General features: G+C 63.8%; 101 protein-coding genes, 1 tRNA gene and 1 pseudogene (2 of these 103 cut by a window edge). 48 read left to right on the top strand and 55 right to left on the bottom strand.

The window, feature by feature from the left end; genetic code table 11:
* Both QUV25_RS12065 and QUV25_RS12060 read left to right on the top strand, forming a co-directional pair.
* Positions 1-911, top strand: the 3' portion of a protein-coding gene (locus tag QUV25_RS12065) for a PLP-dependent cysteine synthase family protein (RefSeq protein WP_300864161.1). The gene continues 151 nt to the left of window position 1, outside the view; 911 of the gene's 1,062 nt are visible here — the last part of the coding sequence; the start codon falls outside the window, past its left edge; the stop codon is at positions 909-911.
* Between the two features lie 4 nt (positions 912-915).
* A complete protein-coding gene (locus QUV25_RS12060; RefSeq protein WP_300864160.1) occupies positions 916-2,064 on the top strand; it encodes a carotenoid 1,2-hydratase in 1,149 nt (382 codons plus the stop codon).
* 27 nt (positions 2,065-2,091) lie between these two features.
* On the opposite strand, the gene QUV25_RS12055 is transcribed toward QUV25_RS12060, so the two are convergent.
* The 4 genes from QUV25_RS12055 to QUV25_RS12040 all read right to left on the bottom strand — a co-directional run bounded on the left by QUV25_RS12055 (position 2,092) and on the right by QUV25_RS12040 (position 7,841).
* Positions 2,092-3,270, bottom strand: coding sequence for a putative zinc-binding metallopeptidase (locus QUV25_RS12055; protein ID WP_300864158.1), 1,179 nt, complete (start codon positions 3,268-3,270; stop codon positions 2,092-2,094).
* Between the two features lie 213 nt (positions 3,271-3,483).
* Entirely contained in the window at positions 3,484-4,698 is a 1,215-nt protein-coding gene (locus tag QUV25_RS12050) for an HlyD family efflux transporter periplasmic adaptor subunit (protein WP_300864156.1), read from the bottom strand.
* Complete coding sequence (locus QUV25_RS12045; RefSeq protein ID WP_300864155.1) at positions 4,695-7,064, bottom strand: ABC transporter permease; 2,370 nt, start codon at positions 7,062-7,064, stop codon at positions 4,695-4,697. The genes QUV25_RS12050 and QUV25_RS12045 overlap by 4 nt, the downstream gene beginning before the upstream one ends.
* 18 nt (positions 7,065-7,082) lie before the next feature.
* A complete protein-coding gene (locus QUV25_RS12040) occupies positions 7,083-7,841 on the bottom strand; it encodes an ABC transporter ATP-binding protein (protein WP_300864153.1) in 759 nt (252 codons plus the stop codon).
* Between the two features lie 328 nt (positions 7,842-8,169).
* On the opposite strand from QUV25_RS12040, the gene QUV25_RS12035 reads away from it, so the two are divergent.
* Positions 8,170-8,523: a hypothetical protein gene (locus tag QUV25_RS12035; RefSeq protein WP_300864152.1), complete on the top strand. Its 354-nt coding sequence runs from the start codon at positions 8,170-8,172 to the stop codon at positions 8,521-8,523.
* Positions 8,524-8,602: 79 nt separating this feature from the next.
* Here QUV25_RS12035 and msrA read toward each other — a convergent pair whose 3' ends face one another.
* From msrA to QUV25_RS12010, 5 genes are all read right to left on the bottom strand, one after another.
* A complete protein-coding gene (gene msrA, locus QUV25_RS12030; RefSeq protein WP_300864150.1) occupies positions 8,603-9,202 on the bottom strand; it encodes a peptide-methionine (S)-S-oxide reductase MsrA in 600 nt (199 codons plus the stop codon).
* Between the two features lie 38 nt (positions 9,203-9,240).
* Complete coding sequence (gene msrB, locus QUV25_RS12025) at positions 9,241-9,726, bottom strand: peptide-methionine (R)-S-oxide reductase MsrB (RefSeq protein WP_300864148.1); 486 nt, start codon at positions 9,724-9,726, stop codon at positions 9,241-9,243.
* A gap of 115 nt (positions 9,727-9,841) precedes the next feature.
* Positions 9,842-10,609 carry an ABC transporter permease gene (locus QUV25_RS12020; RefSeq protein ID WP_300864146.1) on the bottom strand — a complete coding sequence of 256 codons (768 nt, stop codon included), beginning with the start codon at positions 10,607-10,609 and terminating at the stop codon, positions 9,842-9,844.
* Positions 10,606-11,565 carry an ABC transporter ATP-binding protein gene (locus QUV25_RS12015; RefSeq protein ID WP_300864144.1) on the bottom strand — a complete coding sequence of 320 codons (960 nt, stop codon included), beginning with the start codon at positions 11,563-11,565 and terminating at the stop codon, positions 10,606-10,608. Before QUV25_RS12015 ends, QUV25_RS12020 begins: the two co-directional genes overlap by 4 nt.
* Positions 11,566-11,697: 132 nt before the next feature.
* Entirely contained in the window at positions 11,698-12,267 is a 570-nt protein-coding gene (locus QUV25_RS12010) for a peroxiredoxin-like family protein (protein WP_300864142.1), read from the bottom strand.
* A gap of 127 nt (positions 12,268-12,394) precedes the next feature.
* On the opposite strand from QUV25_RS12010, the gene QUV25_RS12005 reads away from it, so the two are divergent.
* From QUV25_RS12005 to QUV25_RS11990, 4 genes are all read left to right on the top strand, one after another.
* Positions 12,395-13,204 (top strand): AraC family transcriptional regulator, encoded by an 810-nt coding sequence (locus QUV25_RS12005; protein ID WP_300864140.1) that lies wholly within the window; start codon positions 12,395-12,397, stop codon positions 13,202-13,204.
* Positions 13,205-13,456: 252 nt separating this feature from the next.
* Complete coding sequence (locus tag QUV25_RS12000; protein WP_300864137.1) at positions 13,457-13,867, top strand: hypothetical protein; 411 nt, start codon at positions 13,457-13,459, stop codon at positions 13,865-13,867.
* 937 nt (positions 13,868-14,804) lie between these two features.
* The gene (locus tag QUV25_RS11995) at positions 14,805-16,871 is read left to right on the top strand and encodes a hypothetical protein (protein ID WP_300864135.1); all 2,067 of its coding nucleotides are present in this window, start codon (positions 14,805-14,807) and stop codon (positions 16,869-16,871) included.
* Positions 16,872-17,596: 725 nt separating this feature from the next.
* A complete protein-coding gene (locus tag QUV25_RS11990) occupies positions 17,597-17,941 on the top strand; it encodes a hypothetical protein (RefSeq protein WP_300864133.1) in 345 nt (114 codons plus the stop codon).
* Between the two features lie 304 nt (positions 17,942-18,245).
* Here QUV25_RS11990 and QUV25_RS11985 read toward each other — a convergent pair whose 3' ends face one another.
* Positions 18,246-19,121 carry a site-specific integrase gene (locus QUV25_RS11985; RefSeq protein ID WP_300864131.1) on the bottom strand — a complete coding sequence of 292 codons (876 nt, stop codon included), beginning with the start codon at positions 19,119-19,121 and terminating at the stop codon, positions 18,246-18,248.
* Positions 19,122-19,328: 207 nt separating this feature from the next.
* Between QUV25_RS11985 and QUV25_RS11980 the strand changes: the two genes are divergently transcribed.
* The 6 genes from QUV25_RS11980 to QUV25_RS11955 all read left to right on the top strand — a co-directional run bounded on the left by QUV25_RS11980 (position 19,329) and on the right by QUV25_RS11955 (position 26,818).
* Entirely contained in the window at positions 19,329-20,714 is a 1,386-nt protein-coding gene (locus tag QUV25_RS11980; RefSeq protein ID WP_300864129.1) for a toll/interleukin-1 receptor domain-containing protein, read from the top strand.
* A complete protein-coding gene (locus tag QUV25_RS11975) occupies positions 20,711-22,243 on the top strand; it encodes a hypothetical protein (RefSeq protein ID WP_300864127.1) in 1,533 nt (510 codons plus the stop codon). Before QUV25_RS11980 ends, QUV25_RS11975 begins: the two co-directional genes overlap by 4 nt.
* Positions 22,244-22,775: 532 nt before the next feature.
* Positions 22,776-24,284: a hypothetical protein gene (locus QUV25_RS11970; RefSeq protein WP_300864125.1), complete on the top strand. Its 1,509-nt coding sequence runs from the start codon at positions 22,776-22,778 to the stop codon at positions 24,282-24,284.
* Complete coding sequence (locus tag QUV25_RS11965; RefSeq protein WP_300864123.1) at positions 24,281-25,141, top strand: serine protease; 861 nt, start codon at positions 24,281-24,283, stop codon at positions 25,139-25,141. Before QUV25_RS11970 ends, QUV25_RS11965 begins: the two co-directional genes overlap by 4 nt.
* Before the next feature lie 617 nt (positions 25,142-25,758).
* Positions 25,759-26,097, top strand: coding sequence for a hypothetical protein (locus tag QUV25_RS11960; protein WP_300864120.1), 339 nt, complete (start codon positions 25,759-25,761; stop codon positions 26,095-26,097).
* 130 nt (positions 26,098-26,227) lie between these two features.
* Positions 26,228-26,818: a hypothetical protein gene (locus QUV25_RS11955; protein WP_300864118.1), complete on the top strand. Its 591-nt coding sequence runs from the start codon at positions 26,228-26,230 to the stop codon at positions 26,816-26,818.
* A gap of 136 nt (positions 26,819-26,954) precedes the next feature.
* Here QUV25_RS11955 and QUV25_RS11950 read toward each other — a convergent pair whose 3' ends face one another.
* The 10 genes and pseudogenes from QUV25_RS11950 to QUV25_RS11905 all read right to left on the bottom strand — a co-directional run bounded on the left by QUV25_RS11950 (position 26,955) and on the right by QUV25_RS11905 (position 39,791).
* Positions 26,955-27,296, bottom strand: coding sequence for a hypothetical protein (locus QUV25_RS11950; protein ID WP_300864115.1), 342 nt, complete (start codon positions 27,294-27,296; stop codon positions 26,955-26,957).
* A 25-nt stretch (positions 27,297-27,321) separates the two neighbouring features.
* Entirely contained in the window at positions 27,322-27,786 is a 465-nt protein-coding gene (locus tag QUV25_RS11945; protein ID WP_300864113.1) for a hypothetical protein, read from the bottom strand.
* Between the two features lie 236 nt (positions 27,787-28,022).
* Positions 28,023-28,229: a hypothetical protein gene (locus QUV25_RS11940; protein WP_300864111.1), complete on the bottom strand. Its 207-nt coding sequence runs from the start codon at positions 28,227-28,229 to the stop codon at positions 28,023-28,025.
* A 120-nt stretch (positions 28,230-28,349) separates the two neighbouring features.
* On the bottom strand, positions 28,350-30,635 hold the full coding sequence (locus QUV25_RS11935; RefSeq protein WP_300864109.1) for a hypothetical protein: 2,286 nt from the start codon (positions 30,633-30,635) through the stop codon (positions 28,350-28,352).
* A gap of 282 nt (positions 30,636-30,917) precedes the next feature.
* Positions 30,918-31,139, bottom strand: a pseudogene (locus QUV25_RS11930) (transposase); the annotation flags it as partial.
* A gap of 374 nt (positions 31,140-31,513) precedes the next feature.
* Positions 31,514-32,230 carry an ankyrin repeat domain-containing protein gene (locus QUV25_RS11925; protein ID WP_300864108.1) on the bottom strand — a complete coding sequence of 239 codons (717 nt, stop codon included), beginning with the start codon at positions 32,228-32,230 and terminating at the stop codon, positions 31,514-31,516.
* A gap of 10 nt (positions 32,231-32,240) precedes the next feature.
* A complete protein-coding gene (locus tag QUV25_RS11920; RefSeq protein ID WP_300864107.1) occupies positions 32,241-32,744 on the bottom strand; it encodes a heme-binding protein in 504 nt (167 codons plus the stop codon).
* A gap of 104 nt (positions 32,745-32,848) precedes the next feature.
* Entirely contained in the window at positions 32,849-33,478 is a 630-nt protein-coding gene (locus QUV25_RS11915; RefSeq protein ID WP_300864106.1) for a response regulator, read from the bottom strand.
* The gene (locus tag QUV25_RS11910; protein ID WP_300864104.1) at positions 33,475-34,956 is read right to left on the bottom strand and encodes an ATP-binding protein; all 1,482 of its coding nucleotides are present in this window, start codon (positions 34,954-34,956) and stop codon (positions 33,475-33,477) included. Before QUV25_RS11910 ends, QUV25_RS11915 begins: the two co-directional genes overlap by 4 nt.
* A gap of 74 nt (positions 34,957-35,030) precedes the next feature.
* The gene (locus QUV25_RS11905; RefSeq protein ID WP_300864102.1) at positions 35,031-39,791 is read right to left on the bottom strand and encodes an NAD-glutamate dehydrogenase; all 4,761 of its coding nucleotides are present in this window, start codon (positions 39,789-39,791) and stop codon (positions 35,031-35,033) included.
* Positions 39,792-40,089: 298 nt separating this feature from the next.
* Here QUV25_RS11905 and QUV25_RS11900 point away from each other — a divergent pair, with 298 nt between their 5' ends.
* Entirely contained in the window at positions 40,090-41,877 is a 1,788-nt protein-coding gene (locus QUV25_RS11900) for an ABC transporter transmembrane domain-containing protein (protein ID WP_300864100.1), read from the top strand.
* Between the two features lie 125 nt (positions 41,878-42,002).
* On the opposite strand, the gene QUV25_RS11895 is transcribed toward QUV25_RS11900, so the two are convergent.
* From QUV25_RS11895 to tsaD, 26 genes are all read right to left on the bottom strand, one after another.
* A complete protein-coding gene (locus QUV25_RS11895; protein ID WP_300864098.1) occupies positions 42,003-42,479 on the bottom strand; it encodes a DUF1178 family protein in 477 nt (158 codons plus the stop codon).
* 8 nt (positions 42,480-42,487) lie between these two features.
* The gene (locus QUV25_RS11890) at positions 42,488-43,084 is read right to left on the bottom strand and encodes an NUDIX hydrolase (protein ID WP_300864239.1); all 597 of its coding nucleotides are present in this window, start codon (positions 43,082-43,084) and stop codon (positions 42,488-42,490) included.
* A gap of 90 nt (positions 43,085-43,174) precedes the next feature.
* Entirely contained in the window at positions 43,175-43,477 is a 303-nt protein-coding gene (locus tag QUV25_RS11885; RefSeq protein ID WP_300864096.1) for a DUF2818 family protein, read from the bottom strand.
* 61 nt (positions 43,478-43,538) lie between these two features.
* Positions 43,539-45,035: an NADH-quinone oxidoreductase subunit NuoN gene (gene nuoN, locus QUV25_RS11880; protein ID WP_300864095.1), complete on the bottom strand. Its 1,497-nt coding sequence runs from the start codon at positions 45,033-45,035 to the stop codon at positions 43,539-43,541.
* A gap of 30 nt (positions 45,036-45,065) precedes the next feature.
* Positions 45,066-46,541, bottom strand: a complete 1,476-nt coding sequence (locus QUV25_RS11875; protein ID WP_300864094.1) for an NADH-quinone oxidoreductase subunit M — start codon at positions 46,539-46,541, stop codon at positions 45,066-45,068.
* Positions 46,542-46,560: 19 nt separating this feature from the next.
* Entirely contained in the window at positions 46,561-48,597 is a 2,037-nt protein-coding gene (gene nuoL, locus QUV25_RS11870; protein WP_300864093.1) for an NADH-quinone oxidoreductase subunit L, read from the bottom strand.
* A 42-nt stretch (positions 48,598-48,639) separates the two neighbouring features.
* Positions 48,640-48,951: an NADH-quinone oxidoreductase subunit NuoK gene (nuoK, locus tag QUV25_RS11865; protein WP_300864092.1), complete on the bottom strand. Its 312-nt coding sequence runs from the start codon at positions 48,949-48,951 to the stop codon at positions 48,640-48,642.
* Positions 48,948-49,586 (bottom strand): NADH-quinone oxidoreductase subunit J, encoded by a 639-nt coding sequence (locus tag QUV25_RS11860; protein ID WP_300864238.1) that lies wholly within the window; start codon positions 49,584-49,586, stop codon positions 48,948-48,950. The genes nuoK and QUV25_RS11860 overlap by 4 nt, the downstream gene beginning before the upstream one ends.
* An 87-nt stretch (positions 49,587-49,673) precedes the next feature.
* On the bottom strand, positions 49,674-50,219 hold the full coding sequence (gene nuoI / locus QUV25_RS11855) for an NADH-quinone oxidoreductase subunit NuoI (RefSeq protein ID WP_300864090.1): 546 nt from the start codon (positions 50,217-50,219) through the stop codon (positions 49,674-49,676).
* Positions 50,220-50,258: 39 nt separating this feature from the next.
* Entirely contained in the window at positions 50,259-51,341 is a 1,083-nt protein-coding gene (gene nuoH / locus QUV25_RS11850) for an NADH-quinone oxidoreductase subunit NuoH (RefSeq protein WP_300864089.1), read from the bottom strand.
* A complete protein-coding gene (nuoG, locus tag QUV25_RS11845) occupies positions 51,338-53,485 on the bottom strand; it encodes an NADH-quinone oxidoreductase subunit NuoG (RefSeq protein WP_300864087.1) in 2,148 nt (715 codons plus the stop codon). Before nuoG ends, nuoH begins: the two co-directional genes overlap by 4 nt.
* 13 nt (positions 53,486-53,498) lie before the next feature.
* On the bottom strand, positions 53,499-54,866 hold the full coding sequence (gene nuoF, locus QUV25_RS11840) for an NADH-quinone oxidoreductase subunit NuoF (protein ID WP_300864085.1): 1,368 nt from the start codon (positions 54,864-54,866) through the stop codon (positions 53,499-53,501).
* Positions 54,863-55,411: an NADH-quinone oxidoreductase subunit NuoE gene (gene nuoE, locus QUV25_RS11835; RefSeq protein ID WP_300864082.1), complete on the bottom strand. Its 549-nt coding sequence runs from the start codon at positions 55,409-55,411 to the stop codon at positions 54,863-54,865. The genes nuoF and nuoE overlap by 4 nt, the downstream gene beginning before the upstream one ends.
* Positions 55,408-56,661, bottom strand: coding sequence for an NADH-quinone oxidoreductase subunit D (locus QUV25_RS11830; protein WP_300864080.1), 1,254 nt, complete (start codon positions 56,659-56,661; stop codon positions 55,408-55,410). Before QUV25_RS11830 ends, nuoE begins: the two co-directional genes overlap by 4 nt.
* Positions 56,661-57,293 (bottom strand): NADH-quinone oxidoreductase subunit C, encoded by a 633-nt coding sequence (locus QUV25_RS11825; RefSeq protein WP_300864078.1) that lies wholly within the window; start codon positions 57,291-57,293, stop codon positions 56,661-56,663. Before QUV25_RS11825 ends, QUV25_RS11830 begins: the two co-directional genes overlap by 1 nt.
* Before the next feature lie 26 nt (positions 57,294-57,319).
* On the bottom strand, positions 57,320-57,799 hold the full coding sequence (locus QUV25_RS11820) for an NADH-quinone oxidoreductase subunit B family protein (protein ID WP_291010469.1): 480 nt from the start codon (positions 57,797-57,799) through the stop codon (positions 57,320-57,322).
* Positions 57,800-57,835: 36 nt separating this feature from the next.
* The gene (locus tag QUV25_RS11815; RefSeq protein WP_291010470.1) at positions 57,836-58,195 is read right to left on the bottom strand and encodes an NADH-quinone oxidoreductase subunit A; all 360 of its coding nucleotides are present in this window, start codon (positions 58,193-58,195) and stop codon (positions 57,836-57,838) included.
* 49 nt (positions 58,196-58,244) lie between these two features.
* Positions 58,245-58,329: transfer RNA gene (locus tag QUV25_RS11810), tRNA-Leu, on the bottom strand.
* Between the two features lie 167 nt (positions 58,330-58,496).
* Positions 58,497-58,907: a preprotein translocase subunit SecG gene (secG, locus tag QUV25_RS11805; protein WP_300864076.1), complete on the bottom strand. Its 411-nt coding sequence runs from the start codon at positions 58,905-58,907 to the stop codon at positions 58,497-58,499.
* Between the two features lie 31 nt (positions 58,908-58,938).
* Complete coding sequence (tpiA, locus tag QUV25_RS11800; RefSeq protein ID WP_300864073.1) at positions 58,939-59,685, bottom strand: triose-phosphate isomerase; 747 nt, start codon at positions 59,683-59,685, stop codon at positions 58,939-58,941.
* Positions 59,686-59,702: 17 nt separating this feature from the next.
* A complete protein-coding gene (locus QUV25_RS11795; RefSeq protein WP_300864070.1) occupies positions 59,703-60,692 on the bottom strand; it encodes an NAD(P)H-quinone oxidoreductase in 990 nt (329 codons plus the stop codon).
* 22 nt (positions 60,693-60,714) lie between these two features.
* The gene (pnp, locus tag QUV25_RS11790) at positions 60,715-62,832 is read right to left on the bottom strand and encodes a polyribonucleotide nucleotidyltransferase (RefSeq protein ID WP_300864068.1); all 2,118 of its coding nucleotides are present in this window, start codon (positions 62,830-62,832) and stop codon (positions 60,715-60,717) included.
* A gap of 258 nt (positions 62,833-63,090) precedes the next feature.
* The gene (rpsO, locus tag QUV25_RS11785; RefSeq protein WP_300864066.1) at positions 63,091-63,357 is read right to left on the bottom strand and encodes a 30S ribosomal protein S15; all 267 of its coding nucleotides are present in this window, start codon (positions 63,355-63,357) and stop codon (positions 63,091-63,093) included.
* 126 nt (positions 63,358-63,483) lie between these two features.
* The gene (locus tag QUV25_RS11780; RefSeq protein WP_300864064.1) at positions 63,484-64,692 is read right to left on the bottom strand and encodes a pyridoxal phosphate-dependent aminotransferase; all 1,209 of its coding nucleotides are present in this window, start codon (positions 64,690-64,692) and stop codon (positions 63,484-63,486) included.
* Between the two features lie 40 nt (positions 64,693-64,732).
* The gene (locus QUV25_RS11775) at positions 64,733-66,028 is read right to left on the bottom strand and encodes a branched-chain amino acid ABC transporter substrate-binding protein (RefSeq protein ID WP_300864062.1); all 1,296 of its coding nucleotides are present in this window, start codon (positions 66,026-66,028) and stop codon (positions 64,733-64,735) included.
* 115 nt (positions 66,029-66,143) lie between these two features.
* Entirely contained in the window at positions 66,144-67,238 is a 1,095-nt protein-coding gene (gene tsaD / locus QUV25_RS11770; RefSeq protein WP_300864059.1) for a tRNA (adenosine(37)-N6)-threonylcarbamoyltransferase complex transferase subunit TsaD, read from the bottom strand.
* A gap of 81 nt (positions 67,239-67,319) precedes the next feature.
* Between tsaD and QUV25_RS11765 the strand changes: the two genes are divergently transcribed.
* The 15 genes from QUV25_RS11765 to QUV25_RS11695 all read left to right on the top strand — a co-directional run bounded on the left by QUV25_RS11765 (position 67,320) and on the right by QUV25_RS11695 (position 85,181).
* Positions 67,320-67,994 (top strand): substrate-binding domain-containing protein, encoded by a 675-nt coding sequence (locus QUV25_RS11765; RefSeq protein WP_300864058.1) that lies wholly within the window; start codon positions 67,320-67,322, stop codon positions 67,992-67,994.
* Between the two features lie 120 nt (positions 67,995-68,114).
* A complete protein-coding gene (locus QUV25_RS11760; RefSeq protein WP_300864055.1) occupies positions 68,115-69,404 on the top strand; it encodes a nitrate regulatory protein in 1,290 nt (429 codons plus the stop codon).
* Between the two features lie 415 nt (positions 69,405-69,819).
* Positions 69,820-71,133, top strand: a complete 1,314-nt coding sequence (locus QUV25_RS11755) for an ABC transporter substrate-binding protein (RefSeq protein ID WP_300864054.1) — start codon at positions 69,820-69,822, stop codon at positions 71,131-71,133.
* Positions 71,134-71,147: 14 nt separating this feature from the next.
* A complete protein-coding gene (ntrB, locus tag QUV25_RS11750) occupies positions 71,148-72,011 on the top strand; it encodes a nitrate ABC transporter permease (RefSeq protein WP_300864052.1) in 864 nt (287 codons plus the stop codon).
* A 58-nt stretch (positions 72,012-72,069) separates the two neighbouring features.
* Positions 72,070-72,891 (top strand): ABC transporter ATP-binding protein, encoded by an 822-nt coding sequence (locus QUV25_RS11745; RefSeq protein ID WP_300864237.1) that lies wholly within the window; start codon positions 72,070-72,072, stop codon positions 72,889-72,891.
* A gap of 31 nt (positions 72,892-72,922) precedes the next feature.
* Complete coding sequence (nirB, locus tag QUV25_RS11740; RefSeq protein ID WP_300864051.1) at positions 72,923-75,382, top strand: nitrite reductase large subunit NirB; 2,460 nt, start codon at positions 72,923-72,925, stop codon at positions 75,380-75,382.
* Positions 75,379-75,765 (top strand): nitrite reductase small subunit NirD, encoded by a 387-nt coding sequence (gene nirD / locus QUV25_RS11735; protein WP_300864049.1) that lies wholly within the window; start codon positions 75,379-75,381, stop codon positions 75,763-75,765. Before nirB ends, nirD begins: the two co-directional genes overlap by 4 nt.
* A 35-nt stretch (positions 75,766-75,800) precedes the next feature.
* Positions 75,801-78,650, top strand: coding sequence for a nitrate reductase (locus QUV25_RS11730; RefSeq protein ID WP_300864235.1), 2,850 nt, complete (start codon positions 75,801-75,803; stop codon positions 78,648-78,650).
* Positions 78,651-78,703: 53 nt separating this feature from the next.
* Positions 78,704-79,645 (top strand): DNA-binding protein YbiB, encoded by a 942-nt coding sequence (ybiB, locus tag QUV25_RS11725; protein ID WP_300864046.1) that lies wholly within the window; start codon positions 78,704-78,706, stop codon positions 79,643-79,645.
* Positions 79,635-80,426 (top strand): uroporphyrinogen-III C-methyltransferase, encoded by a 792-nt coding sequence (cobA, locus tag QUV25_RS11720; RefSeq protein ID WP_300864045.1) that lies wholly within the window; start codon positions 79,635-79,637, stop codon positions 80,424-80,426. Before ybiB ends, cobA begins: the two co-directional genes overlap by 11 nt.
* A gap of 107 nt (positions 80,427-80,533) precedes the next feature.
* Positions 80,534-81,658 (top strand): sterol desaturase family protein, encoded by a 1,125-nt coding sequence (locus tag QUV25_RS11715; protein WP_300864043.1) that lies wholly within the window; start codon positions 80,534-80,536, stop codon positions 81,656-81,658.
* Complete coding sequence (locus QUV25_RS11710) at positions 81,642-82,880, top strand: NAD(P)/FAD-dependent oxidoreductase (protein ID WP_300864041.1); 1,239 nt, start codon at positions 81,642-81,644, stop codon at positions 82,878-82,880. The genes QUV25_RS11715 and QUV25_RS11710 overlap by 17 nt, the downstream gene beginning before the upstream one ends.
* 167 nt (positions 82,881-83,047) lie before the next feature.
* Positions 83,048-83,260, top strand: coding sequence for a 30S ribosomal protein S21 (gene rpsU, locus QUV25_RS11705; protein ID WP_300864039.1), 213 nt, complete (start codon positions 83,048-83,050; stop codon positions 83,258-83,260).
* A 103-nt stretch (positions 83,261-83,363) separates the two neighbouring features.
* Positions 83,364-83,810, top strand: coding sequence for a GatB/YqeY domain-containing protein (locus QUV25_RS11700; RefSeq protein WP_300864037.1), 447 nt, complete (start codon positions 83,364-83,366; stop codon positions 83,808-83,810).
* 162 nt (positions 83,811-83,972) lie between these two features.
* Entirely contained in the window at positions 83,973-85,181 is a 1,209-nt protein-coding gene (locus QUV25_RS11695) for an ABC transporter substrate-binding protein (RefSeq protein ID WP_300864035.1), read from the top strand.
* 289 nt (positions 85,182-85,470) lie between these two features.
* Here QUV25_RS11695 and pmbA read toward each other — a convergent pair whose 3' ends face one another.
* Positions 85,471-86,916 carry a metalloprotease PmbA gene (pmbA, locus tag QUV25_RS11690; protein ID WP_300864032.1) on the bottom strand — a complete coding sequence of 482 codons (1,446 nt, stop codon included), beginning with the start codon at positions 86,914-86,916 and terminating at the stop codon, positions 85,471-85,473.
* A gap of 107 nt (positions 86,917-87,023) precedes the next feature.
* On the opposite strand from pmbA, the gene yjgA reads away from it, so the two are divergent.
* Genes yjgA through QUV25_RS11675 form a run of 3 tightly spaced genes read left to right on the top strand, consistent with a single transcriptional unit; the run spans position 87,024 to position 88,781 of the window.
* Entirely contained in the window at positions 87,024-87,680 is a 657-nt protein-coding gene (yjgA, locus tag QUV25_RS11685) for a ribosome biogenesis factor YjgA (RefSeq protein ID WP_300864031.1), read from the top strand.
* 7 nt (positions 87,681-87,687) lie between these two features.
* Positions 87,688-88,287 (top strand): molybdopterin adenylyltransferase, encoded by a 600-nt coding sequence (gene mog / locus QUV25_RS11680; protein WP_300864029.1) that lies wholly within the window; start codon positions 87,688-87,690, stop codon positions 88,285-88,287.
* A gap of 17 nt (positions 88,288-88,304) precedes the next feature.
* Positions 88,305-88,781: a peptidylprolyl isomerase gene (locus tag QUV25_RS11675; RefSeq protein ID WP_300864027.1), complete on the top strand. Its 477-nt coding sequence runs from the start codon at positions 88,305-88,307 to the stop codon at positions 88,779-88,781.
* Positions 88,782-88,929: 148 nt separating this feature from the next.
* Here the strand turns inward: QUV25_RS11675 and cysE are convergent, their stop codons facing one another.
* Both cysE and QUV25_RS11665 read right to left on the bottom strand, forming a co-directional pair.
* Entirely contained in the window at positions 88,930-89,700 is a 771-nt protein-coding gene (cysE, locus tag QUV25_RS11670) for a serine O-acetyltransferase (RefSeq protein ID WP_300864026.1), read from the bottom strand.
* A 10-nt stretch (positions 89,701-89,710) separates the two neighbouring features.
* Positions 89,711-90,457 (bottom strand): RNA methyltransferase, encoded by a 747-nt coding sequence (locus QUV25_RS11665; protein ID WP_300864024.1) that lies wholly within the window; start codon positions 90,455-90,457, stop codon positions 89,711-89,713.
* 157 nt (positions 90,458-90,614) lie between these two features.
* Here QUV25_RS11665 and QUV25_RS11660 point away from each other — a divergent pair, with 157 nt between their 5' ends.
* Positions 90,615-91,544, top strand: coding sequence for an inositol monophosphatase family protein (locus QUV25_RS11660; RefSeq protein WP_300864022.1), 930 nt, complete (start codon positions 90,615-90,617; stop codon positions 91,542-91,544).
* A gap of 11 nt (positions 91,545-91,555) precedes the next feature.
* Here the strand turns inward: QUV25_RS11660 and QUV25_RS11655 are convergent, their stop codons facing one another.
* The gene (locus QUV25_RS11655; protein ID WP_300864020.1) at positions 91,556-94,744 is read right to left on the bottom strand and encodes a PAS domain-containing protein; all 3,189 of its coding nucleotides are present in this window, start codon (positions 94,742-94,744) and stop codon (positions 91,556-91,558) included.
* A 241-nt stretch (positions 94,745-94,985) separates the two neighbouring features.
* On the opposite strand from QUV25_RS11655, the gene mutS reads away from it, so the two are divergent.
* The 4 genes from mutS (at position 94,986) to QUV25_RS11635 (ending at position 101,436) form a co-directional block, all read left to right on the top strand.
* Positions 94,986-97,589 (top strand): DNA mismatch repair protein MutS, encoded by a 2,604-nt coding sequence (mutS, locus tag QUV25_RS11650; protein ID WP_300864017.1) that lies wholly within the window; start codon positions 94,986-94,988, stop codon positions 97,587-97,589.
* On the top strand, positions 97,586-98,413 hold the full coding sequence (locus QUV25_RS11645) for a proteasome-type protease (RefSeq protein ID WP_300864015.1): 828 nt from the start codon (positions 97,586-97,588) through the stop codon (positions 98,411-98,413). Before mutS ends, QUV25_RS11645 begins: the two co-directional genes overlap by 4 nt.
* Before the next feature lie 115 nt (positions 98,414-98,528).
* Positions 98,529-99,368, top strand: coding sequence for an alpha/beta hydrolase (locus QUV25_RS11640; protein WP_300864014.1), 840 nt, complete (start codon positions 98,529-98,531; stop codon positions 99,366-99,368).
* Between the two features lie 124 nt (positions 99,369-99,492).
* Positions 99,493-101,436, top strand: coding sequence for a PAS domain S-box protein (locus QUV25_RS11635; protein ID WP_300864011.1), 1,944 nt, complete (start codon positions 99,493-99,495; stop codon positions 101,434-101,436).
* 22 nt (positions 101,437-101,458) lie between these two features.
* On the opposite strand, the gene QUV25_RS11630 is transcribed toward QUV25_RS11635, so the two are convergent.
* From QUV25_RS11630 to QUV25_RS11620, 3 genes are all read right to left on the bottom strand, one after another.
* On the bottom strand, positions 101,459-102,739 hold the full coding sequence (locus QUV25_RS11630) for an MFS transporter (RefSeq protein WP_300864010.1): 1,281 nt from the start codon (positions 102,737-102,739) through the stop codon (positions 101,459-101,461).
* 19 nt (positions 102,740-102,758) lie between these two features.
* On the bottom strand, positions 102,759-103,589 hold the full coding sequence (locus QUV25_RS11625) for an undecaprenyl-diphosphate phosphatase (RefSeq protein ID WP_300864008.1): 831 nt from the start codon (positions 103,587-103,589) through the stop codon (positions 102,759-102,761).
* 96 nt (positions 103,590-103,685) lie between these two features.
* Positions 103,686-104,264, bottom strand: coding sequence for a hypothetical protein (locus QUV25_RS11620; protein ID WP_300864005.1), 579 nt, complete (start codon positions 104,262-104,264; stop codon positions 103,686-103,688).
* Positions 104,265-104,497: 233 nt separating this feature from the next.
* Between QUV25_RS11620 and QUV25_RS11615 the strand changes: the two genes are divergently transcribed.
* Genes QUV25_RS11615 through QUV25_RS11595 form a run of 5 tightly spaced genes read left to right on the top strand, consistent with a single transcriptional unit; the run spans position 104,498 to position 107,756 of the window.
* Positions 104,498-104,929, top strand: coding sequence for a DUF2306 domain-containing protein (locus tag QUV25_RS11615; RefSeq protein WP_300864003.1), 432 nt, complete (start codon positions 104,498-104,500; stop codon positions 104,927-104,929).
* A gap of 26 nt (positions 104,930-104,955) precedes the next feature.
* Positions 104,956-105,513, top strand: a complete 558-nt coding sequence (locus QUV25_RS11610) for a DUF6622 family protein (protein ID WP_300864002.1) — start codon at positions 104,956-104,958, stop codon at positions 105,511-105,513.
* Positions 105,514-105,522: 9 nt separating this feature from the next.
* On the top strand, positions 105,523-105,822 hold the full coding sequence (locus QUV25_RS11605; RefSeq protein WP_300864001.1) for a 2TM domain-containing protein: 300 nt from the start codon (positions 105,523-105,525) through the stop codon (positions 105,820-105,822).
* Between the two features lie 48 nt (positions 105,823-105,870).
* Positions 105,871-106,962 (top strand): histidine kinase, encoded by a 1,092-nt coding sequence (locus QUV25_RS11600; protein ID WP_300864000.1) that lies wholly within the window; start codon positions 105,871-105,873, stop codon positions 106,960-106,962.
* Positions 106,959-107,756 (top strand): LytTR family DNA-binding domain-containing protein, encoded by a 798-nt coding sequence (locus QUV25_RS11595; RefSeq protein ID WP_300863999.1) that lies wholly within the window; start codon positions 106,959-106,961, stop codon positions 107,754-107,756. The genes QUV25_RS11600 and QUV25_RS11595 overlap by 4 nt, the downstream gene beginning before the upstream one ends.
* Positions 107,757-107,764: 8 nt before the next feature.
* Here the strand turns inward: QUV25_RS11595 and QUV25_RS11590 are convergent, their stop codons facing one another.
* Positions 107,765-108,250, bottom strand: a complete 486-nt coding sequence (locus tag QUV25_RS11590; RefSeq protein ID WP_300863998.1) for a hypothetical protein — start codon at positions 108,248-108,250, stop codon at positions 107,765-107,767.
* Between the two features lie 120 nt (positions 108,251-108,370).
* Here QUV25_RS11590 and QUV25_RS11585 point away from each other — a divergent pair, with 120 nt between their 5' ends.
* From QUV25_RS11585 to QUV25_RS11570, 4 genes are all read left to right on the top strand, one after another.
* Positions 108,371-108,985, top strand: coding sequence for a DUF924 family protein (locus tag QUV25_RS11585; RefSeq protein WP_300863996.1), 615 nt, complete (start codon positions 108,371-108,373; stop codon positions 108,983-108,985).
* Between the two features lie 106 nt (positions 108,986-109,091).
* Positions 109,092-110,966: a choice-of-anchor I family protein gene (locus tag QUV25_RS11580; RefSeq protein ID WP_300863993.1), complete on the top strand. Its 1,875-nt coding sequence runs from the start codon at positions 109,092-109,094 to the stop codon at positions 110,964-110,966.
* A gap of 464 nt (positions 110,967-111,430) precedes the next feature.
* Entirely contained in the window at positions 111,431-111,988 is a 558-nt protein-coding gene (locus QUV25_RS11575) for an NAD(P)H-dependent oxidoreductase (protein WP_300863991.1), read from the top strand.
* Positions 111,985-113,793, top strand: a complete 1,809-nt coding sequence (locus QUV25_RS11570) for a monovalent cation:proton antiporter-2 (CPA2) family protein (RefSeq protein ID WP_300863988.1) — start codon at positions 111,985-111,987, stop codon at positions 113,791-113,793. The genes QUV25_RS11575 and QUV25_RS11570 overlap by 4 nt, the downstream gene beginning before the upstream one ends.
* A gap of 30 nt (positions 113,794-113,823) precedes the next feature.
* On the opposite strand, the gene QUV25_RS11565 is transcribed toward QUV25_RS11570, so the two are convergent.
* A complete protein-coding gene (locus QUV25_RS11565; protein WP_300863986.1) occupies positions 113,824-114,213 on the bottom strand; it encodes a hypothetical protein in 390 nt (129 codons plus the stop codon).
* Between the two features lie 222 nt (positions 114,214-114,435).
* On the opposite strand from QUV25_RS11565, the gene QUV25_RS11560 reads away from it, so the two are divergent.
* Positions 114,436-114,882 (top strand): DUF3106 domain-containing protein, encoded by a 447-nt coding sequence (locus QUV25_RS11560; RefSeq protein WP_300863984.1) that lies wholly within the window; start codon positions 114,436-114,438, stop codon positions 114,880-114,882.
* Positions 114,879-115,343 carry the 5' portion of a sigma-70 family RNA polymerase sigma factor gene (locus QUV25_RS11555; protein ID WP_300863982.1) on the top strand. The gene runs 225 nt beyond the window's last position, so the window shows 465 of its 690 coding nt (coding positions 1-465); its start codon is at positions 114,879-114,881; its stop codon lies beyond the right edge, outside the window. The genes QUV25_RS11560 and QUV25_RS11555 overlap by 4 nt, the downstream gene beginning before the upstream one ends.

Here is a 115,343-nt window from a genome sequence, read left to right as displayed (position 1 = left end):
CGACCGGCAGCCTGAAACACCGGCTGGCGCGCTCGCTGTTTCTCTACGCGCTGTGCAACGGCTGGCTGCACGAAGGCACTGTGGTGGTCGAAGCGTCGAGCGGATCGACCGCGGTGAGCGAAGCCTATTTCGCCCGCTTGCTCGGCCTGCCCTTCGTTGCCGTGATGCCACGCAACACCTCGCAGGAAAAGGTCGATCAGATCCACTTCCACCAGGGGCAGTGCCACTTCGTCGAAACGGCTGGCGAAGTCTACGAAGCAGCGCGCCAGATTGCACAGCAGCAGGGTGGTCACTACATGGACCAGTTCACCTATGCAGAGCGCGCCACCGACTGGCGCGGCAACAACAACATCGCGCAAAGCATCTTCGACCAGATGGCCTGCGAGCGCCACGCCGTTCCGCGCTGGATCGTGGTGGGCGCAGGAACCGGAGGCACCAGCGCCACCATCGGCCGCTACCTGCGGTACGTGGGCCACGGCACGCAGCTCTGCGTGGCCGATCCGGCCGGCTCAGTGTTCGCCACCTACCACCGCGAACGCGACGCTTCGGCGACGGCGACTGGCTCGCGCATCGAAGGCATTGGGCGCCCGCGCGTCGAACCCAGCTTCATCCCTACCTTGATCGACCGAATGGTGGAGGTGGCCGACGCCGACTCCATCGCTGCCATGCACAGCCTTTGCTGCCTGCTCGGTCGCCGTGTCGGCCCCTCCACCGGCACCAACCTCGTCGCCATGCTGGCCCTGGCAGTGGAGATGCAGGGGCGCGGCGAGGCCGGCGCCATCGTCTCGCTGCTGTGCGACAGCGGCGAGCGCTACCTCAAGACCTATTTCGATGCCGACTGGTCCCTGGCCCGCTTTGGCAACACCAGCGCGGCCCGCCAGCGGCTGGACGCCGCGCTGCTCGGCGCCTGAGACCATGTCGCCAGGTTTTCTGGGCAGCAACCGCCGACAGTGGCTCATGGGCGCGAGCGGGCTGCTGCTCGCGCCCGCGTTCGCCGAGACAGCGAATCAGCAACAACACCAAGCCGGCAGCACTCTGACACCACGCCCGCTGCGTTTCCCGCGCGACCACGGCACGCACAACGAAACCCGCACCGAGTGGTGGTATTTGACCGGTCACGCGAAAACAGAGATCGGACGTACCTTCGGGTTTCAGGTCACCTTCTTCCGCAGCCGTGTCGATGCAGCGGGACCCATTCAAAGCAGGCTGGCCGCCCGCCAACTGCTGTTTGCCCACGCCGCCATCAGCGACCTGCAAGGCCAGCAGTTGTTGCACGACGAGCGCATCGCCCGCTGGAATGGCGAGCCGCCACTGCAAACCGAGCGCGGCGTGTTCGCCCGCGTTGACGACATGCAGGTGGTGCTGCGCGACTGGTTCATTGAGCGCGACACCACAGGCGTCTACCGGACCAGCGTTTCGGGCGACGGCTTTGCCATATCGCTGCGCGCCACGCCCACGCAGGCCCTCCTGCTGCAGGGCGATCGAGGCTTTTCGCGCAAGGGCCCGGACCCATCACAGGCCAGCTTTTATGTCACCCACCCGCAGCTCGCGGTGCAAGGCGCGCTCACGCTGAGTGGACAGCGCCTCATGGTGACCGGTCGGGCCTGGCTGGACCACGAATGGAGCGAGGCCATCCTGCACCCCGAGGCGGTGGGCTGGGACTGGATCGGCATGAACCTGGACAACGGCGACAGCCTCACCGCATTTGAATTGCGTCGCGCCGACGGCAGCACCGTATGGGCCGGTGGCTCCTACCGGACGCTGGCCTCAAGCGCGGACCCGCTGGGTGCGAGGTCGTTCGCCGCCGATGAGGTGCGCTTCACGCCGCGGCGCTTCTGGACCAGCCCGCTCACCCGAGCACGCTATCCCGTCGAGTGGCAAGTAGACACACCCAGCGGGCGCTTCACCGTGCGAGCGCTGCTCGATGCCCAGGAGCTCGACAGCCGCTCCAGCACCGGCACGGTGTACTGGGAAGGTTTGTCCGACCTGCTGGACGCGCAAGGCCAGCGCGTGGGTCGCGGCTACCTGGAAATGACGGGTTACGCGCAGCGGCTGGTGTTGTAGCCGCTCTCCGACTGACCAGCCCAACGTTCACAGCGAAACGATGGCCTGCGCCTGGCCTGTCTCCACCACCAGCAGGTGGATGAAGTGCAGCTTGGCCACCACTTCGTGGGGCATCACGAAGGGGTAAAAATCCGGCTGACCCATGGCACGCGACATGCCGTTGAGCAGCATGGTCAGCTGGGTCCAGTGGTTGAGAAAGGCGAGAAAGCGCTCGGCATCAGGGTGATCTGGCAGGTACAGCACGTCGGCGTCAAACGGCGTGAAGTCCAGCTGCGCCGGGTTGAGCGTGAGGCCATAGCTCAGGGCGGTATCCACCGTGTCGCGCATGTGCATGTAGTGCGCCCAGCATTCGGCCCAGTCTTCCCAGGGATGCACGCTGGCGTATGCGCTGACGAAATGCAGAGGCCAGTCGGGTCGCGGACCGTCTTCGTAGCTCTTCTTGAGGCTCTCGGCATAGTCCTGGTTTTCATCGCCAAAAAGCGCTCTGAACCTGGGCAGCCACTCGGTTTTTTCAACCAGACGGTACCAGTAGTAGTGGCCGATTTCGTGGCGAAAGTGCCCGACCACGGTGCGATAAGGCTCGTTCATGGCCTGGCGCGTGCGCTCGCGCTTGGCGTCGTCGGCCTCGGCCACGTTCAGCGTGATCAGACCGTCGTCGTGTCCGGTCATGACGTGCTTGCCCGGCTCGGTGGAGCGCAGGATGTCGAACATCAACCCCTGTTCGGTGTCCTCGGTTTCGCGGGAGGCCACGGGCAGGCCCATCACCAGCAAGGCAGACACCAGGCGGCGCTTGGCCTGCTCCACGCGACCCCAGAGCCCCCCGTTATCAGGCTGTGCCGGATCGTCCAGGTTGGGAATGGTGCGGTTGAGCCGGCAGGCTCGACAAAGACGCGCGTGCGCATCGCCACCGGCATGCGGCACCAGCCAGTTGCAGTTCGCAGGCGTGTCCCGGTTGGCACAACTCACATACGTCGGTCCTGGAGTGCCCCACTCCACCCAGGTGTCGGCCTCTTCGCCCGGTGCCAGAGGCAGCAGACTGGCCCGTTCAGGGTGGTAGCCCAACGCGGTGCCACAGGCCAGGCAGCGACTGTTGACAAAAAACGTGGTGCGACCGCACTGGCAGGTGTAGACCCTGGAGGTGTGTGGCGCCTCAGCGTTCAAGGGAGGCACCGGGGGCAGCGAAGCCGCCGAAGGGTGATCTGACATGTGGGAACCTCCCAGGGAGAATCAGGCGTCAAGACAACCAAGCGAATGGCATGAGTCGGCTGGCGAGCCTGTTGCGGCAGACGATTCTCGCCCACCCAGCTGCTGGCCAAAGCCAAGGTCGCCCCGAAGAAGCCTCAAAGGGTTCGCCAATGTTGAGGAGATGAACAGGCTTGCCTGGCCAATTTCGATGGACCGCGCCTGGCCGGCGCCGCTTCACTTCCGGGTTTTCACCGCCTGTCCGTCTTCGATCATGCTGCCCGGGTAGAGCAGCACTGTCTCGCCAGCCTGCAGTCCATCCTGTATCCAGGCCTGGTCTGCGTTGCGGTCCTTGACTGTCACCGCACGCACGCGCGCACGGCCACCGTCCACCACAAACACGCGCCAGCCAGAGCCGTCACGCACCAGCGCCGCGCTGGGAGCCAGCAGAGCGTTGTCCTGCGCATGGATGGTGATGCGCGCGTCCACCCGGAAGCCGTCGCCCAGATTCAGGGTGGCGGCACCCGCGTCCAGGTTCACGATCACGTTCACACGCTGCTCTTCGATGCCCAGCGCCGAGACCTTGGTGAACGCCACCGGCTCGATGCGCTCGACCCGCCCTGTCAACGGCGGTGCCTTGCCGCCTGTGGAGAGCAACACCGTGGCACCCGACCCAATCGCGCCGACCTCGCCCGAGAGCACATCGATCACCGCCTCCAGCGCTCCCAGATCGCCCAGTTCAACCAGCGGCTGGCCCACATTGACCGGCGCTGCGCTGTCCAGGTGCAGCTTGAGCACCTGACCGTCCACCGGACTCTTCAAGGACCACAACCCTGCCGCTCGCCCACTGGCGCTGGGCTCTGAGCGGGTGAGCGCAGCGCGCGCTTCGGCCAGCATGAAGTCGGCCGCGGCCAGCTCGGCGCGCCCGGCGTTGACCGCCTGGCGAGCAGCCTGCTGCGCCAGCAGCGCCTGATCGCGCGCCGAGGCCGAAATGAAATTGTCCTGCGCCAGCTTGGCTGCGCGCTGTGCCTCCAGATCGGCCTGGGCCAGCGCCGTTTGCAGGCGCTGCACCTGGGCACTCGCGGCCTGGCGCGCGGCGTTGGCAGTGCCCACGCGTTGCGACAAGACGTCGCGCGTGCGCGCATCGATCATTTGCGGCGAAACGGGTTGCAGCACCGCCACCACGTCACCCGCCTTCACCGCGTCGCCCACTTTGAGCAAGGGCCGCTGCAGCTCGGCCTGGGTGGGCGCGGTGATGACGTAGCGGTTCTTCAGCCGCAAGCGGCCGTCCTCTTCAATCACCTGCTCAAAGCGGCCGCTAGCCACCTCAGCGACTTCGACCACCAGCGGGCGAGGCTGGTAAACCCACCACACCAGGCCAGCCAGCGCGAGCACGCCGAGCGCGATGGCCAGGGTACGACCCCAGCGACGAGAAGTGGTCTTGTTGTTCATTCGCGTACCTTCAACACGGAAACCAGGTCCAGCTGGTCGATCTTGCGTCGCACCAGCAGCGCACTGGCCACACCCGCAGCCAGCACGATGAAGGCCGCCGAAGCGTAGGTGGCGGGCTCGATGACGACCGGGAAATCGATGGCATCGGAGGACATCAGCGACATCATCAGCGTGGCCAGTCCCCAGCCCAGGAAAGCACCGATCGGCAGGGCCAGCAACAACTCGGCGCCGAGCTCGGCCAGCAGCAGCACGGAGACCTCGGCGCGCGTCATGCCGAGCACGCGCAAGCTGGCCAGCTCCCAGGCGCGTTCGGAGAGCGAGATCCGCGCCGCGTTGTAGATGATGCCGACCGCCATGGCGACCGCAAACAGGGTGAGGATGCCGCTGAACACGCCCATGTTCTTCGAGGTGGTGCGGTTGAAGCTTTCCATGGAGGCAGCCTTGTCGAACACCGAGTTGATCAGCGGCGCGCGCTTGACAGCCCCCCAGAACTGCTCCTTGGCCAGGGGGTCGACCTGCAGGGCCGCATCCGCTACCCCCTCACCGTCGCGCGCCACGCGGTTCATCGCGTCCAGTGACATGTAGAGCAGCTTGCCGAACATGGTCTGCACGATGTCGACCACTTCCACCTCGGCCTCGGTCTGGGTCCAGAGGCGAAACTCCAGTCGCACCCGATCGCCCACGCGAGCGCCCAGTTCGCGCGCCAGCATGGCCGACAAGACCACGCCTTGCGCCGGCATCGCGACCGCGCCACGCGTTTCATCGACCACACGCATCAGCCGCGCTTCGGAACCGATGCCCATCATGCCGGTGTCCACCGTGTGGCCGTTGAAACGCACCCGAACCAGCTCCGTCCGATAGGGTTCGGCATCGATCACGCCGGGCAGGCGCTGCAGATCGCGCGCCACCGTGAGCGGCACAGGGCGGTGAAAATTCACCAGCACGTCACCCTGCTGCACCTGGCGGAATTGCACGTCCACGATGTGGTCAATGGCGTCGAGCCAGAACGCACCCGAAATCTGCAGCGCCACCGCCAGCGACACACCGATCACGGTGAACGCGGCGCGCAGTGGCCTGCGCTCAAAATTGCGGATCACCATCAGCGCACCTGTGCTCACCAGGTGGCCCAGGCCGATGCGTTCGATGATCGTGGCGCGGAAGTGCGGCGGTACGGGCGGCTGCATGGCCTGCGCAGGCCGCAGCCGAACCACGGCGTGAATGGCGGTCCAGGTGCCAAGTGCGGCGGCGCCAGCCGCAATGGCGGTGGACACCAGCACCAGCCAGGGCGTGGTCACGTACGCCAGGCTGTTGAAACGGAACACCTCGTCGTACAGACTGAGCATGCCGCGTCCGATTGCCATACTCAGCCCCAGGCCCACAACCACGCCCAGGCCCGCAATCAGGCAGGCAAACTGGATGTAGTGCCAGGCAATGGCCCCGTCGCTGTAGCCCAGTGCCTTGAGCGCCGCGATCTGGCCGCGCTGCGTGGCCACCTGGCGGCTGAGCACCACATTGAGGATGAACATCGCCACCACCAGGAAGATCGACGGCAGCACCGTGCCCATGACCTTGAGCTGCGACAGCTCATCGGCCACGATCTTGCTGGAGAGCTGCTTGTCGCGCCCCACCGCGCCGATCGCGCCATAAGGCTCCAGCAGCGCATCGACCCGATCGATCACCGCCACCAGCGGCACGCCCGGCACCACACCCAGCGCCACCTGGTTGAAGGCGCCGGCCAGGTCAAAGGCGGTGGCCATGCGCTCGTCGTCGATCCACCAGATGCCGAAGAACTCGTCATCAGGCGCACCACCCTGCGAGGCAAACACGTACTCGGGCGTGACCGCCGTGCCCACGATGTGCACCGCCTCCAGCCGACCGTTGAGGATGGCGTGCACCGTGTCGCCTGGCTTGAGCGATCGCGCCACGGCAAAGCGTTCGCTCACCAAGGCTTCGAGCTGGCCCTCGCGTTCGGGCCAGCGTCCGCTCTTGAGCGTGAGCCGGTTCAGGCCCTGGCGATCCGCGTGCACCCGCGCGAGGTCCAGCCCGATGAAGCGACCGGTGACCGGCGGCAACACGCCGGGCAGATCGATCTGCGCGTCCATCGCGTTGCCCAGCTGCACCTCACTCACGCCATCAATGGCCGCCAGACGCGCGCGCAGATGTTCAGGCGCCCGCTTGACGCCTGCAAACACATCGGCCAGCCGGTTGTCCAGATAGAAAGCGTCGCGTGCGCCCAGCAGCGACGCATGTACCGAGAACATGCCCACAAACCCGGCCACGCCAATCGCCACCACCATGGCGATGGTGGCGACCTGGGCGCGCAGGCGCGTGAGGTCGCGCCAGAGTTTGGTGTGGATGGCTTTCATGGCAGCGTCATGCCGGCATCACCAGCTCAGGCCCGAGGCGGGCAACTTGTGCGCATTCACGTGCGTGTCGACGATCTGGCCGTCCGCCAGGCGCAGCACGCGGTCGGCGATGTCGGCAATGGGCGCGTTGTGGGTGATGACCACCGTGGTCGTGCCCAGCTCGCGGTTCACCCGCTCGATGGCCTGCAACACCATGATGCCGGTGGCGCAATCGAGCGCGCCGGTGGGCTCGTCGCACAGCAGCACCGCGGGGTTTTTCGCGATGGCGCGCGCAATGGCCACGCGCTGCTGTTCACCGCCCGAGAGCTGGGAAACAAAGTGATCCAGCCGCGGCGCCAGACCCACCAGGGCCAGCGCGTCCTCCGGCTTCATCGGGTCTTCGGCGAGATCGGTCACCAAGGCCACGTTTTCGCGTGCAGTGAGGCTGGGGATGAGGTTGTAGAACTGGAACACGAAGCCCACATGTTCGCGCCGGTAGCGCGTGAGCTCGGCGTCGTCGGCGCCGATGAGTTCGTGCACCTGGCCGGCGTGAGTCCAGCGGGCCGAGCCGCTGGTGGCCGTGTCCAGTCCACCCAGGATGTTGAGCAGGGTCGACTTGCCGCTGCCCGATGCGCCCAGCAACACCACAAATTCGCCCCGCACGATATCCAGATCGACGCCCCGCAGCGCGTGCACCGCGGTGGCGCCCTCGCCGTACGTCTTGGTCAAGCCTCTCGCCACAAACACCGCCGCGGCATCGGCGGCCACCGAAGAGGCCTCGGGTGGCGTGGCGGTCATGGACGCTGGACGTTCAGACCCGTCGCTGGCATGGGGCGCGTTTGGCTTGGCATCGGCACAGTGTGCCGTTTTGCACGGAAAGCGCCATGACCTGCGTCAATCGTGGCGCCAGACTGTGCGCCGCTGCTCGTGGCGAATGTCACCCGGGTGCGGCGGGTGTGTGCACACGGCCACAGATCTGCGGATTTCCGCACCTCGGTACTGGAGGCAGCTACCTGCTCACCGCCCGCCAGGCTCGGGACAATTCAACCGCACCAGAAGAGACTCCCTGCCGCCACCAGCGACAGAGGATCCGATAGGCCGATGCCACCCACCGACCGGAGACACCATGAACCCCTACCTGAGCCGCCTTTTGGCACGCCGCCAAAGCCAGCATCCATCGTCGCGCGCCACCACGAGCCTCACCAGCCTCAAGACGGCTCGCCAAGCCTTGCATGCGTGCGTGGCCGATTGCGACGGCGACACCGCAGACCGGCTGCGCCGCCACATCGATGCGGCGCGCACACACCGCGATCTCTGGATGCAGCGCGCGCAGGTCTACCAGGTGATCTCCCTGCAACACGGCCAGTTGCTTGCACACGAGCGCATCGAAGCGCTGCAGCCTGTGTTCACTGGCTGGGTGGACCTGCGCAGCGCCATCGGCCGCCCGAGCACCAGCGGTTGGAACAGCCTGACCTGCTGAAACAGGTTCGACGCACGGCACCCGGCTCCCACCGGGGTCGAAACAGCGCGCTTCGACCGCGCCAGTCGGGCCTCAGGCCCTATTTCCAGATGCGCTTGAGCTGAGCGTCGCGCCCGCAGCTCAGGCGGTAGTAGCTGTAGCGCACCGAGTTCTTCTTGTAATAGTCCTGGTGGTAGTCCTCGGCCAGGTAGAAGGTGCTCGCTGGTGCGAGTTCGGTGTAAATGGTCTTGAAGCGACCCGACTTTTGCAACGCATCGCGGCTGGCGGTGACGATCTGGCGCTCGGCCTCGTTGCCCCAGTAGATGCCGCTGCGGTACTGATCACCGATGTCGCAGAACTGGCGGTTTTTTTCGCTCGGGTCGATGGTCTTCCAGAAGTACTCGACCAGTTGCGCATAGGTCACCTTCGCAGGATCGTAGGTCACGCGCACCGCCTCGGTGTGACCGGTGTGGCCCGCGCTCACCGCCTGGTAAGTCGGGTTGGGCGTCTTGCCTGCGGTGTAGCCGGACACGGCCTCGATCACGCCCGGCAGCTTCTCGAAATCGGACTCGGTGCACCAGAAGCAGCCGCCGGCAAAGATAGCGGTGGCACTGGCAGCGTGGGCCGCGCTGCCCAGCAGCGCGCCAGCGCCGATGGCCACAGCGGCCGTGAATCTGAGCAGGGGGCGAAACTTGAACATGTGTGAAACCTCAGGTGAAAAATGATCGGGGCATTGCCTTAAGTTCGCAGCGCAGGCAGTGTCTCGCCCTGGGGGACGAACGCCAGCGCAATACCGTTGTTGCAATAGCGCTGGCCGGTGGGCTTGGGGCCGTCGTTGAACACATGGCCCTGATGCCCTCCACAGCGGGAGCAGTGGTATTCGGTGCGCGGATAGATCAGCTTGTAGTCGGTCGACGTGCCGATGGCTTTCGGCAGGGGCTGCCAGAAACTGGGCCAGCCGGTGCCGCTGTCGTACTTGTGTGCGGCATTGAACAAGGGCTGGTTGCAGGCCGCACAGACAAAGGTACCTGGGCGCTTCTCGGCGTCCAGCGGGCTGCTGCCGGCGCGCTCGGTGCCGTGCTCAAACAGCACACGGTAAGCCGCGGGCGAGACGATCGCACGCCACTCCGCTTCGGTCTTCTTCAGGGGAAACGGTGCAGCGGCCAGCACGGATGAGGCAGGCAGCGCAGCGCCGGCCATCCAGGCAGAGAGGGTCTTGAGCATGTGTCGTCTTTCCATCGTGGTCTTTCGGTTCATGGATGTGTGAGGCGGGCCACCACAAAAAGTGCCCGGCGATATCCCTGGGTCATCCTCAGCCGCCGATTTCTTACATGCCCGGTCAACGGCGCAATTTGTAGCCAGTGCGAAACACCCACCAGATCACGCTGAGGCAGGCCAGCATGAACACCAGCGTCATGCCGGTGCTCACCGCGATGTGCACATCGGCCTGGCCATAAAAGCTCCAGCGAAAGCCGCTGATCAGGTAGACCACCGGATTGAACAGCGACAGCGTCTGCCACACCGGCGGCAGCATGCTGATGGAGTAGAAGGCTCCGCCCAGAAAGGTCAGTGGCGTGACAATCAGCATCGGCACCACCTGCAGCTTCTGGAAGTTGTCGGCCCACAGGCCGATGATGAAACCGAACAGGCTGAAGGTGACCGCGGTCAGCACCAGAAAGCCCAGCATCCAGCCCGGGTGCGCAATCTCATACGGCACAAAAAGGCGCGCCGTGGCCAGGATCAACAAACCGAGCACCATCGACTTGGTGGCAGCCGCGCCCACGTAACCGAGCAGCACCTCGAACCACGATACCGGCGCCGAAAGCAGCTCGTAAATTGTGCCCGACCACTTGGGCATGTAAATGCCGAAGGATGCGTTGGAAATGCTTTCGTTCAGCAGCGAGAGCATCACCAGTCCCGGGATGATGAAGGCGCCATAGCTCACGTTGTCGATGTCACCCATGCGCGACCCAATCGCCGTGCCGAACACGATGAAGTAGAGCGAGGTGGTGAGCACCGGCGCGATCACGCTCTGGGTGATGGTGCGCAGGGTGCGCGCAATTTCGAATCGGTAGATGGCGCGCACGCCGTGGAGGTTGAGGCTCATGCGTGGGCTTCCTGCGGTGCACGCACCAGACTCACAAAAATCTCCTCCAGCGAACTCTCGCTCGATTGCAGGTCCTTGAAGTCGATGCCCTCGGCAGCCAGGGCGCGCAGCAGATCGGCGATGCCGGTCTCTTCGCGCTGGGTGTCAAAGGTGTAGACCAGATGCAGGCCATCGGCCGAGAGCTCCAGCGGCCAGAGCGCAAGCGACCCGGGCAGCTGGGTCAGCGCCTGCTGCAGCGTGAGCGAGAGCTGCTTCTTGCCCAGCTTGCGCATCAGCACGGCCTTGTCTTCCACCAGGATCAGCTCGCCGCGGTTGATCACGCCGATGCGGTCGGCCATGTCTTCGGCCTCTTCGATGTAGTGCGTGGTGAGGATGATGGTGGTGCCGGCGTCTCGCAGGGCGCGCACCATGCGCCACATGTCGTGGCGCAGCTCCACGTCCACGCCAGCGCTGGGCTCATCCAGAAACAGGATGCTGGGTTCGTGCGACAGCGCCTTGGCGATCAGCACGCGCCGCTTCATGCCACCCGAGAGCGTCATGATCTTGTTGTTGCGCTTGTCCCAGAGCGAGAGGTCGCGCAGGATCTTCTCCAGGTGGGCGTCGTTCGGTGGCTTGCCAAACAGGCCGCGGCTGAACTTCACCGTGGCCCAGACGGTCTCGAACGAGTCGGTGTGCAGCTCCTGGGGCACCAGGCCGATGATGCTGCGCGCAGCCCGGTAGTCGCGGACGATGTCATGCCCATCGGCCAGCACGCTACCCACGGTGGCGTTGGACATGCCGCAGACGATGCTGATCAGCGTGGTCTTGCCCGCGCCGTTGGGGCCCAGCAGCGCAAAAATTTCGCCACGGCGGATGTCGAGATCGACGTTGCGCAGTGCGGTGAAGCCGCCGGCGTAGGTTTTACCCAGACCGCGGATGGAGACGACGGCGTCGGGAGAAGGTGAAGCTGATGGCATGAAGACGAGACAAACAGGAAAAGGGTCGCGCCGGCGATCCGAATGACCGCCACCGCAACCCTTGCTTGTAGCACGCCTGCCCCGCAAGCGCTGACGCCGCTCGCCTTTCCAGGCGCACGGCAGGGGGTCAACTCACACCGCGCCGGTGTACTCGCCGCGCGCCGGGTAGTCCTTGGCCACCGCAAAGTCGATGGCAGCCACCAGATCGGCGAACCCCGGGCGGGCAAACGGCATGGTCTGCACCGCGCCGTAGTACAGCGTGCCATCGGGCCGCACGATGTAGACGGCTGGTTCGCTGAACATCGCAGGCTCTTCGATGCCGATCGAAGTCTTGCCGCGCGACTCGCTGATGTACAGGCCCCACTCGCGCGCCGCCTTCAGCGGCAAGCCATAGGCAAAGCGCACGCCACTGGCACTGACCTTCTTCGCCATCTCCTGAGCGCGCTCCTCGGTGTCCGAACTGATCGCGACCACGTTCACGCCGCGCGAGGCGAACTCGGGCGCCAAGCGCTCCAGCTCGATCAGGTACTTGGCGCAGAGCGGGCAATGCAGGCCGCGGTAGAACACCAGCAAATCGAACTGCTCACCCGGCTGGGCGCCGAGCACAAAACGCTCGCCGTTGGTCAGCGGCAGGTCGAGGGCGGGCACCGGCTGGCGCGGCAAAAGGATGCTGGGGCGGATCTCGGTGCTGGGGTTGCTCATGAAGTCTCCTGAAGAAATGGGTAAAGCAATGGAATGGACAAGGCGGGCGACGGCTGCGCCACGACGCGTCAGTATGCAGTACGATGAAACACACAAAATTCAAATTTCATACCTTTTAGTTCAAATCATGCCTGCTGACACGCCACCAGAACCGCGCCTTGATCGGCTGACCGCCCTGCTGCGCGGCCTGTCGCCCCAGGTCACGCTGCTGCATGGCTCACCGGATCCCGTCAGCCTGACGCAACCCCGCGCCTTACCCACCTTGCATCTGGCGCTCTTGCCGGACGAATCCGGTGCCCATGCAGCCACGAGTGCCCTGCCCCGGTCTGAATCCAGCTTGCTCGTGTGGCGGGCTGACGACCCCGCACTGGCATGGCCTGTGTCTGCCCGAGCGACCGTCAGCCTGCACGGCCAGGCGGTGCTCGCTGGCCCGATGGCCGGTCTGCTGCTGGCCGCATTTGACGGTGTGCTGGCCATGCCGCTGGCCAGTGCCGATCCGGCCCTGCAGCAGGCGGTGCGACTGATCGAATCGGAGCTGCTGGCGCCGCGCTGCGGTGGCCCGCTGTTGCTCGACCGTGCGGGCGAAATCCTGTTCATCGGCCTGCTGCGCCACCTCATTGCCCAGCCGCGCACTCGCCACGGCCTGCTCAACGGCCTGTCCGACCCCCGGCTGGCGCGCGCCCTAGTGGCTGTACACGATGCGCCGCAACAGGCCTGGACCCTGGAACGCCTGGCACACACCGCTGGCATGTCGCGCACCGCGTTCGCCACCCGCTTTCGCGCCGTGATGGACCAGCCCCCGGGCGAATACCTGTTCCGCCTGCGCATGGCCCTGGCCCGCGACGGCCTGCAAAGCGGGCAAAGCCTCAAGCAGATCGCCGCAGCGGTCGGCTACACGCCGACCTCGCTGTCGCGGGCGCTGGCGAGGCTGCACTGAGCAGCGCGTGGCCTGCCCTGTGTAGGGTTCTGTGGTTTCGGCAAGGTCGCAAACCTTTGGCTTGGCTGCCACCTCCACTAGCGGCCAAGAGCAACAGCTCACTCGACCGCGGTCAAGGTCAGGTGAAGGCTGATCTGAGTCACTCGGGAACGGCGGATACGAACAGTAGAGATCGTCACCAGCGCTCATTCAGTGACCGACCATGCAGGCGGCCGCTTCACTACCAAGACCGGGTACTCACAAATGGATGGCATGAAGTCCTGTGTGAAAGACCGGTTTCGCATGGTGCGAAGTGGCAGGATGCCCGAGGATGTGTTGTTCCCGATCACCGATGCTCGAAAAACGTTGAAGTGGATCAATGCGAAGGCAAAAACCAATGTGCAAGGACATGGCTTGCGCGATACCTTTGCCAGCATCGCTGAAGAGCTGGTGTCAGGTGGTTTGCTGAAGCGAATGCTCAACCACTCAGTCGCAGGGGATGTGACCTTGGGGCACTACGTGGGCAAGAGTGAAGCGCAGTTGCGCGCCGGATGGCAAACGGTAGCTGACTTCATTGAGGCTGCGGCTCTGCTGCCAACGCCTGATGATGTGAAGGTGGTCGCTGGCGCTGCCTTTGGGAGTGACCCGGTAGGCACCTCTGCGCATACAGGTCTAGCGAAGTAATCATGGTCAGGATTCAATCTTCTTGCTCGCGTCGAGGACTTTCCGACCTGGCTCCTCGTCGGCACAAAGAATGCGAAAAATCTTATGGTCGTCGGCGTCCCCAAAACTGCCCAAAAACTTGAATGGACAAAGACGCGATGCGCGCCAGATCATCCATAAAGCGGTGCTTTTGGTACTTCGTGAGGAGACGTGCACTCACCGCACCTTGACACTTAGAGCGTCGAGATTGCATCATGGCGCGACAAAAGATGAGTCCCACGAGACGGATCAGCGACCCAGATGCCTTGTTCGTACATCTGCGATTGTGAAGTCCGCGCAAGCCCAAGCACTTTGGAGGACGTCTCAAGTGGTTCTCAAATATTCTTCTTATGAAGAGATGCTCCCGAACTGAAGTTAACGCTAACCTGGAGTTGCCAAATGGTTGACCCAAATTCTGATGTGAAGACGCAAGTAGCCACTACAGCAGATCACAACGTCTACAGAAACAAGTCGCGCAAAACGTGCGTCGCGTACAGCGGGGGAGGTTCGCCGACTCCGCCAAGTTCCTATGAGCACAAGTTTGGTCCAGCTACGTTGGCGAAGTGTAATGATTGGATCGAAGATAACTGCAAGGGAGGTGGTGGCACTCAATGTGATTGAAGAAAGACAGTTTCCTTCGAAGTGGTGGCTAGAAATGGGTCTGGACCCTGAGTCTTTGGCCCGTACTACCATTCAACACCTCAGTTTTGCTGAGCACTCGATTTGGAATTGGTTCAGTGCGTGCTTTAATTAAGTGGGTGCCGTAGCCGAAGGAGGGGCTCTTAAGCCTTTCACTAGTCGCTTTAGCAATGCTAAAAATTTCCTATTTGTGTGGATTTCGAATATTTCCTTTTGTGAGGTGCTCCCTTAATTTAGGTCATTCCAATGACCCAGCAATTATGATATAAAAGGCCTATCCATGAATACGGTAATTAAAAATGAGAGCTTCCACCCAGTCAGCCGCGCACTTCTTGGGCTTATTGCGATCGTGGTTGCTTTTGCTAGCGTTGCTGGTTGTGGAAAGAAGCCGGACAGTGCCGAATCTGTGTCTGAAGGCGCAGTTGGGGGGGCGTCAAATAGCCTAAACAAAGGAACGAGGCCGAATGGTGGTGATCCACTGACGCGTCGATGGACAGTAGACGAACTGCAGCCATTTGTGGTCGGTTTTCCTAGCCGAGGCGTCATATTAGGTCAAGCATACGACTTTGTAGACAAGCGCTGGCTCTCCAGTAACTGCGTTTCTGGCAAGAAGGTGGAGCTCGGCGCGGGCGAGATGACTGTCAAATTTCATGACCTTTACGACCGTCGGCAGATATTCGAATCTCTCAAAATCGAGATCAGTGCTGAAGGCAGCTTCGGAGGGGGCAGTGCAAGCGCTTCGTCGGATTTTGCCCGAACGTCAACTGTCAAGGCTGAGCGGCGCAATGTCATGGTTACAGTCGATTCAATGAAGAATGGCTGGCAACTTGCTCCAGAAGACGGAGCGCTTGGAGTGAAGCTGTCGGCCTTGGCCATCACCCAAGCCAATAAGCCGGCCGACCCTACGAATGAGAAGGATGAATTTCGACGCGCATGTGGTGACGGATTTGCAGTAGCGATTCGGAATGGAGCGAGACTCAGTGGCGTGTTTAGCTTTCTAATGGATAGCACAGAAGTCAGCGAATCGCTTAAGGTTGGGGCTTCTGGAGGTTATGGTCCAGTAAAGGCAAAGGCATCAATTGAGCGGCTGAAGACCGATCTTAAGGAGCAGAAGTCCAACGAAATGACTCTGCTTCAGGTCGGTGGCAATAGAGACTCCCTTCCGACAACAGTTGACAGCTTTCTTGCTAACTACAGTACGTTTGGCAAATACACTGAAGAGCAGGCGGTGCCTCTGGAGGTGGTCGTTATCCCATACAAGGCGCTGTCCGATCTGCCCATTGGCTTCAAGGATCGCTTACTACCTGATCTTGGTGTGCGGGGCCTTTCAGCTCACTATTGGCGCTTGCTTGACTTGAGCGCCCTATATGCTCGCGCATCGATGAGTCCCCAAGACTACTACCACCCCTACATCGCCCCGGGGGACAGTCTCGTCAAAAAGGCACGCGATCTCCAAAACGCGGCACGCTGTGTTAACGACATGCTTGAATACTGTTCAAGCAAGGGCACGCAAAAAGCATGCACTATCGAAGGCTTGTTAAGTGAAACGAATGAAGAAAAGGTCTGTATAAAAAATCAAACAGGTCTGACCCCTATAGACATCATTACCGCAAGTGAGTTGGCGCTTGGACGTAGCGCCGCAGTACAGCTGTTGAACAGCTCGCCTAGGTTCAAGAATACTGTAGAAAAGGCTGCTCTAGATGCATGGATGTCTTCGTCTGGTCTAACCAAAGTGACAGACCCTAGAAAGAATGTGGCAACGTTAAGCGAGGTGATTTCTCCCAATTTGCCGGATGGCGTCAACCCCACGACGTGGAAAGCGAATGTTTACGATTTGTGGTTCATGAGTTTGGCTCAGGCACCCTGGCCTCGAATAATTGCCCCTGGCTCTAACGAGGTTCAATTGACTTCTCCGCAAGACCTGCATAGTTTGATCGCAACGTTTTGTAATGTTCGTGGCATTGACTGTACAAACCTTGGCAAGGACAAAAACCCGACTCCCCAGGATATCAATAACGTGCTTTCGAACGACGGGCACCAAGACACACAAGGCAAACCTTCGAAGGAAGAAGTCTTCCGCAGCTTCATAGTGGCGACACGGCTTTTCCCCATCTCGTCCGTGACCTGCGATTCGCAGATCGAGTCGCCGCTGTGCCAGTTGCCAGACGTTTTGCACTTCTATGTATCAACTGCAAATGTGGCCACTCCTCTCACGTTTGGAGGCAGTCGGTGGTTTTCCAAAGTATCACCGCCGCCACCTCCCGCAAATGTACCCAAGAAAGATGAGCGGACACCCAGGCCCCCGTCCCGATGTGATAACCCTGCTCGTTGTCCGTTTGCGTACTAGTAATTAGTATCTTTGTCACCGCAAATGTGGATGGATCGATAATCCTTTGCCCGCGGCGGAATACCCGCCGAGTGGCGTAAGAGAATAGGCGAATGAGGCCCTAGCCGTACTCAATTGAAAGAGATGGCGTAAGGAGCCCAATGATTGCAACTATCACATCGTGCGTCTACTCACTCGACGGGTTGATCACTAACATAAGGAAATCAAAAATTTCTTTGTTAGGTTGCACGGACTCCGAAAAGGCTGGCTGGTGCAGCCTGCGATCGATCATCAATAGCTACTGTATTCAGGTGAAATTGTCGGACCAGTGCTCGAATGAGAGCAATGATGTGCTTTCGGGCAAGATATGCCCCAATGAGAGCATGCCCAGCAGCGCGTATCTGATGCATAAGGTAACAGTCGCTTATCGCCAAACACCGCTTGTCGCCAGCATGCGGAATAGATCTAGCTCACCCACAGTGTTAATATCCGGATGTCCAGAACGGCTACCTGTCGGTCAGTTTGCTACCGCAGAGTCCCGCTTTTGGCGAAACATGGTGCTTCTACCATCTCGTTAAGCTACCGTTGCCAGTGATTGCAGCAGAAAAGCCACCGACAAACCCATGCGACGTATGCCCGTCCAACCACGATTTATTTGAGAGTTTCAAAGGATAGTCCAACAGATCAGCTTATTTGTATTCGACCCTTGAACGTTCAGCCAATGCATAACTTGTAGGAGTCGCCACATGCCCCGCCCAAATCGCATTAAGTTTACTGATGAGGATCTCCGGGTTCTGAAGTTAGTTCGAGGTATAAAAACACTTGGAAATGCTAGCGCGCGGATGTTATTATCGGCACCAGTGCTGGAATTGATATCCAGCGCTAACCCGATTGAGTTTGCGGTCACTATGGCTGATACCGATTGGAATGATATTGCAGGCGGGGTTGCAAATATCCAGAAGGTCACCGCATGCAATGCACAAATAGTCCTAGATGCGCACGTGAACGATGGCATCCCAAGGCCGGTCGGAAACGCACTTGTGTACTTCAATCACTTGCTCGACCTTTGCGATCGCAAATGCCAAGCCTGACCAACCTGGGATTGTCCGCGTCGACCGAGTTTTGACCCTGGAAACTGTTTGGGACGAATTGCATTCGGTGGTGTTGGGTGCCGCCATTGACGGGTATCGATTCTGAATTTGCGTCCCGGCGTACCGCCGTCGTGCACTGCGGGCTTTGCCCGCGCCCCGAACTGGGTCACAGCCATGCGGCTTCGATCCCTGACGCCTCCGGCCGTGGGTGGGCCCTCGGCCTGCGCGCTGCGCTTGCCGCCAGGCCGGCCCGTGGGTGCGGAAGATGTCCGCCACCTCCAGGGCAGCGGTGCCCATGGTGGGCCTACGCGGTGCTGAGCTGCTCCAGCGGACTGACCACCTCGCGCAAGATGTCGGTGGCCACCTGCGCGTACATGGCTGTCGTCTCCAGCTTCTTGTGCCCGAGCAGCACCTGGATCACCCGGATGTCCACCTTCTGCTCCAGCAGATGAGTGGCAAAGCTGTGGCGCAGGGTGTGCATGGACACGCGCTTGTCGATGTTCGCGGCATCGGCCGCCATGTGAACAGCGCGGTTGAGTTGGCGGGTTGAGAGAGGTTCGACCGGGTTCAGGCCCGGAAACAGCCAGCCGCCATCAAGCATCTTGCCTTGCGCGCGGGCCACGCGCCACCAGACCCGCAGGCGCTCCAGCAACACCGGCGAGAGCATGGCGTAGCGGTCCTTGCTGCCTTTGCCTTGTTCCACGCGCAGCGTCATGCGCTGGCTGTCGATGTCGCCGACCTTCAAGGAAACTACCTCGCTGGCACGCAAGCCCGTGCCATAGGCCAGCGACAGCGCGGTCTGGTGCTTGAGGTTGGCAGCGGCTGCGATCAGGCGCGCCACTTCCTCGCGGCTGAGCACCACCGGCAAGGTGCGAGGCAAATGAACCGCCTGCATCTTGGCCGTCAACTCTGCGCGATCCAGGGTGATCTCGCAGAAGAACTTCAGCCCGGTGATGGTTGCGTTGAGAGTGGTGGGAGAGGTGCCCTGGTCAACCAGGTGAAGCTGGAAGTTGCGCAGGTCCTCGATGGTGGCGGTGTCAGGAGGCCGGTGAAGGTATGCGGCAAGCCGGCGTACGGTTCGGATATAGGCAGTCTGCGTCTTGGGGGCCAGCCTGCGCATCCGCATGTCTTCAAGCATGCGCTGGCGCAAAGGTGAAACCGTCGGATGGGGTGCATTCATGATGGTGCTCCTGTCGTGACCGAGGCCAATTGCCTCGGCTCACAACATCGGCACGTGCGCCATCGACGTCAACCAACCATCTCAGCTCGGAGACTACCGCGCGAGCGGTTTAGTCCAAAGGCTCGAAGCGGTCTGCCGTCTATAGACGATCAAACGCCAGCTCATGCCGAAAGCTGATATTCGCCCAGCATCGCTGACAATGCTTGGATGAGCCGCCAATCAATCTTCATCAGCCATGCCACGCCTGAGGACAATGGCTTTGTGAGTTGGCTTGGCGCTCGCTTGGAGCTAGCGGGATTCTCTGTCTGGCACGACCTCGGCCGCCTCAAGGGCGGTGATTACTTCTGGGACAAGATTGAACGGGCCATACGGGACGAGTCCTACCGCTTCTTGGCCGTGATCTCCACGGTCGCGGTGGACAAGCAAGGCGTTAAGGACGAATGGGCGCTGGCTCAGACCATCGAGAAGTCAATGCCGGGCTTCGTGATCCCGCTACGCTTAGACAAGTACGATTTCTCGCTGCTGCCCATCGGCATCCACCGCAAGAATGTGATCGACTTCGCCAACGGATGGCATATGGGCTTGGCTGCTCTGCTCGACACGTTGACCGAGGCCAATGCGCCCAAGGTGGCAGCCCCCGATCCGCGCTCCACCAGGCACTGGCTCGCCGAAATGAAGGAGGGGGCGATCTTGCGCACCGAGTCCAAGGAATCGCTGGACTCGACATGGCTCAGCGTTGTCTCGCTGCCACCGATCGAGACCGCCCGCATCTTGGGAAGCGAACGAGTGATCAAGGTAACTGACCTCAACCGAGCCATCCCCTGGTTCGAGCATGAGGACCGCATTGTCGGCTTCGCCAAGGCGGGCGACCTCGTCTCCAACATGTCCAGGTCGGTCATGCTAAAGGCCTCCACTGGCGTGGACTCGACCATGTTCATTCAGAGCGGCGCGACTATCGGCGACAAGCACGTGGATGTGCGTGAGGCCCGCAAGCGCGTCGCCAATCTCGTGCGGCAGGCGTGGGAGCTCGCCATGGAGGCCAAAGGCCTCGGCGTCTTCGAGCAGGCTGGCGGGCGCAAGGTTTTCTATGTCACACCCGAGCTCACCAAGGGTCGTGGCGAGAAGGTCGCATTCATTGACGTCGATGGCCGAAAGCGACGCAAAGGGCTCAATGGTCGCAGCGAGAAGAAGAAGGCCAATTGGTGCTACGCCGTGGGCATGGTGCCTCAGTTCGACGAGCCGTGGCGGATCGAGCTGCGTGCCACCATCGTCTTCACCGATGATGAAGGCAAGCCGTTCGATGTGCCAGCAAAGGCGCACCGTCTAAGAATGAGCTTCTGCCGCAGTTGGTGGAATGACCGCTGGCGCGGCTTCTTGCGGGCCTTCCTCGCCTTGGTAGCAGACGGTGCTACTGAGATCCAGCTGCCAGTTGGCTCGGGCCGAGCGGTCGTTGTGTCCGCCACGCCGATCCTGTTCAGCTCGCCCGTGGGCCTTTCCGACCTGGCGCCATCCATCGATGACGATCCTGTCGATGAGCCCGACGACGAATTGGGCGAGGTCGATGACTTCGACGCCGACGAGGTTCCGGGATGATCCTCGAACTCAATCTGATCGAGATCGCTGAGCCCGAGCTGCTGTTCGGCTACGGGCAGTCCATGGAGCATCCCAAGGACGGTCTGCTGCTGTATGGCCCAAAGGAGAGCCCTCAGGCAGGGTCGAAGCTCCGCATCGGTGTGGTGTCCACAAAGGAAGGCCTGCGTCGGTACTCGGCGTGCGTCGCGCGTTTGGCCAAGCCCATCGCCCCGGCGCTGGCCAACAACCCTAACCACACCATGTTTCCGGGCTTCCAAGCACTGTTCGGCGTGGAGTGGCCCGCTCAGCCCGCGACATGGCTGGAAATCGACGCTGCCGAGCTCGCCAATGCGATCCGCATCGCCGATCGCCATCAAGCGATCCACAAGGCCGTCTCGCTCTTTTCCGATGCGATCGCAGATCACTTGCGCGACGGTAGCGAATCGACCATAGATTTGTGGATGGCCGTTGTGCCCGAGGATGTCCACAAGTATTGCCGCCCGCAGTCGAAGGTCGAGGCCAATCAGAAGCAGCGCTCCGGCGTGCTGATGGACAAGGCGGCGGCGAACCGCCTGCTCAAGGCTCCGGGCCTGTTCGAAGAAGACAACGCATCAGCCGAGATTTACCTCTACGAGCTCGACTTCCACAATCAGCTCAAAGCCCGGCTGTTGGAGCACAAGGCGGCGGTGCAAGTGGTCCGCGAGACCACGCTCGCACCCGAAGAATTCGTCCGCGAGAACGGCATGCCAAGCCGCGGCCTTCAAGACCCTGCGACCCTTGCGTGGAATCTCGCCACGACCTGCTTCTTCAAGGCCGGCGGCAAGCCTTGGCAGCTTGCGGCATCGCGCCCCGGCGTCTGCTATGTCGGCATCGTCTTCAAGAAGGATTCGTCATCGGCCGAACCCGGCAACGCCTGCTGCGGCGCTCAGATGTTCCTTGACTCCGGCGACGGCATCGTGTTTCGCGGAGCGGTCGGCCCATGGCTCACCTCGACCAAGGACGACTTCCACCTCCCCAAGGAGAAGGCCAAATCCCTGATGGCGATGGTCGTGGACGCATATCGCAAGAACCATAGCGGCCAGGCCCCCAAGGAGCTCTTCATCCACGGCAAGACGCGTTTCTCGGCCGAGGAGTGGGATGGCTTCAAGGAGACCGTGCCGCCCGAGACCAATGTGGTGTGCGTGCGTATCCGCCAGGATGCGGGCATGAAGCTCTACAGGCACGGCACGATAAACATCACCCGAGGTGTGGGCTGGATTAAATCGCGGTGGATGGCGTATCTCTGGACCAAGGGCTTCGTGCCGAGGCTACAGACTTACGCCGGCCGCGAGGTGCCTAACCCACTGTCAATCGAGATTTGCCGAGGGGTGGCGGACATTGAGCAGGTCATGGCGGACGTGCTCGCACTAACCAAGCTAAATTACAACGCGTGTATCTATGGAGACGGCGTGCCGGTGACACTGCGCTTCGCCGATGCGGTCGGTGAAATATTGACGGCTGCACCTCGCAAGAACGAACTGCCTCCGCTTCCATTTCGCTACTACATTTGACGCGATACCCGAAGTGAAGAACGCGGGTTGGCTTCAGAGGGGCACTGACGGCATGATATGCACAGCCAAGGTGGTGATCAGCAGGCGTCCCCCAGGCTGATTGCGGACTGTCAGAACGGGCAATCATTGTCCGGCGGCTCTTAAGCCCGCCATTCGTTCTTCGGATTCCCATCGGACCGCTGTACACCCGAAACCGCTCAACTGGTGACGGCCCGCCGCCAGTTTTTGTGCAAACGGCTGTTCTCGGCGCCCTAGTGCGGCAGACGTGCGAGCGACGAATTGCTACGGATATGCGCTCTTTGCGGTGAGTGAGTCCGCTGACGCTGAACAATCTCGCCTATGTCGACCCTTTGTGTCTAGAGCTTTTGATTCTTGCAATTGATGTATGCGGCAGTCCTGGAATGTCAGAAGTCTTGCGCGTGTCACATGGCAATCTACGCGTGATCGGGCCGTCTGTTCATATGAATTGAGGATGTCCGGGGGCGGCTGCGCCGGTATGCTATCCAGATAACCTTGAACGGAGCGTTGCACCATGCGTCTCGTCAATGCCCTTGGATTGGCCTTCTTGTTGGTTCTGGTAACAGGTGGTCAGCTCGCCCAAGCGAACGATGCCCGCGAAACGCGGGTAGGTTGGCTTGAAAGATGCCCTCACGAACCGGACCCGACCGTTGACGAGGTGAACAGGAGCGCACTGATAGGAGGGTTGATTGCGGCCATAGCACCGAAGCTGATCGAAGGCACGGTGGACGCCGCTGCGGAAGCACTCAAGGCGGCCGGGCAGGCGAAGACGTCTACCACCACCGCGCGCAACGGCGCCTCGTTCTACAAGGTGGGACAGGACGCGGACCTGATCGTTGCCAGCACTTGCTTGGCCGTTGTCCGCGGCACGTTCAAACAAGGTGCGGCGTCTGCCGCCGAGTTTGGATGGGCCAACCCATCCACGCCGTTCCATGGGCTGCAGCATGCCAACCTCCAGTTTGAAGCCAAGGTGGTGCCTATTAAGGGAGCCAAGTTCTTCAGGTTGGTTCCTCAGTACCTGCGCCATAACGGTGACTTCGAGGACACGGGCTGGTTTGCGGGTAAGCAGCGAGACTTTTTGCTCGCCATGGCCATGTCGTTGCCGGGGAGCGCCCAGCCTTTCGGGCAGGCGGATTTTCTGTTCCATGACGTGGTCCAAGGCAGCGAGCTGGTCGCTCCCAACGCGCTCTTGACGGCGGCAACCAGTTTGCCGATCGCCTTCCCTGCCGAGACGTCCGATGCGACCAAAGCCAAGACGCAGCTGGAAGCGACGTTGTCACCCTGGTTGCTTGCCATGGACATTCTGATGCCCGCTGTCAAGAAGGCCGTGCCACCACCTCCCTCGCTGTTCGAAGGGACGACGCTGGCAGCAGCGACGGCACGGTACTGTACAGAGATCAGGCGCCTTAACGCGCAGACGCCGGAGAAGTTCCAGCTCGGTGACACGCGTTGCACGTACGAGCTGGACGTGCCGAGGGCAAGCATGGAGTCGACGTCAGCGCAGGCCAACCGCAGCCCGTTGCGTGTCGATTGGGCGCAGCAACTGTGCGGAAGCTTCACGCCCGCGGCAGGGACCGCTGCCCCCATCTGCTCTCGCTTTGCCAACGACCCGAACGTACAGGCTGCTCGCACGTTGGTCACTGGCAAACTATTCACCCACGTCACGACCCAACTGACTTTGTCCGAAACACGCGAGGGCAGCAAGCTGGCACAGTTCTTCGGTAACGCGCTATCGGCCGCCAAGACGGAGGTGAGCACCGTGCTCAAGGACAAGCTGCTTCCGAAGACCAGCGAGCAGAAAGCGACCGAGGCCGAGGCAGAGCGTGCGGCCGCGAACGGCGTGCTGCTTGCAGACCTCAAGGTCACGCAGGCTGAAGAAGAACTGGCAGAAGCTTTGGCGGCCGCGAGCCCGGTGGCATCGGACATCACGGCGGCTCGCATCGATCTGCTCAAATCCAAGATCGAGTCCAACAAAGCTCGACGCGACGCACACATGCCCGTTCTGTACTCTGAGGTGCAATGAAGCTCCTTGCGATTACGATCGGCGGTTTGTTTCTCGTGTCTTCGCTGCATGCTCAGACCCAGGGCATGGTGCCGCTGGGGACGCTGAAGCCAGATGTCATTGGCGGCGTGGAGGTCCCGAGAGGGCAGGCGCCCTGGCAAGTCGCCCTCATCGACCGCAATTCCCTCAGTCACTTGGACGGTGTCTTCTGCGGCGGCACGGTCGTTAGCAGCGAATGGATTCTCACCGCAGCGCACTGCCTCTTTGAGAAGAACGATGGAACCCAGCCATGCATCGAATTACGCAAGGAAGCTTTCTGGATTGGGTACGGTTCGAATAGGTTGGGTGATGCTATTTCTTTGGTGATGCCGCAGACGTTCGTGATAGCCGACGGCTACGATTGCCGCAACCGCATTCATGACCTTGCGCTGGTCAAAGCGGCCAAGCCACTTGTCACAACCTTGCCGATGTCTGTGGCTTCCGCTCATAAGGCGCTGGCCCTGTTGACGCCGCCGGGGACGGCAACGGTAAGCGGCTGGGGGAAAACCATGGAACGTGGTTGGAAGTCGTTGGACTTGATGGCCGTCGACGTCCCTCTGGTGGATGCGGGCACATGCGCGAAGCTTCACGGTGGGGGCCTGCCCCCCAATGTCATTTGCGCCGGAGCGTTGAACAGGGATGCTTGTCGAGGTGACAGCGGAGGTCCGCTCTATCGGCGTCAAGGCAATTCGGCGATTTTGTTGGGGGTGGTCAGCTTTGGCGACGGTTGCGGTCGGGCCGATAAGCCTGGGGTATATGTGGCCGTCCACGCCTACGCGGACTGGATCGCCAAGCACACCGCGTGCGTGCCCTCGACAAAACCGCCGTTTGTTTGCTGAGATCCCGGCATACAAAGCTCGCTGACTGTGCTACGCAGCGCTCAACGGCCTTAGGTCATCCGTGTAGCTGGCGTACCGGAGGAGCACAAGACTTGGTTGTCGGCATGAACCTGCACCCCATACTGCACACTGGCCGGCGGCCTAAGGCTGACAGCAGCCGGTCAGGTTTTGCAGCCGGATGCCAGCCGCCGCCGCAACCTGCCATTCGTCATCCTGCGGGGCGACCGGCCGCTGTACCTTCAGCAGCGGCCACTCAGCGGAGATGGGTCGCACAAGGTGCCAAGCGACTCCTTCCGGCCAAGGCGACCGGCTCTTCGCGACCCTGAGCGGTCTTCCGTCCTCGATCCCTCATTCGCCGACCAGGGGTTGCCAAGTGTCGGCAGGCTCTGCCATTCGTGTCCATGACTCGCCGCTAAACTGTTTCGCAGACGGCAACCTAGACCGAACGGGTTTGCCGTTTTCGTTATACCTGTTCATGCATCCAGCTTGATGCTGTATATGATTGATTTAATTGGCTTTTGGAGGAGTCATGCGACTTAGTTTAACGACTGCGTTCGATGTTATCCTCCGTTTTGCTGAATGTATTCAAGTCAGGCTCTGACAACTCCCGGCCTTTCATGTCGAAGAAGCTGACCTTTTCGCTACTTCTTATTTGGCTCTTCGTCGGGCTAGCGGCGGCGTATGCCTTGTGGGCGTTTGAGCTTCAAGGCCCTACCAAATGGCTCCTCTATCTCCTGGCTGGCCCACCGCTGTATCTATTTCTGAGCGGTGTCGGAGAGTTGCTCGGTGAAGCTTATTCAAGGCTGCCCGGCATTCGCCACGGAAATGAGTTCATTGAACGTCGCACCGCAAGGCATCCAGTGTCTGGGCTTCGTATCCTCTGGTACTTATTCATTTCGTTGCTGGTCATAGGCGTCGTGGTCGCAGCTATGTGGGTCTATCGAACCCATCTCTAAGCTGGCAAGACCGATGCTTTTCCAGTTCGATCCAAGGGCCGCCGTGCACCAAGATCCGGCGCCTAACCCGTTAAGGGATATAGTGCGACAAGCCGCACTATATCCCTTACGTCGAACGTAAAAAATCACCATGGGATATTCGCTATCCTGGCTTGCATTTAAGGGGACTGCGGTTGAAGCAGGACTTGAAACACTCGGACTTTCGAAAGCCGGCAGTGTGGGTGAATGGGGACGCAAATCGGTCACTGGTCACGCGCTTCCCGACGGGTGGCATCTCGTCATTGCTCCGCGTTGCGATCACCCTTTAGTCGCTAAGTCAAGCCTGGCCGTGCTGTCGAGGACCGCCAAAGTTATTGCCTGTCGTGTCGAAGAGCACGTAATGTTCTCTTCAGCCGAGTTCTGGGCGCACGGCGAAAAAGTATGGTACGTTGAACATGATGCACAACAGAGCAAGCGGCATCTGAAAATCGAAGGCGCTCTTCCCGCCCCCTACGGCATCGCCGTAAAGCAAGCGGAACAACAACAAGACGCGGAGGACTTGGGGCCAAAGGAAGTGGACTTCTACTTTGACGTGCCTTTGCGAACTGCCGGCGAGATTGCCGGCTTCAAACACGATGAAGAAAACTCGGCCCTTGACTACATGCAATTCGAGGTCTATGCAACTTCATCCATGCCTTTACTTGGAGGGGCTACCCGAAAATGGTGGCAGGTTTGGAAGTGACCTTTAACTTGCCGACCCATCGGACCGCCTGCGGCTTCCGCTGACCTCTACGTTGGACCTCACAAGGATAGCTGATGATTCCGCAAAGCTGCCTACTCATCGAAACCAAGAAGTTTCCCATCAAGCCGTACGAAGATCAGGAGAACGTCAACGAAGGCTTGTACCAGTTCGGCAGCGGCTCGGTTCCGCCGAATAGAAGGGGCTTCCAGTTCGGATTTTCGGCGACGACCTTGGGCATCAACGCATCGAAGCCAGCGATGAACGCGGCAGAAGAGCCAAACTCAGTAGCGACTTCCTTGAGTTCGGCAACGACCCCCTTCTCCTGAAAGAAAAAGTCTGCGTTCTCGAACGTCCGCGGGTTTGAGACGACTTGCTCGACGACTGTGCCACCAGCGCGGCCGACAAACTCACGCCAAGTGGACTCTACGTTCAGTGGATCGTGGGGACCAACGTCCCAGAAGCCGGGGATCGATGGCATGACGGCTAACGAATTGAGTTAGGCATCACCGCGGTGCGCTGCTGCCTTTGCTGTACTTGGTCGTTACCTTCTCCGTCCATCGCTTAATCAGAGCGGACGAGTCCGTCATAGCTTCGACGCAAGAATCCGAGTGCTTGTTCATGAGCAAGGATATGTTGCTGTAGTTGTTGGCGATCGTCTTTTGCATGCCCTTGAGACTCATTTCGAAACGGGCAAGCGTGACTCGCGTTGCAATATCCTCAGTCCTACTCTGCTTAGCTGCAAGTAGGGAGAACTCGGCCGCCTTATCTGAGGCGTCCTTGTACTTCTTGGCTTCATTCTCTTTGCCAGAACTCTGGAATGCGCCTTGCACGATGGAAAAGTATGCCGCGCAGTCGGCGTACTCAGTTGCGACATTGTCGGTAACCTCGGCGGTCATAGCCTCTGCGGTAGGCTGCGCGGTCGCATGAACTGAAGCTACGATCGCTGCGAGTAGGAAAGGGATGCGCATGTGTCTTCCTGTGATGCCAACTTTGATTTAAACGGCAAAACGCAGGATACCCACAATCGTGGTCGTTAAACGAAGTCGCATGGCATCCCAAAAATGTGTTTGATATCGGGCCTGTGGCGTAGCACTTTGTATGCATGAACAGGTTTAACAGATCTGACAAACCTAACCAAGTCCGAAACACTGTCCCGAGATCGCCGGTCAGACAATCAGATCGCCTTGCGAGTCGACGATTGCCATCACGTTTGACTCCAGAGGACTTGCCGATCATTACAACCGGGATGGCAGCTATAAGGCCCGTGGTCGGATGACAGCAACGGGTACCTAGGGTCGACCATCGCGCTCAGGTTGATGCGCTTGAACAGGCGCCCGACCAAGGCCAAACCACCATGGCTGCTCAGATCGTAGGGCAGCTTCTTGACAACAAATTCAACCGGATCAGCCATTTGCGCTTCCTTCACCTGCAGGGTGCAAAGCAGATGGGGGTCAAGTGCTTGATTCGTATGAGGATTTACCCTGAACGCGACTGTGAGGTCACGGATTCAGAATAAAAGACTACAACGAAATTAGGGCAGCCGCCGAAACAGTAGGGCGGCTTCCCCTTTGAAAGGCGAGAAGTCCCTCCGATAACGAATCACCGCGAACTGATGATCTCCTGCAGATATGCCTCCATCAAAACTGACGCTGCCAAAATTAGCGCTGCAGAGCCCACCTGGCCTAAAACTTTCAGGAGCTGCAGAAAGTACTTCCCCGTTTACAGTGAGTTGGCAAATACCAAAATCAGGATTTGGTGAACCCAGGGGGGATTGTCCAAAGTAAATTCTTAAGTTGCCTGATGTGATTAAACGATCTGCAGAGATCAACACATTGGGATCGGTCACTAGAAATGGAGTGCTCGCTATCAGCTCGTAGTTGACGGAGCCCGAGCCCGGCCAATCATCAAAGTTGATGTCTCCAGTATGGTAGGTGTAGACAGCAGGGAGATAACCAGGAATGGATCTGATTGAGTAAGGCAGCGCCATAAGCCCAATACCTGCTATCGCATTGCCAGATTTTTCAAAGATGGCATCTGGATTGACTCCGCCAATAAGGGGGGAGCCATTACTGGAGAAAGAAAGTCCACTCCATCCGCCGCCACCCGCATCCCTAAGATTGTAATAGGCAGTTGGGTCACTGATTAAAGAACCGACAAATCCTCTGGAGAATGTTGGGGTAAAACAGTTTTGAAGAGCGCCAGAGGCTTTGAAAACAGCTGCAAGGCCGGTAGATGAAGCTGTTCTGCTGTTTTGTTCGAGCCGAATAACCGCTTTTGAACTGCCTGCACCAACAAGCATTGCACGAAAGCCAAACGATAGCCGCTCAGGTAAGTTGCTAATTGCTGAAATGGAGCCAAACTCCATTGTTGAATCAACCCGCTGGACTGGTGTATCAATATCACCAATGCTGCTCATTGAATAAAGAGTTCCATTCTCATCGGAAAATGAAAAGTCATAACTAACTAAAGGCGCGCCGTTAACAAACTGAACTACTATTCTCGATGGATTCATCAATCGCAATCGCGATAGCCCGTCAAAACTCGTTGCCGGCCTAGTTTGTTCTTCCAGCAATAATTCGATCTTTCCGCAAACTGGTAGATCGGTCGCCGGAGTTCCCGCAGCGTAGACAGTGCCGCCTCGCAGCGGTGCCCCAATGCGATTGGATGTATTTATATCTCCAGTTGATCGATCGATTCTTACCCCGTCTTCGTATGAATATCCATAATTCCAACGCCCAATCGAAAAGTCAATATCACCAGAAACCTCAGCAACACTGGATGAGCCGACAAAACTAAAATCTACCCCGTTGCCAACCTCTCCCTTGCGAAATGCAATAAGAGCACCGCGATCGTTAAAAACAGTGTCGGTGGTTGGCATTGTTGAGATGCCTGGAGGACTTAAATAGCGGAGCGTCCAGTTGGGGATAGCAGAAACTGCAGACCCCGTGCTTTCGGCTGAACTGAATAGATTTGCATCCACCTCGGACGGGAGGCCAATTTGGTTGTAGATGCTCGATCTTTGCGTACTTGAGATTAGTGAAAGAGTATCGATGAATCTTACCAATCCTGCGGTTTGTATCGAATTCAATCTATCGTCGAAAGAGTCTGTTGATAGAAAACTGTAATAATCTTCAAGGGCTAGTGTTAAATTTGAACCAGGGCGTCTCTTCAGAAATTCATGTACGAATCCAGCAGAAAATCCAACTTGAAAGGAAAATTGAAGCTCTTCTTCAGATGCATTATTGATTTGATCAGTTGTGGCTTTTTGGATATCGATAAACTTTATCCCGTGTGGGGATCTAAGGGAAAATGAATCTCTAAATTGCTGAAGTGCTGCGCTGACTGATGCGGTGCTCCATTTATTGGCGCTAACTTCATTCTCTATTGATTTGGTGAAAGACTCAGAAATGGCACTCAATGTAAAGTGTCTTTCGTTATTTCCTGCAATAAATACAGTTCTCAGTGGCGCCGAGAGGATGGTTCGCATCCCGTCAATCTCATCATTGTATTCACCACCTTGTGCTTCAAATAGATATACAATCCCTTCTTTCAAATTATTCGGTATTGTGAAGGATCCATTTGAATCTGTTTGCTTGCTTGCCACTGGCCGTTTATCGCCTTCAGAGCTAAGCTCAAAAAGATTGACTGTTGCGCCCCGAGTCAGTCCTTTCACTACTTGCCCAGTCAATGGAGGAGCAGAAACTCCTTCCGAAACATCGCTGCCACCTCCGCCACATGCGACGATGAAGGTAATCGCGAAAGCTGCCGAGGTTAGTTTGAGCCAACCAAAGAAGTGTCTGCTGCAGCGAGTCATCATCGGTCCAGTTGTAAAGAGCTAAGTGATTGAAGAAGGAATGTCGCCAGTCGAGAAGCCGCAGCGAGAATTTGTCGCGTGCAAGTGCTGTAAATATTGTTACATGAACAACATGGGTAAGCGCAGTGGCCTTATTCTCCTTTGGTCAAGTTGAAGTAAACCAAGAGACTCAGTATCTGGGGGCTGTCCGAATTTTTGTGTTCGAGGCGCTGAGAGACTTGTCCATGGCGACGGGCGTCGCTTGGCGACGAACGACCGACGCGGTGGGCAAGTTGGTGCCACGTCTTAAGCGGCAGCCTTCGTGAAGCGATCTTCATAAAGGATCGCGAATTGGTTCATAGCCTCCTTCCAGTTGTGCGCCGCACGGCTCCATTCGGCCGTGATGTTGCGCAGCGCCAGCCAGATCAGTTTGCTGGCCGCATCGTCGCTGGGGAAGTGCCCGCGCGTCTTGATGATCTTGCGCAAGCGCGCGTTGACGCTCTCTATGGCATTGGTCGTGTAGATCACCTGACCTGCTCCCATTCGCCGTACCAATCACTCCGAGAAAGCGTGATCGGCTTGAATCCGTCAAGGAGAGCGGAACCTGCAGTTCAAGGTGCAAGAGACTACAGGTGCCATGCCAGGGTCAGGTGTTCCTCGTATAGCGGCCGCTCGGATGGGCACCAGCCGCTCATCTGAACGTCGCCTTGATGGCGACTACCGTGAGGCCGTGTGCCGCTGGCGACCGGCTCGATACGCTGCAGAACGGTCCTTGAAGAGTGCATTGCGTACGCCCTCACAGGGTCGTTCAGGGACCGCCTCAAAAATCAGTGCCGGGCAGACGGTCGATGGCCGCCATTTGAAGACGGCGCAGCAATCGTCGCGTACTGTTGCGGGCCGCTTCAGCGCGAGGCACCGCGCTCGAGCTGACTCACCATGGCGGTATAGCCCCGTGATCGGGCCAGCTGGAGCGGCGTCTGCCCCTGGCGATCGGTGAGCGCCAGGTTGGCGCCTGCGTCGATCAGCGCCTGCAGCGTGGCCTGGTGTCGAGGGCCACCATCACCCAGCACCACGGCTTCGATGGCCGCTGTCCAGTGCAGGTTGTTCACATGGTCAAGCGGCGCGCCTGCAGCAATCAACTGTCGCACCACGCCGTCATGCCCCAGGTGGGCCGCCGCGATCAGGGCTGTGCCGTCGTATCGGCTGGTGGTCTGGCCGGCACGCGCGCCCAGACTGAGCAGCTCGCGCAGGCTCACCTCGTCGTCGGCCACCGCGGCAATGGTCACTGCGTCGTAGCGGTCGTTTTCCAGCCGATCCAGATCGGCACCCGCCTTGGCCAGGGCGCGGATCGCCGCAGGGTGCCGGGCGAAGGTCGCCACATGCAGCGGCGTGCGGCCTTGGCTGTCCGTGGCATTGCGGTCGGCGCCCGCACCCAGCAGGCGCTGCAGCTTCGCTAGGTCACCGCGCCAGGCCGCGGCGTGCAGTCCCTTGTAGGCAGCGGCCTGCGACGCGCTGGGCGGGACCTGCGCAACGGCGGAAGTGGGGAGACTGACGCCGAACAGCGCCACCGCCAGGCAGCCTGCTGGCAGAAGGCTGCCCCGCAAAAATTTCCTTGTCATGGCTGTAGCCTCACTTCAGCAGATCCTTGACCTTGTCCAGCGCAGCCACGGCACACTGTTCGTCCAGATGACCGCCAGGCGCACCTCCCACCCCCACCGCACCGATCACCTCGTTGCCAGCGCGCACCGGTACACCACCACCCAGCAACAGGAAACCAGGGATGTGAACCAGGTTGGCAGCAGCGGGGTTTTTCTGGGCGCCTTCCATCATGGCCAGGGTGGCGTTTTTGGCGGAAGCCGAGGTGAAGGCCTTGAGTCGGCTGGCCTCCAGGGTGTGGCTGCCCGCATTGTCGGCACGCATCACGGCGCGCACCTCGCCCGCACGGTCGACCACCGTGGCGCTGACGTTGTAGCCGCCGGCGCTGCACGCCGCCACGGTGGCGCTGGCGATCTGGGTGGCCAGTTCAAGCGACATGTTCTTTTCGGTGCGCACGGCTTGTGCCTGGGCCACAGACATGCCGAATGTGGTCAGCACGGCCAGGGCAAGGGAGGTGGTCTTCATCGGGGATTTCATGGCTGTTTCCTGAAGTGGTTTGCGGTTCGATCAACCGTGGGGGCACTGTAGGAAACTGCGCGCCCGCGCGCCATTCGGAGCGCTACGCCCTGACCTGCGTAGAACTACGCAGCGGGGTCCTCCTGAACCAGGCTGGCATAGCGGTGAATCAGCTGCGCCAGCGAGTCGGTCTGCAGCTTCTCGAACACATGCGCGCGGTGGGTTTCCACCGTGCGCGGTGACAGCTGCAAGCTGCGCGCGATGGCCTTGTTGGTCTGTCCTTCGACCATGCCAGCCAGCACCTCGCGCTCTCGGGCCGACAATCGTTCGTAGCGCTCACGCGCAGCCCGGTCGCCCTGCTGGCGCTGGCGAGAACCCACGTGCTGGCGCACCGCGTTTTGCAGCGCCTCCAGCAACAGTTCGTCGTCCACCGGTTTTTCCAGGAACTCGGCTGCACCTGACTTGAAGGCGCGACGACACAGGTCAACCGTGCCATGACCCGTGAGCATGATCACCGGCTGATCAACCCCCTGCGCCACCAGCGCGTCCAGCAGAGCCAGGCCGCTCATGACCGGCATGCGCACATCCAATACGATGGCACCGATGCCTTGGCGTTCGAAACGCACCAGGAAATCCTGCGGGTCGGCCCAGGTCTGTACGCGCAAGCCGACGGTACCGATCAGCAAGGCCAGGCTGTCGCGCACCGCCGCGTCGTCGTCGATCAGGTGAATGGTGGGTGATGACAAAGAACTCATACGACGCCCACCGCCAGCGGCAGCCGCAGGGTCAGAGCAGCGCCTGCTGGCGCCTGGTTGGCGGCCGTCAACGAGCCGCCCATCGTCCCCACCAGCGTCTCACAAAGCGTCAAACCCAGTCCCAGGCCACCCGCTCGCGTGGAGAAAAACGGCTCAAAGAGACGCGCCATGGCCTCGGGCGCAATACCGGGCCCGCTGTCGGCCACCACCAGCTCGCCCTGCTTGTGCACCTCGCGCAGCGACACGCGCAATCGCCGATGCCCCTGCGGCACTTGCTCCAACGCCTGCAGCGCGTTCATCAACAGGTTGTGAATCACCTGCTCGAGCGCCACCGGGTCGGCCAGCACCGGCACCGGAGCGGGTGCCTGCAACTCGGGCACCACGCCACGACGTTCGCACTCGGGCTCCAGCAGATAAAGCGCGCGCCGCACCGCCTCTTTCAAATCCACCGCCTGTGTGGCCCGGTCGCTACCGGGTCGCTCGACCGCCGTGCGCAGACGTCCCACCACCTCGCTGGCGCGACGCGCTTGCGCCACCGCCTGGCGCATGGCGCCCCGCGCGGTCTCGGTTTCGGGCGGCTGCTCGTCCAGCAGGCGCTGCGCCGCCTGGGCGCTGGCCAGCATCGCCGTCAACGGCTGGTTGAGCTCGTGCGCCATACCGGCCGCGAGCTCGCCCAACGTGTTCAGCCGCGCCACCTGGCCAAGGCGCAACAGCTCTTCCGCCCGCCGGCGCTCGGACCGCTGGCGCTGCAACTGCATGAGCACCGCCAGCAGGGTGCTCACCAGCGCCGACCACAGCAACCATACGGCCCAGGGCAACTGGCTCCAGCTCAGTCGGCGCTCGGCACGCACATCAAACGGCTGGCTGCTGGCTGCCAGGGGTTTCTGAAAATCGAAGCGCCAGCCCGAGGTGGACTCGCCAGCCAGCGGCTGTCCGGTCTGCACGTCAAAACGCTGACCGGCGTGCGTCAGCCAAACGCGCACCAGGCTGGTCTCTGGCGCCATCGGCCATTCGTCCCAGGGCACCAGCGCCCGCAGATCGATGCTCAGCGCGTAGCTGTGCGGCTGGGCCGAGAGCACCAGTTCGTATTGTCCGGCTGCAAAGTCCACAGTGGCCAGGGTCGGGTGCTGCTGCTCGCGCGAAGCGGTCTCGGCGGCGACGAGCGCCGTGCTGCTCCAGGGCGCGTCGGCGCTGCTGCGTTGCACCCGCAAGATGCGCGGGTACAGCGCGGGCAGGCGTTGCTCGGCTGAGCCAGCGCCTGCTGCCTGGGCGGTGGGTTGGAGCAGACTGAGCGTGGCGAGGATGGCATCGTGCTGGACCACACGCTGGCTGAGCAGGCGGTGCACGATGCGCGCATCGGTCTCGAACAGGGCGCGCTCGCGCTCCACCGCGCGCTGCACCAGCACCACGCCACCAGCCAGCACCAGGATCAGCCCCGTTGCCAGCCACCACCGATTGCGCCACCAAGTCGTTTGCATGGGCCCGATTCTGGCACCACCGCCTGGCGCATGCCCCGTACCCTGGAGCCAGACAAAGACCGAACGGCGGCCGCTCAGGCGAGGTTGCGCAGCTCGCGCAAAGCCACCGACACCGGCGCCAGATCCGGCGTCTGGGTGCTGATGGTCTGGCGCAACCGGCGCAGCCGCTCGATGGGGGCCGCGTGGCGTTCAGTCCAGCTTGGCAGATCGATGCCCTGAGACAGCAGCGAGCGGGTGATCTGGCTGGCGATGGCGTAAACATCGTCGCGTGCGCTGCTGCGGGCCTGGGTCTGCCACAGGGTGTCGGTGGGCAGGCGGACGATCTCGCTGCGCCATTGCGTGAGGCCCAGCTGGGCGTCGACCGCGAAGTAGGCGCGGGCCGCCTGCTCCAGCGCGCCGCCCGTGTCTTGGGCGAGATCGACCAGATCCAGCGCGGGAAACAGGTGGTCCAGCGCAGCGAGATTTTGCGCCAGGTCGGGTTCGACGCCGGCGTCCATGAGCGCCTGCACCTCGGCCTGCCATTGTTCGCTGGCTTCGGCCGAGAGCCACGCGCCGAGATGGGTGCGCAGCTCACGCGCGCCGGGCTGGTAGCGCTCGATCAAGGTCGGCAGGTCGCTGCCATTGGCACACACGCGCAGGATCCAGCGCGAGGCTCGCTGGACGGTGGTGGTGAGCCTGCTGAGCAAGTCGAGCTGCTGCGCACTGCCTACGCGGTGGTCGAGCTCGTCGATGCGGTCCCACAGCGCTTCCAGGTCAAAGATTTCGCGGGCCAGGGTGTAGGCGCGCACCACATCGGCGGCGCTGGCGCCGGCTTCGCTGGCCACGTAATGCACGAAGGTCGCGCCAGCGCGGTTGAGCACGGTGTTGGTGACGAAGGTGGCGATGATTTCGCGCTTGAGCGGATGAGCGGCGATGGCGTCGCCAAACCTCTCGCACAGCACGCGCGGGAAATAGGCCTTCAGCGTGCGGTTGAAGTAAGGATCGTCGGGCAGGTTGCTCGCCATCAGCTCGTCGAACAGCCACATCTTGGCGTAGGCCAGCACCACCGCACCCTCTGGCGCGGTCAGCCCTTGTTTGTGGGCGCGCCGGCGCAGGATTTCGTCGTCGGCGGGCAGGAATTCGATCGAGCGGTTGAGCCGCCCAGCAGCCTCCAGCGCCTGTATCAGGCGTTGCTGCCCGTCCAGCACGTACAGCGGCCGATGGCGCGCCACGTCGATCGACTGCGTCTGGTAGTAGTTGTCGGCAAGAACCAGTTGCGCCACTTCGTCGGTCATGGACGCAAGAAGATCGTTGCGCTGCTTGAGCGTGAGGTCGCCGGCCTCGACCACACGATCGAGCAGGATCTTGATGTTGACCTCGTGGTCGGAGCAGTCGACCCCGGCCGAGTTGTCGATGGCATCGGTGTAGATGCGCCCGCCTTTCGCGGCAAACTCGATGCGGCCGTTTTGCGTGGCGCCCAAGTTGCCGCCTTCGGCCAGCACCTTGCAGCGCAGCTCGCTGCCATTGACCCGGAAGCCATCGCTGGCTTTGTCGCCCACCTGGGCATGGGTCTCGAAGCTGGCCTTCACATAGGTGCCGATACCGCCGTTGTACAGCAGTTCCACCGGCGCCAGCAGCACCACGCGCAGCAGCTCGGCTGGCGTGAGTTCTTCAGCCTCGGTGCCGAGCGCGGCGCGCGCCTGCTCGGAAAGCTTGATCGACTTGGCGCTGCGTGGGTAGACGCCGCCACCGGTCGAGATCAGGTTTTTGTCGTAGTCGTCCCAGCTCGAGCGCGGCAGCTGGAACAGCCGCTTGCGCTCAGCGTGCGACACCGCGACGTCGGGCGTGGGATCGATGAAGATGTGGCGGTGGTCGAACGCGGCCACCAGGGCAATGTGTTCCGACAGCAGCATGCCGTTGCCAAACACGTCGCCCGACATATCGCCGACGCCTGCCACGGTGAAGCGGGTGGTCTGGGTGTTGACGCCCATCGACAGGAAGTGGCGCTTGACCGATTCCCAGGCGCCGCGCGCAGTGATACCCATCTTCTTGTGGTCGTAGCCCACAGATCCACCCGAGGCAAAAGCGTCGCCGAGCCAGAAACCGCGGTCGGCTGAAAGCTGGTTGGCAATGTCGGAGAAAGTGGCCGTGCCTTTGTCAGCGGCGACCACCAGGTAGGGGTCGTCCTCGTCGTGGCGCACCACCTGCTGGGGCGGTACCACCTGGCCTTTGACCACGTTGTCGGTCACGTCCAGCATGCCCGAGAGAAAGGTGCGGTAGCAGGCTACGCCCTCGGCCAGTAAGGCCTCGCGATCGCTGGCCAGCGGCGGGATTTTCACGACGAAGCCCCCCTTGGAGCCAACCGGCACGATCACCGTGTTTTTCACCTGCTGCGCCTTCACCAGGCCCAGGATCTCCGTGCGGAAATCTTCGCGCCGGTCGGACCAGCGCAGTCCACCGCGCGCCACCTTGCCGCCACGCATGTGCACGCCCTCGACCCGCGGAGAGTAGACCCAGATCTCGAACAGCGGCTTGGGTTCAGGCACACCGGGCAGCTTGCGGGGATCGAACTTGAAACTGAGGTAGGGCTTGAAACCCCCATCGGCCGCTGTCTGCCACGCATTGGTGCGCAAGGTGGCCACCACGCTGGCGTAGAACTGGCGCAGGATGCGGTCGTCGTCCAGGCTCTCCACATCGCCCAGCAGCGCTTCGATCTGAGTGCGGCGGTTGGCGCGCTCCTGGTCGCGATCACCTTGGAAAGAGGGGTCGAACCGGGCCGCGAACAGCGCACAGATCTCCTGGGCAATGGGAGCGTTGTTGTTCAGCGCGGTCTCGATGTAGCCCTGCCCGAATGGCAGACCAAGCTGCTTGAAGTAGCGTGTGTAGGCGCGCAAGACCGTGATCTCGCGAGCGCCCAGGTTGGTGCTCAGCAAGAGCTTGTTGAGATCGTCGCTCTCCACCTCGCCTTTCCAGGCCTGTGCAAACAGCGCCTCGAAGCGAACCCGGATGGCCGAAAAGTCGGTGTCTGGCGCCATCTGCAGACCGATGTCGTGCAGCCACAGCGCGGGCGAGTCGGTGCCGCGGCCGATGCGGTAAGGGTGTTCGTCCAGCACGCGCGCGCCCATGCGCTCAAGCACCGGCAGCGAGTCTGACAGCGCGACCTTGGTGGTGTTGTAGATCTTGAAACGCAACATGCCGTCGCCAGCGTTGAGCGGCCGATAGAGCTTCACCGCCAGCGGCTGTTCCGGCGTGAGCTGGGCCAGCACCTGGGCGTCTTCCGCACCCACGGCAGGCGAAAAATCTTCCCGGTAGGCCGCCGAAAAGGCGGATGCAAAGCGGTGCGACATGGCCAAACCCTGGCCTTCCCCCAGCGCGTGCAGCAGCTCCTGGGTGCAGTCGTCTTCCCAGCGCTGGGCGAGGCGGGCCACGCGCGCCTCCAGCGCGCGCAGGTCCACGTTTTCTGGGGCCAGCTCTTTGGCACGCACCAGGTAGTGGATGCGTGCCAGCGGGCTGTCGGTCAGCATGGGAGTGAATTCCAGTGCCTGACCGTCGAGCGTGTCCATCAGTTCCTGGCCGACCTTCATGCGCAGCTCGGTGTTGTAGCGGTCGCGCGGCACAAATACCTGCACCGAGGTGAAGCGGCCAAAGGGATCGCGTCGCAGCAGGACGCGGGTGCGCTGGCGCTCCTGCAAGCGCAGGATGGTCAGGGTGTGTTCGCTCAGGGTCGCCTGGTCGATCTGGAACAGCTCGTCACGCGGGTAGGCCTCAAGAATCGCCTGCAGCGACTTGGCGGTGTGGCTCTCGGGCACCACCCCTGCGTCTTGCAGAACCTGTTGCGCGCGCACTCGGACCTGCGGGATTTCGTGCACCGGTGCCTGGTAGGCGGTGGAGGTGTAGAGACCCAGAAAGCGCGCTTCACCCACCACCTGACCGGCATCGTCGAAACGCTTGACGGCGATGTAGTCGAGCCAGGCCGGGCGGTGCACGGTGGCACGCGTCATGGCCTTGGTGACCAGCACCAGCTGATCGGAATCGAGCAGGCTGAGCGCGCCTTCCGGCAAGCGGCTGACCGGCGTCTGCACCTCGCCGCGCAAGATGCCCAGGCCCGAGTCTGGCACGGCGGCGAGAGTCACGGTGTTGCCTTCGCGCGCGAGCTCGTAGTTGCGCGCGCCGAGAAAGGTGAAGTGCTTGTCTTCCAGCCAGTTCAGGAAGTCGATGCCTTCCTGCTGGTTGACCGACGAAAGCGAGGAGCGCGCCGATTCCTGAGCCAGTTCGCGCACGCGCTCGAGCATCGGCTGCCAGTCTTTCACCGCGCAGCGCACATCGTTGAGCACACTGGTCAGGTCGGTGGCGAGTGCGGCCATGTCGGCCTCGCTGACGATGCGATCGCACTCGACAAAAATCATCGATACCACCTCGGCGCCGGGCTTGCGCCCAGCAGACGCAGGTGCCGTTTCACTGACGCGGCCTTTGTCGTCGCGCAGCACCGCCATCAGTGGGTGGACGATCCAGTGGGCGGTGCGACCGCTGCGATTGACCGCCATGGTGACCGAATCGACCAGGAACGGCATGTCCGGGTGCACGATCTGGATCGTGGTGTGGTCGCTTACGAAGCCGTCTTCGGCCAGGGTCGGGTTGAACACCCGGACCTTCTCGAACTTCGGCGGGCGCACCGATTCCAGCAGGCGCCAGTGCGCGTTGGCAATGGCAAACAGCGTGGCCGCACCCCGGTCTTCGATTTCGCCAGGGTCGGTATTGGCGAAGTAGGTCGGCACGAAGGACACCAGCCGCGCAGCATCGTTGCCGCCGTGTTCCTGAGTGTGCTTGATGAGCTCGGTGAGCGTGTGAGCGGGCATGCTGCTTGTCTCCTGTTTGGGGCCGCCTGCTGCAGGCGCGGGATGGTGTCTCGCGCCCCCAGGCAAGCCGTCGGGGTTGGCTTCATCTTAGACCTGTCTGGTCAGGTCACCCGGCGCAGACTGCCCCACCTGGGGCGGCCTCCGGACTGTGAAGCCTGCGCATTATGAGATCGCGCCCTCTTCTGCGACGGGAATCGGCGATGCCGATTGGGCTGGGCGGAATACCGGCCGTGCATGGGAGACGGCTGGAGAACGTCTGGCCAGGCGGAGTCGAAGAAAAAACCGGCACACTTGGCCAATGAGTTCTGCAACCAATCCCGAGCGACCCAAGGGCGAGTCCCCCACTTCCCTGAGCGGCCTGCTCCCTTTCATGCGGCCCTACAAGCTCCAGATCGGACTGGCCATCCTGTTTCTGGTGCTGGCCGCTGCGGCCACGCTGCTGTTTCCGGTCGCCTTGCGCCACCTGATCGACAGCGGGCTGATTGCGGGCGACCGCAGCGCTCAGGCCATGGGACTGCGCGGGCATTTCATCGAACTCTTTGGTGTGGCGGTGGCTCTGGGCGTGTTTTCAGCCGGGCGCTTTTATGTGGTGAGCTGGCTGGGCGAGCGCATCACCGCCGACCTGCGCAACGCTGTCTACAGCCATGTGCTGCGGCAGAGTCCCCAGTTCTTCGAGACCACCCAGACCGGCGAGGTGATCAGCCGGCTGACGACCGACACCACCCTGGTGCAGACGGTGGTGGGCTCTTCGCTATCGATGGGGCTGCGCAACGCCGTCATGGGCGTGGGCGCGCTCATCATGCTGGTCTGGAGTCATCCCTACGTGATGGTGCAGGTGCTGATGGTGGTGGGGCTGGTGGTGCTGCCGGCGATGTGGTTTGGCCGGCGCGTGCGCAAGCTCTCGCGCGCCAGCCAGGACCGCGTGGCCGATTCCAGCGCCATCGCTGCCGAGGTGCTCAACGCCATTCCCATCGTGCAGAGCTACACGGCGGAAGACCGGGAATCGAGGCGCTTCGACCAGTCCACGGAAAACGCCTTCAGCACAGCGGTCAAGCGCAGCCGCGCACGCGCCGTGCTGGTGGCTTTCATCATCATCGCCAATTCGGCTCTCATCCTCTGGGGCCTGTACCAAGGTACGCAGGCGGTGATCGCCGGGCAGATCAGCGCTGGACAGCTCGGTCAGGCGGTGTTGTACGTGATCATTTTTGCGGGGGCGGTCGCAGTGCTGGGCGAGGTCTACGGAGAATTGCTGCGGGCCGCGGGTGCCAGCGAGCGGCTGATGGAGCTGCTGGCCAGCCAGTCGCCAGTGCAGTCGCCGAAGCAGCCGGTCCGGGTGCCGCTGCCCCAGGGCGGCAGCGCGGTGGTGTTCCACAAGCTGGGGTTCAACTATCCCTCACGGCCACAACAGGCCGCCCTCACCGACTTCAGCCTGTGGGTGCAGCCGGGTCAGACGGTGGCGCTGGTGGGTGCCAGCGGTGCAGGCAAAAGCACGGTGTTTGGCCTGCTGCTGCGCTATTACGACCCGGCCCTGGGCCACATCGAAGTCGACGGCGTACCGATTCAGCAGATGAGCCTGCACGACCTGCGCGAGCGCATTGGTATCGTCCCGCAAGATCCGGTGATTTTCTCCAGCAGCGCAATGGAAAACATCCGCTACGGTCGCTCAGATGCCACCGACGCCGAGGTGAAGGCCGCAGCCGTTGCCGCCTTCGCCGACGAGTTCATTGACCAGTTGCCCGAGCGCTACGACACGTTCCTGGGCGAGCGCGGCGTGCGCCTCTCAGGCGGCCAGCGCCAGCGCATCGCGATCGCGCGCGCCATGCTGAAGAACCCGCCCCTGCTCTTGCTCGACGAAGCCACCAGCGCGCTGGATGCACAAAGCGAGCGCATGGTGCAGGCGGCGCTGGAGTCGGCGATGAAGGACCGCACGACGCTGGTCATCGCGCACCGACTCGCCACGGTTCAACGCGCTGATCACATCGTGGTACTGGATCATGGTCGGCTGGTCGAACAAGGCACGCATGCAGAGCTGGTGGCGCGAGGGGGCGTCTACGCTGGGCTCGCCGCGCTGCAGTTCACCGCGTAGGACTCGTCCACCTGCATCGCCTGCCTCTGTCATGGGCGATGCGGCTTCGCCATCGAGCGGGTCGGCACTGGTCGGTCGCCAGGATGTTGCAAGCCAGCGCAGTCCTTTCGGAAGACCGCAACCTTCTACTGCAGGGTCTCTTTCAGAGCGGGCAAAGCCGGCAGCGGCAACACGTCGACTCCTTCCTCGATCAGCTCCAGCGCCACCTCGGGACTGGTGCGCCCGCGGATGGCGCGCTGCTCGATGTCGCCGTGGTGCATCGCACGCGCCTGATCGGCAAATCGTTCACCCACGTCTTCGGTGTTGGCCAACACGGCGCGCATCGCTTGCAACAGACTGGCCTGCAGCGCGGAGCCCGCCGCAGGCATGCCGAGCTCAACACGGCCACCACCCGCCGCCGAGGTGCGATCCGGCATCGCTTCGACCTCACGCCCGGCGCGCAGATTCAATCGAGGTGCCGACAGCAGCTTGCGGATGCGGGTGTCGCCGCACAGGGGGCAAGACAACAGACCCCGGGCCAGCTGGCTGGTGTACTCGTCTTCGGACGCAAACCAGCCTTCGAACGTGTGCTCGTGGCCGCATTGCAGGTTCAGGACCTTCATGTCCCGGATTATCCGGCAGCACTGGCTGACGCGGTATCTTGCCAGTCGAGATCCCACTCACCTCGCAGCACATTCTGCAGCCACAGCGCGCCAACCAGGGTCTTGCAATCGATCACTTCGCCCGTCCGGCACCAGGCCTGGAGCTGTTGCGGTGTGGCGGTGATGACATCGAGAAACTCACCGGTGTCCAGACGCCGCTCGCCCAGACGAAGACCGCGCGCAAACCAGATGTCGATCAGCTCGTCGGAGTAGGCAATGGTCGGAGCCAAACGCCCGGCCCAGGCCCATTCACGCGCCTGGTAGCCGGTCTCTTCCAGCAGCTCGCGCTGCGCGCAGGACAGACTGGCTTCGCCATGATCGAGCTTGCCGGCCGGGAACTCAATCATGACGCTCTGCATGGGATGGCGGTACTGGCGCTCAAGCACCACCTGGCCATCGTCAAGCAAGGCAATCACCATCACCGCGCCGGGGTGCAGCACAAACTCGCGCGTGGCTTCTGCGCCGTCGGGCAGACGCACGGTATCGCGCACCACATGCAGGAAGTGGCCCTTGAGCAGCTCGGTGCGGGCAAGCAGTTCTTCGCGAAGGTGAGGATCGCTGGCCATGGCAAAGGGGTAGCGAGGCAGTTGGTTCAAAGGGCCAGCGGCATTTTGCTCAGTTCCGCTGCGGCCACCGTCTCATGCAATCAACAGGCCTCAGCCTCGACGCTTGAAGAGGTAGCGGTAGACGAAGCCAGGGAAAGCCAGCGTCAGGAACAGCGCACCGGTGACGGCGTAAAACTCCCAGCCCTGGGGGGCAATCTGCCCAGCCGACTGCTCCAGCGCCAGACCCAGGCCAATGAGGATGCCGTAACAGATCAGCAGTTCCAGCACACGAATCCACAAGGTCTTGGGCAAACGGCGCGGCAACAGGGCCAGCCAGCGCTCGTTGAGAAAAGGGAGGTTGGCCAGGATGAAGGCAGCCAGCAGGACCAGCCAGACAGAGGTGGAGTGGTTCATGGTGTGGGTGCGACTCGCCAGCCCGCGAGAGGTTCAGCGGCGAGGTCGAGTCGATGGCCGCTCAGGCCATCAGGCTTGCGACGGCCTGCGCGCACAGCGTCATCAGGCCACCCGGCACGATGCCCAGAATCAGTACCAGCGCGCCGTTGACCGACAGCACGGAACGGGCGTCCACACCGGCCTGGATGTCGGCGGTCTGCGTCGGAGGGTCGAAGTACATCACCTTGACCAGGCGCAGATAGTAGAAGGCGCCGATCAGCGACATGATCACGGCGAACACAGCCAGGCCGATGTAGAAGGACCCGCTGGAAGCCAGCAACGCCTGCAGCACCGAGAGCTTGGCGTAAAAACCCACCAGCGGCGGCACGCCGGCCAGCGAAAACATGCAGATCGCCATCACCCCAGCGTACAGAGGACTGCGCTGGTTCAGGCCGGCCAGATCGGCAATGTTTTCGGATTCGAAGCCTTTGCGAGAGAGCAGCAAGATCACGCCAAAGGTGCCCAGCGTGGTGAGCACATAGGTCACCACATAGAACATGGAAGAACCATAGGCGTTGGCTGCATTGGCGCTGTCGCCTTGCACCACGCCGGCCAGCAGGCCGAGCAGCATGAATCCCATCTGCGAGATGGTGGAAAACGCCAGCATGCGCTTGAGGTTGGTCTGGGCAATGGCCGCCAGGTTACCGATCAGCAGCGACATCACCGCCAGCACGGTCAGCATCTGCTGCCAGTCGAACGCCAGCGGCATCAGGCCTTCCACCAGCAAGCGGATCACAATCGCAAACGCGGCCAGCTTGGGCGCGCCGCCGATCAGCAGCGTGATGGCGGTGGGCGCGCCGTGGTACACGTCGGGCACCCACATGTGGAACGGCACCACGCCGAGCTTGAAGGCCAGGCCCGCGACCACGAACACCAGGCCTAGGGTGAGCACCTGAGGCGAGCCCATCAGGGTCGCTTCGCCACCGGCAATGGCCTTCATCACCGACGCCAGGTCCAAGGAACCGGTGGCGCCATAGACCATGGACAGGCCGTAGAGCAGGAAGCCACTGGCCAGGGCGCCCAGCACAAAGTACTTCATCGCGGCTTCAGTGGCCAGCAGGTCGTCGCGGCGCAAGGCCACGAGCGCGTAGCTGGCGAGCGTGAGCAGTTCGAGGCCGAGGTAGATCACCAGAAAGTTGTGGCCCGAGATCATGACGAACATGCCCAGCAGCGCAAACAGCGACAAGGTGAACATTTCGCCACCGCGCAGCATGTCGCGATGACTGGCGTACTCCCGGCCATAGACCAGGGTGGCCATCATCGCCACCGCCGCAAAGCACTTGAGCCAGTTGCCCATGGGGTCGCTCACCACCAGGCCACCAAACCCCATCACCGTGTCCCCGCTGCTGGCGTAGAGGCCTTGCAGCAAGGCCACGCCGGCCAGCGTGAGCAGAGTCAGCACGTAGGTGGCGCCGCGCATCGGCGACTTCACGAAGAGGTCGACCATCGCAATGGCACAGGCCATCACCAGCAGCAAAAGTTCAGGATAAGCCGTGTACCAGCTGAGCGAGTCAATCATGGGAGCGTTCTCTTCTTGTGGCAGGCGTGCTCAGTTCAGCTTGGAAATGGCGACGTGGCGCAGCAGCTCGGCGACCGACGCATCCATCACATCGGTGAAAGGCTTGGGGTGGATGCCCATGTAGAGCACCATGATGGCAAGCAGCGACATCACCAGGAATTCGCGCGCATTGAGGTCCAGCAGCGCCTTCACGTTGGCATTGCCCGGCGCACCAAGGTAGACACGCTTGAACATCCACAGCGAGTAGGCCGCACCGAAAATCAGGGCCGAGGCAGCAGCAGCGCCGATCCAGAAATTGGCCTTCACCGCCGCCAGGATCACCATCCACTCGCCAACAAAGCCAGCGGTACCTGGCAGGCCGCAATTGGCCATCACGAACAGCAGCGCAAACGCCGAGAAATTGGGCATGGTGTTGACCACACCGCCGTAGTCGGCGATCTCGCGCGAGTGCACCCGGTCGTACAGCACACCGATCGAAAGAAACATCGCCGCCGACACGAAGCCGTGGGCAATCATCTGCACGATGCCGCCCGACACGCCGAGATCGCTGAACACAAAGAAGCCCAGCGTCACAAAGCCCATGTGGGCCACTGACGAATAGGCCACCAGCTTTTTCATGTCCTGCTGAACCATGGCCACCAGACCGACGTAGATCACGGCGATCAAGGAGAGCGTGATCATCAACCAGGCCCATTCTTGCGAAGCATCTGGCAGGATGGGCAGCGAGAAGCGCAGGAAGCCGTAGGCACCGAGCTTGAGCATGATGGCCGCCAGTACGGCCGAGCCGCCGGTGGGCGCCTCCACGTGCACATCGGGCAACCAGGTGTGCACCGGCCACATCGGTACCTTGACGGCAAAGGCGGCGAAGAAGGCGAAGAACAGCAGCGTCTGCGCGGTACTGCCAAGCGGAAGCTTGTGCCAGGTCGCCAGATCGAAGCTGCCGCCGGACTGGGTGTAGAGGTAGATCAGCGCCACCAGCATGAGCAGGGAGCCCAGCAGCGTATAGAGGAAGAACTTGAAGGCTGCGTAGATCTTGTTGGGGCCTCCCCAGATGCCGATGATGAGGTACATCGGAGTCAGCGTGGCCTCGAAGAAGACGTAGAACAGCATCGCGTCGAGCGCGCTGAAGACACCGATCATCAGGCCGGAGAGGATCAGGAACGCGCCCATGTACTGGTTCACGCGCGTGGTGATGGACTCCCAGCTGGCGATCACCACGATCACGGTGATGAAGGCGGTAAGCAGAACCAGCCACAACGAAATGCCATCCACACCCAGGTGGTAGTGGATGTTGAAGCGCTCGATCCAGACGCTTTTCTCGACGAACTGCATCGCGGCGCTGCCAACCTCGAAGCCGGTGTACAGCGGCACCGTCACGGCCAGACCCACCAGCGCGCCGACCAGCGCGATCCAGCGCACCATGTGGGCCTGATCATCACGGCCCAGGGCGAGCAGCACGACGCCAAAGAAGATTGGCGTCCAGATCGCCAGACTCAGCAAACCCATCTTGTTCTTCCTCTTGTTCTTATCGGGCGAGCCAGACGAAGTACGTCATGAACAACAGCACACCCACGATCATCACCAGCGCATAGTGGTACAGGTAGCCGCTCTGAAACTGGCGCACCACCGACGACACCTTGCTCACCAGCTTCCAGCTGGCGTTGACCAGGCCACCCTCGATCAAGCCCCGGTCGCCGCCCTTCCACAGTCCAGTGCCAAGCATTCGCGCACCGCGCGCCAGCACGTTTTCGTTGAACCAATCCAGGTAATACTTGTTCTCCAGCACCGTGATGACAGGCCTGAGCGCCCGACCAATGGCCGCCGGAACCGCCGGGTTGATCAGGTACATGTACCAGGCCGACACCGCACCCGCCAGCGCCAACCAGAACGGCGCGGTGAAGAAGGCGTGCCACGCCATGGCCAGCGGGCCATGGAAGGTTTCCGCGAACTGCGAGAGCGCAGGGTGCAGTTCGGCGTTGATGGTGATGGCGTCTTTCAGGAAGTCGCCAAACAGCATGGGCTGGATGGTGAGGAAACCGATCACCACCGATGGAATCGCCAGCAGCAGCAGCGGCACGGTGACCACCCAGGGTGTCTCGTGTGGCTTGTCATGGGCATGCCCGTGGTCGCCGTGGTGATCGTCGTGCCCGTGGTGTGCGTCCGGGTTCTGGTCGTATCGCTCGGAGCCGTGGAACACCAGGAAGTAGAGGCGGAACGAGTAGAACGACGTCACGAAAACGCCGGCCAGGACCGCGAAGTAGGCGAAGCCAGCACCTGGCAGGTTGCTGAAATGCACCGTCTCGATGATGCTGTCTTTGGAATAGAAGCCAGCGAAGAGAGGCGTACCGATCAAGGCCAGCGTACCCACCAGCGAGGTGATCCAGGTGATCGGCATGTATTTGCGCAGCCCGCCCATCCAGCGGATGTCCTGGTTGTGGTGCAGGCCCATGATCACCGAACCGGCAGCCAGAAACAGCAGCGCCTTGAAGAACGCATGCGTCATCAGATGGAACACGGCCACCGAATAGGCCGAAGCGCCCAGCGCCACAGTCATGTAGCCGAGCTGCGAGAGCGTGGAATACGCCACCACGCGCTTGATGTCGTTCTGGATGATGCCGAGAAAGCCCATGAACAGCGCCGTGATGGCACCGATGACCATGATGAAGCTGAGCGCCGTGTCCGACATTTCGAAGATCGGCGACATGCGCGAGACCATGAAAATACCGGCGGTGACCATGGTGGCTGCGTGGATCAGCGCGGAAATCGGCGTCGGACCTTCCATCGAGTCGGGCAGCCACACGTGAAGCGGGAACTGCGCGCTCTTGCCCATGGCGCCGATGAACAGGCAGATGCAGATCACGGTGACCAGCATCCATTCAGCACCTCCGAACGGACTGGCAAAACCGATGGCGCCGAGCTCGCTGGCTTTGGCAAAAATCTCGCTGTAGTTCAGCGTACCGGTGTGGGCCACGATCAGGCCGATACCGAGGATGAAGCCGAAGTCGCCCACGCGGTTGACCAGAAAGGCCTTCATGTTGGCGAAGATGGCGGTCGGTTTGTTGTACCAGAAGCCGATCAGCAGGTAGGACACCAGACCCACCGCTTCCCAGCCGAAGAACAGCTGCAGCAAGTTGTTGCTCATGACCAGCATGAGCATGGAGAAGGTGAACAGGGAGATGTAGGCGAAGAAACGGTTGTAACCGGCGTCCTCGTCCATGTAGCCGATGGTGTAGATGTGCACCATCAGCGAGACGAACGTCACCACACACATCATCATGGCGGTGAGGCCATCAACCAGGAATCCGATCTCCATCTTCAGACCGCCGATCACCATCCATTCGTAGATCGTGGCGTTGAAGCGCGCCCCATCGATCACATCGACCAGCACACCCGCCGACAGCAGAAACGCCACCAGCACGCCCAGGATGGTGAATGTGTGTGAAGCGCGGCGGCCGATGACATTGCCACCGAAGGTGGTGCCCAGGATGCCGGCGATCAGCGCGCCCGCCAAGGGGGCGAGCGGAACGGCCAGCAGGGTGCTTGCGGAGAGGGTTGTGCTCATGAGGTCTTGCCTGAGATCGCGTGACGAGGGGTGACGCGGGCCTCAGCCTTTGAGGGTGTTGAGTTCTTCGACACTGATGGACGCGCGGTTGCGGAACAGCAGCACCAGGATCGCCAGACCGATCGCCGACTCAGCGGCCGCCACGGTGAGGATGAAGAACACGAAAACCTGGCCGTGCATGTCGCCCAGGAAGTAAGAGAAGGCCACGAAGTTCATGTTGACCGCCAGCAGCATCAGTTCGATGGCCATCAGCAGCACGATCAGGTTCTTGCGGTTGAGAAAGATGCCAATCACCGACAGCGCAAACAGGATCGCGCCCACCGACAGGAAGTGACCCAGAGTCAACGAGCTCATGCCTTGCCCTCCTCTGGCGCAGCGGCCAATGGCGCGGGCTTTTGCGTGGAGTTCATGGGCACCACCACCAGGCGATCGCTGGCGCGAACACTCACCTGCACACCCGGGTTGATCGCCTTGCTGTCCTTGCGCTGGCGCAGGGTGAGCGCGATTGCGGCCACCATGGCCACCAGCAGGATCACCGCCGCCACTTCAATCGGGTACAGGTAGTCGGTGTACAGCAGCAGGCCCAGGGCCTTGGTGTTGGATACCTCCTCGGCACCAGGGACAACCGGAGGCAAGGTGATATTGGGGAAGCCGACCCACAGCACGGCGATGATCTGTGCAGCCACCACAGCGCCCAGCACCGCGGCGAGCGGAAAGTGTTGCCAGAACGACCAGCGATCGCCTTCGAGCTTGATGTCCAGCATCATCACCACGAACAGGAACAGCACCATCACGGCCCCCAGGTAAACCAGCACCAGGGTGAGGCCCAGGAATTCGGCCTTGAGCAACAACCACAGGGCAGCGGCCTGCGAGAAAGACAGCATCAGGTAGAGCACCGCGTGTACCGGGTTGCGCGCGGTGATCACACGATAGGCTGCAAACAGCAGCACTCCCGCGAACAGGTAAAAAAAGCCGATCTGGTAATCCATGGACGGTGGGCGTGAGAGCGTCAGGCGGAGTGGGTGGTGGGCGGTGGTGGTCACGCTCAGCGCACAGCGCGCCGGGCGTGGCCAGTGTCAGCGATAGGGTGCGTCGGCTGCGCGCGCAGCGGCAATGTCGGCTTCGTAGCGGTCACCCACAGCCAGCAGCATCTCTTTGGTGAAATAGAGATCGCCGCGTTTTTCTCCGTGGTATTCGAGGATGTGGGTTTCAACGATGGCGTCCACCGGGCAGGCCTCTTCGCAGAAGCCGCAAAAGATGCATTTGGTCAGGTCGATGTCGTAGCGGGTGGTGCGGCGCGTGCCGTCGTCGCGCACATCGGATTCAATGGTGATCGCCATCGCTGGGCACACTGCTTCACAGAGCTTGCAGGCGATGCAGCGCTCTTCGCCGTTTTCGTAGCGCCGCTGAGCGTGGAGGCCTCGAAAGCGTGGCGAGAGTGGCGTTTTTTCTTCCGGAAACTGCACTGTGATCTTTCGGCGCAGTGCATAGCGACCGGTCAAGGCCATCCCCTTGATCAGCTCGACCAGGAGAAAGCTCTTGAAGAAGTCACGCATCGAAAACGGCGCAACAACGGCCGGCGCAGTGACGCGAGCAGCGATGGGTGCGGTGGTGGTGGTCATGAGCGTTGTCCTGAGAGGTCTGTCATCAAGGTAGCGGACTTACTTCCAGATGTTCCACGAGGTCTGCATCAGTCCGCCCACAAGCAGCAGCCAGATCAGGGTCACAGGGATGAAGATCTTCCACCCCAGACGCATGATCTGGTCGTAGCGGAAGCGCGGGAACGTGGCTCGCAGCCAGATGAAGATCGAGACCACCAGGAAGGTCTTGAGGCCGAGCCAGATCCAGCCTGGAATCCAGTTGAACACGGCGCTGTCCACTGGCGGCAGCCAGCCGCCCAGAAACATCAGCACCGCGAGAATGGACACCAGCCACATGCTGGCGTACTCCGCCAGGAAGAAGATGGCGAAGCCCATGCCCGAGTACTCGACCATGTGGCCGGCCACGATTTCCGCCTCGCCCTCGACCACGTCAAAGGGGTGACGATTGGTCTCGGCCACGCCGGAAATCAGGAACACCACAAAGATCGGCAGCAGCGGCAGCCAGTTCCAGGACAGGAAGTTCAGGCCCATGTCCGCCCCCATGCCACGCGCCTGCGACGCCACGATCTCGCCCAGGTGAAGGCTGCCGGCGGTCATCACGACGATGAGGAAACAGAAGCCGATGGCAATTTCGTAGCTCACCATCTGGGCCGATGCGCGCAAAGCGCCCAGGAAAGCGTATTTGGAGTTCGATGCCCAGCCGGCAATGATCACGCCGTACACCTCGATCGAGGTGATGGCCAGGATCAAGAGCAGACCCGCATTGACGTTGGCGAGGATCGCGTCAGGGCCGAATGGCACCGCCACCCAGGCGGCCAAAGCCGGCATGATCGCCATCATGGGACCAAGGCGGAACAAGCCACTGCTGGCTGCGCTCGGACTGATGATTTCCTTGGTCAGCAGCTTGATCGCATCGGCGATGGGTTGCAGCAGGCCAAATGGCCCGACACGGTTCGGGCCCAGGCGCACCTGCATGAAGCCCAGCAGCTTGCGCTCCCAAAGCGTCAGGTAGGCCACCGCCCCCATCAGCGGAGCGAGAACAGCCACGATCTTGATCAGGCTCCAGATCACCGGCCAGGCGGCTGTCGTCCACCAGGGTGCGGCGATCAGCCCGAGGCCACCGTTGTACATCGCATCGATCATGCGCTGGCTCCCTCAACCTCGCCGCAGGCATTGCGCGCGTCTTGCGTCAGCTGCAGCGAAGGCGCACGGCGCACCAGGCCATCGAGCTGGTAAATGCTGGCTACGCAAGGTGCCTTCGCCGCAGGCGACTGATCGGCAGCTGCAGGGCCCAGCCCTGCTGCGTCATTGGACAGGCGCGCGGCATCCACCGTCTGGCCACTGCTCACCCCCGGCAGCGCAGCAGCAAGCACCGCCGCCGACGAGTCGGCATCAAAGCCGGGCAAGGCCAGAAGGTTGCCAAGCACGCGCAGCACCTTCCATGCGGGCCGTGTTTCGCCGAGTGGGCGCACCACGGCGTGGAAACTTTGCAGCCGGCCTTCGGCATTGACGAACGAACCCGAGGTCTCACTGAAAGGAGCAATGGGCAGCAGCACATCGCTGATGTCCAGGTTGGTTCGGAACGGGCTGAACGTGACGACCATGCCGGACTGGGCCAGCGCTGCACCATCCACAGCCGAATCGGCACCTGGCTCCAGATTGAGCAGCAATGCGGCCTTCACACCACCCGCGAGCATCTGCGCCGCGTGCTGCCCGCCAGGGCCAGGAATGGCGTTCACCAGCTGGGCACCGACGGTGTTGGCCGCTTCGGTGAGGTAGCCCACTTTCGCACCGGTATGTTCGCCAATCCACAGTGCCAGTGCCAGCAAGCTGCTGGCCTTTTCATGGTGGGCAGCTGCATTGCCGAGCAGAATGGCCTTTCGCTCGCCGCTCAGAAGCGATTTGGCCACCGCGCGCGCCTCGTCGCTGACGGGTGCGGCCACGGGCGACTGAACATCAGCCGCCTGGGCCACTGCAGCCGCGATGCCCGCCAGCGCGACCACCCAGGCGGAAACATCGGCCTGCACGGTATGGGCCACCGGCATCGCCCAGTCGGGCGTCTGCCCCGCCAACACATTCAGTTGCGCGCCATGACGAACCGCCTGACGAATTCGCTGGGCGAACAAGGGATGATCCTTGCGCAGGTTGGAGCCCACCACCAGCACACGCTGCAGCGTGGTCAGTTCAGCGATCGGCAGACCCAGCCAACGCGCCACACCTGGGGCGGCTGCGCAGGAGAAATCGGCATGACGCAAGCGGGCGTCGATGTTTTCGCTGCCCAGACCGCGCACCAGCGCACCAGCCAGGGCCAGCTCTTCGACCGTGCTGTGCGGGCTGGCGAGCAGGCCGATGGCCTGGGCACCATGTTCGGCTCTGACCTGCTTGAGGCCATTGGCGACGTACTCCATCGCGGTCTGCCAGTCCACCGTTTGCCACTGCCCGCCCTGCTTGATCATGGGCGCAGTGAGGCGATCGGCACTGCCCAGCGCTTCATAAGAGAAGCGATCCCGGTCAGCGATCCAGCACTCGTTGACGGCTTCGTTCTCCAGTGGCACCACACGCATCACCTGATGGTTCTTGACCTGTACGATGAGATTGGCACCGGTGGAATCGTGCGGGCTCACCGACTTGCGGCGCGACAGCTCCCAGGTGCGGGCCTGGTAACGAAACGGCTTGCTGGTGAGCGCGCCCACCGGGCAGATGTCGATCATGTTGCCCGACAACTCCGAGTCGATCGACTGGCCGACAAAAGTCTCGATCTCGGCGTGTTCGCCGCGGTGCGACATCCCCAGCTCCATCACCCCGCCGATCTCCTGCCCAAAGCGAACGCAGCGCGTGCAATGGATGCAGCGGCTCATCTCTTCCATGGAGATGAGCGGGCCAGCGTCCTTGTGAAATACCACGCGCTTTTCTTCCTCGTAGCGCGAGCCTGAACCACCGTAACCCACGGCCAGGTCCTGCAACTGGCACTCGCCGCCCTGATCGCAAATCGGGCAGTCCAGCGGATGGTTGATGAGCAGAAACTCCATCACCGACTTCTGCGCCTTGATGGCCTTGTCGGACTTGGTGCGCACGATCATGCCCTGAGTCACTGGTGTGGCGCAGGCGGGCATGGGCTTGGGCGCCTTCTCCACCTCGACCAGGCACATGCGGCAATTGGCCGCGATGGACAGCTTCTTGTGATAGCAGAAGTGGGGGATGTAGGTGCCCGCCTTGTCGGCTGCATGCATCACCATGCTGCCGGGCGGCACTTCCACTTTCTGACCGTCGAGTTCGATTTCAATCATTTGGGATACGTCTTCAAACCGCCGCGACCGCATCGGCCTTGATCATGGCCTCGAACTCGGGCCGGAAGTGCTTGATCATGGCGCGCACGGGCATCGCCGCAGCATCACCCAGGGCGCAGATGGTGCGACCCATGATGTTCTCGGCCACGTTGTCCAGCAGCGCCATATCGGACGGACGGCCGTCGCCCCGGTGGATCTTGTCCACCAGTCGCCACAACCAGCCCGTGCCTTCGCGGCACGGTGTGCACTGGCCACAGGACTCGTGCATGTAGAAATAAGACAGGCGCTTGAGCGACTCGACCATGCAGCGGGAGTCGTCCATGACGATGACCGCGCCCGAGCCCAGCATCGAGCCAGCCTTGGCGATGGAGTCGTAGTCCATCGTGCACTCCATCATGATGTGCGCCGGCAGCACCGGTGCCGACGAGCCCCCGGGAATCACCGCCTTGAGCGTGCGACCGGTGCGCACACCGCCGGCGAGTTCCAGCAGCTTGGCAAACGGCGTGCCCATGGGCACCTCGTAATTGCCGGGCAGGTTGACGTCACCACTGACGGAGTAGATCTTGGTGCCACCGTTGTTGGGCTTGCCGCATTCGAGGTAGGCCTGGCCGCCGTTGCGGATGATCCAGGGCACGGCCGCAAAGGTCTCGGTGTTGTTGATCGTGGTGGGCTTGCCGTAGAGGCCGAAGCTGGCCGGAAACGGCGGCTTGAAGCGCGGCTGGCCCTTCTTGCCTTCCAGCGATTCCAGCAGCGCGGTTTCTTCGCCGCAGATATAGGCGCCGAAGCCATGGAAGGCGTGCAGCTGGAAATTGAATTCGCTGCCCAAGATGGCGTCGCCCAGGTAGCCAGCCGCACGAGCCTCTTCCAGCGCGGCCTCGAAACGTTCGTACTCCTGGAAGATCTCGCCGTGAATGTAGTTGTAGCCCACGCTGATGCCCATCGCGTAAGCGGCGATCGCCATGCCTTCGATGACGATGTGCGGGTTGTACATCAGGATGTCGCGGTCCTTGCAGGTCCCCGGCTCGCCCTCATCGGAGTTGCAGACCAAGTACTTCTGACCCGGGAACTGGCGCGGCATGAAGCTCCACTTGAGGCCGGTGGGGAAGCCTGCGCCACCGCGACCGCGCAGCGCAGACTCCTTGACGGTGGCGATCACCTCGTCTTTGGTCAGGCCAACCACACCCGTTTCGGGATCGGGCGCCAAGCCGTCCTTGCCCAGCACCTTGCGCAGCGCCTGGTAGCCGCCACGCGCCTCGTAGTCCTTGAGCGACCAGTTGCTGCCGTCGAGGCCGGCGTAGATCTGCGGATTGATGTGGCGACCGTGGAAGCAGCTTTGCACGCCGGTGGCGCGGAACTGCGCAATAACTTGCTCTGCGTTCATGCGGTGCCCTTTGTGTTCGTTTCGGCTACGGCAAGTCCTTCGATCAGCTGATCGAGCTTGTCGTGGCTCATGAAGCTGCACATGTGGCGGTCGTTGACCAGCATCACCGGCGCATCGGCACAGGCACCCAGGCACTCGCTTTGCTGCAGGGTGAACAGGCCGTCGGCCGTGGTTTCGCCCATGGCGATGCCGAGCTTGTGCTCCAGGTGTTGCAGCGCCTTGTGACCATCGCGCAGCTGGCACGGCAGGTTGGTGCAGACGTTGAGCTTGAACTTGCCCACCGCGCGCTGGTTGTACATGTTGTAGAAAGTCGTGACCTCGTGCACCGCGATCGGCGACATGCCCAGGTAGTCGGCAACCGCCTTCTCGGCGGCCACGCTGACGTGACCCTGCTCATGCTGGACGATGGACAGGCAGGCCATCACGGCCGACTGCGCCTGATCGGCGGGGTACTTGGCAACTTCGCGCGCAAAGCGGGCTTGGGTGGAAGCCGACAACACCAGCGCGTCAACCGCGCCGTGGTGTCCAGCGGTCGTCGCTGTCATCGATCAATCTCTCCGAAAACAATGTCCATGGTGCCGATGATGGCCACGGCGTCGGCCAGCATGTGGCCCTTGGCCATCTCGTCCATGGTGGACAAGTGGGCGAAGCCCGGGGCCCGGATCTTGAGGCGATACGGCTTGTTGGCGCCGTCGCTCACCAGGTAGATGCCGAACTCGCCCTTGGGGTGCTCGACGGCGGCATAGGCCTCACCCTCGGGCACGTGGAAGCCTTCGGTGAACAGCTTGAAATGGTGGATCAGCTCCTCCATGTTGGCTTTCATCGATTCGCGCGCGGGCGGAGCCACCTTGTGGTTGTCGGTGATCACCGGGCCGGGGTTGGCACGCAGCCATTTCACGCACTGCTGGATGATGCGGTTGGACTGCTTCATCTCCTCCATGCGCACCAGGTAGCGGTCGTAGGTGTCCCCCGTCTTGCCCACCGGAATGTCGAAGTCCATGCGGTCGTATACGTCGTACGGCTGCTTCTTGCGCAGATCCCAGGCGATACCCGAGCCGCGCAGCATGGGACCCGTCATGCCCAGGTTGAGGGCTCGCTCGGGCGTCACGACACCGATACCGACGGTGCGCTGCTTCCAGATGCGGTTGTCCGTGAGCAGCGTGTGGTACTCGGCCAGGTAGGTAGGAAAGCGCTGAGTGAAGTCGTCGATGAAGTCCAGCAGCGAACCTTGGCGGTTCGTATTCATCTCCGCCATCGCCTTGGCATTGCGGATCTTGCTGTGCTGGTACTGCGGCATGGAGTCCGGCAGGTCGCGGTAGACACCGCCCGGACGGAAATAGGCCGCGTGCATGCGCGCACCCGACACCGCTTCGTACATGTCGAACAGGTCTTCTCGCTCGCGAAACGCGTAAATCAGGATGGTGGAGCTGCCGCAATCGTTGCCATGCGAACCCAGCCACATCAGATGGTTCATCAAGCGGGTGATCTCGCTGAACATCACGCGGATGTACTGTGCGCGGATCGGAACCTCGATACCCAACAGTTTCTCGATGGCCAGGCAGTAGGCGTGCTCGTTGCACATCATCGACACGTAATCCAGCCGATCCATGTAGGGCAGCGACTGGATGTAGGTCTTGTGCTCGGCGAGCTTTTCGGTGGCCCGGTGCAAAAGGCCGATGTGCGGGTCGGCGCGCTGCACCACCTCACCATCAAGCTCCAACACCAGTCGCAGCACGCCGTGCGCTGCCGGATGCTGGGGCCCGAAGTTCAGGGTGTAATTCTTGATTTCAGCCATCAGTGCAAACCACCGTAGTTGTCTTCGCGGATCACGCGCGGCGTGATTTCGCGCGGTTCGATGGTCACCGGCTCATAAACGACGCGCTGACGCTCGACGTCGTAGCGCATCTCCACATGGCCCGAGAGCGGGAAATCCTTGCGGAACGGGTGTCCGATGAAACCGTAGTCGGTGAGGATGCGGCGAAGGTCGTTGTGCCCTTCGAACACAATGCCAAACAGATCGAAGGCTTCGCGCTCGTACCAGTTGGCCGAGGCCCAGAGCAGCGACACGGAGTCGAGCACCGGGAAATCATCTTCTGCGCAGAACACCCTCACCCGCAGGCGGTGGTTGAGGCTGACGGACAGCAGGTGGGACACCGCCGCAAAGCGCTGGCCCTCCCAGCGGCCGTCGCCGTAGGTGGAGTAGTCCAGGCCACAGAGGTCAATCAATTGTTCGAAACGTGTCTGTGGCGCGTCTCGCAAGGTCTGCATGACGGCCAGGTAGTCTGACGCCACCACCACCAGAGTGAGCTCTTCGCGCTCGATGGTGAGCGAGTGGACGCGGTCCCCGAGCAGCGCGGCCACGGTGGCCTGCAGCGCTTCGGGACTGGTGGAAATGTCGACGGGTGTGTCGGTCAAGGTATCGCTCATGGTGTCGCTGCTGGCGGCGGCGCCGCTCAGGCGCGCGCGATCGTGTTGGTGCGGCGGATCTTCTGCTGCAACTGGATGATCCCGTAGATCAAGGCCTCGGCCGTCGGCGGGCAGCCCGGCACGTACACATCCACCGGCACGATGCGGTCACAACCGCGCACGACAGAGTAGCTGTAGTGGTAATAGCCACCGCCGTTGGCGCACGAGCCCATGGAGAGCACCCAACGGGGCTCGGCCATCTGGTCATACACCTTGCGCAAGGCGGGCGCCATCTTGTTACACAGCGTTCCCGCCACGATCATCAGATCGGACTGGCGAGGACTGGCACGAAACACCTCGGCGCCAAAGCGCCCGATGTCGTAGCGTGCGGCGGCGGCGTGCATCATCTCAACGGCGCAACAGGCCAATCCAAAGGTCATGGGCCAGAGGGAACCGGTCTTGGCCCAGTTCACCACCGAGTCGTAGCTCGTGGTGACAAAACCTTCCTTGAATACGCCTTCAATCATGTGCTGCTCCGGGTTGGTTGCGATCAAAGGGAGGCTTCACTCCCAGTCGAGCGCACCTTTTTTCCACTCGTAGACAAATCCGACCGTGAGGATGGCGAGGAACATGACACCGGCCAGAAAGCCGGTCATGCCGATCTCACCCAGCGCCACGGCCCAAGGGATGAGGAACGCGATCTCGAGGTCAAACAAGATAAAGAGGATGGCCACCAGGTAGTAGCGGACATCGAACTTCATGCGCGCGTCTTCGAAGGCCTCGAAGCCGCACTCGTAAGGGGAGTTCTTCTCGGCATCCGGGCGGTTTGGGCCCAGGATGTAGCCCAGTACCTGCGGGATGACCCCGACGGCAAGGCCCACCAAGATGAACAAAAGCACGGGGAGGTATTGTTCAAGACTCATCTTGGTGCATTCCACTGACATGACCGTGGAGGCCATGTTGTCCAAAGATTGGTGCCGACGGCGAGACTCGAACTCGCACAGCTTTCGCCACTACCCCCTCAAGATAGCGTGTCTACCAATTTCACCACGTCGGCTGGGTCTGTCTGCCGGATTCACGAGGTCTGTGTGAACCCTGAATAACAGCCTCAGAGTTTACCCTGAATCACACCCGATTTCGGGGCAAAGCCGGGGATTTCCTCGCGGTATCGGGATTCACGCATCTTGAGAATTCCGATCACACCACGGGGGATTTGCACCAGGCTTACTTGCCCGGGATTTGCGCGGCGCCGGTGCCGGTCGGAGCCGTTTCAACAGCGACCGGTGCCGGCACGGCGGTCGCACCGCTCGAGTCGGGAATCTGCGCTGCTGCAGGCGGCTGGCCGGGCATCGCCGCGCCTTCGAGCACGCTGCCCGTGCTGGGCGCCTGGCGCAGGTTGCCGAAGTAGGCCAGTCCCAGGGTGCAGGTGAGGAAAATGGCGGCCAACACGCCGGTGGAGCGCGACATGAAGTTCGCCCCACCCGAAGCGCCGAACAGGCTGGCCGAGCCAGCACCGCCGCCACCAAAGGCCGCTCCTGCGTCCGCACCTTTGCCGTGCTGCATCAGGATCAGCGCGATCATGCCGATGGCAGACAGCAGCTGCACGGCGAGAAGAATGGTCAATACAACGTTCATGATTTACTCCGAATGGGATGGGCAACAGGGCTCAGGCCCCGGCAGCGGCGATCTGAAGGAAGTCGGCGGCTTTGAGCGAGGCACCGCCGATCAGTCCGCCATCGATGTCAGGCTGGGCCAGCAGGCTGGCTGCGTTGGCAGCGTTCATGCTGCCACCGTAAAGAATGTGAACCCGCTCGGGGTGCTGAGTCGCAGCGGCAATCTGGCCTCGCAGCACCGCGTGCACCGCCTGAGCCTGTTCAGGTGTCGCGGTCTGTCCCGTGCCAATCGCCCAGACCGGCTCGTAGGCGACCACGATTTCACTGGTGCAATGCGCCACCGCATGGATCACAGCGGCCAGCTGGCGCTTGACCACAACCTCGGTCTGTCCGGCTTCGCGCTCGGCCAGAGTCTCACCGACGCAGACGATCGGCGTGATGCCCGCAGCCAACGCTCGTTGTGCCTTGGAAGCCACCACCGAATCGGTCTCGCCGTGGTACTGGCGTCGCTCGGAATGACCCACGATGGCGTAGCGACAAGCAAAGTCTCTCAGCATGGCCGCGCTCACCTCACCGGTGAAAGCGCCCTGCTCCTGAGCCGACACATCTTGCGCGCCCCAGGCAATGGCAGAACCTGTCAGGCGCAATTGCATCTGCGCCAAATAGGGCGATGGAACGCACAACGCCATGTGTGACGCGGGCGCCTGTCCAGCCAAACCGTCCAGCATCGCCTGAACCAGCGTCTGGTTGGCGGCCAGCGAGCCGTTCATCTTCCAGTTGCCAACAATGAGCTTTTTCATAGGTATCTCCCCGGACATCAAGCCCAGGTCAGCACGATCTTGCCGATGTGCTGGTTGGATTCCATCAAGGCATGAGCCTCGGCTGCCTCGGCGGCCGGAAACACGCGGTGGATCACCGGCTTGACCTTTCCCTGCGCCAGCAGCGGCCAGACCTGCTCGCGCAGCCTCTGCGCAATCGCCGTCTTGAAGGCCACTGGCCGCGGGCGCAATGTGGAGCCGGTGATCACCAGCCGGCGGCGCAGCACCAAGCCGGCGTTGAAATCTGCCTTGACGCCGCCCTGCACCGCGATGATCACCAAGCGGCCGTCCTCGGCCAGGCATTCCACCTCGCGCGCCACGTAGCTGCCAGCGACCATGTCGAGCACCACGTTGACGCCGCGGCCATCGGTGAGCCTAATGGCCTCGGCGGCGAAGTCTTGCGCCTTGTAGTTGATGGCGTGATCAGCGCCAAGTTGCAGACATGCCGCACATTTTTCGTCGCTGCCGGCGGTAGCGATCACAGTGGCGCCGAGCGCCTTGGCCAGCTGGATCGCGGTCACGCCGATGCCGCTGGTGCCGCCTTGGATCAGCAGGGTTTCGCCGGCCTGCAGCCGGGCGCGGTCAAACACATTGCTCCAGACGGTGAAAAAGGTCTCAGGCAACGAAGCCGCGGCCACATCGTCCAGACCCTCGGGCACCGGCAGACACTGACCCACAGGTGCCACGCAGCACTGCGCATAGCCGCCACCAGCCACCAGCGCGCAGACGCGGTCGCCGAGCTTGAGACCGGCTTGCGCCAAGGCCTCTGCATCGCCCGCTTCGATCACACCCGCCACCTCCAGACCTGGCAGGTCGGAGGCACCGGGCGGCGGCGGGTAGGCGCCACTTCGCTGCAGCACATCGGGTCGGTTGATGCCGGACGCAGACACGCGGATCAGCGCTTCGCCAGCGCCGGCGACCGGCATTGGCCGCTCGCACAAACGCAGCACCTCAGGTGCGCCGAACGCGCTGATCTCGACCGCTTGCATCTTCGTCACCAGAACGGCTCGCTCAGGGCTGCTGCTGTGGCTGCTCGTTGCGGTCGAGCAAGGCCTTCATGGACAGCTTGACACGGCCTTTTTCGTCGGTCTCCAGCACCTTGACCTTGACGATCTGACCTTCGCTCAGGTAGTCCGTCACCTTCTCCACGCGCTCGTGCGCAATCTGGCTGATGTGCAGCAGGCCGTCCTTGCCGGGCAGCAGGTTGATCAGAGCGCCGAAGTCCAGGATCTTGGTGACCGGGCCTTCGTAGATCTTGCCAATTTCCACTTCGGCGGTGATTTGCTCGATGCGGCGCTTGGCCTCATCGGCCTTGGCACTGTCGGCAGACGCGATGGTGATGGTGCCGTCTTCGTCGATGTTGATCTGGCAACCGGTTTCTTCGGTCAGCGCACGAATGACCGCGCCGCCCTTGCCGATCACGTCGCGGATCTTCTCGGGATTGATCTTCATGGTGAAGAGCTTGGGCGCGAAGTTCGACACCTCGGTCTTCGCTTCGCCCATGGCTTCCTGCATCTTGCCCAGGATGTGCATGCGCGCTTCCTTGGCCTGGGCCAGTGCCACCTGCATGATTTCCTTGGTGATGCCCTGGATCTTGATGTCCATCTGCAGGGCGGAAATGCCGTTGGTGGTACCCGCGACCTTGAAGTCCATGTCGCCCAGATGATCTTCGTCACCCAGGATGTCGGTCAGCACGGCAAAGCGGTTGCCATCCTTGATCAGGCCCATGGCGATGCCGGCCACGTGAGCCTTCATCGGCACACCGGCGTCCATCAATGCCAGGCAGCCGCCACAGACCGACGCCATCGAAGACGAGCCGTTGGACTCGGTGATTTCCGACACCACGCGCATGGTGTAGGGGAAGTCTTCCTTGCTCGGCAGTGCGGCAATCAGTGCGCGCTTGGCCAGACGGCCGTGGCCGATTTCTCGGCGCTTGGGGCTGCCGAAACGGCCCGCTTCGCCGGTGGCGAAGGGAGGCATGTTGTAGTGCAACATGAAGCGGTCCTGGAAGTCACCAGCCAGGGCGTCGATGCGCTGAGCATCGCGGTCGGTGCCCAGCGTCGCGACAGCCAGCGCCTGGGTCTCACCTCGGGTGAACAGACACGAACCGTGGGTGCGCGGCAGCACGCTGTTGCGGATTTCGATGGCACGCACGGTGCGAGTGTCGCGGCCGTCGATGCGCGGCTCGCCAGCCAGGATCTGGCCACGCACGATCTTGGCTTCGATTTCAAACAGCAGGGCCTCGATGGCCACGCTGTCGAAAGCCGTGCCCTCGGCCTTCAGAGCGGCCATCACATCGGCGTAGGCTGCGCGGCAGGCCTGGGTGCGAGCCTGCTTGTTGCGGATCTGGTAAGCGGCCTCCAGCTTGGCCTTGGCCAGGCCGTCGATCTTGGCGATCAGCGCCTCGTCTTTGGCCGGCGGCTGCCAGTCCCAGGTCGGCTTGCCCGCGTCACGCACCAGCTCGTTGATCGCAGCGATCGCGATGTTGCCCTGCTCATGACCAAACACCACGGCGCCAAGCATGATTTCTTCGCTCAGTTGCTGCGCTTCAGACTCCACCATCAGCACGGCAGCCTGAGTGCCAGCGACCACCAGGTCGAGCTGGCTGTCTTGCAGCTGGGTCTGTCCAGGGTTGAGCACGTACTGGCCATTGACATAACCGACGCGGGCCGCGCCGATGGGGCCATTGAACGGGATGCCACTGACCGACAGCGCGGCCGAGGTCGCGATCATGGCGGCGATGTCGGCCTGAACTTCAGGGTTCAGGCTCACCACGTGCACGATCACCTGCACTTCGTTGTAGAAGCCTTCGGGGAACAGCGGACGGATCGGACGATCGATCAGGCGGCAGGTCAACGTCTCCAGCTCGCTGGGACGGCCTTCGCGCTTGAAGAAGCTGCCGGGGATCTTGCCGGCGGCATAGGTTTTTTCGGTGTAGTCGACAGTCAGGGGGAAGAAGTCCTGGCCAGCCTTGGCCTCGGTCTTGGCGACCACGGTGGCCAGCACCACGGTGTCGTCGATGTTGACCAGCACGGCGCCGGTGGCCTGGCGGGCGATTTCGCCGGTTTCCATGGTGACCGTGTGCGGGCCCCACTGGAAGGTCTTGGTGACTTTGTTGAACATGCTCATGGTTTTGCTCCTCTGCGCCACCCGCATGGGTGGCATGGCGTGCAGACAATCTGCACAAAACCCGGAATCACAACCCAGAACACGATGCCATTCCAGCGGTGCTGCAAGCGAGCCCTGAGGGGCCGCAACGCCGTTGGAATGACACAGCTTCGCTCTGTTGTTGTTGCTCCGGAATCTAAAAAATGGGGGCTTACAAACAAAAATCGCCCGAGCCAGCGAACCAACTCAGGCGTTTTGCGTGTCAGCCCAGACGCACAATTACTTGCGCAGACCCAATTTCTGGATCAGGGCGATGTAGCGCTCGGCGTCCTTGGACTTCAGGTAGTCCAGCAGCTTGCGGCGGCGGCTCACCATGCGCAGCAGACCGCGGCGGCCGTGGTGGTCCTTGGCGTGGGTCTTGAAGTGGGGGGTGAGCTCGTTGATGCGCGCGGTCAGGATGGCGACCTGCACTTCTGGGCTGCCTGTGTCCTTGGCGGCACGGGCGTTGTCCGCGATGACGGCGGCTTTGATGTCTTGGGCGATCATGGAATGTCCTTGGGTTACAAGCGACCCGACGCAGCCTGTCAGCCCCTCAATGAGTCCTGCAAGGACCATCGATTCTGACCGCCGCAACGGGCGTGAATTGCCATCAAGCTTGACGGCAACCGAGGATTATAGCCCAGTGCTGGCGCCTGGAGCGCGCGCCAGCCAGGCGCGAAGCCGCTCGACCCCCTGTACCAGCCGCTGTGGGTCGCGGCTGGCAAAACACCAGCGCAGCCAGCCAGCCGACTCGGCACCAAAAGCGCTGCCCGGTGCCAGGCCAACGCCAGCTTCGCGCACCAGGCGCTTGGCCGTGTCCAGGCAGTCGTCATGGCCATCCAGGCGGAAAAAGGCGTACATGCCGCCGCGCGGCTCGGCCAGGGTGACACCGGGCGTCTCGCGCAGCAGCGGCACCAGGGTATCGCGGCAGACCTGGAGGTGGGCCACCAGTGCCGGGGTGATATCGTCGCCGCGCTGGATCGCCGCCAGCGCGGCGCGCTGGATGAACACCGGGGCGCACGAGGTGTTGAATTCGATGAGTTTGCCCATGGCATGGGTCAACTCTTGCGGCATCACCAGCCAGCCCAGGCGCCAACCCGTCATGAGAAAGCTCTTAGAAAAGCTGTGCGCCACGATCAGGCGGTCGTCGGGGTCGGCCACGTCCAGAAAGCTGCTGGCAGCGCCGTTATCGGTGTCGCCGGCGAAATAGAGGCGCTCGTAGACCTCGTCGGCCAGGATCCAGGTGCCGGTCTGACGGCAGTGGTCAAGAATGGTGGCCTGCTGCTCTCGGTCCAGCGTCCAGCCCGTGGGGTTGTTCGGTGCGTTGAGCACCAGCATCCGCGTAGCGGGTGTGATCGCGGCCAGCAGCGCGGTCATGTCCAGCACCCAGGCGCCCGCGCGTGGTCCGGACTGCACCACCTTGAGCGGCACACGGACCACCCGGGCACCCATGATGAGGGGCTGCGCCACCAGATTGGGCCAGGCCGGCGTGACCACCACCACCTCATCGCCTGCATTCACCAGCGCCTGCGATGCCAGCATGAGCCCGTTGACCCCGCCGGAGGTCACCGCCAGGCGCGGCAGCCAGTGGGTCGCGCCCTGCCCGGGGTGCAGGGTTTCGGTGTAGACCGCGATCGCCTGACGCAGCTCCACCAGCCCCAGGTTGTGGGCATAAAACGTGTCGCCCGCCTGCAGCGAGGCCATGGCGGCCTCGCGCACGAACTCGGGAGTGGCCTCGTCGCTTTCGCCGAACCAGAACTTGAGCACATCGTCGCGGCCCAAGCCTTCGTTGGCCACCTCGCGGATGCGCGACTCCTCCAGACCCATGACCACCTGACGCATCACATTGCTCCTTGCCAGCGGGAGTTGACCGCACCGCACATCATGGCCTGTCCATGGTGCAACTGTGCGGCAGTTCGGCCTGTTGCGGCGTTAGCTGCCGCACGACGCGAAAGCCGAAGCCCGAACCTTCCACATCGAACTTCACACCGGGCGCGCCCTGGCGGTCCATCACCGCCACCGCCAGCGGCTGCTGGAGCTGGTGATCGGCCGCGCGCATGCGCGCAGTCTGGCCAGCCAGAGTCACTTCCGCATTTTTCAGCTCAACGGCCACGCGCGCGACCTCGAGTGATCCGGCGCGCTCGATCGCCTGGGCCAGCGCCTCGATCATGAGCTGCATGCGCATGTGCACATAATCGTCCTCGGGCTTGGGAAAGCGCTGGCGGAACGACCGGTAGAACGCTTCGGAGGATGCGGTGGGCACGTTGGGGAACCAGTCAGCGACGGCGATGACCTTGCCGATACCGGCCTCGCCCATCGCAGCCGGCGCACCCAAGGCGTTGCCGTAAAACGTGTAGAAGCTGCCGTCAAAGCCGACCTCGCGCGCCGCCTTCACGAGCAAAGTGAGGTCGTTGCCCCAGTTGCCGGTGAGCACGGCCTGCGCCCCGCTGGCCTTGATCTTGGCTGCGTAAGGCAGGAAGTCCTTGATGCGCGCCATCGGATGCAGCTCGTCGCCCACGATGGTCACGTCGGGGCGCTGCTCGCCGAGCTGACGACGCGCCTCGCGCAGCACGCCCTGGCCAAAGCTGTAGTCCTGACCAATCAGGTAGATGCGTTTGAGCGCACGGTCCTCGCGCAGCACGCTCATCAGCGCAGTCATCCGCATGTCGGCATGGGCATCGAAGCGGAAGTGCCACGGACTGCAGCGCTCGTTGGTCAGCATGGGATCGACCGCCGAGTAGTTGAGAAACAGCACCTGGCGCGCGTTGTCGCGCTCGTTGTGCTTGTTGATGGCCTCGATCAGTGCGGCTGCGGCGGCCGACGAATTGCCCTGGGTCACGAAACTGATGTCGCGGTCAATCGCCGAGCGCAGCGACGACAAGGCCTCTTCGGTCTGGCCTTTGCTGTCCAGACGCTCAATCACCAGCGGCCGGTTGCCGCCGGGCAACTTGACGCCGCCGCGGGCGTTGACGCGCTCGGTCGCCCAGACCAGGTTGCGAAAAACCGCCTCGCCGGTGTTGGCAAACGCGCCGGACAGGCCTTCGATCATGCCAATTCGGATCGGCGCCGCGGGGGGCACCGCAGGCGTCTGCGCCCAGGAGCTGGCCGCCAGAACAGTGATGCAGGCGCCGAGCAAGCCAGCGAACCAGGATCGACGGAGAAACAGGAAATGCAACATGGCGTATTGAAAGAAGCCGCGAGGGTCAGCGCGTTGAGAGAACACGCCGGTCCACTGTCTGGACCGGCTGGGCGGGTGACGAGGTAACGTCACGCGGGATTATGGGCGGTGGCACTCACGCCAGGGCCTGGCCCAGCTCGGCCAGGGGCCACCTGGGCTTCACGTCAAAGGCATAACGAGGCGCCTCTTCGCCCAACGGCACCAGCCCGGCCTGAACCCGCAGGCCCGCGGCCAGCGCGATCATGGCGCCGTTGTCGGTGCACAGGTGCAGCTCGGGGTAGTGCACGCGCGCCTGGCGCCGGGCACCAGCGGCGTCGAGCTGCTCCCGCAGCCGTGCATTGGCGCCGACGCCACCGGCCACGACCAGCCGGTTCAGGCCGGTGGCATCCAGCGCAGCCACAGATTTTTTCACCAGCACCTCCACGATGGCGGCCTGCACGCTGGCTGCCACATCGGCCTTGGCCTGCTCGCCCAAGGCTTCGGCCAGCGCAGGCGTGGCCGGGCCTTCGGGCCGCGCGTGCGCCAGGCGCTTGACCTGAGTCAGCACCGCGGTCTTGAGGCCAGCAAAGGAAAAATCGAGGTCACCGCTGTGCAGGAGCGGGCGCGGAAAGCGGTACAGCGTCGGGTCTCCCTGCTCGGCGAGGCGGGCGAGTGCCGGGCCGCCGGGGTAACCCAGACCCAGCAGCTTGGCCGACTTGTCAAACGCTTCGCCCGCCGCGTCGTCGATGGTCTCGCCCAGCAAGCTGTAACGCCCGACGCCGTCGACCCGCATCAGCTGGCTGTGGCCACCCGACACCAGCAAGGCCACAAAAGGAAACTCTGGCGGGTCGGCGCTGAGAAAGGGCGAGAGCAGGTGACCTTCGAGGTGATGGATGCCGATCACCGGCTTGCCCAGCGCCATTGCCATCGCGCAGGCCGCGCCCGACCCCACCAGCAAAGCACCAGCCAGACCAGGGCCGCGGGTGTAGGCCACCGCGTCCACCGCCGTCAGCGGCAACGCGGCCTGTGCCAGCACCGCATCGGTCAGCGGCAGCACGCGCCGGATGTGGTCTCGGCTGGCCAGCTCAGGCACCACACCGCCGTAGGCCTGATGCATCTCGATCTGGCTGTGCAGCGCGTGGCCCAGCAGGCGCGGCACCCCGGCGCCACTGGCATCCACCAGCGCCACACCGGTTTCATCGCAGGAAGATTCAAAGCCCAGGATCAGCATGCGGTGAGTGTACGGGTGCGACTGGTAGGGATAATCCGGTTCACCCTCCCTCTTCTCTGCGCCGTGCTCATGAATATCCGCATGATTTCTTCCATGGCCACCCAGGCCCTGCTGTCAGACCTGAACCAGCAGTTCCAGGCCATCCAGCCGGACACCACGGTATCGCTGGTGTCGGTGGGTGGTGTGAACGCGGCCGAACGGGTGCAGGCCGGCGAAGCGTTTGACGTGGTCGTGCTCGCGGCCAACGCCATCGAACAGCTCTCGGCCAGCGGCCAGCTGCTGGCCGAGAGCCGGATCGACCTGGCCCGCTCGGGCGTGGCGCTGGCGGTACGCGCCGACAGTCCGGCGCCAGCCATCGAAACCGAAGCCCAGGTCAAGGCCGCGGTGCTGGCCGCGGCCAGTGTGGGTATCTCCACCGGACCCAGCGGCGTGGCCGTGACAGCGCTGTTCGAGCGCTGGGGGCTGGCCGACACCCTGCGCAATCGGACCGTGACCGCGCCGCCCGGTGTGGCGGTGGGCTCGCTGGTGGCCAGCGGCGAGGTGGCGCTGGGCTTTCAGCAGCTCAGCGAGCTGAAGGATTTGCCCGGCATCACCGTGCTCGGACCCTTGCCGTCTGCCATCCAGATCATCACCACCTTCTCGGCAGCGCGCACTGTGGCCTGCGAGCAGCCTCGGGAAGTACAAGCTTTGCTGGCGTTTCTGGCCTCGGCTGCCACGGCCCAGATCAAGCAGGCCCACGGCATGAGCCCGGCCTGACACCTGGCTTGTTCCAGCCAGCACTGCGGCATCGCCTCCCCAGTGTGCGCGACATCCGTACGGCACGGATGTTGCTGAGCCCAGATCAGTGGCGGCCGCGGGCTGCCGATCCTTGCACGCATGAATTCCGGACTGCCCTTTCTGATTGCCGCCAAGCTCTGCGATATCGCCGAGCTGCAGCGACTGGCCCTCACCAGCTCCCTGGTCGACGCCATGGGACACCTGATCCACGCCTTGCAGCGCGAACGCGGGATGTCCAACCTGGTCCTGGGCTCGCAGGGCGCGCGCTGCCAGCAGGCCTTGCGTGCCCAGGTGCATGACACGGGTTTGTGCGAGCAGGCGCTGCGCCAGCGCCTGAGCGATCTGGACACCGCTGCTTCCAGCCGAGGCCACGGAGCGCGCCTATTCAGCCGAATTGCCTATGTGTTGCAGGGACTCGATGCCTTGCCTCTGCTGCGGAAACAGGTGGAGCAGCTGACCTGGACGCCGGCGCGCGCCACCGCCGCCTACATCCGGCTTATCAACGGCTTGCTGGCGGTGGTCTTCGAGGCCGCTGACAGCGCGTCCGACCCCCTCATTTCGCGCCGCCTGGTGGCCTTGTTCAACTTCATGCAGGCCAAGGAGTTCGCTGGCCAGGAACGGGCCACCGGCTCGGCCCTGTTTGCAGCCGGTCAGGCCGAGCCCGTGGCGCAGCAGCGTTTGCTGCACCTGATCGAGTCGCAGGAACGCTGCCTGCAGGTGTTCCAGGACTTCACACGGGAGCACGGCAGCCCGTCTTGGGCGGATTCTTCGCCCGCCTCACCACCGGCGGTGCTGGAGCGGCTGCGCCGAATCCTGTGCACCGCACCCGCCGCCGGACCGCTGGACACCGGCCTGAGCCAGACCTGGTTCGACGCCTGCACCGAGTGCATCGACGCGATGAAGCGCACCGAAGAGCAGCTGTGCGCCGGGCTGCGCACCCTTTGCAAAGAGCGCATCGCCACGGCCACCGCCGACCTGGTCGCCCACCAGCAGTTGCTGGAGCGTGCGGCCGACCTGGCGGCACCGTTCGACGAAGCGGCTTCTTTCTTCGGCGCGGAAGCGAGCGTCGTCGGCGTGGACCAACACGCGGCGCCGGTCATCGGTCAGGGCTACGGCCCGCAGGTGGAGCGCTCCATCCTGGAGTTGGTGCAAGACCAGGCGCGGCGCCTGCAGGCCGTGAGCGACGAGCTGGAGACGGTGCGCGCCAGCCTGAACGAGCGCCGCCTGATCGAGCGTGCCAAAGGCTTGCTCATGGCGCACCGCAGCTTGCGCGAAGACGAGGCCCACAAGACGCTGCGGCAGATGGCCATGAACCAGAACCGCCGCATCGTGGACGTGGCCGAGGCCCTACTGGCCATGGCGGAGGTCTTGCCAGAGCGCTCACGCTGACATCCGGCGAGCGACCAAACAGCGCACGGCTCTTGAATGCTGCGCCGCACAAAGACCGTGCCATTTGCGGCCAACGCACCCAATCAGGCACCAGCTTGATGCATCGGGCCCGGCACTCGAGCGGGGCTTGCGGCATCACCGAAACGCCTTCGTGTGGTGTGACCAGCGCCTTTTCTTCATGAAATCAAGGGAATGAGCGAGATCCCCGGTCGGACACCCTCGCGCTGGCACGCTACCTGCTAAGGAAACCCTGAGTGGGTGAATGCCAATGGCGGCACGATCCCCAAGGTCTTCCCAGACACGGACAACGGCGTCCATTGCCTCCCAGCTTCGGCTGGGATTGCAGTGGGCGCCGTTTTGTTTTTGGGCTTCCGCATCCCCCTTGCTCGCCAACCTTTTTTTGCAGGAGTTGAACATGAACCAGCCCATGAAACCCGCCGCCCTGTCGCGCCGCGACGTCATCCGCAAGTCGTCGGCGATCGGCGTTGCTGCGGTCGCAGGCGGCCTTTTCGCCAGTCAGGCTCGCGCCCAGACTGCCACCGCGCCAGAAACCCGCGCCGCCAAGCTCGGCTTCATCGCACTCACCGACGCAGCACCCTTGTTTGTGGCGGACGAAAAAGGGCTGTTCAAGAAATACGGCATGACCGAGGTCGAGGTGCTCAAACAATCTTCATGGGGCACCACGCGCGACAACCTCGTGCTCGGCTCCGGCAAAGGTGGCATCGACGGCGGTCACATCCTGACGCCCATGCCCTACCTCATCAGCACCGGCGCGGTGACGGCGAACAACGTACCGGTGCCGATCAACATCCTCGCGCGGCTGAACCTCGGTGGGCAGTGCATCTCCGTGGCGGATGAATACAAGGACTTGAAAGTCGGCCTGGACACGAAGGAGTTCGGCAAGGCGCTGCTCGCCAAGCGCCTTAAAACGGGCAAACCGGTGAACGCCGCCATGACCTTCCCGGGTGGCACACACGACATGTGGATTCGCTACTGGATGGCCGCCGGCGGCATCGACCCCAACAAGGACATCACCACCATCGTGGTGCCGCCCGCGCAAATGGTGGCCAACATGAAGGTCGGCAGCATGGACGCTTTCTGCGTGTGTGAGCCCTGGAACCGCCAGCTCATCAACCAGAAGATCGGCTACACCGCGCTCACCACCAGCGAGATGTGGATGAACCACCCGGAGAAAGCATTTGCCTTGCGCGCCGACTACGTCAGCGCCAACCCCAACGCCACCAAGGCCTTGCTCAAGGCGGTGATGGAAGCGCAGATGTGGTGCGAGGACCCGGCCAACCGCGCCGAGGTCGCCGAGATCTGCTCGCGCCGTCGCTGGATCAACGCGCCGGTGGCCGACGTGATCGACCGCGTCAAGGGCGATTTTGACTACGGCACCGGGCGTGTGGAGCTGAACAGCAAGTTCCAGATGCGCTTCTGGAAAGACTTCGCCAGCTACCCGTTCCAGAGCCACGACCTGTGGTTCCTCACCGAGAACATCCGCTGGGGCTACCTGCCTGCCAACCTCGACACCAAGGCTTTGATCGCCAAGGTCAACCGCGAAGACATCTGGCGCACCGTGGCCAAGGAAATGGGGGTCGCGGCCAAGGACATCCCCACCTCCACTTCACGTGGCGTGGAGAAGTTTTTCGACGGCAAGGTGTTCGACCCGGCCAACCCAGGCAAGTACCTGGAGAGCCTGGCCATCAAAACCATCAAGCGCACCTGATCCGGAGCACCGCCATGAACACCACCGACACCATCGAACCGATCCGCCTGGCCGCGCCCAACACCCCCTCCGCGGTCCAAACCGGCATCACCGCGACGGCTCGGGTGTTCGTCACCCACGTGCTGCCGCCGCTGCTGGTCATCGGCGTGTTGCTGGTGATCTGGGAGCTGCTAGGCGCTCGCCCCGGCGCCTCGCTGCCCGGACCGAGCCGCGTGGTGCAGGACACCTGGGAGCTCATCGTGAACCCGTTCTACGACAACGGGGGCAACGACGTGGGCGTGGCCTGGCAGCTGCTGGCCAGCCTCGAGCGAGTGGCGCTGGGCTACTCGCTGGCGGTGGTGGCGGGCGTGAGCCTGGGCGTGCTGGTAGGGCAGTCGACCTGGGCGCTGCGCGGTCTCGACCCGCTGTTCCAGGTGCTGCGCACCGTGCCTCCGCTGGCGTGGCTGCCGATCTCGCTGGCGGGCTTCCAGGATGGCCAGCCTTCGGCCATTTTCGTGATCTTCATCACCTCCATCTGGCCCATCATCATCAACACCTCGATCGGCATCCGCAACATCCCGGAGGACTACCGCAACGTGGCGCGCGTGATCCGACTCAACGGCATCGAGTACTTCATCAAGATCATGCTGCCCGCTGCGGCACCCTTCATCTTCTCGGGGCTGCGCATCGGGGTCGGTCTGTCGTGGCTGGCCATCATCGCCGCCGAGATGCTGATCGGTGGCGTGGGCATCGGCTTCTTCATCTGGGACGCCTGGAATTCGTCGCGCATCAGCGACATCATCCTGGCGCTGATCTACGTCGGTCTGATCGGCTTCATCCTGGACCGCGTGGTCGCCTGGATCGGTCGCATCGTCACCCGTGGCACCTCGGCCAGCTAACCGAATTCACCAGGAGCGCTTCATGAGCAACGCCTACCTCAACCTCTCCCAGGTCGACATGACCTTCACCGGCAACAACGGCGCCGTCAACCTGGTGCTCAAGGGCATTGACCTGGCCGTGCAGCGCGGCGAGTTCATCTCGTTGATCGGGCACTCGGGCTGCGGCAAGTCGACCGTGCTCAACATCGTCGCAGGCCTGCTCAAGGCGACCGCTGGCGGCGTGATCGTGGACGGTCGGGAGGTCAATGCACCCGGTCCCGACCGCGCCGTGGTGTTCCAGAACCACTCGCTGCTGCCCTGGCTCACGGTGTACCAAAACGTCGAGATCGCGGTGGACAAGATCTTTCGTGACACCAAGACCAAAACCGAGCGCAAAGACTGGATCCTGCACAACCTCAACATGGTCAACATGTCGCATGCGTTGCACCGCCTGCCCTCCGAAATTTCCGGCGGCATGAAGCAGCGGGTGGGCATCGCCCGGGCGCTGGCGATGGAGCCCAAGGTGCTGCTGCTCGACGAGCCCTTCGGTGCACTCGATGCCCTCACCCGCGCCCACCTGCAGGACGAGGTGATCCGCATCCAGGCCGAGCTGGGCAATACGGTGATGATGATCACGCACGATGTGGACGAAGCGGTGCTGCTGTCCGATCGCGTGGTGATGATGACCAACGGTCCTGCTGCCACGATCGGCCAGATTCTGGACATAGCCCTGCCCCGCCCGCGCAATCGCATCGCCCTGGCCGAGAACCCGGTGTACAACCACTGCCGCCAGGAAATCCTGACCTTCCTGTACGAAAAGCAGCGCAAGGTGGAACCGATTGCTGCCGGTCGGCCCGCACCCAACACCCATGCGGGCGTGCCAGCGGCGTTGAAAGCCTGACATGGACATGCTCGCCAAGACGAGGCCCCGGATGAAGCTAGTGATGATCGGCAACGGCATGGCCGGTGTGCGCACGCTCGAAGAGCTGCTGAAGATCGCGCCCGACCTCTACGACATCACCGTCTTCGGCGCCGAACCCCACCCCAACTACAACCGCATCCTGCTCTCACCGGTGCTCGCTGGCGAACAGACGCTGGACCAGATCGTTCTGAACGACTGGTCTTGGTACACCGACAACGAGGTCACCCTGCACACCGGCTGCACGGTGACCGAGGTAGACCGGATCAAGCGCGTGGTGCATGGGCGAAATGCGTCGGACGAACTGGTGAGTGCGCCCTACGACCGGCTCATCATGGCCACCGGATCCAACCCCTTCATCCTGCCCATCCCCGGAAAAGACCTGCCCGGCGTCCTGGCCTACCGCGACATCGCCGACACCCAGGCCATGATTGACGCGGCCGAGAAGTACCAGCACGCGATGGTGATTGGCGGCGGCCTGCTCGGTCTTGAGGCCGCCAACGGCCTAATGAAGCGCGGCATGACGGTGAGCGTGGTGCACGTGGCGCCCTGGCTCATGGAGCGCCAGCTTGACGAGGTGTCGGGCCGCTTGCTGCAGCAATCGCTGCAAGCGCGCGGCATGAAATTTCTGATTGGCGCTCAGACTCAGGAACTGGTGGCGAGCGAAAGCGGCCGGGTGTCGGCCATCCGCTTCAAGGATGGCAGCGAGCTGCCCACCGATCTGGTGGTGATGGCGGTGGGCATCCGCCCCAACACGGCGCTGGCCGAGTCCATGCGCCTGCATGTGAACAAGGGCATCGTGGTCAGCGACACGCTGCAGACCGTGACCGACCCGCGCATCTACGCCGTGGGCGAGTGCGCGGCGCACCGTGGCATCGCCTACGGTCTGGTGGCCCCGCTGTTTGAACAAGGCAAGGTGCTGGCCACGCACCTGGCGGAGTTCGGCATTGGCCGCTACACCGGCTCGCTCACCTCGACCAAGCTCAAGGTCACGGGCATCGACCTGTTTTCGGCCGGCAACTTCATGGGCGACGCCAGCACCGAAGAGATCGTGATGAGCGACCCCGCTGGCGGCGTGTACAAGAAGCTGGTCATCAAAGACGACAAGCTCGTGGGCGCCTGCCTGTACGGCGACACGGTCGATGGCAGCTGGTACTTCAAGCTGCTGCGCGACGGCCGCACCGTGAGCGACATTCGCGACAAGCTGATGTTTGGCGAGTCCAACATCGGCGATGTCGGCCACCAGGGTCACAACAAGGCCGCGGCCATGCTTGAGAGCGACGAGGTCTGCGGCTGCAACGGCGTGACCAAGGGCACGATCTGCAAGGCCATCAAGGACAACGGCCTGTTCACCCTGGACGAAGTGCGCAAGCAGACCAAGGCCAGCGCCAGCTGCGGCTCGTGCACCGGGCTGGTCGAGCAGCTGCTGATGTTCACCGCCGGCGGCGACTATTCCGCCACCCCCAAGAAGAAGGCGATCTGCGCCTGCACCGATCGCAGCCACCAGGACGTGCGCGACGCTATACGGGAACAGAAGCTGCTCACCATCGCCGACACCTTTTCAGCCCTGGGCTGGAAAACGCCCAACGGTTGCGCCACCTGCCGCCCGGCGGTGAACTACTACCTGATCAGCACCTGGCCCAAGGAAGCGCAGGACGATCCGCAAAGCCGCTTCATCAACGAACGCAGCCACGCCAACATCCAGAAGGATGGCACCTACTCGGTGATCCCGCGCATGTGGGGTGGCGAGACCACGGCCGATGAACTGCGCCGCATCGCCAACGCGGTGGACAAGTACAAGATCCCCACGGTCAAGGTCACCGGCGGCCAGCGCATCGACCTGCTCGGCATCAAGAAGGAAGACCTGCAGGCGGTGTGGAACGACATCGGCATGCCCAGCGGCCACGCCTATGCCAAGGCGCTGCGCACGGTGAAGACCTGCGTGGGCAGCGAGTGGTGCCGCATGGGCACGCAGGACAGCACACAGATGGGCAAGGACCTGGAGCGCGCCATGTGGCGCATGTACGCGCCACACAAGGTGAAGTTCGCCGTCTCGGGCTGTCCGCGCAATTGCGCAGAGGCGGGCATCAAGGACGTGGGCGTCATCGGTGTGGACAGCGGCTGGGAGCTCTACATCGGCGGCAACGGCGGCATCAAGACCGAGGTCGCGCAGTTTCTGGTGAAGGTGAAGACCGCCGAAGAGGTGATGGAGGTCACCGGCGCGTTCATGCAGCTCTACCGGCTGGAAGGCTGGTACCTGGAACGGACCGTGCACTACCTGAACCGGGTCGGCATGGAGCACATCAAGCGGCGCGTGATCGACGACATTGAAGGCCGCAAGGCGCTGTGGGAACAGCTGCAATTTGCGCTCGATGGCGAGCCGGATCCCTGGTTTGAACACGCCAAGGCGGCGGTGGACACGCGCCAGTTCGTCCCGATTCACGTGGCGCAGACCGCGGGGAGTGCCGCATGAACAGTGCCGCCTGGACACCCATTTGCAGGTTGGACGAGATACCCGTGCTCGGCTCGCGCCGCGTGGCGCGCGAGCGGGGGCTGGATGTGGCCGTGTTCCGCAACGACGCTGGCGAGGTGTTTGCCCTGCTCGACCGCTGCCCCCACAAAGGCGGCCCGCTGAGCCAGGGCATCGTGTTCGGCAGCAGTGTGGCCTGCCCGCTGCACAACTGGACCATTGGCCTGTGCACGGGCCAGGCTGCCGCACCCGATGAGGGATGTACGCCCAGGTTCAGCGTGAAACTGGAAGACGGCAGGGTGTACCTGGACGCGCACGAGCTGACGACGCACGCGACCGACCTGGAGCGCCCCATCGCTGGTCCAGTCCGGCGAACCTTGGCGTGAGCGCCAGGCAGACACCTGACGCGCTCAGCGAACAGGTGATTGCCTTTCATCCTGCAGCTCAGGCGCCAGTGCAGACCCGTTCCACCTGCCCCTACTGCGGCGTAGGCTGCGGCGTGATCATCGAGAGCGAGGGGGTGCAGATCACCGGCGTGCGCGGCGACCCGGAGCACCCTGCCAATTTGGGCAAGCTCTGCTCCAAGGGCAGCACGCTGCACCTCACCGCGTCGGCCGACGTCACGCGCCAGACCCGCCTGCTGCAGCCATTGCAACGTCTGCAACGCGGTGGCGCCACCACGCCCATCGGCTGGAACACAGCGCTCAACCTCGCCGCAGATCGTTTCACCCGCACCATCGTCGAGCACGGACCCGATTCGGTCGGGTTTTACATCAGCGGCCAGCTGCTCACCGAGGACTACTACGTCTTCAATAAACTTGCCAAGGGCCTGATCGGCACCAACAACGTCGACACCAATTCGCGCCTTTGCATGAGCAGCGCCGTGGCCGGCTACAAGCTCACGCTCGGCGCCGACGCGCCGCCGTCCAGCTATGAAGACATCGATCATGCGGCCTGTCTGTTCATCGCTGGCAGCAACGCTGCCTTTGCCCACCCGGTGCTGTTCCGCCGCATCGAAGAGGCCAGGTGCAAGAACCCGGCGATGAAGATCATCGTGGCCGATCCACGCCGCACCGACACCGCCGAACAGGCCGACCTGTTCCTGCAGCTGCAACCCGGCAGCGACGTGATGCTGTTCCACGGCCTGCTGCACATCATGCTGTGGGAAGGCTGGACTGACGCGGCCTACATGGCGGCGCACACCGTTGGCTTCGACGACCTCAAGGCACTGGTGCGCGATTGCACACCCGAGCGCGTGGCGCAGGTGTGTGGCCTGTGGAAGGAAGAACTGTTCACCGCGGCAAGGTGGTTCGCCGGCCTGCAGGGCAGTGGCACACGCCAGCCCACGCTCAGCCTGTACTGCCAGGGCCTGAACCAGAGCAGCAGCGGCACCGCAAAAAACGCCACCCTCATCAATCTGCACCTCGCCACCGGCCAGATCGGCAAACCAGGTGCCGGTCCGTTCAGCCTCACCGGTCAGCCCAACGCCATGGGCGGACGAGAAGTGGGAGGCCTGGCCAATTTGCTCAGCGCCCACCGCGACATGGGCAACCCGGCACATCGCGCCGAGGTGGCCGCGCTGTGGGGCGTGCCCGCTGTGCCGTCCAAGCCGGGCAATACCGCGGTGGAGATGTTTCAGGCCGCGGCCGATGGGGAGATCAAGGCGTTGTGGATTGCCTGCACCAACCCGGCGCAATCCATGCCCGATCAAGCCACAGTTCGCCGCGCCCTGGAACGCTGCGAGTTCGTGGTGGTGCAGGAAGCCTTTGCCACCGCCGCCACCTGCGACTTCGCCGACCTGCTCCTGCCCGCCACCACCTGGGGCGAAAAGGAAGGTACGGTCACCAACAGCGAGCGCCGCATCAGCCGCGTGCGCTCGGCCGTGCCCGCACCCGGCGAGGCGCGGCACGACTGGCGCATCGCGGGGGACTTCGCCAAGCGGCTGGAAGCCACGCTGAGACCCGGCCAGCCCACGTTATTTCCCTATCCCGACGCAGAATCCATCTGGCTCGAGCACCGCGAGTCCACCCGGGGCCGCGACCTCGACATCACCGGCCTGTCCTGGCCCATGCTCGAAGAGAAAGGTCCGCAGCAATGGCCGCTGCGCGAGGGCGACGCCCGGGGCAAGACCCGCCTTTATGAAGACGGCGTGTTCCCCACCCCTGACGGCAAGGCCCGCTTCGCCGCCTTGCCCTGGCTTCCCCTGGCCGAGCTGCGCGAATCGCGCTACCCTTTTTCGTTGACGACCGGCCGCCTGCGCGACCAGTGGCACGGCATGACGCGCACCGGCACCCTGGGTCGCTTGTTCGGCCACGTGCCCGAGCCGGTGGTGCAACTGCACCCGCAGGACATGGAGCGACGCAGTCTGAAGGAAGGCGATCTGGTGCAGGTCACCAGCAAGCGCGGCGCCATCGTGCTGCCGGTGCAGGCGAGCTCCTCGCTGGGCCTGACGCAGGCCTTCATCGCCATGCACTGGGGCTCAGACACCCTGAGTGGCCGCAGCAGCACGGGCGGCGTGCTGGCCGGCGCGAACGCGCTCACCACCTCGGCCTATTGCCCCACGTCCAAGCAGCCCGAACTCAAACACGCTGCGGTCAAGGTGCTCAAAGCCGAGCTGCCCTGGACGCTGCTGGCCCTGGCCTGGCTGCCCGACAACAGCGCACTGTCCAGGCTCACCGAGCTGCGCAAACTGATGCCCCGATTTGAGTTCGCATCCTGCGTGCCGTTTGCCAGCGGTGCGCCGCTCGAGACGGCGCCGGGCCAAGAACGCACGGGCGTGCTGCTGCGCGCCGCCGCCCACGAGGTGCCCGACGACGCCACGCTGATGCAGATCGAATCCCTGCTCGGTCTGGACAGCGCCGACACGCTGCGCTACGCCGACCGCCGTTTGGGCCAGCGGCGCAGCGCCCGCTTGGAGCGCGAGGGCGCGTCTGCCCGGCTCAACGCCGTGCTGCTGGCTGGAGACACGCGGGCCGAGCACTGGATCAAGCCCTTGTTGCAGGGCAGGCTGCCAGCGCAGGACTATGGGCGGCGCCTGCTCATGGGCAGCGCCCAGGCGCCGCTGGCTTTGCCGGCTGCCAGCCCCCAGGTGTGCACCTGCTTCAACGTGAACGAAGCAGCGATCCGCGACACACTCACCACCTGCGAGGGCGACCCCTCTCAGCGCCTGGCCGCGTTGCAGCAGCGGCTGCACTGCGGCACCAACTGCGGCTCCTGCCTGCCGCAGGTCCAGCGCCTCGTGCGCGATTCATCGGCGTTGACCGCCGCCTGAGCTCGGTCGACATATAACGAAAAGTCATCAGGCCTGGCTCACAATTGCACCCTATGGGCATCAGTCAGTACATCAAAGAAATCGGCCGCGGCAAGGAAGGCGCGCGTTCGCTCACGCGCGAACAGGCCGCTGACCTGATGGGTCAGGTGCTGGATGGCACCGTGACCGATCTGGAAATCGGCGGTTTCTGCCTTGCGATGCGCATCAAAGGCGAGACACCCGAGGAGATGGCGGGTTTCCTGGACGCCACCCACGCCCGTCTCCACCAGCTGCCCCACAACCAATGCACCACCGTGGTACTGCCCAGCTACAACGGCGCGCGCAAGCTGCCCGTGCTCACACCCCTGCTGGCCCTGTTGCTGAGCCGCGAGGGTCTGCCCGTGCTGGTGCACGGTACCGCCACCGAAGACCGGCGCGTGAGCAGCGAAGCGGTGTTCACTGCGCTGGGCATCTCTGCCAGTCAGCCCACTGAACCGCTGGCTGCGGGGAAACTGGCGTTTGTGCCCACCGCGCGCCTGAGCGCTGGCCTGAAGCGCCTGCTCGACGTGCGCCGCGCGGTCGGCCTGCGCAACCCGGCGCACAGCCTGGTCAAACTCATGAACCCCTGCGCGGGTCGAGCGCTGGTCATCGGAAGCTACACCCACCCCGAGTACGCACTGTCCATGGCCCACACCTTTGCCCTGACCCGCACCCACGCCCTGTTGCTGCGCGGCACCGAAGGCGAGCCGGTAGCCGACGCGCGGCGCACACCGCAAATGGAAGCCTTTCGCGATGGCCAGCGCCACCTGCTGCAGGCCGCACAGGAAGGTCCTCTCACCGCAATGCCCGATCTGCCCCGAGACACCAGCGCGGTCGCCACGGCCGCCTACATTCAGGCCGTGCTCGGCGGCGCTCTGCCTGTGCCGCGACCGATTGCCTTGCAGGTGGAACACATCTTGCAGGAAGTTTCGTCAGCCACCGCCGCTCAACATGACCGCCCAGCCCATGCCCCCTGAACCTGCTGACGCCTTTCTGCCGGGCACCGTCACCCTGGTTGGCGCAGGGCCGGGCGATCCTGAGCTGCTCACGCTCAAGGCCGTGCGCGCCATCGGCGCGGCCACGGTGCTGCTGGTCGACGACCTGGTCAACGACGCGGTGCTCGTGCACGCCGCACCCGGCGCCCGCATCGTGCATGTCGGCAAGCGAGGTGGCTGCAAAAGCACGCCGCAGGCCTTCATCGAGAAGCTCATGGTGATGGCTGCACGCGAAGGTGAGGTGGTGGTGCGTCTCAAGGGGGGCGACCCGTTCGTCTTCGGTCGCGGTGGCGAGGAAGTGGAACACCTGCACAGCCAGGGCATCACGGTGCAGGTGGTCAACGGCATCACCGCAGGCCTCGGTGGCCTCACCGCGCTGGGCGTGCCGCTGACGCACCGCGAACACGCGCACGGCGTGGTGTTCGTGACGGGTCACGCCAAACCGGGCGACAGCGGCACCGACTGGCCCGCCCTGGCCGCCACCGTGCGCGACGCTCGTCTGACGCTGGTGATCTACATGGGCGTGTCCGGCGCCGCCCACATCCAGCAACAGCTGCTCACGGGTCTGCCAGCGAGCACGCCACTGGCCATCATCCAGCATGCCACGCTGCCCCACCAGCGCCACGCGGTGAGCACGCTCGGCGATCTGGTGGCCACGCTGGCGCGCGAGCAGCTCGGCAGCCCAGCCGTGATCGTGGTGGGTGACGTGGTGCTGGGCATTGCAGCAGCCGCCAGGCCACGCATCGCCACGCGCTCAGCCTGAAGCGCTGAGGCGGCACATGGCGCCAGCGGGGTGCCTAGCGTGCGCCCGCTACACTGCGCGCACCACAACACATGCGGTCCGAAAGAGGCCGTTCGCGGAGGACGACAGTGCTTGAAAAACTCAACCAGCTCAGCGACAGCCATGGCGCGCTTGTACCTGGCCGCGGCCTCATCTCTGGCGTGATCGCCCTGTGCCTGGGCATTCTGTGCCTGCTCGGCGTGCTGGCTTTTCACTTTCCGCAATACCTCACCACCCCCGAGCTGCGCCGCAGCTACGACGTAGAGGTCATCCGTACGGTGATGTTTGTCGCCCTGGTGCTGGCCGGCGGCCTGAGTCTGGTGAACATCCTCTTCAACCGGGCGCGCTGGCTGGCGTCCTTCGCCTTTGCGCTGGTGGCGCTGAGTGCGCTGCTGGGCGGGCACAAGGTTCCGGTAGGCGACTTCGCCGACGGCACGCCCTACATCGGCCTGGACTGGTTCATCCTCGACCTGCTGGGCTCCGCGCTGATCTTTATTTTCATCGAAAAACTGTTCGCCCTGCGCAAGGACCAGCCGGTGTTTCGCGCCGAGTGGCAGACCGATTTTCACCATTTCATCGTCAACCACATGGTGATCGGCTTCATGCTGCTGGCCACCAACCTGCTGGTGCACAAGCTGTTCGGCTGGGCTGCCAGCGACGGCATCCGGGGCTGGTTCGGCGCGTTGCCGTTCTGGGCCGGCCTGCCCCTCATCATCCTGGTGGCAGACCTGGTGCAGTACTGGACCCATCGCGCCTACCACGAGGTGCCGCTGCTGTGGCGCCTGCACGCGGTGCACCACAGCGCCAAGCACATGGACTGGATGGCCGGCTCGCGTCAGCACATTCTGGAAACGCTGATCACGCGCACCCTGGTGCTCGCCCCCATCTTCACGCTCGGCTTTTCGAAGGAAGTGATCGACGCCTACATCATCGTCGTGGGATTCCAGGCCGTTTTCAACCATGCCAACGTGAGCGTGCGCCTGGGTCCGCTGCGCCACATCATCGTCACACCCAACTTCCACCACTGGCACCACAGCCAGGACCAGGACGCGCTGGACAAAAACTATGCGGCCCACTACGCGTTTCTCGATCACCTGTTCGGCACCGCCGTCAAGAGCACGCGGCTCTGGCCCGAAAACTATGGCGTGCTGGGTGACTATGTGCCCAACGGATTCTGGAAGCAGGTGAAGTTTCCTTTTGTCTGGAAGGGCTGACCTGGTGCAGGCTTTTGACGCCGTCGTGATCGGCGCCGGCGCTGCCGGCCTGTTCTGTGCTGGCGTTGCAGGCCAGCGTGGCCTGCGGGTTCTGGTGCTGGACCACAGCGAGAAGGTGGCAGAAAAGATTCGGATTTCGGGCGGCGGACGCGCCAACTTCACCAACCGCGACATCGATCCGCGCTCGCCACACAAGCACTTCATCAGCGACAACCCGAACTTCTGTCGCTCCGCACTGTCCCGTTACACGCCGCAAGATTTCATCTCGCTGGTCCAGAGCCACGGCATCGCTTTCCACGAAAAACACAAGGGTCAGCTGTTCTGCGACCGCTCGGCCGAGGACCTGATCCAGATGTTGCTGGCCGAATGCACCGCGGGTGGCGTGCAGCGCTGGCAGCCCTGCGGCGTGACGGCAGTTCGTGTCACGGGTGAGGGCTCATACGAGCTGGACACCGACCGCGGCACAGTGACCAGTCGCAGCGTGGTCGTGGCCACTGGCGGCCTGTCCATCCCCAAAATCGGTGCCACCGACTTCGGCTACCGGCTGGCGAAGCAGTTTGGCCTGCGGCTGGTCGAACCACGACCCGGGCTGGTGCCCCTGACCTTTGACGGCGCTGCCTGGCTGCGTTATGCGGAACTGGCCGGCCTGTCTTTGCCCGTCCAGATTGAGACCGGCGCCCAGAAGCAGCGAGTCCAGTTCATGGAAGACCTGCTGTTCACCCACCGCGGCCTGTCTGGCCCAGCGGTGCTTCAGATCTCGAGCTACTGGCAACCCGGCAGCCCGATCCGCCTCAATCTCGCGCCCGAGGTCAACCTGCCTGAGGCGCTGGCGCAAGCCAAAATCCGCTCGCGCAAGCTGATCGCCAACGAGCTGGCAACCCTGGTGCCCAGCCGCCTGGCCGATGCCTGGGCGCAGCAGGACCCCGACTGGCAACGCCCGATCAGCGAAGCCAGCGACAAGGCCCTGAGCCGCCTGGCCGACCGGCTGGCCCGATGGGAGCTCACCCCCAGCGGCAGCGAGGGCTACCGCAAGGCCGAGGTGACGCTGGGCGGTATCGACACGCGCGATCTCTCGTCCCAGACGCTGGAGTCCAGCCAACCAGGCCTCTATTTCATTGGTGAGGTGGTTGACGTGACCGGCTGGCTGGGTGGCTACAACTTCCAGTGGGCCTGGGCCAGCGCGCATGCCTGTGGCATGGCCCTGCCCGTCCTGGCCACCTGAGGCCCGAATCGGACTGGCGTTCTGGGGTGATCAGGCTATAATCCAGAGCTTTGCTGGCAAATCCCCGTCGGCCAATACTAGTTAATGACGGGACAATTGCAGAAATGACGCCCGGGCCTGATCTTCCCGGCCATCCTCTTTCCGCACCAATTGGAAACCATTCGTTCATGACGACCATCCGTGTAAAAGACAACGAACCCTTTGATGTCGCCCTGCGCCGCTTCAAGCGCACCATCGAAAAGCTGGGCCTGCTGACCGATCTGCGCGCCCGCGAGTTCTATGAAAAGCCGACCGCAGAGCGCAAGCGCAAGAAGGCCGCAGCGGTCAAGCGCCACTACAAGCGCGTGCGCTCCATGCAGCTGCCCAAGAAGATGTACTGAGCCCTGTTGCCAGCTCCTGCTGGCAACACGCCAAAAAAGCCCGCTGGCGCACGCTCAGGCGGGCTTTTTGTTTTTCCCAACCCGCCCATTCCAAGGATTCCCTATGCCGATCAAGGAACACGTCGCCCAGGCCGTGAAGGCCGCCATGCTGGCCAAAGACCACCAGACGCGCGACACGCTGCGCCTGCTGCAAGCGGCGGTGAAGCAACGGGAGGTGGACGAACGCGTCGAACTGGATGACGCCGGTGTGGTCGCGGTGCTGGACAAACTCGTCAAGCAGCGCAAGGACTCCATTGCCGCCTTTGAACAAGCCGGTCGCCAGGACCTGGTGGACCAGGAGCAGGCCGAGCTGGCGGTGCTGCAAACCTATCTGCCCGAACGCCTCTCGGCTGAGGCGGTGGCTGAGGCGGTGCAGGCCATCGTCATCCAGCTGGGCGCGAACGGCCCTGGCGACATGGGCAAGGTCATGGGCGCGGCCAAGGCGCAATTGGCGGGCAAAGCCGACATGGGCCAGGTGTCGGCGGCGGTGAAGGCCGCCCTCAGCCGCTGAGCCACCAGCGGATCGTCCGCCATCGCGCCGTTCGTAGAGAAACAGCCGCCGCGTGTCGGGCTTCACGCGGCGCTCCGTGGGAGCCTGTTCCAAACCGGGCGACACTCAAAGGATGCGTGCAGCGACCTGCTCTGCCTCCATATGCCCCCCAAAGGACCCTCCATGATCCGACTGACATCTGCTGTGTTGACGCTGGCCTTGGCCGCGCTCCTGCCCACTGCCCAGGCCCTGGCTCAGGCCAAGCCAGCTGTGCAGCCCGTGCGCATCGGCATGATCGGGCCCTTCACCGGCCCCTCGTCCGACTTTGGTACTCCCATGTTGCGCGGCGTGCAGCTCGCGGTGGAAGAGATCAATGCGGTAGGTGGCTACCTCGGTCGCCCGCTGGAGCTGGTGATCAGGGACGATGAAGGCAAGCCAGACGTGGGCCTGGCGCGATCCAAAGAGCTGATGGGCGAAGGCGTGATCGCCACCATCGGATTCTGCAACACGGGTGTGGCGCTCAAGTCCATTGAGGTGTTCCAGGATGCCAAGTCGCCGCTGATCGTGCCCTGCTCGACCGGCTCCCCCATCACCAGCAAGTACCCGGCGCCCGAGAGCTACATCTTCCGCACCTCGGCGCGCGACGCGATCCAGGCACCGTTTGTGGTCGATGATCTGGTCAAGCGCGGCTGGACCAGGGTGGCCATCTTTGCCGACTCGACCGGCTACGGCGAAGCCGGCCTCAAGGACGTCGAGAAGGCACTGGCCGCCAAAGGTCTGAAAGCGGTGCACGTCGCGCGCTTCGGCCTGGGGGTGAAGGACTTGACCGAGGAGCTCAAGGCCGCGCGCCAGGCAGGCGCCAACGTGGTGTTCAGCTACACCGTGGGGCCGGAAAACGCGACGATCGCGCTGGGCCGCCGCACGCTGCAGTGGGACGTGCCGCAGGTGGGCGCCTGGCCCCTGTCGTTTCCGTTTTTCATCAATGGCGCGAAGCAGGCAGCAGACGACGCGCTGATGGCGCAAACCTTCATCGCCGAGCCGAGCAACGAACGCCGGGCGGCCTTCCTCAGCGCCTACGCCCGCAAGTACAAGGAACCCATGGGCGTGCCCATGGCCGCCGCGCAGGCCTACGACACCGCCTACCTGCTGACCTACGCCCTGTTCTCGATCCGCAACGGCCAGTTCAGCGGCCCGGCGGTGAAGGCGGCGCTGGAGAACATTCCCCGTGTGTACTACGGCATCGTCGCCACCTACGAAAAGCCGTTCAGCATCGACGACAAAGACGCCGTGACACAGAACATGCTGGTGATGGGCAAGGTCAAGGCCGGTCGGGTGACATTCGCCTACCCGGAAGACGCGCGCCGCAACCTGTTTGTGCAGCGGAAGAAGTAGGGCCCCCACACTCCGCCTCTGCGCGGGTCGCTGCCCCCCGGGGGGCTGATTCGGCTTGGGGCGGCCCGGCGTCGAATCGGCTCCCCCCGCGCCGGCTTCGCCGTCACCCCCTCCAGGGAACGGCACTGTCGGCCCGGCAAAGCCGGTTCCGCGGTGCCCTGGAACAACTCCCACTCCAGCGCCAGCGCCGCGTGTCTTCAACCCAGGATGCGGTGGAACCGGCTTTGCCGGGCCACTCGCATCGCCCCCTTGAGGGGGTGACGCGCCGCAGGCGCGGCGCGGGGGTGGGCTAAGAGCCAGCGACCTTCATGCGGTTGATCAGGATAGAGCCCACGGTCTTGGCGCCGTAGCTGTAGGCGTCGGCCCCCACCGCCTCGATGCCCTTGAACATGTCTTTCATGTTGCCGGCGATGGTGATTTCCTGGACTGGGTAGGCGATTTCGCCGTTTTCCACCCAGTAGCCTGAGGCGCCCCGGGAATAGTCGCCAGTGACGTAGTTGACGCCTTGCCCCATAAGCTCGGTGACGAACAGGCCACGCCCCAGCTTTCTGAGCATCGCGCTCAGATCGTCACCCGGCTGGGTCAGCCGGCTGCTGAGGATGAGGTTGTGCGAGCCGCCGGCATTGCCGGTGGTGCGCATGCCCAGTTTTCGCGCCGAGTAGGTGGAGAGGAAGTAGCCTTGTACCTTGCCGGCGCTCAGGACCTTGCGGCGGGTGGTGCGCACGCCTTCGTCGTCAAAAGGTGCGCTGCCCTTGCCACCCAGGAGGTGCGCATCCTCCTCGATGTCCAGGTGCTTGGCCATCACCGCCTTGCCCAGACTTTCGGCCAGAAAGGTGGTCTTGCGGTACAGCGCGCCGCCGCTGGTGGCCTGCACATAGGCCCCCAGCAGGCCAGCGGCCAGTGGCGATTCAAACAGCACCGGGCATTCGGTGGTGGCGATCTTGCGCGAGCCCAGTCGCGACAGCGCGCGCTGCGCCGCGTAGCGGCCGATGGCCTCCGGGCCGGCCAGGTCTTCTGGCGCGCGCTGCGAGCTGTACCAGTAGTCGCGCTGCATGTGGGCGCCCTTGCCCGCGATCGGCGCCACCGACAGACTGTGGCGCGAACTCGCGTAACCGCCGCGGAAGATACCGGGCTGGCCTCGCTCGCCGCCGCGCATGTGCGCAGAGAAAAAGTGCGATTGTTGGGCTGAGACGCCAGCGCCTTCGCTGTTGGCGATCTTCTTGCTTACAGCGAACGCGGCGGCTTCGCAGGCGAGCGCAAGCTCCAGCGCGGCCTCAGAGCTCAGCGCCCACGGGTGGAACAGATCCAGATCGGGGTAGCTGTCGGCCACGTCAGCCGCATCCGGCAGGCCAGCCGCCGGATCTTCGGCGGTGAAGCGCGCGATGTCGTAGGCCGCTTGCACCGTCTGGCACACCGCAGCGGGGGAAAAATCGGAAGTGGACGCATTGCCGCGCTTCTTGCCCAGGTACACGGTGACGCCGAGCGACTTGTCGCGGTTGCGCTCCACGTTCTCCAGCTCACCCTTGCGCACCGAGACGCTCAACCCCGAGCCTTCGGACACCTCAGCGGCCGCATCGGATGCGCCGAGCTTGAGCGCGTGGTCCAGGGCCATGTCGACCAGGTCCTCGAACTGTCGACGCTCGTACTGAAATCCCGGCAAGGGTTTGCCGGGATCGGTGGCGGAGCGGGAGGGAGCGGGAGCGGCGGGCGCCAAGGTGGGAGCAGGTTTTTTCATGTCGAGGGCTATGATACTGGCCGACCACCCCGTGTCTCCTGCCCAGGCGACTAAGCCCCTGTGCAGGCCGGGCCGGCGTCCTGCCCCGCCTCCCCAACCACCGTCTCATGTCCCGCAAACCCACCAAAGGCTATTACGTCCGAGGACAGTTTGTTGCCGAAGGCAGCGAACTCGACCTTGAACTCAAGCGCGAGCTCAAGGGCTCGGTCGACCAGAGCAAGACCGACCTCAAGAAAGCAAGCGACCGCCTGCAAACCCTGGGCGAGAGCCTGCTCACGCTGGGCGCAGGCGCCACTGCGAGGCTCGTTGAAACCGAGCATCTGCCCGAAAAACTGCTCGACGCGGTGAACGAAGCCAAGCGCATCAGCAACTTCGAGGGTCGCCGCCGGCAGATGCAGTTCATCGGCAAGCTGATGCGCAAGCTCACTGACGACAGCGTGGCTGCTATCGAGGCAGCGCTGGACGAGCAGCGCCGCCCCTCGGCCCAGGCGACGCTGGCGCTGCACCAGGCCGAGCAGTGGCGCGACCAGCTGATTGCCGACGATGACGCGCTCACCCGCTGGCTGGCGTTGGACGCGCAAGCCGATGTGCAGCACCTTCGCGCCCTGATCCGTCAGGCGCGCAAGGACGCGCAGGATGTCAAAGAGCGTCCAGGCGAAGCCTTGCGGCACGGCAAGGCCTTTCGCGAGATTTTCCAGATCGTTCGCGAGGCCCTGGGCCGCGACGACCCCGATGCCGCCACCCCAGCCACCGACTCCGAGTGATCCGCTTATGACCTCCCCCACCGCACACGAGCCGGTGCGCATCGGCATCGTCTCCATCAGCGACCGGGCCAGCACCGGTGTCTACGAAGACAAAGGTTTGCCCGCTCTGAAAGACTGGCTCACACGCGCACTGCTCAACCCCGTCACCTTCGAGCCCCGTCTGATCCCCGACGAGCAGGATCGCATCAGTGCCACCCTGATCGAGCTGGTCGACGCCGGCTGCTCGCTGGTGCTCACCACCGGCGGAACAGGCCCGGCCCTGCGCGATGTGACACCCGAGGCCACGCTGGCCGTCGCCCACAAGACCATGCCAGGCTTTGGCGAACAGATGCGCCAGATCAGCCTTGCCTTCGTGCCGACCGCCATCCTGTCCCGGCAGGTTGCGGTCATCCGCGCTCAGAGTCTGATCATCAACCTGCCCGGTCAGCCGAAGGCGATTGCCGAGACACTCGAAGGCCTGAAACACGCCGACGGCTCCACCCGCATCAACGGCATCTTCGCCGCGGTGCCTTATTGCATTGACCTGATCGGTGGGCCGTATCTGGAAACCCGCGACGAGGTCTGCAAAGCCTTCCGCCCCAAGTCGGCCGTTCGCCCTGCCCGCTGATTCTTTGAAAGCCCCTGATGAAAATCACCAAAGACACCGTCGTCACCCTCACTTTCCGCGCCAGCGATGCGCAGGGCAAGCTGCTCGATGAGGGCAAAGAGCCCCGCTCCTACCTGCACGGCGGTTACGGCAACACCTTGCTTGGTATCGAGAAGGCGCTGGAAGGCCAGGAAAAAGGGTTCGCGGGTACGCTGGTGCTTCCGCCAGAAGACGCGTTCGGGCCGCGCGACGAGACGCTGGTGACCACGATACCCAAGCGCGACTTCCCGCCCGGTGTGAAGGTCGGTGGCCAGATGCAAGGTACCAACGAACAAGGCCAGGAACAGGTCTTCACGGTGATGAAGATCAAGGGCGACACGGTGCACCTCGACGGCAACCACCCGCTGGCCGGCCAAACCCTGCGCTTCGCGGTCAAGGTGCTCGATGTGCAGCCCGCATCAGCCGAAGAAATCGCCCACGGCCACGCGCACGGCGCGCATGGGCATCATCACTGAAGCTTGCCCCGCGCCGGCGTCGCGGGATCCCGAAGATTGGTACCTTGGGCGTGAGGGGGAACTGACCAGGGGCACCGCGCCTCCGGCTTTGCCGGGGCGCCAGTGCCTCCCCCTCAGGGGGTGACGGCGAAGCCGGCGCGGGGGGAAACTACTTGCCGACCAGCTGATTCAGCTTGTCCGCCTCGAAGCACTCTTTGCGCGCAGCGTCCTCGGGCACGCAGTCACCGGTCTGCGCGGTAGCCAGTTTTTCGATGGCGCACCACAGCAAAGCGATCTGATGTTCCTGGCTCGCAGTGGTGTCGATCAGGCCGCGCATGGCCTGTGACAAAGGGTCGTCATCCTGCGTGATGCCGTAGGCCTCGAACTTCGGTCTGTGCTCCGTCACATCGGCGCTTTCGCCGGTTTTGCTCGGGATGATGCGGGCGGGAATGCCGACCGCGGTCGCGCCGGCTGGTACCGGTTTGATGACCACAGCGTTGCTGCCGATCTTGGCCCCGTCGCCCACTTCAAATCCGCCCAGCACCTTGGCGCCGGCGCTCACCACCACGTCACGACCCAGCGTGGGGTGGCGCTTGGTGCCTTTGTACAGCGACGTTCCACCCAGCGTCACACCCTGGTAGATGGTGCAACCGTCACCGATCTCGGCGGTCTCGCCCACCACCACACCCATGGCGTGATCAAAAAACACCCGTTCGCCCACCTTGGCACCCGGATGGATCTCAATGCCGGTAAGCCAGCGCGCCACATGGGAAATGAAACGGCCGGGCCATTTGAGCCCGTGATTCCAGCACCAGTGCGCCGGGCGGTGCAGCCAGACCGCATGCAGGCCGGGGTAGCAGGTAACCACCTCCCAGACGCTGCGGGCGGCGGGATCGCGTTCGAGCACGCACTGGATGTCGGATCGGAGACGGGCAAACATGGATTGAAGTCTAGCGTTTCGCCCGTTGCGCTGCTTGCAGCATGGCCTTGGCGATGCCGCGCAGGATGTGAATCTCTTCGTCGCTGGGCTCGGCGCGGTTGAACAGCTGGTTGAGCCGTGGCATGAGCTTCTTGGGTGCGTCTGGGTCGAGAAAATCGATGGCCACCAGCGCCTGCTCCAGGTGCGCCAGCATCCCCGCGACCGACTGCGCGTCGGCCGCTGCCCGCGGCGCATCCAACTGGGCAGCCCCGAATCCCCCCAAGGCCTGGCGCCAGTCGTACGCGATCAGCTGCACCGCCGCGGCGAGATTGAGTGAACCGAAGTGCGGATCGGTCGGGATGCTCAGGCAGGCGTGACAGCGGTATACATCCTCGTTGCGCATGCCAAAACGCTCCGAGCCAAACAGGAAGGCCACGCCCGTCGGCGCCTCGGCCTTATTGGCAGACGGTCCGACCAGGCCATCGAAGTGGGGGCGCGGCGCGCGCGTGGGCGGGCCGAAATCACGCGGTGTCATGGCCGTGGCGCAAAGGTGGCTCACGCCATGCAGCGCCTCGTCCAGCGTGTCGACGATGCGGGCGCGCTCGAGCACATCCAGCGCGCCGCTGGCGCGCTGGATGGTTTCCTCGCGCCGCAGCACGTTGGGCCAGCGCGGCGCCACCAGCACCAGGTCGTCGAACCCCATGACCTTCATGGCGCGCGCGGCACCGCCCACATTGCCGGCGTGGCTGGTCTGGATGAGGACGAAACGGGTGAGCATGGTGTGATGAATTGGGCGGTTCGCGGGCGAGGTCGATCAGGACAAACGACTCAGCCGTTAAAATCGTCGATTGTCGCTGCCCCCATCGTCGATGGCAGCCCGCCTCCGCTCATCCACTGTCGCTCGGCGCTCAAACGCCGCGTCAAGGTCACAATTCATGTCGTCCACCCTCCACCCCATGCTCAACGTGGCCATCAAGGCCGCTCGTACCGCCGGCACCATCATCAACCGCGCCGCGCTGGACGTGGAGTCTGTGCGGGTGTCGGTCAAGCAGACCAACGATTTCGTGACCGAGGTCGATCACGCATCCGAGGCCGCGATCATCGACACCCTGCTCACCGCCTACCCCGATCACGCGATCTGGGCCGAGGAGTCGGGCAAGACACCCGGGCGCCATGGCGGCGCCGACCATGTCTGGATCATCGACCCGCTGGACGGCACCACCAACTTCATTCATGGCTTCCCGGTCTACTGCGTGAGCATCGCGCTCCTGGTGGGCAACCGGCTGGAGCAGGCGGTGATCTACGACCCTTCCCGCAACGACCTTTTCTGCGCCACCCGTGGCCGCGGCGCCTACATGAACGACCGGCGCATCCGCGTCGCCAAACGCATTGGCCTGCGCGAGAGCCTGCTCTCGACCGGCTTTCCGTTTCGCCCCGGCGACGCCTTCCAGACCTACTTGCAGATGATGGGCGACGTGATGCCGCGCTGTGCTGGCCTGCGCCGCCCCGGCTCGGCCGCGCTCGACCTGGCCTATGTGGCTGCGGGCTTCACCGATGGCTTCTTCGAGATGGGCCTCTCACCCTGGGACGTGGCTGCTGGCGCCTTGCTGGTGACCGAAGCGGGCGGTCTGGTGGGCAACTTCACTGGCGAATCCAACTTCCTCGAACAAAAGGAATGCCTGGCCGCCAATCCGAAGATCTACGGTCAGCTGGTCAGCGTGGTCGGCAAGTACAGCAAGTTCGCCTCGGCAGGCGAAAAGGCCAAACTGCGCCAGAGCTTGCCGGCACAGCCTGCCGGTGATGGCTCCGAAGCCGCGGGCGGTGACGATTTCACCCCCACCGAAGTGGCACCCCCGCCCTTCTGAGCCAGGGCCGCTCAGGCGGTCGGCAATGTCCACCAGAAGACGGCGCCCGCATCGGGTGAGGCTTCGGCCCAGATGCGGCCCCCGTGGCGCTCGACGATGCGCGCCACGATGGCCAACCCCACGCCCGTACCTGGCACGTCCGAGCCTGCGTGCAGGCGCTGAAACAGACCAAACAGCTTCTGCGCACGCGCCATGTCAAAGCCCATGCCGTTGTCACGCAGACAAAATGCCTGTTGCCCTGGATCAAATTCAAGGGTGATCACTGGCTCGCTGCGGTGTCGCGAATACTTCAGCGCGTTGTCCATCAGGTTGAGCAACACCTGGCGCAGCAGGGTGGCGTCGCCCATCACGCTCGGCAACGCGCCCACCTGGATCCGCGCTCCGGGCAGGTCGTGCGCCAGCTGGTCCACCACCGCATGCGCCAGCACACCCATGTCCACTGGCATCGCATCCAGGTCCACCCGCACCACGCGCAGCAACTCCAGCATATCGGTGATCATCTGGCCCATGTTGCGAGAAGAGCGGTGGATGCGCGCGTACATGTCGCGCACCGTCGGGCTGAGCTGATCGCCGCCTTCCTCTTCGATGAGGGCGGCAAATCCATTGACTGAGCGCAGCGGAGCCCGCAGGTCGTGGGCAATCGAGTATGAAATCGCCTCCATGTCTTTCATGGAGCGCTCGAGCTCGGCGGTGCGCTCGGCCACGCGCAGCTCCAGGCTGGCGTTGAGCTGGCGCACCTGCTCCTGGGCCACTACCCGCTCGTGGATATCCAGGTGGGTGCCCGACATGAACAAAGCCTTGCCTGCGTCGTCGCGCCGGTGCACCCGACCCCGCTTGTTCACCCAGACCCAGTGGCCGGATCGATGGCGCAACCGCAGGTCCAGGTCGACATGCGCTGTCTCTCCCCGCCAGTGCGCCATCAGCTGCCCTTTGGCGCTGGCGAGGTCATCGGGATGGACCAGCCCGATCCAGGTGTCCAGCGACACCGGGCTGAGTTCCTCCAGCGTGTAGCCCGCCATGTCTGCCCAGCGTGCATCGATGGACAGCGTGCCGGTATCCAGATTGCATTCCCAGATGCCCGGCCGTGTGGCCTCCAGCACCCACTGAAGGCGCTGGCGCTCAGCATCCAGTGCCTGCTGCGCCTGCACGTACGGCGTCATGTCGGTGTAGGTGCGCACCCAACCGCCCCCAGGCAGGAGGCGGGTCGTGACCTCGATCATCGTGCCCAGGTGGGTGGAGCGCAGGTACGCCTCGGGCGGCATGAGCTCGGGCTGGTAGTAGAGATAAGGCCTGAGAGAAGGGTCGAGGAGCTGCAAATCCTCACCCAAATCACCCCGAGACATCTGAAACGCCACCACCTCGTTGTGGGTGGGGTGCCCGGACATCAACGACTCGGGCAGATCGAGCAGCTCCAGAAAGCGTCGGTTGTAGACCCGGATGCGGCCTTCAGCGTCCATCAGTGCCAGGCCCTGGGCCATGCTGTCTAGCGTGAGCTGGAGGGCGCTGGACTTCTCCGCCAGAAGGGCACCGGTACGCTGCAGCTGTTCGCGCGAGCGCCGCCGCTCCTGCGAAGCGCGCTGAGCCATCACCAGCTGTCGCACCGTCCCCAGCAGAGGCTGAAGGAAGTCCACATCGGCATCGCTGTAACCGCCACTCTGGTTGGACAGGCCGACGATGGCGATCATCTTGTCACCCGCGGTGATGGGCAAGCCCAGGAAACTGGCCATGGGCGGCCGGCCTGGCGGCAACCCACCTGAGCGGGCGTCGAGGACAGGCTGGTTGGCGATCACCACCTCGCCGGAGGCCATCACATGGCCAAACAAGGCGTCAAGGCTGTCAACCTCTCTGCCCCACTGATTCTGCGCATCGTACGTGCGCGCCGAATCAATGTCCCACGACAGGTCGTTGACCGCGTGCATCTTGACGAAAGACCGGTCATGCTCGTCTCGCAGCACCTCACCCACAAAACCACGGGCGCTGCCGGTGACGGACAGGAAGGCGTCCAGCAGCTGCTCGAACGATTGCCGCTGATCCTGGGCTTCGATGAACGCCGCCTGAGCCCGACGAACCGCATCCAGCATGCGGTGCTGGCGCTCAAGCTGCTGCGACGCCATCCGGGACTCAGTCACGTCCGTGGTAAATCCGTGCCACACCACCGCACCGTCGGCTCCGACCTGCGGCACCGCCTCTGCACTGTGCCAGCGCACTCGACCCTGCGACAGACAGACTCGATGCGTATTGCGCCAGACCGACAAAGAGCTCGTGGCCAAGGTCAGCGTTCGCAGCAACTCCTCGCGGTCGTCTGGATGCACACGTTTGATCAGCGCGCGGCCATCCTTCTCCAACTCAGAAGGCTCCAGCTCCAACATATCCCAGGCGCGGTCGTTCACAAAAGTGAAGGCACCTCGCCCGCTCGGCGACAGGCTGCCGCGGTACATCAAGCCCGGAAGACTCGCGGCGATCCCCTTGATCAGGCTGAGCTGCTCCGCCAGACGATCGCTGCCCGAGCGCTCAGCGGTGATGTCCTGCACCACGCCGAAGTCGGTCTGCGGATTACCTGGGACCGCAGTTCTGCCCATTCGGGTTCTGAACCAGCGCAGCTGTCCATCGGGATGCAGCCAGCGGAAGTCGATCTCCCGCTCGTCGCAGGCGGCGCGTGCCTCAAGCCAGCGCGCCTGATCATCCGGGTGCAGGTAGCTTCGCGTCTCTGGGCGTGTCAGCGGCTTGCCCGCAGGCAACCCCGTGATGTCGTATAGGCCGGGAGACCAATGCACCACCTCATCGTGAGAAGCGTTGGTCCAATGCCCGACACGGGCCAGCTTCTCGGTCGCCGCGTGCAGTTCAAGGCGCCGCTCCATCGATTGGTAGGCCTCCCTGAGCTCACGCTCGGCCAACACTTCGCGGGTGATGTCGGTCAGGTAGGTCAGCAGCAGGGGCGGCGTGTATTGGGACAGGACTTTCGTGTGCAGGCGCAATGTCTTCGCAGACTGGCCGGGCAGCGCAAACTCATGCTCCACGGCCGCGCCCTGTGATGACGAAATGCGTATCGCGTCATTTCGCTGCTCGCGCGTGCGCCAGATGCCCAGCGAATAGGTGGTTTGCCCCACCGCCCGCTCACGCGGGATATCCATGGTCTGGACCCAGGCGTCGTTGACGGCGAGTATTTCGCCATCCTCCAACCGGCTGAGTACAGCCGCCATAGGCGCGTGAAGGAATAGGCCTTCGAAAAAGGAAGAGGACTCCGCTGTCATGGAAGGCGAAGGGTGGGTCGGGCCGGCAGGGTCAGATTCCATGAGGCAGTGGTGAACAGATCGGCCAGGACGACCCATGCGGATGTCGATGACTCCCTGACAAGCAGCTGAAACGAACTGCTACAGTTATCGGCCATTCTGATCGCTTCCTGAGCATGCTTTGAACGCCCCGCTGGAAAAACACACCCCGATGATGCAACAGTATCTGGCGATCAAAGCCGGATATCCGCATACGCTGGTGTTCTACCGCATGGGCGATTTCTACGAGCTGTTCTTTGCCGACGCCGAAAAGGCCGCCCGCCTGCTGGACATCACACTGACTCAGCGCGGCCAGTCGGGGGGCGCACCGGTCGTGATGGCTGGCGTGCCCTTTCATTCGGTTGACACCTACCTGGCGCGCCTCATCAAGCTCGGCGAGTCGGTCGCCATCTGCGAGCAGGTGGGCGATGTGGCCACCGCCAAGGGACCCGTGGAGCGCAAAGTGGTGCGCGTGGTCACCCCCGGTACCCTCACCGACACCGAGCTGATGTCGGACAAAAGCGAAGCGGTGCTGATGGTGGTGCACCCAGGCCAGCGCACCGGTCTGGGGCTGGCCTGGTTGTCGGTGACTCAGGGGATCGTGTTCCTCGCCCAGTGCGCCAGCGACGAGCTGCCCGACTGGGTGGCCCGTGTGGCGCCGAGCGAACTGCTCTACAGCGCCGATGCCAGCCCGGCATTCGAAAAATCCCTGCTGGCGGTGGCCGAGCAGCCCGTTGCTGGCGGCGCCCGCACGGTGGCCGTGATTCGACCAGCCTGGGCGTTTGACGCCGCCCTGGGCGAGCGCAAGCTGCTGGCCCAGCTGCAAGCCGCCAGCCTGTCGGCCTGGGACGCACAAGACCTGGGGGATGCCCACGCCGCAGCCGCCGCCCTGCTCGAATACGCCGAGCACACCCAGGGGCGCGCGCTCACCCACGTGCGCAGCCTGCGCGTGGCGCGCAGCGACGCACTCATCAACCTGCCGCCCAACACGCGCCGCAACCTGGAGCTCACCCAGACGCTGCGCGGCGAAACCCAGCCCACGCTGCTGTCGCTGATCGACACCTGCACCACCGGCATGGGCAGCCGTCAGCTGCGCAGCTGGTTGCTCGAGCCCTCGCGCGACCGCACCGAGGCGCGTGCGCGACTGGCGGCGATCCAGGTCTTGCGCGACGGCCTGGGCGAGCGGCTGCGCGGCTCACTCAAGGGCGCCAGCGACGTGGAGCGCATCACCGCACGCACCGCCCTGCGCCAGGTGCGTCCGCGTGAGCTGGTCGGACTCGGACTCACGCTGATGCGTGCGCACCAACTCGCCGACCTGCTGCAGGCGAAATCGCCAGCAGGCGCAGCACCGGAATTGCTCATCGGCCTGCGCGCCGACCTGATGCCACCGGAAGGTTGCGCGGCACTGCTGCAAGCCGCGCTGCGCCCCGAGCCGGCCGCCCTGGTGCGCGATGGCGGCGTGATCGCCGACGGTTTTGACGCCGATCTCGACGAGCTGCGCGCCATCCAGAACAACTGCGACGACTTTCTCATTGCACTCGAAGGCCGAGAGCGCGAGCGCACCGGGATTGCCAACCTGCGCGTGCAGTTCAATAAGGTGCACGGTTTTTACATCGAGGTCACGCAGGGCCAGGTGGACAAGGTGCCGGACGACTACCGCCGCCGCCAGACGCTCAAGAACGCCGAGCGCTTCATCACGCCCGAGCTCAAGGCCTTTGAAGACAAGGCGCTGTCGGCACAGGAGCGCGCCCTGTCGCGCGAGAAGCAGCTGTACGAATCCCTGCTCGACCAGCTGCAGCCCCACATTCCCGAACTGACCCGCGTGGCCCGCGCCATCGCTGCACTCGACGCCCTGTGTGCGCTGGCCGAGCGCTCGCTGACGTTGAACTGGTCCGAACCTCAGTTTGCCGCCGAGCCCTGCATCGAGATCCGCGGCGGGCGCCACCCCGTGGTGGAAGCGCGGTTGAACCAGACCAGTGGCGGCAGTTTCATCGCCAACGACACCGTGCTGGGCGCAAAGCAGCGCATGCAGGTCATCACCGGACCCAACATGGGCGGCAAAAGCACCTACATGCGCCAGGTCGCGGTGATCGTTCTGCTGGCCAGCATGGGCAGCTACGTGCCGGCCGAGGCCTGCCGTCTGGGCCCGATCGACGCCATCCACACCCGCATCGGCGCCGCCGACGATCTGGCGAATGCGCAGTCCACCTTCATGGTCGAAATGACCGAAGCAGCTCAGATCCTGAACGCAGCCACGCCACAAAGCCTGGTGCTGATGGATGAGATTGGCCGAGGCACCTCCACCTTCGATGGCCTGGCGCTGGCCGGCGGCATCGCCGCCCACCTGCACGACAAGGTGCACTGCTTCACCCTGTTCGCCACCCACTATTTCGAACTCACCGAGTTCCCCGCCCGGCACCACGCCGCGCTCAATGTGCACGTGAGCGCGGTTGAAGCGGGTGGCAAGCACGGCATCGTCTTCCTGCACCAGATCGAGCCCGGCCCAGCCAGTCGCAGCTACGGCATCCAGGTGGCGCGGCTGGCGGGTGTGCCCAGTGCCGTGGTGCAGCAGGCCCGCGCTGCGCTCGCCGCCCTCGAATCGCAAGGTGAACAGCACCGGCACCAGGTCGACCTGTTTGCCCCCCCTCCCGTCAGCAACGACGCCGAACCCCACCCGCTGCAGCAGGCCTTGCAGCAAATCGACCCCGACGCCCTGTCGCCGCGCGAAGCGCTGGACCAGCTTTACCAACTCAAGAAACTTGCTCAGACCCAATGACCTACTGCGTTGCCGCCAAGCTCAAAGCTGGCCTGGTTTTTCTTTCTGACTCCCGCACCAATGCCGGGCTCGACCAGATCAGCACCTTTCGCAAGATGCTGGTCTACGAGCGCCCGGGCGACCGCTTCATGTGCCTGCTTTCGGCGGGTAACCTGAGCATTTCGCAATCGGTGCGCGAGATCCTGCAGGTCGAGAAGCTGCCTGACCACGAGGGTGGCGATCCGATCACGATCTGGAACGCGCGCAGCATGTTCGACGCGGTGCGCGTGCTCGGCTCGGCGGTGCGCCATGTCTACGAACGCGACGGCGAATCGCTCAAACGCGCCGGGGTGGATTTCAACGTGTCGATGATCTTCGGTGGCCAGATCGCGTGCGAAGGCATGCGCCTGTTTCAGGTCTATTCGGCCGGCAATTTCATCGAGGCCACGCCCGACACCCCGTTCTTCCAGATCGGCGAATCCAAGTACGGCAAGCCGGTGCTCGATCGCGTGATCACGCCCGACACGCCGCTGGACGAGGCGGCCAAGTGCGTGCTCGTATCGATGGACTCCACGCTCAAGTCCAACCTCTCGGTCGGTCTGCCCCTGGACCTGGCGGTCTACGAAGCCGACCGGCTGCAGACCGAAAGAATCACCTGCATCGACGAGCACAACCCCTACTTCCGCATGCTGCACGACACCTGGGGCCAGAAGCTGCGCGAGGTGTTCGACAGCATCGAAGACCCGACCTGGGACGGCACGCCAACCGAAGTGCCGCTGATGGCCGGCAGCGAACGGGCGCAGCCGCTGCGCAAGATCACCAACGAGCGCGAAAAATTGATCTGAGCCATCGGGACGCGCTGCCAGACTGGCCCAGGGTCGGCGATGGGGAGCCCCCTCTCTGATCACATGGCAGCGCATTTTGGCCCGTGCTGATGCACACCCTGGTTTCCTGGTCTCCATGTCCCTCATCGTCTTTTCTCACGCCAACAGCTTTCCCGCCAGCACCTACAACGTGATGTTCCGTTCGCTGCGCGCACGCGGCTTCTCGGTGCGTGCGCTGGAAAAATTCGGACACGATCCCCGCTACCCGGTCACCAGCAACTGGCCGCATCTCTTGCAGCAGCTGGCCGACTTCGCTGCGCCCGAGATCGAACAGCACGGCGAGGGCGCCTGGTTGGTGGGTCATTCGCTGGGCGGCTTCCTGAGCCTGATGTGCGCCGCCCGACACCCTCAGCTCGGCGGACATGCGGTGCGCGGTGTGCTGCTGCTCGACGCGCCTGTCATCGGCGGCTGGCGCGCGCGTGCGCTGGAGCTGATCAAGCGCACCCAGCTCGTGGGCTCGATCCTGCCCGGCAAGATCAGCCGCTACCGGCGCGACACCTGGGTCGACGCGGCCAGCGCACTGGCCCATTTCCAGGGCAAGACAGCCTTTGCCCGCTGGGAGCCGCAGGTGCTGCAGGACTACATCGAGCTTGGCACGCACGACGCCGACACCCCGCACGGACCACGCCGCGTGCTGAGCTTCGAGCGCGCCGTGGAAACCGCGATCTACAACACCCTGCCCCACAACCTGGACCGCCTGTTGCGCCGCCACCCACTTCCATGCCCGGTGGGCTTCATCGGCGGCACGGCATCGCTGGAGATGCAGCAGGTCGGCATGCACATGACGCACAAGTTGGTGGGCACCCGGCACCCGCAGCGACTGCAAATGGTCGAGGGCACCCACCTGTTTCCGATGGAACGGCCGGCGCAGACCGCTTCGGTGATTGCGGACACATTGCAGGCACTGAAGACTTAAGTGCTGCTTTTGCCGCAGCCGTTTCGCTCATGCGGCAAAAGCGGGGGAAAGGCCGTCCTGTTGTGCTCGCCACCCTGGTCACACGTGGTTATAAACAGCAAGGTGGCCACGTCACAAAGTACCCATGAACCCAACCCAACCCAGCGCGCGCCACGCGGACGAAAGTCTGTGGTCTCGGCTGCTCGACTGGCAGCCTGAACAGCGAAGCCTGTGGCGCCGGCTGGTCGTGGCCGTGGTGCTGACGCTGCTCGCCGCCTGGTTGCGGGTGGAGCTGGCGCCTGCCGAATCGGGTGGCCGCTACGTCACGCTCTCGATGGCGGTGGCGTTTTCCGCCATTTACGGCGGGGTGCCAGCTGGGCTGTTGAGCACGGTCCTCAGCCTGGTGCTGGTCAATTTCCTGCTGATTCCGCCCCTGTTCAGCTTCGCCATTGACGACCCGGTCGAAGCCTTCTGGCTCAACCTCTGGTTTCTGATTGGGCAAGTGGTGGTGGTGGGCGCCATCGGATGGATGCAGCGGCAAAACCTCAGGCTGCGCCAGGTCGGCAAACTCGCTGCAAGCAGTCAGCAGCGGTTCCTCGACACCTTCGAGTTCGCAGCAGCCGGTATGTCCCACGTCTCGCTTGAAGGCCAGATGCTGCGCGTGAACAAGACTTTCTGCCAGCTCGTCGGGTACAGCGAAGCCGAACTGCTGCGCATGCGATTCCGGGACTTCACCGTTGCAGACGATGTGGCCCCCGACGAAGCCCTGCTGGCCAGGACCCTCGCCGGCGAGATCGACCGCTATTCACTCGAAAAGCGCTACATCCACAAAGACGGGCATCTGGTCTGGGCCCACCTCACGGTGGCACTCGTGCGCGGGCCCGGCGGCGTGCCGGACTACTTCATCTCCGTGGTGCAAGACCTGAGCGCGCTCAAGAAAGCAGAAACTGCTTTGCGCACCAGCGAACGGCTCATGCGCCAGGCGCAGACGCTGGCTGGCTTTGCCAGCTTTGAGGCCAACGTCAAAGAGAATCACTTCCGCACGCTGGGCAACTCCCACCATCGCCTCGGGCTGCCGCGAGCCGAGTTCAGCGGCGACGATCTGCTCGCCGTGGCCCACCCCGCTGATCGGGAGCGCATGACCGCAGACTGGCTGGACGCGTTGCGAGGCATACGCCCCTACAACATCACCTACCGCACCCGCATCACCGGCCAGGAGCGCTGGTTCAGCGTGCGCGCCGAGTTCGAGCGCGACGCCGAGGGCCGGGCGATTCGGGCTTTCGGCGTCAGCCAGGACATCACCGAACGCAAACGGTCCGAGCTCGAAATCCGCCGCCTGAACGCTTCTCTGGAATACCGCATTCAGGAGCGAACGCGCGAGCTCAAAGATGCCTACGACGAGCTGGAAAGCTATTCCTACGCCGTGGCACACGACCTGCGTTCCCCGCTGCGCATCATCAATGGTTTTGCGCAGGCGCTGGAGGAGGACAGCGAGGCGCTCACGCCGTCCAGCCGCGCGCATCTGGATCGCATCAGGGGTGCCAGCCTCAAGATGGGCCAGTTGATTGATGGTTTGCTGGAGCTGGCGCAATACGGTCGCGGGGAAATGCAGCGAAAGCCGGTGGACCTGGGTGCGCTGGCCCGCCACATGCTCGAAGAGTGGTCGAGCGCAGAACCCGGGCGCTCGGTAACGTGGGACATCGAGCCAGGTTTGCTGGTGCAGGCCGATCCCGCCCTGATGGACGCATTGATGCAAAACCTGCTGCACAACGCCTGGAAATACAGCGCCCTGAGAAAGGATGCGCACATCCGGGTGTTTGCCCGCGTCGCCGATGGCCAGACCCACTACTGCGTCAGCGACAACGGCGCCGGCTTTGACATGGCGCGCGCCAGCAAGCTGTTCCAGCCATTTCATCGCCTGCACCTGCCCCACGAATTCAGCGGTCTGGGCATTGGCCTGGCCACGGTGCGGCGCATCGTGCTGCGGCATGGGGGCACCTTGAAGGCCGAGAGCGCGCCAGACGCGGGCGCGACCTTCTGCTTCACCATCCCGGACGAGCCGAACTCGACACCCCCCTCAGGCCACTGAGCTCAGGTGCTCAGCGCGGCGCTTAGGGTGCCTGTGGCGCATCCGAAGGCGCAGAGGCGTCATCGGCCAGGCTGCGCGGGTCCATCTGCAGCACAGCCTGGGAGCCGGCACCCATGACCACGAAACTGGATTTTTCTTCGGTCGGCACCGGCTTGGCGGCCTTGAGCCGCTTGGCGCTGTAGACCGCCAGCGAAGCCATCACCACCGCGAAATACAGCATCAGGCTGTTCGATCCCACGCCATCCATCACCGCTCCGGCCAGCGTCGGTCCGATGGCGGCGCCGATGCCGTGAATGAGCAGCAAGCCGCCGCTGAATTCCACCAGCCGGGTCGAATCGATCACATCGTTCACGTGTGCCACGCACAGGCCATAAATGGCAAAGATCAGACCACCAAACAGCACCGCCAGAGGGATCAGCGAATCAGGTGAGACCGTTGCCAGCATGTAGCCCATCACACACACCGCGGTCCCGAAGACACAGACCCACAACAGCACCAGGCGGCGGTCGTGGCTGTCGGAATAGTGGCCCACCGGCCACTGGAAAAAGGCGCCGCCCAGGATGGCTGCGGCCACGAAGCTGGCGACCTGCGCATCCGTGAAGCCCACCCCTTGAGCAAACAGGGCCGCCATGCCGTAGAAGGCACCGGTGATCAGACCCGAGGCCATGGCGGCGGCCATGCCCATGGGGGAGGCGTCGTACAGGTCGCGCAGGCTCAGGCGCGGTGCCTGCACCGGCTCTGGTTCGGCCACCGGCGTCATGGTGATGGGCAGCAGCGCAAACGAAAACATCACCGACACCATGGCAAACGGCACAAAGCCCAGCCGGTCGCCCACCAGAATCAGCCACTGACCCACGGCCAGCGCCACGAAGTTGACCGCCATGTACACCGCAAAAAGCCGGCCACGCAGGGCGTTGGGCGCCAGCGCGTTGAGCCAGCTTTCGATCACGATGTAGAGGCCGACCATGCAGACGCCGGTGATCAGTCGCAACAGGCCCCAGAACCAGGGGTCGATCCACAGCGCGTGCAGGATGGGCATGGTCGACGCCAGCGAGGCCATGGCCGCAAACGCGCGGATGTGGCCCACGCGCCCGATGATCACCGGGCACAAATAGGTGCCCAGCACAAAACCGGCGAAATAGGCTGAGGTCACCAGACCCAGCGTGATGCTGGAAAAATCGGCCAGACCAGCGCGCAGGCCAAGCACCGAAAACAGCAGGCCCACGCCCACGATCAGCAGCGCCACGCCGCTCAGCAGTGTGGACAGGCGCCACAGCAAAGGGCCCATGGCGGAATCATTCATGCGCCTGACCCTAACAAGATCAAGCAGTCCAGTCCACCCAACCCGTGTAAGCGGTGATCAGAATCAAGCCTCCGAAGGCGATGCGGTACCAGGCGAAGGGCACGAAGGTGTGGTTGCCCACAAAGCGCAGCAACCACTTCACGCACACCCAGGCCGACAGGTACGACATCACCAGGCCTACAGCAAAAAACGGGATGTCTGCGGCGCTCAGCAGATCGCGATTTTTGTAGATGTCGTAGGTCGCTGCGCCAAACAGCATGGGGATGGCGAGAAAGAAACTGAATTCCGTAGCCGCCTTGCGGTTGAAGCCCAGCAACATGGCGCCAATGATCGTGGCGCCCGAGCGGCTCACTCCGGGAACGAGCGCGGTGCACTGGATCAGGCCCACCTTCAGCGCGTCTTGCCAGCGCACGCTGTCCACATCGTCAACACGCGCAGGGACGCCGCGGGCCTGCAGGTGCTCAGCCCACAAGATGACCACCCCGCCCACGATGAACCCCAACGCCACCACCAGCGGGCTGAACAAGACACCTTTGATGAAGTCGATGAACAGCACACCGGCCAGCGCCGCCGGGAAAAACCCCACCAGCACATTGAGCGTGAAGCGCTGCGCCTGGCGCTCGGTGGGCAGGCTCACCAGTGTTTGCCAAAGCTTGGCGGCATACAGCGAGACGATGGCCATGATGGCACCGGTCTGAATCACCACCTCAAACAGCTTGATTTTTTCGCCCGGCATGTCAAGCAGGGCGGCGGTCAGGATCAGGTGACCGGTGGAGGAAATGGGCAGAAACTCGGTCAAGCCCTCCACCACGCCCATGACGGCGGCCTTGATCAGCAGGGTGATATCCATGTGTCGTCCGCCTGTGCAGCGGCTAAAAAAAAGAACAGGCCAGATGCCGGCCTGTGATGGGAGCAGATGTTACCTGCTGGTCTGACGTGTCCAGTCTCAGCGCTGCACCGGATCCAGCTGCAGCCGCAAGCCGCCAGGCACCACGTTGAGCAGACCCGGCTGGTAGCCCCAGCCGCGAGCGATCTCCAGGTCTTCGGGCTTGAGGCTGTGGATCACGAAGTCCTTGAGCAGGTTCTCCGCCAGCAGAGCGCCGAGGCGGTTCGCCCGCGAGGTGTAAGCCTGCGGCACACCCGGCACCTCGAAGTCCTCCACCCGCACCTGGCTCAGTCGCACCGTGTTGTCGCTGGGCTCGAAGCGCAGTCCGTAGCTCAGGTTGAGCTTGCCCTGGTATTCGCGCGAACCGAGCAGGAACGAGCCCAGCTTGTAGCCCAGCTCGGTGCCGATGCGGTTTTCCCCGGGGATCAGGCGCACCCTCGGCGAGGCCAGTGACACATCGAACAGCTCCAGGTAGCGGTTGTTGAACGGAAACTGGCCGTTGATGAGCTCCACCAGCCGGGCTTCGGAGATGTCGATGGTGCGTGCGCCAGGCTGCACCAGCGCACAGCCGACCAGCGTCAGCATCGAGCTGGCGACGGCCATGGTCAGCAGGCGGCGGCGCGAACGGATATCCCCCATGGTGTGCTCCCTGGCAGCCACCCGACCACGGCGGTCGGGCGATCTGCGCCCATTGTAGGAAACCGCCCGGCCGAGGGCGTTGCGCCGAGCGCCTCCGCCGCCACCCACCGGCTGCATTTCACGCCGCCAGGGCAGCGTTTCGCGCCACCGGCTGGACGGGTCGTCGCAAACGGCTGGCTCTGCCCAGGGCGGGCCGGCACAGTCGAGCCCAGACCCCACGACGCGAGAAAACCATGCAGCTCACCCCCGTCATCGCCATCCACCTCAGCGCCGCCCTGGGCGCGCTGGCGCTCGGTCCGCTGGCGCTGTGGGCGCGACGCGGCCATGCCGCGCGGGTGGCCCACACGCAGCATCCCCGGCTGCACCGCGCCGTGGGCTATGCCTGGGTCACGCTGATGCTCGCCGCCGCCCTCTCGGCCCTCTTCATCCGCGACCACGACCTGCCCAACATCGCCGGCTACACGCCCATCCACCTCTTTGTGCCCTACACCCTCGGCGGCCTGTTCGTGGCGTTCCGCCACCTGCTGCGCGGCAACATCGCGGGCCATCGCCAGGCCATGGTGCAACTCTACGTGGGCGCCTGTGTCATCGCCGGCGCGTTCACGCTGCTGCCCACCCGCTTCCTCGGCCAGCTGGTCTGGGGCCAGTGGCTCGGTCTGGTCTGAATGCAACCACCCAAAAAGGAAACAACATGGCCTTGATTGAATTGCTCATCGCCCAGCCGCAGGCGCTGGCACGCATCGCGCAGAACACCCCCGTCTGGGTCTGGGGCCTGCTGGCCGCCCTGGTGGCGCTGGGTCTGAGTCAGGCCCGCGCCCGCCAGGCGAGTCTCTGGCGGGTGAGCCTGCTGTCCGCTGCCATGCTGTCGCTCTCCCTGCTGGGCGCGATGGGCGACTTTGGCCGGACCGGCCTGCTGGCCCCGACGCTGGCCGCCTGGGCCGCCGGCGCTGCCGCGGTGCTGCTGGCCTTGCGTCACCGTGCCCTAGCACGCGGCAGCGGCTACGACGCCGCCTCCCGCCGCCTGCACCTGCCAGGCAGCTGGCTGCCCTTGCTGCTGATCCTAGCGATCTTCTGCCTCAAGTACGCCGTGGGCATCGAGCTCGCGCTGCGTCCCCAGGCCAGCCAGGACGCCGCCTTTGCCCTGCCAGTCTGCGCCGTCTACGGCGCCCTCAGCGGCCTGTTTGCCGCGAGGGCACTGGCCCTGTGGCGCCTGACCTCGCGCAAGCCCCTTCACCCTGCTGTTGTCTGAAAGTTCACCATGACCCCAAACGCTTTTCCCCAGGCATCCGAACTCGAGCGTCTGGCCCGGCGACGCGTGAAGGCGCGTCTGGGCTGGTACACACACGCCACCGTCTACCTGCTGGTCATCGGCGGCCTGGCGCTGCTGGGTCTCTGGCAAGGCCGCCTCTGGCCCGTCGCGCCTGCCCTGGGCTGGGGCCTGGGGCTGCTGATGCACGGGCTGGCCGTGTTCGTCTGGGGCCAGGGCTCGGACCTGCAGGAGCGCATGGTGCGGCGCGAGCGCGAGCGGCTGATGCGTCAACCGCCGCCCAATCACTGAACCAGGCCCATGCCAGAATCGACGCCGATGCCCTCGCATCGCCCGCCCATGCCCTCTGCCCTGAAGCCGCTTTTGCACTGGCTGCCCTCCGCCACCCACGCCGGCCTGCTGCGTCGTCTGGCTATCGTGTGGGCGGTGGCGCTGCTGATCGCGCTGGCGCAGTGGCTGAGCAAGTCGCAGACCACCGCACTGTCCCACTCGCTGGTCTACAGCTACGCCATCAGCACCAGCATCTGGTTTCTGACCGATCCGGTGCGCATTGCGCTGCACCCCTGGCTGCACACCGAGCCGCCGCACTACTGGGCGCTCAACCCGCGCGCGGTGGGCTGGCTGCTGCTGGCCATCGTGCTGGGCTACGCCATGGGCGTCACCGTGGGCGACCTTTACGCCGGCGTGTCCACCTGGGACCTGCTGTCGCAGTCGCCGCAGCGTTTCTGGGGTTTCTGGCTCAGCTCGCTGGGCATCAGCTTCGGTTTTCTGTTTTTCTTCTACCAGCGCGAGAAGGCGCAGGCGCTGCAGCGCCAGGCCTCGGAAGCCCAGCTACGCCTTCTGGAAACCCAGCTCGAGCCGCACATGCTGTTCAACACCCTGGCCACGCTGCGCGCGCTCATCACCACCGACGCGCCGCGCGCCGTCACCATGCTCGACCGGCTCAACGACTACCTGCGCGCCACCCTGCGCGCCTCGCGCAGCGAAACCACCGAGCAGCCGCACACGCTGGCGCTCGAATTTGCGCGCCTGCGCGACTACCTAGAGCTCATGGCGGTGCGCATGGGCCCGCGCCTGCGCTTCACGCTCACGCTGCCCGACGACCTGGCGCAGCACCCGCTGCCGCCCCTGCTGCTGCAACCGCTGGTGGAAAACGCCATTCGACACGGCCTGGAGCCGCACCTGGCCGGCGGCGAGATTCGCGTGGAGGCCTTGGCCAGCGGCGCCGAGCTGCTGCTCACCGTGAGCGACACAGGCGCCGGCTGCGCCGGCACGCCGCAGCCCGGCTTTGGGCTGAGCCAGGTGCGCGAGCGCCTGGCCAGCGCGTTCGGGGGTGGGCCCGAACGCCTGCGGTGGCGCAGCGAAGCGGGCCAGGGCACCCACATCACGCTGCGCCTGCCACGGCAAGCCCTAGCACCCAGTCAAACATGAGCCCAACCCCCACCGCCCTGATCGCCGAAGACGAGCCGCTGCTCGCCGCCGCCCTGCGCGCCGAGCTGGCCCAGGCCTGGCCGGCGTTGCAATTGCTGGGCACGGTGGGTGACGGTGCCGCCGCTGTGCGCGAGGCGCTGGCGCAGGCGCCCGATGTGCTGTTCCTGGACATCCGCATGCCCGGCCAGACGGGGCTGGAGGCCGCAGCCGACCTGGCCGACCAGTGGCCCGAGCATCGCCCGTTCCCCGCCCTGGTGTTCGTGACCGCCTACGACCAGTACGCGGTGCAGGCGTTTGAAGCGCAGGCGGTGGATTACCTGCTCAAGCCGGTCACGCCCGAGCGGCTGGCGCGCACCGTGGCGCGCCTGCAGCAACGCTTGCAGGCCTCAAGGCCCGCGCCGCAGCAACTGGATGAAGCCATGAACCAGTTGCGCCTGTTGCTGGCCCCGGCAGCCAGCGCCGCCGATCCGCCGCTGACCGTGATCCAGGCCAGCGTGGGCAACAGCATCCGCATGGTGCCGCTGAGCGAAGTGCTGGTGTTCGAGGCGGCGGACAAATACCTGCGCGTGCTCACCGCCGGTCACGAGTACCTGATCCGCACCGCGCTGCGTGAGCTGCTGCCGCGGCTCGATACTGCCGAGTTCTGGCAGATCCACCGCGGCACCGTGGTGCGCGCATCGGCCATCGACAGTGTGAACCGCGACGAAGCCGGCAAGCTTTCCCTGCGCTTGCGACAGCGCCCGGAAAGCCTGCCGGTCAGCCGGCTTTACGCACAGCGCTTTCGCGCCATGTGAGCCGCGGCTCAGTCGTCGCGGCCGCGGCCACCGCGGCGGCCACCATCGTCGTCGTCCCAACCGCGGTGGCTGTGGCGGTGCCATTTCTCGCGCTTGTGCTTCTTGTAAGCGCGGCGGTCATCAAAACGCGGATGGCCCCAGCTCTGATAAATCACCGGCGCGGGCGCCACCACCACAGGGCGCTGGTAAACCACCCTGGGCTCCCGATACACCACCTGCGGCTCGCGATACACCACCCGCGGCTCACGGTACACCACCACCGGCTCCCGGTACACGACCCGCGGCTCGCGGTAGATCACGGGCGGCGCATTTGACACGCCCACGCTCACGCCAGGCTGGTTGATGCCAATCGACCAGTACACATCGCTGCCGCCGCGGGCATGCGCCGCGCCGGCCGTCAAGGCCCAGGCGCCTGCTGCCAGCGACACCAGGGCCAGACCACGGAACCAGACCGAGCTGCGTTGCCAGGGGGTATTCAAGGACTTGGATTTCATGAGGCACTCCTGTTGCGGAATCTGCTGATCCCGTGAGGGCATTACAGAGAATTCCGCAGTAACCTGTACCGCACGCAGCGTCAAACACGTTGCCAGACGTAACAACCTCCAGGAGCACGCATGTCCCACCACCCCGACTCAGTCTCCGAGGTGCTCGATTTCTGGTTCGGCGACGGTCTGCGCAACGACTGGCCCAGCACCGAACACAAAGCGCTCTGGTTCGGCGGTGGCGCCGAGCAAGACCAGCTCATCCGCGACCGCTTCAGCGCCGGCGTGGACGCCGCGCTAGAAGGCGACCTGACCCATTGGGAAAGCCGCCTGCCCGCGCGGCTGGCGCTGGTGATCCTGCTCGACCAGTTCAGTCGCAACATCTACCGCGGCCAGGCTCGCGCGTTTGCTGGCGACGCGCGCGCCCAGCAGCTGGTGTTGCGCACGCTGCAAGCGGGCGAAGACGAGTCGCTGGCGCGCGTCGGGCGCGTGTTCCTCTACATGCCGCTGATGCATGCCGAAGACCTCGCCCTGCAAGACCGCTGCGTGGAGCGCTTCACGCACTTGCACGCGGAAAGTCCGCCCGAGCTGCGCGAAAAGCTGGCCAGCAACCTGGGCTTTGCCGAGCAGCACTGCGACATCGTGAAGCGCTTCGGCCGCTTTCCCCACCGCAACGCCGCGCTGGGTCGCACCACCACGGTGGAAGAAGCCGTGTTCCTGAAAGACGGGCCGCGCTTCGGGCAGTGATCGCCCAGCCAGCTGTCACACCAACCTCATCAACCCGTCACAGCAACGTCACACGCGCCGCCGATAAACAGGTCTTCACCCCTGTTCCGTCTGGAGACCCGCTCGCATGTTGTTCCCTGTCCGCCGCCCTCGCGCCCACGCTTTCGCCCTGTCCCTGCTGCTGAGCGCCGCACTCACCGCCTGTGGCGGCAGCGACGATCCCGCACCGACGCCGCCGCCGCCGGCACCCGAGCCCACACCCAGCAGCCTCACCCTAGAGAAAATCGGTGGTTACAGCACCGGCCAGTTCGAGGTGAGTGCCGCCGAGATTCCCGCGTTTGACGCCGCCAGCCAGCGCCTGTTCGTGGTCAACGCCCAGCTGGGCGCGGTCGACGTGCTCAACCTGGCCGACCCGGCCAACCCGGTGAAAATCGGCACGCTCGACGCCACCGCCGTGCTCGTCGGCGCTGAAATCAACAGCGTGGCGGTGTTCAACGGCACGGTGGCCGTGGCGATTCAGGCCCCGGTGAAAACCGACCCGGGCCGCATGGCGCTCTACCGCGCCAGCGACCTCAGCCTCATCAGCTCGGTGACCATCGGCGCCCAGCCCGACATGATCACCTTCACCCCCGACGGCAGCAGCGTGCTGGTGGCCAACGAAGGCGAGCCCAGCGACGACTACCAGACCGACCCCGAAGGCAGCGTGAGCGTGATCGACGTGCGCAACCTCGCTGCACCCGTGGTCCGCAGCGCCAGCTTCACCGCGTTCAATGCCCAGGCAGCCACTTTGCGCGCCAGCGGCGTTCGCATCTACGGCCCTGGCGCCACGGTTGCGCAGGACCTTGAACCCGAGTACATCGCCATCTCGGCCGACAGCCGCACCGCCTGGGTCACGCTGCAGGAGAACAATGCGCTGGCCAAGGTCGACATCGCCACGGCTGTCGTCACCGACATCCTGCCGCTGGGCTTGAAGAACTACGGCGTGGCGGGCAACGAACTCGACGTGTCCGACCGGGACAACGCCATCAACATCAGAACCTGGGCAGGCGTGGTCGGCATGTACCTGCCCGACAGCATGGCCTCTTACAGCGCAGGCGGCCAGACCTACCTGGTGACCGCCAACGAAGGCGACGCGCGCGCCTGGGGCGAAGACAACCCCGACTACCTGGGCACCCAGAACCCCTCGCTGGGCTTCATTGAGGAGCTGCGGGTCTCGGCCCTGGTTCGGGCGGCAGGGTGGCAGGTGGTGCCGCCGCAGTTGCGCAGCCTGGCGGGTGGCACCCCCTTGGCAGGCGCCCTGCTCGACCCGACAGTGTTCGGCTACTGTGGCGCTGCTGCAGGTAGCCCGGGCACCTGCAGCGCCGCAGGCGAACTGGGACGCCTCAACATCAGCTGGGTCCAGGGCTACAAGACCGATGCCATGGGCGCACCGCTGCGCTACACCAGTGCAGGTGTGGAAGACGCCAACGGCGACCGCCTGATGTACGACCGGCTCCACAGCTACGGCGCCCGCTCGTTCAGCATCTGGGACGCCAACGGCGCGCTGGTCTGGGACTCGGGCGCTGCCATCGAACAGTTCCTGAACAGCGCCGACTGCAGGCTCGGCTCAAACCGCAGCATTCCCTGCGCGACCTATTTCAACTCCGGCCACAACGAGGGCAACGCACTAGACAGCCGCAGCGACGCCAAGGGTCCAGAGCCCGAGGGTCTGGCGTTGGGCAAGATCGGCGACAAGACCTTTGCCTTCATCGGCCTGGAGCGCATGGGTGGCGTGCTGGTGTACGACATCACCAACCCCGCTGCACCCACGCGCGTGGACTACCTCAACACCCGGGACGAGTGGGTCACCGACCCACCGAGCCTGGCCACCGTCGGTGACCTCGGCCCCGAAGGCCTGGTGTTCATTCCCGCCGCCCAGTCGCCCAACGGCCGGCCGCTGCTGGTGGTGGGCAACGAAGTGAGCGGCACCACCGCCATCCTGCAGATCAACCTGGCCTTCTGAGCGCCCGCGGGCAACCACGCCAGTCAGCGCGTTGGTCAGGTAAGGGCCTGTTCACGCCATTTTTCTGAGTGCGAACGAGGTGCAAAGGGTGCCAATCTAGGCGCCTGACGACGGCCAGACTGGACGTCTGGCCTAGGAGGGCAACGACGAGTGGCGCCTTTTGCACCTTGTTCCCTCCGGGTTGCGGCCAAAAAAGCCATGCGCCGCGTTGCGAAGCCTTGCCGGGGGGATACCCCGGCAGCGTTTCGCGCATTGCGCATGGCTTTTTTGATCCGCAACGCATCACAGAAAAATGGCGTGAGCAGGCCCTAAGCAACAGGCGCTGACCCGCATCGAGCCGGGCCCGGGGGTGATTCTCCGGCGCCCGGCTTTCCCTTGGGCGCGCCTGCGCGGCCCACGCGCCCATCCGGCAGGTGATATCGTGCGCTGACCCGGCCACCCCACCGGTCAATGTCCTGCGCCCCATGCCCCGTACTCTCGTCGTCCATGCCCATCCCCGGCCCAGCCAGTCCCTGGTGATCAAGGCCATGCAAGCGGTGTTCGAGGGCGATGCACACACCGAGATCCGCAGCCTCTACGACCTCTACCCCGACTTCGACATCCACGTCTCGTCAGAACAGCAGGCACTCGCCCGTGCCGACCTGGTGGTGTGGCTGGCGCCGATCCACTGGTACAGCGTGCCCGCGCTGCTCAAGCACTGGTTTGACCAGGTGCTGGCGCACGGCTGGGCCTTTGGCCCGGGTGGTGACGCGCTGCGCGGCAAGGCCGCCTGGTGGGTCGCCAGCGCGGGCGGTTCGATGAACGACTACTTGCCTGGCGGCGCTCACCAGCGCCCGTTTACCGACTTCGTGGCGCCCATCGAGCAGACCGCGCGCTTTTGCGGCATGCGCTGGCTGCCGCCCCACATCGAGTACGGAGGACACAGCCACACGGGTGCGCAGCTTGCCGCCTGCACCGACGACCTGGCAGCCCAGTTCGCGCGCCACCGCGCAGCCCAGCCCAGCGATCAGGCGGCCGCATGACTCAGGCCATCCTGTTTCTGCTGGCGGCGCTGGTCATCGTGCCGATCGCGCTGCGCCTGGGTCTGGGCTCGGTGCTGGGCTATTTGCTGGCGGGTGTGGTGATCGGCCCGGTGGGGCTGGCGCTGGTGAACGACCCGGCGGCGATCCTGCAGGTGTCCGAGCTGGGCGTGGTGCTGATGCTCTTTGTGATCGGTCTGGAGCTGGAGCCTCGGCGCCTGTGGGCGATGCGCGGCGCGGTGTTCGGCGGCGGCGCGCTGGAAATGCTGGTCGGCGCAGCGCTGCTCATGCCGATCGGTCTGCTGCTGGGCTGGAGCTGGCAGGCCTCGCTGGTGGCCGCGCTGGCCATGGCGCTGTCCAGCACCGCCATCGTGGTCGGCCTGCTGCAGGAGCGCAACCTCATGGGCACGCCCATGGGGCAGAAGGCGTTTGCCATGCTGCTGTTCGAAGACATTGCGGCCATCCCGCTGCTGGCCCTGGCCGCGGTGCTGGGCACGGCGGCGGTCGCGGCGGCGCCCGGTGCGCACGCGGCCGACGACCCGTTCACCAGCCCCTGGGCGCAGATCGGCGCGGTGCTCGCGGTGGTGCTGGTGGGGCGCTTTGTCGCCTACCCGGTCATGCGCATCATCGCGCGCCAGCCCGCGCGCGAGCTCTTCACCGCCGTGGCCCTGCTGCTGGTGCTGGGGGTCGCGGCGCTGATGCACCGTGTCGGCCTGTCGATGGGGCTGGGCGCGTTCCTGGCCGGCGTGCTGCTGGCCAGCTCGGAATACCGCCACGCGCTGGAGAGCGACATCCTGCCGTTCAAGGGGTTGCTGCTCGGTTTGTTTTTCATCGCAGTGGGCATGAGCATGCAGCTGGGTCTGCTGGTGAGCGATCCGTTGCACGTGCTGCTCGGCCTGCTGCTGGTGGTGTCGCTCAAGCTGCTCGGCATGTGGCTGGTGGCGCGCTGGATCGGGCTGCACGGCTCGCCGCGCACGCTCATGGCGGTGCTGCTCTCGCAGGTGGGCGAATTCGCCTTTGTGGTGCTGGCCGCCGGCAAGCTCTCGGGCGTGTTGCCCGCGGCCGATGCCGACCTGCTCACCCTGATCGCCGCCCTCTCCATGGCCACCACGCCGCTGCTGCTGATGGCGTTTGACCGCATCGCCCGCGACGAGGGCAGCGAGCGCGCGCCCGACACGGTGGACGAGCCCGAAGCCCCGGTCATGCTCGCCGGCTTCGGCCGCTACGGCCAGATCGTGGCGCGCACGCTGCTGAGCGCGGGCATCAAACCCACCGTGATCGACCACAACGCCGACACCGTCGACATGGCGCGCCGCTTTGGCTACAAGGTCTACTTCGGCGACGCCACCCAGCCCGACCTGCTGCAGGCCGCCGGCGTGGCCAAGGCCCGCGCCATCGTGATCGCCATCGATGACCCGGCCCAGAGCAACCAGCTGGTCAAGGAACTTCGTCAACGCCACCCACACCTGCCCATCGTGGCCCGCGCGCGCGACGCGGTGCACGCCATGGAGCTGCTCGATGCGCAGGTGCACCACGTGCAGCGCGAGCTGCTGGAGAGCTCGCTCAGGAGCGCGCGCGCCACGCTGGAGCTGCTCGGCTTTGACCGCTCACACGCGCGCCAGCTGGCCGACGACTTCCGCCGCCACTCCGAAAACTTCCTCGCCACCCAGCGCGACCAGCGCAGCAACGAAGACGACTTCGTGCAGCGCGCCCGCGAGGCCCGCGAACAATTCGAGCGGCAGATGCAGCTCGACCTGGCACGCCAGACGCACCGCAGCACCGACACCGGCTGGACCCCGGGCGCCTGAGCGCCGGTTCCGCTCGCCTTCGGTGCGCGCTCAATGCGCGTGCGGCCGAGCCTGGCGGTCGTGCTTCTGGCGGTAGATGCGGGCGCTGGCGCGGTCCTGCGCGGCCTCCACGCGATGCGCCTCGTGCCCGGTCACCACGCCGTCGGCCTCGGTGCGGCGTTCCAGGCGGTGAATGTGGCGCTGTTGGCGCATCAGCGAAGCCGTCTCGTGGCGGGTGAGTTCGCCCGAGGCCACGCCCTGGCCGATGCGCGCCGCCTGCCGATCCTGTCGGTTGTCCACGCGGTCCTCTTGGGCCTCGCCCATCACGACCTGGGCCTGGGCCAGCGAGGCAGCGGCCAAGCCCGTCACCAGCAACAGCTGGCGAACGCGGCGCAGGCCCGCGGCGCCGAACGGAAAAGCAGAAGAATGGGAAGCGCTCATGGAAACTCCTTGGGTCGTGGGTTGAACAGCGCACCACCTGCATCGCCGGTCACTGGACCGGGCACCGCAGGCCGTGTACCGTTTGAACCTGCGCCATCCCCTGCGCTTACGGCGCCCAAGGCCATGCCCCAGTGCCGCGAAGGGTTGTGCAGGCCGCCGCGTAAGAGCCGGTCGGCTGCCGGGTTCAACCAGCGTTCAAAAGGTTTTTTGCTTCGCCTCGTCATGTTGTCCACCCGCCTCATTGCCCATACCCTGAGCGCCGCGCTGATCGGTCTGGCCGCCAGCGCCGCCCACGCCGCGCCCGATGTGCCCGACCCGCAGGCCTGGTCGCGCCTCTCGCCCGCCGAGCAGACCGAGCGCCGCGAAGCGCTGCGCCGCCAGCTCGAAGCCAGCACACCCGAACAGCGCCAGGCCTTTCGCAGCGCGCTGCGCGAGCGGCTTCAGAGCCTGACCCCAGAGCAGCGCGAAGCGCTCGTCGACCGCACCCGCGAGCGCTGGCAGGCCCTGCCGCCAGCGCAGCGCGAGCGCCTCGCCGACGAGCGCCGCGAACGCCTGCGCGCCATGAGTCCGGCCGAACGCCGCCAGATGCTGCGCGAGCGCCGCGCCGTGCTGGAGTCTCTGAGCCCCGAAGAACGCGCCACCCTGCGCGAGAAACTGCCCGTCCGATGAGCGCCCACCACCGCACCGACTCCAGACTGCCTGCCCTGGTCTGGCGCACAGGCCTTACCACCCGGCAAACTCCAGGCATGTGGATGCTCAGCACCGCCACCCGCCTGCTCGACGCCACGCAGCGCGCGCTCGGCGTGCGCGCCGACAGCTGGGCGCTCTGGCGCGCGGCCAGCGGCGGCGATCCGCAGAGCGCGCGGCGCCTGGTGCAGCAGCTCACGCCCACCGCGCTCACCCTGGCGCGCCAGATGCTCGGCCGCCAGGAAGACGCTGAAGACGTGGTGCAGGAGTCTTTCCTGCGGCTCTGGAGTGCGCGCCCGAGCGATGACGCCGGCGCCCAGCTCGCCACCTACTTCCACACCATCGTGCTCAACCGCTGCCGCAGCCACCTGGTGCGCCAGCGCGAGCTCAGCCTGGGGCCCGACGAACTCACCGCGCTGCATGACCGCCACCAGCAGGAAGCC

The organism is Hydrogenophaga sp. (assembly GCF_030373245.1).
Classification (GTDB): Bacteria; Pseudomonadota; Gammaproteobacteria; order Burkholderiales; family Burkholderiaceae_C; genus Hydrogenophaga.
Note: the sequence above shows the minus strand (reverse complement) of the source record. Positions and strands in the feature narration are given on the sequence as shown.

Bases quoted from the DNA above. Each gene is read 5' to 3' on its own strand.
- QUV25_RS12060 (WP_300864160.1), top strand. From the start codon at position 916: ATGTCGCCAGGTTTTCTGGGCAGCAACCGCCGACAGTGGCTCATGGGC.
- QUV25_RS12055 (WP_300864158.1), bottom strand. From the start codon at position 3,270: ATGTCAGATCACCCTTCGGCGGCTTCGCTGCCCCCGGTGCCTCCCTTG.
- QUV25_RS12050 (WP_300864156.1), bottom strand. From the start codon at position 4,698: ATGAACAACAAGACCACTTCTCGTCGCTGGGGTCGTACCCTGGCCATC.
- QUV25_RS12045 (WP_300864155.1), bottom strand. From the start codon at position 7,064: ATGAAAGCCATCCACACCAAACTCTGGCGCGACCTCACGCGCCTGCGC.
- QUV25_RS12040 (WP_300864153.1), bottom strand. From the start codon at position 7,841: ATGACCGCCACGCCACCCGAGGCCTCTTCGGTGGCCGCCGATGCCGCG.
- QUV25_RS12035 (WP_300864152.1), top strand. From the start codon at position 8,170: ATGAACCCCTACCTGAGCCGCCTTTTGGCACGCCGCCAAAGCCAGCAT.
- msrA (WP_300864150.1), bottom strand. From the start codon at position 9,202: ATGTTCAAGTTTCGCCCCCTGCTCAGATTCACGGCCGCTGTGGCCATC.
- msrB (WP_300864148.1), bottom strand. From the start codon at position 9,726: ATGCTCAAGACCCTCTCTGCCTGGATGGCCGGCGCTGCGCTGCCTGCC.
- QUV25_RS12020 (WP_300864146.1), bottom strand. From the start codon at position 10,609: ATGAGCCTCAACCTCCACGGCGTGCGCGCCATCTACCGATTCGAAATT.
- QUV25_RS12015 (WP_300864144.1), bottom strand. From the start codon at position 11,565: ATGCCATCAGCTTCACCTTCTCCCGACGCCGTCGTCTCCATCCGCGGT.
- QUV25_RS12010 (WP_300864142.1), bottom strand. From the start codon at position 12,267: ATGAGCAACCCCAGCACCGAGATCCGCCCCAGCATCCTTTTGCCGCGC.
- QUV25_RS12005 (WP_300864140.1), top strand. From the start codon at position 12,395: ATGCCTGCTGACACGCCACCAGAACCGCGCCTTGATCGGCTGACCGCC.
- QUV25_RS12000 (WP_300864137.1), top strand. From the start codon at position 13,457: ATGAAGTCCTGTGTGAAAGACCGGTTTCGCATGGTGCGAAGTGGCAGG.
- QUV25_RS11995 (WP_300864135.1), top strand. From the start codon at position 14,805: ATGAATACGGTAATTAAAAATGAGAGCTTCCACCCAGTCAGCCGCGCA.
- QUV25_RS11990 (WP_300864133.1), top strand. From the start codon at position 17,597: ATGCCCCGCCCAAATCGCATTAAGTTTACTGATGAGGATCTCCGGGTT.
- QUV25_RS11985 (WP_300864131.1), bottom strand. From the start codon at position 19,121: ATGAATGCACCCCATCCGACGGTTTCACCTTTGCGCCAGCGCATGCTT.
- QUV25_RS11980 (WP_300864129.1), top strand. From the start codon at position 19,329: ATGAGCCGCCAATCAATCTTCATCAGCCATGCCACGCCTGAGGACAAT.
- QUV25_RS11975 (WP_300864127.1), top strand. From the start codon at position 20,711: ATGATCCTCGAACTCAATCTGATCGAGATCGCTGAGCCCGAGCTGCTG.
- QUV25_RS11970 (WP_300864125.1), top strand. From the start codon at position 22,776: ATGCGTCTCGTCAATGCCCTTGGATTGGCCTTCTTGTTGGTTCTGGTA.
- QUV25_RS11965 (WP_300864123.1), top strand. From the start codon at position 24,281: ATGAAGCTCCTTGCGATTACGATCGGCGGTTTGTTTCTCGTGTCTTCG.
- QUV25_RS11960 (WP_300864120.1), top strand. From the start codon at position 25,759: ATGTCGAAGAAGCTGACCTTTTCGCTACTTCTTATTTGGCTCTTCGTC.
- QUV25_RS11955 (WP_300864118.1), top strand. From the start codon at position 26,228: ATGGGATATTCGCTATCCTGGCTTGCATTTAAGGGGACTGCGGTTGAA.
- QUV25_RS11950 (WP_300864115.1), bottom strand. From the start codon at position 27,296: ATGCCATCGATCCCCGGCTTCTGGGACGTTGGTCCCCACGATCCACTG.
- QUV25_RS11945 (WP_300864113.1), bottom strand. From the start codon at position 27,786: ATGCGCATCCCTTTCCTACTCGCAGCGATCGTAGCTTCAGTTCATGCG.
- QUV25_RS11940 (WP_300864111.1), bottom strand. From the start codon at position 28,229: ATGGCTGATCCGGTTGAATTTGTTGTCAAGAAGCTGCCCTACGATCTG.
- QUV25_RS11935 (WP_300864109.1), bottom strand. From the start codon at position 30,635: ATGATGACTCGCTGCAGCAGACACTTCTTTGGTTGGCTCAAACTAACC.
- QUV25_RS11925 (WP_300864108.1), bottom strand. From the start codon at position 32,230: ATGACAAGGAAATTTTTGCGGGGCAGCCTTCTGCCAGCAGGCTGCCTG.
- QUV25_RS11920 (WP_300864107.1), bottom strand. From the start codon at position 32,744: ATGAAATCCCCGATGAAGACCACCTCCCTTGCCCTGGCCGTGCTGACC.
- QUV25_RS11915 (WP_300864106.1), bottom strand. From the start codon at position 33,478: ATGAGTTCTTTGTCATCACCCACCATTCACCTGATCGACGACGACGCG.
- QUV25_RS11910 (WP_300864104.1), bottom strand. From the start codon at position 34,956: ATGCAAACGACTTGGTGGCGCAATCGGTGGTGGCTGGCAACGGGGCTG.
- QUV25_RS11905 (WP_300864102.1), bottom strand. From the start codon at position 39,791: ATGCCCGCTCACACGCTCACCGAGCTCATCAAGCACACTCAGGAACAC.
- QUV25_RS11900 (WP_300864100.1), top strand. From the start codon at position 40,090: ATGAGTTCTGCAACCAATCCCGAGCGACCCAAGGGCGAGTCCCCCACT.
- QUV25_RS11895 (WP_300864098.1), bottom strand. From the start codon at position 42,479: ATGAAGGTCCTGAACCTGCAATGCGGCCACGAGCACACGTTCGAAGGC.
- QUV25_RS11890 (WP_300864239.1), bottom strand. From the start codon at position 43,084: ATGGCCAGCGATCCTCACCTTCGCGAAGAACTGCTTGCCCGCACCGAG.
- QUV25_RS11885 (WP_300864096.1), bottom strand. From the start codon at position 43,477: ATGAACCACTCCACCTCTGTCTGGCTGGTCCTGCTGGCTGCCTTCATC.
- nuoN (WP_300864095.1), bottom strand. From the start codon at position 45,035: ATGATTGACTCGCTCAGCTGGTACACGGCTTATCCTGAACTTTTGCTG.
- QUV25_RS11875 (WP_300864094.1), bottom strand. From the start codon at position 46,541: ATGGGTTTGCTGAGTCTGGCGATCTGGACGCCAATCTTCTTTGGCGTC.
- nuoL (WP_300864093.1), bottom strand. From the start codon at position 48,597: ATGAGCACAACCCTCTCCGCAAGCACCCTGCTGGCCGTTCCGCTCGCC.
- nuoK (WP_300864092.1), bottom strand. From the start codon at position 48,951: ATGAGCTCGTTGACTCTGGGTCACTTCCTGTCGGTGGGCGCGATCCTG.
- QUV25_RS11860 (WP_300864238.1), bottom strand. From the start codon at position 49,586: ATGGATTACCAGATCGGCTTTTTTTACCTGTTCGCGGGAGTGCTGCTG.
- nuoI (WP_300864090.1), bottom strand. From the start codon at position 50,219: ATGACCACCACCACCGCACCCATCGCTGCTCGCGTCACTGCGCCGGCC.
- nuoH (WP_300864089.1), bottom strand. From the start codon at position 51,341: ATGATCGATGCGATGTACAACGGTGGCCTCGGGCTGATCGCCGCACCC.
- nuoG (WP_300864087.1), bottom strand. From the start codon at position 53,485: ATGATTGAAATCGAACTCGACGGTCAGAAAGTGGAAGTGCCGCCCGGC.
- nuoF (WP_300864085.1), bottom strand. From the start codon at position 54,866: ATGAACGCAGAGCAAGTTATTGCGCAGTTCCGCGCCACCGGCGTGCAA.
- nuoE (WP_300864082.1), bottom strand. From the start codon at position 55,411: ATGACAGCGACGACCGCTGGACACCACGGCGCGGTTGACGCGCTGGTG.
- QUV25_RS11830 (WP_300864080.1), bottom strand. From the start codon at position 56,661: ATGGCTGAAATCAAGAATTACACCCTGAACTTCGGGCCCCAGCATCCG.
- QUV25_RS11825 (WP_300864078.1), bottom strand. From the start codon at position 57,293: ATGAGCGATACCTTGACCGACACACCCGTCGACATTTCCACCAGTCCC.
- QUV25_RS11820 (WP_291010469.1), bottom strand. From the start codon at position 57,799: ATGATTGAAGGCGTATTCAAGGAAGGTTTTGTCACCACGAGCTACGAC.
- QUV25_RS11815 (WP_291010470.1), bottom strand. From the start codon at position 58,195: ATGAGTCTTGAACAATACCTCCCCGTGCTTTTGTTCATCTTGGTGGGC.
- secG (WP_300864076.1), bottom strand. From the start codon at position 58,907: ATGAACGTTGTATTGACCATTCTTCTCGCCGTGCAGCTGCTGTCTGCC.
- tpiA (WP_300864073.1), bottom strand. From the start codon at position 59,685: ATGAAAAAGCTCATTGTTGGCAACTGGAAGATGAACGGCTCGCTGGCC.
- QUV25_RS11795 (WP_300864070.1), bottom strand. From the start codon at position 60,692: ATGCAAGCGGTCGAGATCAGCGCGTTCGGCGCACCTGAGGTGCTGCGT.
- pnp (WP_300864068.1), bottom strand. From the start codon at position 62,832: ATGAGCATGTTCAACAAAGTCACCAAGACCTTCCAGTGGGGCCCGCAC.
- rpsO (WP_300864066.1), bottom strand. From the start codon at position 63,357: ATGATCGCCCAAGACATCAAAGCCGCCGTCATCGCGGACAACGCCCGT.
- QUV25_RS11780 (WP_300864064.1), bottom strand. From the start codon at position 64,692: ATGCGTCAGGTGGTCATGGGTCTGGAGGAGTCGCGCATCCGCGAGGTG.
- QUV25_RS11775 (WP_300864062.1), bottom strand. From the start codon at position 66,028: ATGTTGCATTTCCTGTTTCTCCGTCGATCCTGGTTCGCTGGCTTGCTC.
- tsaD (WP_300864059.1), bottom strand. From the start codon at position 67,238: ATGCTGATCCTGGGCTTTGAATCTTCCTGCGATGAAACCGGTGTGGCG.
- QUV25_RS11765 (WP_300864058.1), top strand. From the start codon at position 67,320: ATGATTTCTTCCATGGCCACCCAGGCCCTGCTGTCAGACCTGAACCAG.
- QUV25_RS11760 (WP_300864055.1), top strand. From the start codon at position 68,115: ATGAATTCCGGACTGCCCTTTCTGATTGCCGCCAAGCTCTGCGATATC.
- QUV25_RS11755 (WP_300864054.1), top strand. From the start codon at position 69,820: ATGAACCAGCCCATGAAACCCGCCGCCCTGTCGCGCCGCGACGTCATC.
- ntrB (WP_300864052.1), top strand. From the start codon at position 71,148: ATGAACACCACCGACACCATCGAACCGATCCGCCTGGCCGCGCCCAAC.
- QUV25_RS11745 (WP_300864237.1), top strand. From the start codon at position 72,070: ATGACCTTCACCGGCAACAACGGCGCCGTCAACCTGGTGCTCAAGGGC.
- nirB (WP_300864051.1), top strand. From the start codon at position 72,923: ATGAAGCTAGTGATGATCGGCAACGGCATGGCCGGTGTGCGCACGCTC.
- nirD (WP_300864049.1), top strand. From the start codon at position 75,379: ATGAACAGTGCCGCCTGGACACCCATTTGCAGGTTGGACGAGATACCC.
- ybiB (WP_300864046.1), top strand. From the start codon at position 78,704: ATGGGCATCAGTCAGTACATCAAAGAAATCGGCCGCGGCAAGGAAGGC.
- cobA (WP_300864045.1), top strand. From the start codon at position 79,635: ATGCCCCCTGAACCTGCTGACGCCTTTCTGCCGGGCACCGTCACCCTG.
- rpsU (WP_300864039.1), top strand. From the start codon at position 83,048: ATGACGACCATCCGTGTAAAAGACAACGAACCCTTTGATGTCGCCCTG.
- QUV25_RS11700 (WP_300864037.1), top strand. From the start codon at position 83,364: ATGCCGATCAAGGAACACGTCGCCCAGGCCGTGAAGGCCGCCATGCTG.
- QUV25_RS11695 (WP_300864035.1), top strand. From the start codon at position 83,973: ATGATCCGACTGACATCTGCTGTGTTGACGCTGGCCTTGGCCGCGCTC.
- pmbA (WP_300864032.1), bottom strand. From the start codon at position 86,916: ATGAAAAAACCTGCTCCCACCTTGGCGCCCGCCGCTCCCGCTCCCTCC.
- yjgA (WP_300864031.1), top strand. From the start codon at position 87,024: ATGTCCCGCAAACCCACCAAAGGCTATTACGTCCGAGGACAGTTTGTT.
- mog (WP_300864029.1), top strand. From the start codon at position 87,688: ATGACCTCCCCCACCGCACACGAGCCGGTGCGCATCGGCATCGTCTCC.
- QUV25_RS11675 (WP_300864027.1), top strand. From the start codon at position 88,305: ATGAAAATCACCAAAGACACCGTCGTCACCCTCACTTTCCGCGCCAGC.
- cysE (WP_300864026.1), bottom strand. From the start codon at position 89,700: ATGTTTGCCCGTCTCCGATCCGACATCCAGTGCGTGCTCGAACGCGAT.
- QUV25_RS11665 (WP_300864024.1), bottom strand. From the start codon at position 90,457: ATGCTCACCCGTTTCGTCCTCATCCAGACCAGCCACGCCGGCAATGTG.
- QUV25_RS11660 (WP_300864022.1), top strand. From the start codon at position 90,615: ATGTCGTCCACCCTCCACCCCATGCTCAACGTGGCCATCAAGGCCGCT.
- QUV25_RS11655 (WP_300864020.1), bottom strand. From the start codon at position 94,744: ATGGCGGCTGTACTCAGCCGGTTGGAGGATGGCGAAATACTCGCCGTC.
- mutS (WP_300864017.1), top strand. From the start codon at position 94,986: ATGATGCAACAGTATCTGGCGATCAAAGCCGGATATCCGCATACGCTG.
- QUV25_RS11645 (WP_300864015.1), top strand. From the start codon at position 97,586: ATGACCTACTGCGTTGCCGCCAAGCTCAAAGCTGGCCTGGTTTTTCTT.
- QUV25_RS11640 (WP_300864014.1), top strand. From the start codon at position 98,529: ATGTCCCTCATCGTCTTTTCTCACGCCAACAGCTTTCCCGCCAGCACC.
- QUV25_RS11635 (WP_300864011.1), top strand. From the start codon at position 99,493: ATGAACCCAACCCAACCCAGCGCGCGCCACGCGGACGAAAGTCTGTGG.
- QUV25_RS11630 (WP_300864010.1), bottom strand. From the start codon at position 102,739: ATGAATGATTCCGCCATGGGCCCTTTGCTGTGGCGCCTGTCCACACTG.
- QUV25_RS11625 (WP_300864008.1), bottom strand. From the start codon at position 103,589: ATGGATATCACCCTGCTGATCAAGGCCGCCGTCATGGGCGTGGTGGAG.
- QUV25_RS11620 (WP_300864005.1), bottom strand. From the start codon at position 104,264: ATGGGGGATATCCGTTCGCGCCGCCGCCTGCTGACCATGGCCGTCGCC.
- QUV25_RS11615 (WP_300864003.1), top strand. From the start codon at position 104,498: ATGCAGCTCACCCCCGTCATCGCCATCCACCTCAGCGCCGCCCTGGGC.
- QUV25_RS11610 (WP_300864002.1), top strand. From the start codon at position 104,956: ATGGCCTTGATTGAATTGCTCATCGCCCAGCCGCAGGCGCTGGCACGC.
- QUV25_RS11605 (WP_300864001.1), top strand. From the start codon at position 105,523: ATGACCCCAAACGCTTTTCCCCAGGCATCCGAACTCGAGCGTCTGGCC.
- QUV25_RS11600 (WP_300864000.1), top strand. From the start codon at position 105,871: ATGCCCTCTGCCCTGAAGCCGCTTTTGCACTGGCTGCCCTCCGCCACC.
- QUV25_RS11595 (WP_300863999.1), top strand. From the start codon at position 106,959: ATGAGCCCAACCCCCACCGCCCTGATCGCCGAAGACGAGCCGCTGCTC.
- QUV25_RS11590 (WP_300863998.1), bottom strand. From the start codon at position 108,250: ATGAAATCCAAGTCCTTGAATACCCCCTGGCAACGCAGCTCGGTCTGG.
- QUV25_RS11585 (WP_300863996.1), top strand. From the start codon at position 108,371: ATGTCCCACCACCCCGACTCAGTCTCCGAGGTGCTCGATTTCTGGTTC.
- QUV25_RS11580 (WP_300863993.1), top strand. From the start codon at position 109,092: ATGTTGTTCCCTGTCCGCCGCCCTCGCGCCCACGCTTTCGCCCTGTCC.
- QUV25_RS11575 (WP_300863991.1), top strand. From the start codon at position 111,431: ATGCCCCGTACTCTCGTCGTCCATGCCCATCCCCGGCCCAGCCAGTCC.
- QUV25_RS11570 (WP_300863988.1), top strand. From the start codon at position 111,985: ATGACTCAGGCCATCCTGTTTCTGCTGGCGGCGCTGGTCATCGTGCCG.
- QUV25_RS11565 (WP_300863986.1), bottom strand. From the start codon at position 114,213: ATGAGCGCTTCCCATTCTTCTGCTTTTCCGTTCGGCGCCGCGGGCCTG.
- QUV25_RS11560 (WP_300863984.1), top strand. From the start codon at position 114,436: ATGTTGTCCACCCGCCTCATTGCCCATACCCTGAGCGCCGCGCTGATC.